We start from the raw sequence: 113,704 nt of genomic DNA on the forward strand, positions 1-113,704 counted from the left end.
CACCAGCAATGGCTTCAACTACACCGCACAGTACGACACGGCGGCGCTGGACAGCGTCGCATGGGCGGCGACCTTTCGAAAGGATGGAATCTACCGGGGGATGCGGCACGGGCGTGTTTTCGACGTTTCTAATCTGTCGAATCCCGATATCAAACTCGCCGTCATGGACGACATCGAAGAAATATGGGTCAAGGAGCATTGAGACCCATTGTTTCGCGTCGCTGACGGACGTCTATCCAGGCCCTGTGCGTATCCGGCGCGATCGAGTTTGCCGTGACTGAGCCAATGAGGCATCGTCCGCAGCCTTACCCGAAGCACATGCGGTTCAACGGGTTGCAGCCCAGCTCCCACGACTGGCACAAGACGGAAGAGGTCTACCTGACACCGGCTCCAGGCATGGGCCGTTCGGAGGATTCGAAAGCCGCCTCGTGCCCTACCCTTCCGGCTGCTGCCTGCGACTCTTGATGACATCGGTCACCAGGCATCCTTTCGCCGACAGGTCGATCCGGGAATCGAGCCGGAGGTTGCCGAGAAATACCTCGTCATGCGAAACGAGAACCAAGGCCGCTCGATACCGGAGAAGCATCTGTTCCAGCGCCTGCACGGAACAGAGGTCGAGATGGTTGGTGGGCTCGTCGAGCAACAACAGACCTGCCGGATTCTCCGCATACAGGACGCAAGCCAATGCGGCCTTCAAGCGTTCCCCGCCGCTCAAGCGTGCGCAGGGTTCCAGTGCGGCAGCGCCGGAAAGCCCAAGCAGGGCGAGCCGGGTCCGCATGTCGGCCTGTCCGATCGAAGGATTGGCTGCGAGCAATTGATCCAAGGCGGATGCATCGGGGTCGAGGATGCCCAACTGCTGATCCAGCCAGGCGACCGGAACGTGTACGCCGCATCGCCCTGCTGCTGGCGTAATCGCACCGGCAAGCATCTTCAGCAGGGTGGATTTGCCGCTGCCGTTCGCTCCCGTCACTGCTATGCGCTGGCGTCCCCAGATGGTCAGATCAATGACGCCGCCCGCCGCACTGCCGAACGGTAGCCGAACACCTTCCAGCGTAGCCGCCTTGCGCCGCGGCGCCGCTGCCGCAAGGGGTGTCAGCAGGCTTACCTCCGCCTCCTCCCGCACCCGCGACGCCGCTTCACGGACGCGCTCCGCCAACTCATCCCTGGCGAATTCCAGGTCGCGCTGCCTCTTGCCGGCACTCACCTGGCTGTTTTGCTTGCGCCCTCCCAGCAGGATGGCAGCCTGATTGGCGCTGCGCGCGTCACGCGAAGCGCGTACCTGACGGCGATCCAGCCTTTCTTGGCTGGCACGCCGCTCTTCTTCGCCACGGCGCTGTTCCGCCTTGCGATGTTCCAGCTCCTGCAGGACGCGTTCCTGCTCCTTCGCGTGGGCTTGTTCGTAGAAGGCAAATCCGCCGCCGTAGTCGCGCAGGCCCGAGGGCGACAATTCGATGATGCGTTGCATGCCCTTCAGCAGTTCGCGGTCGTGGCTCGCGACCAGCAGACCTTTCGGCCACGCACCCAGCTTCTGCATCAGCAGATCACGTTGCGTGCAATCCAGGTGGTTGGTCGGCTCGTCGAGTATCAGCACATCGGCGCCGCCCATCCATGCGCCCAGCAACGCAACGCGGGTCAGCTCGCCGCCGCTCAAGCTGGCGGCATGTCGCTCCGGCGCAAGATGGGGCAAGCCATACTCTTCCAGCAGGTTGCTCAGATGCTGCCGGATATCCCAGCGGTCTCCGACGATCTCGAAATCGACCGGATCCACTCCCCCAGCTTCAATGCGAACCAGTGCATCCAGCACCGCTTGCACGCCCGCAATGCCGGCAACCGTGGCACCTGGCGGACAAGCCACCTGTTGCGGCACGTAGTAGATCGTGCCCATGCGCAAGACGCGCCCCTGGGCGGGCTCCAACTGCCCGGCCATCAGGCGTGCCAATGCGCTTTTGCCGACGCCATTGCGCCCCACCAGGCCGGTATGGCGCTGGTCGAGTTGCATGTCGATGTCCGAAAAGAGGCGATGGCCGTCCGGCCATGCAAACGCCGCACTCTGCAGCGTCAAAAAAGATTCCGTCATGGAGGCTCCCGCGATGTCAGGTATCGCTCCATCGCAATCGATGGAGGCGAAAGGCCGTCAGGAAGACGGCGACATCACTGGCGCATCGGACGATTCCCCGGTTGTGCGGAAAGAGGGCGGCGATGATAGCAAATGATCGCCGCGCGGCTTCCCTGCTCACTACAATGCCAGGACACGCCACGCTGCCAGAGGGAATCCACTTGATCGTCTGTGTACCCGATGTGCTGACCGCACAGGAATTGGCCGCATTGCGCGCCGAACTGCAAACCGCCCCTTTCGTCGACGGCTCCGCCACGGCCGGCTGGTCGGCGCGCACCGTGAAGAAGAACCAGCAGATCGACATCGGCAGCGCCAGCTACGCACGCATGGCCGATGTCGTGCGCACGGCCTTCCATCGCCATAGCCTGCTGCAGGCCGCGCTGTTGCCCGCGGCAACGACCCAGGCGCTGTTCAACCGCTATGCCGGCGGCATGGAGTACGGCGCGCACGTCGATGCCCCCGTGATGGGCGGCGTGGGCAACGCGGTGCGCACCGACATCGCGATCACCGTGTTCCTTTCCGATCCGAGCGGTTACGACGGTGGCGAACTGGTGACGCACGCCAGCGGCGGTATGGAATACAAGTTCAAGCTGGAGGCCGGTGCCGCCATCGCCTATCCGGCCAACACCCTGCACCACGTCAGCCCGGTGACCCGTGGCGTGCGCGACGCGGCCATCATCTGGGTGCAGAGCATGGTGCGCGACCCGGCCCGGCGCGAACTGCTGTGGGATCTGGAAAACGCCAAGCGCGACATCTTCGGCCGCGAAGGCAAGAGCCAGGCCTTCGACGCCGTCAGCCGTTCGCACGCGAATTTGCTGCGGATGTGGGCCGAGGTAACGGGCTGACCGATCAGCCGGACAGGACGGCGCGCGACGGCAGCGACCAGTCGACAGGCGCCTGCCCTTGCGTCTCGAGGTAACGGTTGGCGGCGGAGAAATGCCCGCAGCCGAGGAAGCCGCGATGCGCCGACAGCGGTGAGGGATGCACGCTTTTCAGCACGCAGTGCTTGCGCGTGTCGACGAGCTGGCCCTTGCGCTGGGCGTAGCTGCCCCAGAGCATGAACACGATGCCTTCGCGCTCGCGGTTGAGCGCGTCGATGGCTGCATCGGTAAAACCTTCCCAGCCCTTGCCCTGGTGCGAAGCGGCCAGACCGCGCTCCACCGTGAGCACTGCGTTGAGCAGCAGCACGCCACGGTCCGCCCAGGGTATGAGGCAGCCGTGATCAGGAGAACCGATGCCGAGGTCGCGGTCGATTTCCTTGAAGATGTTCACCAGCGACGGCGGCGTCTGCACGCCCGGGCGCACCGAGAAGCACAGGCCGTGCGCCTGCCCGGGGCCGTGGTACGGATCCTGCCCGAGGATCACCACACGCACCGCGTCAAACGGCGTGTGGTCGAACGCGGCGAAGATCTCCGCGCCCGGCGGATAGATCGCCTTGCCTGCATGCTTCTCGGCACGCAGGAATTCAGCCAGCGCCTGCATGTCGGGCCGCTGCAGGTACGCACCGATGCGCGCCTTCCACGAAGGTTCCAGCCGCACCTCGCTCATGCAGAGGCACCACGCTGGCGCAGGTGTCGCGCCACGCGCAGCTGGAACAGCAGCTTGGTGACCAGCAGCTTTTCGTCCACCGGCTTCTCTACCAGGTCGTTGGCGCCGGCCTTGATGAGCGCTGCCTGGTTGGCCGGGTTCTCGTCACCCGTCATCACCAGCACCGGCAGCTTGCCCTTGCCGTAGCCGAAATGGTTGCGGATGCGCTCCAGCAGGTCGCCGCCGGTGAGTTCCCCCTTCAGGCTCACGTCGGTCAGCACCACGTCGGCACCTACCTCGCCGCGCACCCTGGCGGTTTCCAGCATGGCCAGCGCGTCTTCCACGCTGACCACGTGGCGCACGGTAAGGCCGTACTTCTCCAGCATGCGGCGGGTGGCCAGCGCCACCACGCGGCTGTCTTCCACGTACAGCACCTCGCCTTCCGCGCTGCCCTCGGGGCATACGTAGCCACGGATGAATTCCGCCAGCGCCTGGAAGCCCAGCGACTTGTCGAAATAGTCGGTGACGTCCTCGCCCAGCGTGCGGCGATGCAGACGGTCGTCCACGTCGCCGGAAACCACCATGATGGGAACGTAGGTCTGCGGCGCGGATTCGCGCACGAAGCGCGCCAGTTCCAGGCCATCCATGTCGGGCATGCGCAGCGCGATGGTGATGAAGTCGAACACGCCTTCGCTGAGCAGTTGCTGCGCCTCGCCGCCGCTGGCGCAACCCACCACTTCCACGCCGGGTAGCTCGGCCGTCAGCACGCGGGCGATCATCTGCCGCACCATGCGGGAACCGTCGACTACCAGCACGCGTGGCGCCGTGCCTACCGAACGGTTGCTGATGTTCGTTCTCATGCCTGCCCCTTTCCCCTCAGGCCGCCCTGCGCAACTGCCACGCGCTGACCAGTCGCGCACCCAACCAGCCCAGCGCCGCGGCCGCCGGCGGCACCGCCAGCAGCAGCCACAACGGCAGGCCGCTGATATGCAGCTTGCCATCATAGGCCTGACTCAGCCGTGCGACAGGACCGTCCAGCGCGAATTCGATCGCCAACGCAAGCAATCCGGCCAGGATGCCGCTGAACAGGCCGTACCAGATTCCGGCATAAAGATACGGCCGGCGCACGAAAGCGCCGCTGGCGCCCACCAGCAGCAGTACACCGATCTCCTCGCTGCGGCTGGCGATGTCCACCCGTACCGTGTTGCCCACCACCAGCAGGGCGGCCAGCGCCAGCATCAAGGCAAGCGCGAGCACCACACGATCGCCGACGCCGAGCAGCGCGTCCAGCCGCTGCCGCCAGGCACCACTGTCCTGCACCTGGGCCACGCTGCGCAGATCGCGCAGGTCGCCGGCCAACCGTTCCACAGCAAGCGCATCGAGGCCAGGCTTGGGCTGCACCATCAACACAAAGGGCAGCGGATTCTGGTCCAGCGCATCGAGCGCACCGGAAAAGCCCTGCAGCTTCGCCAGTTCATCCAGGCCCTGCTGCGGCGTCTTGACCGTCACCGCCGCCACGTCGGAACGGTCGCCAACCTGCTTCGCCAACAGTCGCGCCTGCGACTCGCCCTGGTCCGGCTGCAGGAACACGTTGATCGCCTGGTCCTGGCCCAGTGCCTGGCCCATCTGTTGCACATTGCCCAGCAGCAGGTAGAACGCCAACGGCAAAGCCAATGCCAGGCCCATCACCGCGATGGTGAGCAGGCTGCCGAGCGGGCGCGCGGCGAGCCGGCGCAAGCTGTCGGCGGCGCTCCAGCCGTGGTGTTCACGCCAGCTGGACACGCTGCGGGTGCGGCTCGGTTCGTTGCGCGGGTGTGCGGCGGCATCCGTGTTCACAGCACCTCCTCGGCGGCCAGGTCGACCACCAGCCGGCCGTGGTCGAGCACCACCACGCGCTTGCGCATGCGCTTGATCAGCGGCAGGTCGTGACTGGCGATCAGCACCGTAGTGCCCACCTGCTGGAATTCGGCAAACAGGCCCATGATTTCCAGCGCCAGCTGCGGATCGAGGTTGCCGGTGGGCTCATCGGCGATCAGCAGGGAGGGACGGCCCACGATGGCGCGCGCGATGCCCACTCGCTGCTGCTCGCCGGTGGACAACGTGGCGGGCAACTGGCGCTCGTAGGAAAGCAGGCCCACTTTCTCCAGCGCAGCGCGCACGCGGCGGCCGCGCTCCTGCCGCGCGAGGCCGGCGATGGTCAGCGGCAGCTCGACGTTGGCGAATACCGTGCGATCCATCAGCAGGCGATGGTTCTGGAACACCATGCCGATGCGTTGGCGCAGCCTGGGAATGCCGCGGCCGCGCACCTTGGCAAGGTTCTGTCCGTCCACCGAGATCGTGCCGTGGCTGGGACGCTCGATCACGCCCAGCAGCTTGAGCAGGGTGCTCTTGCCCGCACCGGAGTGGCCGGTGACGAAGGCCATTTCGCCCGTAGGCACGGTGAAGGAAAGCTGCGAGAGCGCCTCGTGGCCGCCCGCGTAATGCTTGCTCACCTGGTCGAACTGGATCACCGCGCATCCCCGCCGCCTGTCGTAACAGCAACAAGGATAAGGGATGCGGCACGCCAGGTCGCCTCACGCGCACAAATGCAGCAGTCGCCGGTTCAGCCCCGGCGACGTGCGCGATCAGCGGCCGGTGAACAACCGGGTCAACCGGCGGAACAAGCTGGGTTTGTTCGGGTGCGCAGGCTCGGCGGTGGTCGCGGCCACCTGGCGCGAGGGGCGGCCACCATCTGCTGCATTCTGTTCGCGTGGCGGGCGGCGTTCCCCGCGTGCCGGCCGGCCGCCTTCGCCCGGCGCCGACTGCTGATTGCCGGACATGGCGCTGGCCGCCACCTCCCCGCCCTCACGACGCCGGTTGCGGCCACCCCGACGACGGCGACGCTTGTGCTCACCCTCCCCGGCCACGACAGCCTCGTTCGCCACCGGCGCGGCAGGCACGGCAGCTTCGGGGGTCGTGGTTTCGGCGCGTGGCGCACGCGGCGGTCGCGAGTCGTGCGGGCGGCCTTCGCGCGGCCCGCGCTCGCCGCCGCGTCCGCCGCTGCGGCGCGAGCGGCCATCCTTCTTGTCGTCATGCCGTGGCTCGACGCGATCGCCGAACGCGGCGCTGTCGGCGGCGGCATTCGCGGCGAAATCGGCATCGATCTCGCGCGGCTTCGGCATCACCAGCAGTTCGGGTTCGATGGCCGCCACCGGAATGGCCTGGCCGATGTAGGTTTCGATGTCCGGCAAGCTCATCGCGTAGAGGTCGCAGGCGAAGCTGATCGCGTCACCCTCCGCACCCAGCCGCGCGGTACGGCCGATGCGGTGCACGTAATCTTCGGCATCCTGCGGCAGGTCGTAGTTGAAGACATGGCTGACCGCCGGGATGTGCAGGCCGCGTGCGGCCACGTCGGTGGCGACCAGGATGTCGAGCTGACCGTCCTGGAAACGCTGCAGCAGCTTCTGGCGCTTGAGCTGCGGCACGTCGCCGGAGATCGCGCCGACGCGGCAGCCGTGCCGCTTCACGCGGTCGGTGACGCGCTCGGCGGCGGCCTTGGTGTTGACGAAGATGATGCTGCGCTTGGGCTGGTGCCTGTCGATCAGGTTGAGCAGCAACGGCAGCTTCTCTTCCTTGGCCGGGAAGTACACGACCTGGCGCACCTTGTCGGCGGTGACGTTGTCGCTCTCCACCACCAGCTTCTCGGCGTTGTGCATGTGCTCGTAGGCCAACTCCAGCACGCGGTGGCTGAGCGTGGCGGAGAACAGCAGGACCTGGCGCTGCTCGCGCGCCGGCAGGCGGCGGAAGATGAAGCGCACGTCCTTGATGAAGCCGAGGTCGAACATGCGGTCGGCCTCGTCGATCACCATCACTTCGACGCCGTTGAAGCCGAATACCTGCTGCTTGTAGTAATCGAGCAGGCGACCCGGCGTGGCGATAATGATGTCGCAGCCGTCATGCAGCTGCTGGCGCTGCTTGTCGTAGTCGACGCCACCGTATATCAGTGCGGTGCGCAGGCCGGTGTGACGGCCGATCGCTTTGGCATCCTTCTCGATCTGGATGGCCAGCTCGCGGGTGGGCGCGATCACCAGCGCACGCGGATCGCTGTCCTTGCGCTCTGCCACGGCAGGCGTGGTGAGCAGGCGGTTCATCAGCGCGACCAGGAAAGCGCAGGTCTTGCCGGTGCCGGTCTGCGCCTGGCCGGCGACGTCGCGACCGGTCAGCGCCACCGGCAGGGTCAGCTCCTGGATCGGCGTGCAGCGGGTGAAGCCGGCGTCGGCCAGGCCTTGCTGCAACAGGGGATGGAGTTCGAAATTGGCGAAAAAGGTATCAGTGAGTACGGTTTGCGACATGGAATGGAAAGCCGATAGGGTGCGGGCACAGGCATGGGCCGGCCCGGCTCCGGTCGCAGGAGGCGCGTGCGGAGCGGTGGGATGTGCGGCGCGTGGCAATGCGCGGCGCCGGGTCATTGGGCGCAACCGGCAGTCCCGCTGGCATAGGCGAAAGGACTCGGCAAACCCTGAGCCCGCATTTGTTCCGGAAGCGGTTGAGTCGCCTCGCCTATGTCAACGGAACCGTCCGTTGCCGCCCTTGAATCGCTTGAATCGCGCCCCGAGTTACGTTGCAATGAGGCACCGGGCCGCTATGGCCAAGCCCCTTTTCCCGGTTCGACCCGCGCTTCTTGGGCGCCCCAGTGTAGCCGATGCAGGCCGCGCGGTCGCCGAACCTTCCTCCCTCCCTCTTTCGGAGATCCCGGTGAGCGACCTGATTACCCATGTGAGCGACGACGCCTTCGAACAGGAAGTGCTGCAGTCCGATACCCCTGTGCTGCTGGACTTCTGGGCCGAGTGGTGCGGTCCGTGCAAGGCCATTGCACCCATCCTCGACGAGCTGGCCGGCCAGTACCAGGGCAAGCTGCGCGTCGTGAAACTCAATATCGACCACAACCAGAAGACGCCCCGCACCTATGGCGTTCGCGGCATTCCCACCCTGATGGTATTCAAGAACGGCAAGGTCGAGGCCACCCAGATCGGCGCCGTGAGCAAGGGCCAGCTGGCCCAGATGATCGACAAGGCGATCTGATCGCCACTTTAGCCATTCGCCGCGCGCAGCGCTTTACGGCCACGCGCGGCGGGTGCTAGATTGCTTCTGCGTCCGTCGGGATCTCCCTGATCCCCCTGCGCCCTACTTGGCGCGACGCACATCCTTCCCTCCTGTTTCTCAACGGCGCCCCGTGAGGTTTGCCCGTGTCCGATACCGATAGCACCATCCCGAACGACGCCGGCGGCGCCGAGAATCCGCCCGAGTCGCGTCCGCGCGCACCACGCCGCCAGCCCCGCGGCGCCAAGCCTGCCGGCGAAGCGCCAGCTGCGAGCACCGGCGCGCCGCCGTCCGAGCCTCCCGCTCCGGCGCCTGCTCCAGCGCCTGCCCCGGCCCCTGTCGCCACACCCAGCGAGTCCACCGGGACCGAGGCGCGTGAGCAGGGCCAGCCGCAGAACCCGCAGCAGCAGGGCCAGAACAACGGCAACAACCGCAATGACCGCGAGGGTCGCGGCCGCCGGCGCCGCCACGAACGCAACCAGCAGCGCCCGCAGCAGGGCGGCAGTGGTGGCGGCGGCAACAACAATCCGCGCTACAACAACCCGCATGGCCTGCCGGTGGACGACGACAACGCCGATCCCGGCGCGGACGACCGTCTGATCAACCTCACCGAGCTGAAGCGCATGAAGGCGCCGCAGCTCATTGCCTACGCCGAGTCGCTGGGCATCCGTGAGGGCGTGGCGCGCGCGCGCCGTCAGGATGTGATCTTCTCCATCCTCAAGGCGCACGCCCGCTCCGGCGGCGGCATCTGGGCGGAAGGCGTGCTGGAGATCCTGCAGGACGGCTTCGGCTTCCTGCGCTCGGCCGACGAGAGCTACCTGGCCGGCCCCGACGACATCTACGTCAGCCCCAGCCAGATCCGCCGCTTCAACCTGCGCAACGGCGACTACATCACCGGACGCGTGCGCCATCCCAAGGAAGGCGAGCGCTACTTCGCGATGCTGCGCGTGGACGACATCAACGGCGACCCGCCGGAAGCGTCCAAGAACAAGATGCTGTTCGAGAACCTCACCCCGCTGTTCCCGCGCAAGGCGTTCAAGCTGGAGCGCGGCAACGGTTCGAGCGAGGACATCACCGGCCGCATCCTCGATCTGGTCGCACCGATCGGGCGCGGCCAGCGCGGCCTGATCGTCTCGCAGCCGAAGTCCGGCAAGACGATGATGCTGCAGAACATCGCGCAGGCGATCCAGTACAACCATCCCGACGCCCACCTCATCATCCTGCTGGTGGACGAGCGTCCGGAGGAAGTGACCGAAATCGCTCGCACCGTGCGCGCCGAAGTCATCAGCTCCACCTTCGACGAGCCGGCCGTGCGCCACGTGCAGGTCGCCGAGATGGTGATCGAGCGCGCCAAGCGCCTGGTCGAGCACAAGCGCGACGTGGTGATCCTGCTCGACTCGATCACCCGCCTCGCCCGCGCCTACAACACCGTGGTGCCCAGCTCCGGCAAGGTGCTCACCGGCGGCGTGGACGCCAACGCGCTGCAGCGCCCCAAGCGCTTCTTCGGCGCCGCGCGCAACGTGGAGGAAGGCGGCAGCCTCACCATCATCGCCACCGCGCTGATCGACACCGGCAGCAAGATGGACGAGGTGATCTACGAGGAGTTCAAGGGCACCGGCAACATGGAAGTGCACCTGTCCCGCCGCATCTCCGAGAAGCGCGTGTATCCGGCCATCGACATCAACCGCTCCGGCACCCGCCGCGAGGACCTGCTGATCGAGCCGGACATGCTGGCCAAGATCTGGATCCTGCGCAAACTGCTGCATCCGATGGACGAGCTGGCCGCGATGGAGTTCATGCTCGACAAGATGAAGAACACCAAGTCCAACGACGAGTTCTTCAATTCGATGAAGCGCTGATCGGCTTCGGTTGATCCGCTTCGATGGAACGGGCCGGCACATGCCGGCCTGTTCGTTTCTGCGGCCGCCCACGCGTCGCAGCGCGGCATTTGTCGTGTGCTAACGTGGCCCGACCCAACCCTCCCAAGGCGACGGCATGCGACAGTTTCAGCGATTCCTGCTGTGTGTTGTGTTGCTTACGTGTGCCGGTACGGTTGTTCCAGCTGCATCTGCCACCGACACCCTGCCGTACACCCATACCGGCACGCTCCAAGGCGCCCCTTATCGCATTGACGTCCCTGCGGATTGGAACGGCGACCTGGTCATGCTGATGCACGGCTACGTGCCGGCAGGGGCGCCACGGGCGACACCGATGAAGCCGGCCGACGAAACGGCCGTCTTCCTCAAGCAAGGCTATGCGGTCGCGCAAAGCGCCTACACGTCGCAGGGATGGGCGGTAGGCGACGCCATCGCCGACAACGAGCGGCTTCGCCAATTCGTCGAGCAAAGCATCGGACGCCCGCACCACACGTACCTGATAGGTTTTTCGCTGGGTGCCCTCGAAGGGGCCGCCAGCCTCGAACGCCATCCGCACACCTATGCCGGCGCACTGTTCATGTGCGGCGCGACGGTCTCTACCCCCGAACTGATTTCGCGCGGCTCTCTGACGCCGCTGGTTGCCTTCGATGCGCTGATTCCCGGCGTGCTGCCGGACCTGGCCGCCCCGGACTCACCCGCGTTCGTACCGCCCACGGTATTCGCGCAGGCGCTGAAAGCGCATCCGGAACAGGCCGCCATCCTGGAGCAGCGCCTGCAAGAGACTCCCGAGTCGCTGCCCACGCTATCGCTCTACTACATGGTGCTGCGCGAACTGGAACGGCGTGCCGGCGGCATGCCCGTGGACAACCGCAAGACCGTCTACCAGGGTTTTGGCGACGACATTGCTTTCAACCGGCGCGTACACCGCTACGCCGCGTCGCCCGCGGCGCTGGCCTATGCCCGCCGCAATGTCACCCTCACCGGCCGGATCGATACACCGGTGGTGATGGAGTGGAACGCCTTTGATCAAACGATTCCCGGGCGGCTCCATGCCGTCTACCCGGATCAGGTGCGCGCAGCGGGCAACGGCAGATTGTTGACCGTACTCACACCTGTCGGGCAAGGGCACTGTGCCTTCAGCGATGCGCAGATCGGCACCGCGTTTGACGCCTTGCTGTCCAAGGTGGCGACCTCGGCGCACTGACTGCCGCGGTCGTCGAAGGCCGTGCCGAGGCCGTGCGGTATCTGCTCGACCACGGCGCCGACGCCTGTGCAGACAATCGACTCATTCGCAAACCCGGCGCCACGCTTGCCAGTATCGGCCGCCGCCGGCACCTGCCCAACGCGCTGGTGCAACGCCTGACTTTCCCTGCTTCTGACGCCCACTGACGCCGTGTATTTGGAGCCATAAATCGGCCGCACGCTGAAAGCATAATTTGACCGCGACCGTTCTTTTAGTTGCGACTCAACATCAGCACGGTTCGATCTTGCCGCGCCGATTCAGCGGAGACGATCCCGACCTCCATGCCGAGCAGGGGAGTGTTTATGGCAGCGCGAACGCAGGTCGCCCGCGCGGACGCAGCGGAATCGATCGCGGCCGCGTTGCAGCGATAGACGGGCAATGCCGGACCGAACCTGCGAAGGATGCGCAACCCATGACCGGGCTCGGGGCAAGGACGCCTCTCCCGTTGCCGAAATTCCCTCGGGTTGTAGGTGCCTGCGATCTTCGCCCTACGCATCGACGACTTTACGGCCGTTACACTGCGTGCCCGCTCCTTGGCCATTCCCATGTCCGCTCCGGTCCGACTCAACCATCGTGTCTCCGAGCTGTTCGGCTTCTCACGCGCCGAAGCCGAGCAATTCATCCAGAACGGCTGGGTATCGGTGGACGGGCAGGTGATCGAGGCGCCGCAGCACAAGGTAACCGTCGAACGTGTCGAACTTGATCCCAGTGCCCGCCTGGAAGCGATAGAGCCGGCCACGATCCTGCTGCACAAGCCACCGGGCATCGATGCCATCTACGGCGACAAGTCCGCCAGCACACTGGTGACACCGGCGACACGCTGGGCCGACGACCCCAGCGGTGAACGTCTGCTGCGGCGCCACTTTCACCGTTTGACATCGCCGGTGCCGATCGACGCCGAAGCCAGTGGCCTGATGGTGCTGACCCAGGACGGCCGGGTATGGCGCCGCTTGACCGAGGACGCCGCCTTGATCGAGCACGAGTACGTCGTCGAAATCAGCGGCGAGATCGCGCCCGACGGTTTGCGCCGACTCAGCCACGGCCTCAGTTTCAACGGTCGCGCGCTGCCGCCGTGCAAGGTCAGTTGGCAGAACGAGACCCGGCTGCGCTTCGCGATCAAGGGCGTGCAAGGCGGTCAACTGCGCGACATGTGCAGGCAGGTCGGGCTGGGCGTCGTGTCGATCCGCCGATTGCGCATCGGCAGGATTGCGTTGGGCAAAGGTCCGAACGGCGCGATGCCGCTGGGGATCTGGCGCTATCTGCCGGCGGGCGAGAAATTCTGAAGCCGGGACGCATCGGCGCTTCTCATCGGGTTCCAGTCTTGCCCTGTCGCCTCGCAGCCCTGCTTCCGACCAGGGTTGGCTGCCCCGAAGATGACTGCACCTCCAACGGGCAGCACGGCCGCCGACGGTGACCAGCCTTACTGGCAATGCCGGTCAGTCGTGGTACCGAACGCGGCGGTTGGCTGGTTTTCGCAACTCCGGTCATTGCCAGCATCCGAACCATTTCTCGCCTGAGCGCACATAGCGAGGCAACGGATGGTCGAGCTGCACCTGAAGCAGCGGGGGCCAAGCCAGCTGACTCAAGCCCATGAATGAAAGAAGACCAGGTCAGCAAGGTTCTGCGGCCACTTCATGATCAATGCTTCGTCACAAATTCGCCGTCTTGGCCAATTTTATGGTCAAGCCCACAACCCTGTGCTTGGAACCATAAATTGGCCGGTCATTGAAAGCATAATTTGACCGCTGCCTTTCCTTTAGTTGCGTCTCAACATCGACACGTGTTCCACGTTGCCGTGGCGATCGAGCAGGCCTCCATTCGAGCTAGCCCGCAGTGGAGCGCGCACTCATGGGTTTGCTCCAGGGAGCGCACTTCACTTCGGCGGTGCGATGTTGTCAGAGCGCTCTCGGACACCTGCAGGAGCCCCATGGCTCAATCGATCGAGGAATTCGAGCGGCTGATTGGTATGGGCGCAGCGCAAGCGGACATCTTACGCATGAGTGGCGAAGCTGGCCGGCTGTTCTGCGGGAGCACCCCTCACGATACGAGGCAGGTGGTTTGCCGCCTCCTGATAGCAATCACGCCAATGAGATAGTGTATCAACACCATTACATGTAATGATTACTTGTAATGAAGCTGGAGCCGTACGATGCCACGAAAGAAAAGCAGCCCATCGCCCGGGGCGATCGCCCAGCGACGCTTCCGGGAACGCATGCGGGACATGGGGCTGTCTCCCTATCAAGTCTTCATCCGGGAGGAGCACAAGGAAGCCCTCTCGCGCATTGAGCAGACCCTGCGTTTACCCACCCTTCCTTCCTACGTCTACCTCATGGACAACCAAGCAATGGCACATCAGTGGACAACCCGTTCCTTGTTCGAGGCCTTGCAGGCCTCCGATTACGTCAAAGAAGGCCGCGCACGGATCAGCTTGGAGCATGCTCCTGAAGCGGTGATCCATATCGAAGCCCACGATCATGGCGATCTGCCTATGCAGATGCTGGCTTCCGGTACCGAGGTGCACGTATCGACCGTGCTCTGCCTGGCGTCGAGCGTGAAGGATCGCGGCACCTTCAACGACGCGTGCCTGCGCCTGAATCCGATCTACCCGCTATCGAACATCGGCCTGAGCACCGTGCACGGCAACGATGCCTACATCGTGTTCGGCCAGCTTTCGGCGCTGTCGCCGTTGGCCAACGTGATCGAGGAGATCCATACCCTCGGCCACTGCGCCACGCAGGCAGCCCACGAACTCCACTCCCATCTGCACTGAGGCAACCATGGCCATCATCGAGAAACTCATTACGCTGGTGCGCGGCACCGCCACCGAAGCCGGCCAGGCCATCGTCGACCGCAACGCGATCACGATATTGGAACAGGAGATCCGTGATTCGAATACCGCCCTCGACCAGTCGAAGGTCGACCTGACCAAGCTCATGGCCGAGCGGAAGATCGCCAGCGACAAACTGGACGCCAAGAAAGCGAAGGTCGCGGACTTCAATGCCACCATCCAGAAGCTCGTGGACAAGGGTGACCAGCAGGCGCTGGCGCTTGAGGTCGCCGGCAAGGTCGCTGCGCTCGAAAACGAAATCACCTCGGACAGCGCGACGATCAAGGGCATGGACGACAACATCGAGCGGCTGCGCGGTTCGATCCGCCAGGCCGAATCGACCGTCGAGCACCTCACGCGCCAGATCGACACCGTGAAGGCCACCGCTTCCGTGCAACGCGCCCAGGAAGCAATCGCGTCGCGCACGTCGGGATCGAACGCCAAGCTGCGCACCGCCATGGATTCGCTGGACCGCATCCAGGAGCAGCAGCGCCTGAAGGACGCCCAATTGGATGCCGCGAAGCAGCTGGAAGAGAGCAGTGGCGACGGCGACCTCCAGAAACGTCTGCAGGCCGCGGGGGTCGCGCCTGCCGATACGGCCGCGGCAGACGTACTCGCACGCTTCACCAAGCCGGCCGGCTGAGACGGCATCACGCCGGCGGCGCGAATCGCACGCTGCCGGCCCTACTCACAGGGGCGAAAGGACACACCATGTTCGGAAATTTGTTCGGCAAGAAGGCCGAAGCCTCGACTGCGGCCGGCGCATCGCGCGGCTTGGGCGGCTTCCGGCTCGGGGGCGCCGTCGTCGTCGATGCCCTGCTCTTCAAGGCCAACGCCGGCGCGTTCGGCTTCGAGCCACCCGCGGGCGATCAACCCATCGAAGCATTGGGCACGGTCGATCTGGGCGGGGGCACTTTTCTGTACCGCTGGTACGTCGAGGACGACGCCTGGTATCAGGTCAAGGCGACGGCGGGCCAGGTCGACGAGATCAAGCTGTTCGTGTTCGCCGACACCATCAATCCACCGACCGTCGACGCCTTCCGCCAGTGGGTTGAGCCTGCGTCCGATCTCGGCAAGCCTGCGTTGACATTCAACGGCCGCACCTACAGCCGCGTCTGGGGAGACGGTGCAGCCAATGCATGGGCGCCCCCGATCGTCTACGACGAATCGGTCACCCATCCCGCTGGTGGGCCGGACGATTTCACCATGACGCATTACTCGATGCTGTACGAGCGCGAGGTCGAGGGCCTGCCCGGTCGTTTCGAATACCTGTTCGTCACCGCAGAGGACTACGGCCCGAACAACTTCGACGTCGTCTATTCGCTGGGCACCGACGTCAGCGACGCCGACCTGTCGATGACCTGAGCCAAGGAAGGAGAAAACCGTGAAACGATCCACTACCGCTTCGCTGGTGCTGATGGGGCTGGCCCCGTTGCTGCTCACCGCTTGCGACGATCCGCCGGCACCGACACAGCAAAGCTTTACCACGGTCGACGGCTGCGTCACCGCCGGCGTGCCGCGCGACACATGCCAGACAGCGCACGACCAGGCAGTCGCCAACGCCGAAAAGGACAGCCCGCACTTCGGCACATTGGAGCAATGCATTGCCCAGTTCGGCGCAGACATGTGCCAGCAGTCCGGCGGCGATCATGGCTCCTTCTGGATGCCGATGCTCGGCGGCTTCATGATCGCCCGCCTGTTCGACAACTCCAACAACACGTCGTATGTACCGGTGGGGCCGATCTACCGTTCTGCCAGCGGCGGCTATTACTCACCGCCCAGCAACGGTGTCTACGGTGGCAGTTACCGTTCGAGCTCAAGCGGATGGAGCTCGGCAGCCAGCAGCGACGGCAGCAGCGGATCCGGTTCCCGCGCGATCACGGACAGCCGTGGCGGCTTTGGTTCGGCGCACGCCGCGGCGGGTGGCTGGGGCAGCTGACCATGCGTCGCATCGCAATCACCCCACGTACGGATTGGCAACGGACGGCGGAGGCCTACGGCTTTCGCTTCCACACGATCAGTGGAGAGATGTACTGGAACGAGTCGGCGTATTACGCCTTCTCCCTGCAGGAAATCGAACGGGACATCGAAGACCCGACCGGCGAAATCCACCAGATGGCGATGTCCCTGGTCGGCGATGTACTGCGCAGCGAAGCGCTTCTCACGAAGCTCGCGATTCCATCGTCCCATTGGGACTGGATCGCGGACAGCTGGCACCGGGGCCAGCCGCATCTCTATGGACGCATGGATCTCGCTTACGACGGCAGCGGTCCAGCCAAGCTCTACGAACTGAACTACGACACGCCGACGTCCCTGTATGAAGCGGCCTTCTTCCAGTGGATCTGGCTGGAACAGCAGATCGAGCGTAACGCGCTGCCGAAGGGTGCCGATCAATACAACAGCATCCAGGACAAACTGGTGTTGGCGTTCGCCGAGCTGGCGAAGGGGCTGCCACGACCGTTCTACTTCAGTGCGGTGCGCGGGAGCGTTGAGGATCAGGGAACAGTCGACTACCTGCGTGACTGCGCCCAGCAAGCGGGACTTGCCGCCGGCACCATCGCCATCGAGGACATTGGCCTGTCCACCACGGGTACGTTCACCGATCTCGACGACATCGTCATCGGCACCTTGTTCAAGCTGTACCCGCTCGAAGACCTGTTCGCCGATCGGTACGGCTCCGCATTGCCGACGTCCGGCCTGCAACTCATCGAGCCGCCGTGGAAATCGGTGCTCAGCAACAAAGGCATCCTGCCCTTGCTGTGGGAGCGCTACGAGGGTCACCCCAGCCTGCTTCCAGCCTATTTCGAGGCGGAGAATCCAACGCCGCTTCCGGACGGATGGGTGCGCAAGCCGCTCTTTTCACGCGAGGGCGCGAACATCCGCATCCGAACATCCGAGGGCGACACCCTGGAGTCGGACGGCCCGTATGTCGGCGCACCCTTCATCCGACAGGCCTTTCACCCGTTGACGAAGTTCCCGGGCGGATATCCGCTCATCGGAAGCTGGGTCGTCGGCGACGCGCCGGCCGGCATGGGGGTGCGCGAAGACGCAGGACTCATCACGCGCGATACCTCGCGGTTCGTACCTCACGTGATTCTGAACTGACCGCTCGAGCTTCACCGCTCGAAGTCCGCTTCGGGCATTGCATCGAGTGTCTGAATCCGCAACACCAAACAAAGGGTGGAATCGTATGTTGAAGGACTTGACTGTCAAATCAGAAAGCCATTCCGGGCTCATCAAGCTTGCGGCGATCGCGATCGTGGCAATCGTCGTGCTATCGGGCTCGTTCTTCGTCGTGCAGCCCAGCGAGATGGCGGGAATCCGCTGGATGGGCGGCAAGGTCGTCACCGCCGAACCCTTGGGGCCTGGCGTGCATTTCAAGGTGCCGCTGATAGAAACCGTGGACCGCCTTCAGACCAGCCGCTCGATCTACACGCTGGCTGGGCTCGACGTCTACACGAACGACAACCAGAAGGTCACGATCGACATCAGCGTCATCTATCAGATCCCCGGGCGGTCTGTGTTCAATCTGCTCTACAAGATCGGCCGGGCCGGTGCCGTGGATATCGATTCCACACTGCTGCCTGTCGTTCGCGATCGCGCTTTGGAGGCCTTCGCCAAATACAACACCCTGTCGATCAGCGATCAGCGCGCCCAGATCACGGCCCAGATGCGGAACGCGATCAGCCAAGGGCTCGGCAGCCTCTTCGGCGTCGACGTGATCGACGTCCAGCTCACGGGGATTCACTACTCACCCGTCTTCGAAGCGTCGATCGAGCAGGCCGTGAAGGCCAAGGCCGATGCGGTGCAAGCCGAGAACACGGTCGCGCGCGCAAAGTACGAAGGTGAGCAAGCCACGGTGCTTGCCGCGGCTCATGCGAAGGCGGCCGTCGAAGCCGCTCAGGGCCGCGCCGACTCTCAAGTGATCGAGGCGAACGCCCAGGCGAAGGCCGCCGAAACGATCGGTGCTGCGTTACGTGCAAATCCGGAATACACGAAGTTCTACGGCCTCCAACACTGGAATGGCGTTCTGCCGTCCGTCACCAGCGGAGGCATCCCGCTGATCGACCTCGGCAAATCGGCGCCCAAGGAAAACTGATCCTCAAGTGCCCGAGAACGTAGCGCGCCGGGTGCTGTCGGCCCGGCATGCGGGTAATGATTCGAATCCCACCGACGTCCCCCGCTACTGAAAGCGGGGGGACGTCGGACTAGTAATCAGCTCCACCGGCGAGATGATCCTGATCAATCTGCCCGCATGTGCAACGTTGCTCGGTTTGGTGATCGCGATTCATCGTCGCACACATTCTGATACTCGGATGAGCCGGCCTCAGCCTGCGGCAGAAACATCTTTGAAGACTTGGATCCGCGTCGGTCGTCAGCCGGCTGTCCTGCCGGACGCCCGCAGGTGCCTTAAGGCCAATCTATGCTTTCCAAAAATCATAGTTTGGCCAAAACGGCCAAACTATGGTTTCCCGCACACAACCCTGACGTGCCTCGCGGCCCCCTCCTGTACCGCCTCGTACAAAAATTTTCCGTCAACCCCTTTTCGTGGCCGCACGGCGCCTCCATAGTCGGTGCTCCCCCCGCGAGGTCGCGCCAGTGTCCATCCCCAGCGCCGTCAAGAGCACGCCCATCGAAGGGCGCCAGCAACTGATCGATTACCTCGCCGCCGGCGAAAAGCCGCGCGAGGCGTGGCGTATCGGCACCGAGCACGAGAAGTTCGGCTTCCGCACCGACGACCTGCGGCCACCCACCTACGAAGGCGAGCGCGGCATCCGTGCGCTGCTGGAAGGCATCGCCGCACGCTACGGCTGGGAAATTGCCCGCGAGGGCGAGTTCCCCGTGGCGCTGGTCCGCGACAAGGCCAACATCACGCTGGAACCCGCCGGCCAGCTGGAACTCTCCGGCGCACCGCTGGAAACCATCCACCAGACCTGTTGCGAAGTGAACCAGCATCTGGAGGAGGTCCGTTCCATCGCCGATCCGATGGGCGTCGGTTTCCTCGGCATGGGCTTCCAGCCGAAGTGGCGGCGCGACGAAATGCCGTGGATGCCCAAGGGCCGCTACAAGATCATGCGCGAGTACATGCCCAAGGTGGGCAAGCTCGGCCTGGACATGATGACGCGCACCTGCACCGTGCAGGTTAACCTGGATTTTTCCAGCGAAGCGGACATGGTGAAGAAGTTCCGTGCCAGCCTCGCCCTGCAGCCGATCGCCACTGCATTGTTCGCCGACTCTCCGTTTACCGACGGTCGTCCAAACGGCTACCAGTCCTTCCGCTCGCACGTGTGGGAAGACACCGATGCCGACCGCACCGGCATGCTGGACTTCGTGTTCGAGGACGGCTTCGGCTACGAGCGTTACGTCGACTACGCCCTCGGCGTGCCGATGTACTTCAGCTACCAGGACGGCCGCTACATCGACCTCGCCGGGCAGGACTTCAAGTGCTTCATGGCCGGCGAGCTCTCTGCAGCGCCGGGCGTAAAAGCCACCATGAAGGACTGGGCCGACCACCTCACCACCGCCTTCCCCGAAGTGCGACTCAAGCAGTACCTGGAAATGCGCGGCGCCGACGGTGGTCCGTGGAACCGCCTGTGCGCACTGCCCGCGCTGTGGGTGGGCCTGCTCTACGACGACGAGGCGCTGGAGGCGGCCTGGGACCTGGTCAAGGATTTCTCCATGGCCGAGCGCCACGCGCTGCGCAACGGCGTGCCGAAGGAAGCGCTGAAACTCTCCTTCCGCCACGGCACCGTGCGCGACCTTGCGCGCGAGACGCTGAAGATCGCCGCCCACGGCCTGGCGCGCCGCGCCAGGCTCAACCGCAACAATGCCGACGAACGCATCTATCTCGAACCGCTGCTCGAAATCGTCGAAGCCGGCCAGACGCCCGCCGAGCGCAAGCTGGAGCTGTTCCGTGGTGCATGGGGCGGCAGCGTGGACCCGGTGTTCCGCGAGTTCGCCTACTGAGCCACGGGCCGCGGTCAGGCATCCGCAAGCTGGTGCAGCCACTTCCGGAACGCCGCGGCCAATTCCGAATCGGGCCGGTCCGCTGGCGACACCAGGTAGTAGCTCTCGCGTGAGACGATGCTGAGCCCACCAATGCGCAGCAGCGAACCGGCGGCCATGGCGTCAACGACCAGCCGACTGCGCGCCAGTGCCACGCCCTGCCCGGCCTCGGCGGCCTGCAGCAGCAGGGCGGAATCGTTGAAGACCGGGCCGTATCGGCACTCCGCCATGGCAACCTCGGTCTGCGCGAACCAGTCCGCCCAGGACTGGAAATCATCCTGCAACAACAGGCCGCGCGACAGGTCGCTTGCATCTCGCAGCTTCTTCTGCCGGGCGTAGGCGCTCGTGGCAACGGGGAATATTTCCTCGCCGAACAGCTGCTCGCTACTCATGCCGGGCCAGCGCCCACCCCCGTAGCGGATGCCGAGATCGACCTCCTCGGTGCCGAGTTCGACCAGTTCCAGCGTGCTACGCAACTGGAAGTCGGCCATCGGGTATCCACGCAGAAAATCGCCCAGCCGCGGCACCAGCCAGCGGCTGGCGAGCGACGGCGGCGCGGTGACTCTCAACCGTTGTCCAGGCCGCGTGCGGATCGCTTCGCCCGCCGTCGACAACTGCCGCAGCACGTCCTTCACCACAGCCAGCAATGCCTCCCCTGCAGCCGTGAGGCTCACGCCGCGGCGACCGCGATGAAAGAGCTTCGTGCCATAGAAGGATTCCAGCGCCCGGATCTGGTGGCTGACCGCGCTGGTGGTCAGATGCAGCTCGTCGGCGGCATGTGCGAAATGCAACAGCCGCCCCAGCGCCTCGAACGTGCGCAGGGTGTGCATCGGCGGGAGCAGGTATTTCATCGTTGAACGACATTCATCGCAGGGTGAGGAATTATCACTTCACCGCCCTCGACCGCTCCACCAAGCTTTCGCGGCCGCTGCTGCGGATCCTCGACGTCGTCACCGGGTAGATCGATGAAAACAATGATGCGAATCCTGCTGACCATCATGCTCGCCGCCGCTGCAGCCGCTGCGCCGGCGCACGCCGCGACGCTGAGGCACGGCTGGCAGAGCGTGGACGGCGTTCACATCTTTTACCGGGAGGGCGGGCCGCCAGAGGCGCCGACCGTGGTGTTCCTGCCGGGCAATCCGCTGTCCTCGATCCAGTACGAAAAGGTGATGGAGGATCTGGCCGCCGTGCAGTCTCTGCACGTGATCTCGCTGGACTATCCGTCGTTCGGCTATTCCGACGCGCCGAGTCCCGGCACCTACGCCTACACTTTCGACCATCTGGCCGAAACCGTGCGCGACTTCCTGAAGGCACGCGGCATCGCTCGCTATGCGCTGTACATGCAGGACTATGGCGTGCCGGTGGGCTTCCGCCTGATCTGCGCCAATCCCACGGCCATCACCGCGATCGTGGTGCAGAACGGGGTCATCCATCTGGACGGCTTCCCTGCGGCACAGGATCCGCACGGCGAGCTGCGCAGCCATTGGGTGCAGCGCAATGCCGGACTGGACAGCCGCCGCGCCGCCTACGCGCGTTCGCTCGGCTATCCGCAAGCCGGCTGGAACGACGAGGAACAAGTCGGCCCGGACGTGATGTGGCTGGCGGCGTCGGCGGAACAACGCCCGGGCGTCATCGAGGCACGCAACGACCTGTGGTTCGACTACGGCAGCAACGTGGCCCGCTATCCGGCCTGGCAGGCGCAGCTGCGACGGATCAAGGCGCCGCTGCTGGTGCTGTGGGGCAAACGCGACAGTTACTTCACCACGCCCGGCGCCTATGCCTATCGTCGCGACGTACCGAGCGCGGAGGTACACATCCTCGATGCCGACCACTTCGCAACGCTGCAGATCCCGGATCGGATCGCCGCCCTGCTGGGCGATTTCCTCCAGCGCCACCACATTGTCCCTACGAAAGCACCGGCCACCGGCGGCTGAGAAGCGGACGCCATCGTCCGAGCGTGCCTTCCATGACGGGAAACGAAAGGGCCGGCTTGCGCCGGCCCTTGCCACTTATTTCGTGCCGCCTTTCGGCGCGTCCTTCAGGCCGCGGTTTTCCAGCATCGGCTCGATGCTGGGATCCTGGCCGCGCCAGTCCTTGTAGAGCTTGGACAATTCCACGGTGTTGCCGCGCGAGAGGATCATGTCGCGGAAGCGCTGGCCGTTTTCGGCGGTAAGGCCGCCGTGTTCGCTGAAGCCCTGGAAGGCATCGTCGGCCAGCATCTGCGTCCACAGGTAGGCGTAGTAGCCGGCGGAGTAGCCGTTGCTCCAGATGTGCAGGAAGTAGCTGGAGCGGTAGCGCGGCGGCACGTAGCTGAGGTCCACGCCGTCCTTCTTCAGCGATTCGGCCTCGAACTTGTCCGCGTCCTGCTTGGGCGCATCGGCGCCGAGCATGTGCCAGTTCATGTCGAGCATGGCGGCGGCCACCAGTTCGGTCATGGCATAGCCGCTGTTGAACTTGCCGGCCTTCTGCATCTTGTCCACCAGCGGCTGCGGCATCGGCGCACCGGTCTGGTAGTTCTTGGCGAAGTTCGCGAACACCTTGGGATTGCTGGCCCAGTGCTCGTTGAACTGCGACGGGAACTCCACGAAGTCGCGCGCGGTGGCGGTGCCGGACAGGCTGGGGTACTGCTCGTCGGCGAACATGCCGTGCAGGCCGTGGCCGAACTCATGGAACATGGTGATCACGTCGTCCCATGACAGCAGCGCGGGCTGGCCAGCCGCAGGCTTGGTGAAGTTGGCGACGTTGTAGATCACCGGCTTGGTGCCGAGCAGCTTGGACTGGCCGACGAAGTTGTCCATCCAGGCGCCGCCGTTCTTGTTGTCGCGCTTGAAGTAGTCGCAGTACCACAGCGCCAGCGACTTGCCGTCCTTGTCGAACACTTCGAACACGCGCACGTCCGGGTTGTATACCGGGATGTCGTGGCGCTCCTTGAAGGTGAGGCCGTAGAGCTGGTTGGCGGCGTAGAACACGCCGTTCTGCAGCACGTTGTCCAGCTCGAAATACGGCTTGATCTGCGACTCGTCGAGGTCGTACTTGGCCTTGCGCACCTGCTCGGCGTAGTACTGCCAGTCCCACGGCTCCAGCTTGAAGGTGGGCTGGTGCAGGGCAGCCTGGTCCTTGTCGATCTGCGCCTGGATATCGGCGGCCTCCTGCCTGGCGCGGGCCACGGCGGCCGGCGCCAGTTTCTCCATGAAGCCCATCGCGGCTTCCGGCGTCTTCGCCATCTGGTCCTGCAGCGTCCACGCGGCGTAGTTCGGAGAGCCCAGCAGCTTGGCCTCCTGCGCACGCAGCTGCGCGAGCTGCTCGATGATGTCGCGGGTATCGTCGGCGTTGCCCTTCTCGGCGCGGTTCCACGAAGCCTCGAACAGCGCCTTGCGGGTGTCGCGGTCCGTCAGGTACTGCAGCGCCGGCTGCTGCGTGGTGTTCTGCAGCACGATCACCCACTTGCCGGCCAGCCCGCGATCCTTGGCAGCCTGCGCGGCGGCGGCGATGTCCTCGTCCGGCAGCCCGGCCAGCTTGGCCTTGTCGTCCACCACCAGCGCGCCGTCCTTCGCGGCGGCGAGCAGCTTGTTGTTGAACTGCGCCTCCAGCGTGGATTCCTGCTGGTTGAGCGCCTTCAGCTTGGCCTTGTCGGCATCGGACAGCTTGGCGCCGTTGTGCACGAACTGGCGGTAGGTCACTTCGACCAGGCGCAAGGATTCGGGATCGAGCTTGAGCGTGTCGCGCTGGTCGTACACCTTCTGCACGCGGTCGAACAGCTTGCTGTCGAGGTACAGCTCATCCTGGTGCGCGGCGAGCTTGGGCGCCTCCTCCTCCTGCACCTTCTGCAGCGCGTCGTCGGTATTGGCCGAGGTGACGCCATTGAACGTCATCTCCACGCGGGTCAGCAGCGCGCCGCTCTTTTCCAGCGCCACATAGGTGTTGTCGAAGGTGGGGGCATCGGGGTTGTCCGCGATCTTCCGCCATTCGGCGAGCTGATCGGCCATGCCTTTCTCGATCGCCGGCTGGTAGTCGCCGTCCTTGATCTTGTCGAACTCCGGCGCCTGGAACGGCAGCGTGCTGGCGGCGAAGAACGGATTGGTGGCGTTCGTATCGGTCACGGCTGCGGTGCTCGCGGACTTGGCCGGTGCGGTAGAGGCCGGCGTCGGCTGGCTGGCTTCGTTCGGACCCTGCGAACAGGCGGCAAGGGCGATGCTGGTGGCGATGGCGAGGGTGCGTAGGCGGAGCATACGGTTTCCAGGTCGGTGCGCGCGAGGCGCAGGCAAAAGAGTCGTTAGCCGCCGAATGTAACGACAACACCGCTGTTTTTGCCAGCCGCAGCGCAGCGAAACGCCGTGTCAGCCAGGGCGCACATCACGCAGCTGCCATGCCGCGCCGATCAGCCAGTTCAGGCGCTGGCGCAGCAGGCTCATCGGCAAAACGGTAAGCACGTCCACCTCGACGTGCAGATCCGCCACGCGCGCCTGCACTTGCGCCTGACCATCCGTGGCGCCCAGCGAGGGATCGACCGCATCCGGATCCGGCTGTTTTGCGCACCAGTGCTCGAACAGCGTGCGGCTGCGCAGCGCCTCCTGCAGGGCCGCGGCGAAATCGCCGGGGCCGGCACCGCTCCAACTCAGCGCGGGATCGCTGCCCCGTGCCCGGGCGAGATCGGCGATGGAAAGGTAGTAATGGTTGCGGTTGGTCATGGTTTCTCCCTGCAGGTGTTCACCAGCATGCGCACGGCCCGGCATGCCGGATGTGAATCAATCAGCCAGTCCGGCCAGGTCGAGCCCGGTTGCTGCCCGCGCCGGCGCCACGCCATGCGGCAACACGCCGAGGCAGGGCGCGGGCAGCAGTTCACGCAGGGTGGCAAGGTTTTCCTCCACCGCCTCCATCGCAGGATCAACGCGATTGGCGATCCAGCCGACGAGGCGGCAGCCATCGGCACGAATCGCCTCCGCGCTGAGCAGCGCGTGATTGAGGCAACCCAGGCGCATGCCCACCACCAGAATCACCGGCAAATCCCACTGCTTCGGAATGTCGGAAGCGAACAGGCCAGGCGCCAGCGGAACGCGCCAACCGCCCACCCCTTCCACTACGACGGCGTCGTGTCCAGCGCACAACGCATCGAATGCGGCGCGCAAGGGCGGCAACGCGATCGTCGTGCCTGCGTGCGCCGCAGCCAGATGCGGTGACAAGGCATCGCGCAGCGCCACCGGGTTGCTCTGCGCATACGCCGGCAGCGGCGTGCTGCTGGCCGCGCGCAACGCCAGTGCGTCCTCGTTCTGCAAACCCTGTGGCGTCTCGACGCAACCGCTGGCCACCGGCTTCATGCCGGTGGCGCGCAGGCCCGAAGCGCGCAGCGCATGCAGCACGGCGCACGAGGCATGTGTCTTGCCGATGCCGGTATCGGTGCCGGCGACGAACAGTGCCGCGCTCATCCGGCAGGATGCCGGCGCTTGTACCACGTGGTCACCGGACCGATCAGGCCAAGCAGGACATATTCGAAGCCCGCCAGCGACAGCAACCCTTCGGGAACCAACAGTGCAGTGAGCGCCGAGAGCACCCCGATCGCAGTCGGAACGGCCCACGACACCATTCTGATGCCGGCCCGTCGGCGCTCCTCGCTGCCTGCAGGCCACAGGCGTGCGGCGTGCCGGAAGAGCAGAGTCAAGGTGCCGGCCATGGAGGTATAGGCAAGGCCGTAGCAGACGAACATCGTCCGTGCCTCGCTGGACAGCTGCACCGCGACATCGCTGGAGAGCACGCCGCCGCTGAAGCCATAGCACGCCGAGCCGTACACCATGTGCAACGGATAGACGAAGATCAGCGCGAAGAAAACCAGCAGCAGCGACAACAACAGGCCGGTTCGCGTGGCTCGCGTGCACAGGTGGCGCCACTGCACATGGCCGTGCCACATCCAGGCGATCTGCGCGAAGCACAACGCCGCCGCCGGTACACCGGCCAGGATATGCAGCAACTTCTCCGCCGTGTTCGGGATGGTTTCGCCACCGATTGCCAGCAAGGTCAACGTGAACGCGAACGCGCCGTCCACGAACATGTCCAGCCGCCCTGCCTCGATGCCTTCGCGATGTTCAACCAAGCTCATGCGCAGTCCTGTCCGTAACGACACGCGCATAATACGGACTTTGCCAGCGGATCCATGCCATGTTCGAAGTGAAAGCACAGGCCCATGCGGACAAGCGGGAGCATTACGCCGACCTCGTGCAGCAGGCGCGCGGCCTGATGGCCGGTGAGCGCGACCTGATCGCGAACGCAGCGAATTTCTCTGCGCTGCTGTTCCACAGCCTGCCCGACCTCAACTGGGCCGGCTTCTACCTGTACGACGGCAACGAACTGGTGGTCGGCCCGTTCCAGGGCAAGCCTGCCTGCATCCGCATCGCATTGGGCCGTGGCGTGTGCGGTACGGCCGCACAGACGCGGCAGACGCAGGTGGTGCGCGACGTCAACGCGTTCGACGGCCACATCGCCTGCGACGCCGCCTCGCAGTCGGAGATCGTGGTACCGCTGGTGAAGTCCGACGGCAGCCTGCTCGGCGTATGGGATGTGGACAGTCCGCACGTGGCGCGCTTCGACGAGGACGACCGCGCCGGCATGGAGGCTCTGTGCGCGGTGTTCATGGAGCTCGCCGCGGCATAACGCCGCGCCTCATGCCGTCGGTATCAGCCGCGCGGCGTGCGCAACAACTCCACCACCCGTGCACGCGCCTCGTCCACGCCGGTGTTCGCGGGCGAGGAAAACACCTGCGCGGTGGCGTGCAGGCCGTCGGGAAAGCTCTTGCGCATCGCCGCCAGCGCCTGCGCAGCCTGATTGCGCGAAAGCTTGTCGGCCTTGGTCAGCAAGAGATGGCAGGGCAGGCCGGTGGCGAAGCAGAAGTCCAGCATCATCCGGTCGAATTCCTTGAGCGGATGACGGATATCGGCGATCAGCACCACGCCGCGCAGGCTCTCCCGACGATGCAGATAGGCATCGATCTCCTGCTTCCAGTGCGCGCGCAGTTCCTCCGGCACCTTGGCGTAGCCGTAGCCGGGCAGGTCGATCAGGCGCGCGACCAGCGGCGCCTCCCCGTCGCCCTGCGCCAGCGGTGGCAACGCGAACGCCACCATCTGCTGGGTGCGGCCGGGCGTCTTGGAGGTGCGCGCCAGCCCCTTGTGGCCGGTGAGCGTGTTGAGCGCGCTGGACTTGCCGGCGTTGGAGCGCCCGGCAAACGCCACCTCAGCGCCCTGGTCGGCAGGCAGCTGGTTGACGCGGTGGGCGGCGAGCACGAATTGCGCGCCTTGCAGGAGGTTGGGCATGGTTTGACCGGAGCGCGAAGGCATGGGGATAATCCGACGGTTTCTGCCCGTGGCGCCGATACCGACCGGCGATGGCAGCCTTCGACAGTTTCTGAGAGGGGAAGTGTATGGGTTTTCGGTTCGCAGGTTTTCGACCCGCTGCGCTGGGCTACGCCGCAGTCCTGATCTTCGCCTTGAGCGCGAGCGGGGTGGCGGCGCAGTCCGCGCCGGCCAAAGCCACCACGGCCGCCAACCCTGCCGCCGCCACACCGGCCGCCCCGACCACCACGGCTGCTGCTGCGCCCGCCGCCGCTGAAGCCGCGGCCAAGCCTGGCGATGCCACTGCGGGCCAGGCCAAGGCCGCCGCCTGCGGCGCCTGCCACGGCATGGACGGAAACTCCACCGATCCGCAGTACCCCAAGCTGGCCGGCCAGAGCGAGCAGTACATCGTCCGCCAGCTCGAGAACTTCAAGAGCGGCAAGCGCCAGAACCCGATCATGCTCGGCATGGCCACGCCGCTGTCCGAGCAGGACATGCACGACGTCGGCGCCTACTTCGCCAGCAAGACCGCCCTGCCCGGTGTGGCCGACCAGGCGCTGGTCGAGCATGGCCAGCAGTTGTTCCGCGAAGGCGACGTCACGCGCGGCATTCCCGCCTGCATGGCCTGCCACAGCGCCGACGGCCGCGGCAATCCTGGCGCGGAGTATCCGCAACTGGAAAGCCAGCACGCGCAATACATCGAAGCCCAGCTCAAGGCCTGGCACGACGGCAATGCCTGGGGCACGGACGCGCACTCGCAGATCATGCCCAGCATTGCCCAGAAACTGGATGCGAACGACATCGCCGCCGTGGCCAGCTATATCGAGGGCCTGCACCCGGCCGCCGTCGATCCGCAACAGGCCGCCTCGCCCTGACCGACTCCCGGGCGCACCGGCCCATGCCGGCGTGCCCTTCCTGCTTCGCCCATCCCCGAGGTAATCCCATGTTGAAGCGTCTGCCGTTCCTGTGCGCCGCCCTGCTGGCGCTGGCCGCCTGCGGCCAATCCACCGACAACGGCACCGCCGCGCCAGCCACCACCAGCACCGCTGCGAACACGCCTGCGGCACCCGCCACCGCTCCGGCTCCGGCCAGCACGGCTCCGACCAGTGCCGCCCCGGCAGCGAACGCCAGCACCGCCGCTCCGGCAGCCGCTGCCACCGCTGCCGCCACGCCCGCCGCGCCGCCGGCCCAACCGTTCGTGGACAACGGCCAGTGGGTCGAGGGCAAGGACTACCACCGCATCGATCCGGTACAGCCCAAGTACGTCGCCACCGACAAGATCGAGGTGGTGGAGGTGTTCTCCTACGCCTGCCCGGCCTGCAACGCCTTCCACGGCACGATGGACCAGATCGAGAAAAGTCTGCCAGCGAATGCCGTGGTGCACTACCTGCCTTCCTCGATGCGCCCTGACGAAAACTGGGTGGTATACCAGCGCGCCTACTTCGCCGCCGAGGCGCTGGGCGTGCGCGCCAAAGCTCACGACGCGTTCTACGACGCCACCTGGAAGACCGGCGAAACGGCCACCTACGACCTGTCCACGGGCCAGCCCAAGCCCAAGGCTGCATGGCCGACGATCGAGGACATCGCGAAGTTCTATGCCAAGTTCGGCGTCGATCCCAAGGAATTCGTCGCGGTGGCCAACTCCTTCTCGATCAACACCAAGATGAAGCAGGCCGACGACATGCAGAGGGCTTATGGCGTGAACGAGACGCCCAATATCGTTGTCGACGGCAAGTACCGCGTCTCGCCGCACGAGGTGGGCAGCTTGCAGCGGACGATCGACCTGGTCCAGTGGCTGGTGGCCAAGGAAGCTGCCGGCAAGTAATCCGGAATCGCGGCCCCGTCTCCACCATCCAACCGAGCACCCCTTGATGAAACATCTCGCCCGACTGCGCACCCTGAGCCTGTTCGCCGGCCTGTTGCTGGCCACCGCCTGCACCGCGCAATCCAGCACCGACGCGTCTGCGCCCTACACCGAAGGCGACCAGTACGTCACCTTGCCTGGCCCGCACCAGCGTTACAGCAACGTGGGCAAGGTGGAGGTGGCCGAGGTTTTTTCGTACGGCTGCATTCATTGCGCCGAGTTTTCGCCCATCGCCGACAAGCTGAAGAAATCGCTGCCCGCAGGCGTGAAGTTCGAACTCGTGCCGGCCCCCTTCAGCGACGAGTGGTTGCCGTACGCACGCGCCTACTACGCGGCAGACAAGCTGGGTGTGGTGGACAGCACCCACCTGCAGCTGTTCCAGGAAAAATTCGTCCAGCACTACCCGATGAACTCGCTGGACGAGCTTGCCGATTTCTACGCGCGCCATGGGGTGAACCGCGATACCTTCATGAGCCTCGCCACCTCCGATGCGGCCACCACCAAGCTGAAAGCCGACCTGGCACTGATTCGCACCTGGGGCGTCGACGGCACACCGAGCATCGTGATCGACGGCAAGTACCGCGTCACCAACGTGAAGACCCTGGACGAACTTTCCGCCATCACCCAATGGCTGGCCAAGCGCGAACTGGACGAAGTGAACAAGGGCGGCAAGTGACGCCCTGATCGAGGCCGCCGCGGAGATTCACGTCCGCGGCGACCTTGTGCGTGTACCGTACACAGCCCCATGGAACGTGCCACGCCAGCCCCCAAAGAACGCCGCCTGCGCCTGCTGAGCTGCAACATCCTCGCCGGCGCCAGCGTGCAGCGTTATAGCGAATACGTCACCCGCAGCCTCAACGCCGTGCTGCCGGGACGCGCCAAGATCGCCAACCTCGACAGCCTCGCCGCCCTGCTGCCGCAGTTCGACGTGGTCGGCTTGCAGGAAGCGGACGCCGGCAGCCTGCGTTCCGGCTTCCTCAATCAGACGCGCTACCTCGCCGAAGCCGCCGGCATGCCTTACTGGAGCCACCAGCCGAACCGCCCCGTGGCCGGGTTGTCGCACACCGCGAACGGCCTGATCAGCCGCATCGAACCCAGCATGGTGCTGGACTATCCGTTGCCCGGCCGCGGCCGTGGCGCCTTGCTGGCGCGCTTCGGCACCGGCAAGCACACGCTGGCCGTGGTCATCGCCCACCTCTCGCTGGGTGCCGCTTCGCGCGCGCGGCAACTGGGCTTCATCACCGAGATACTGGAAGACCAGCCGCACGCCGTGCTGATGGGCGACCTCAACACCGATGTCGAAAGCCCCGAGATGCGCCGGTTGTTCGCACGCTCGCGGCTGCAGCCGCCCGCACAGGCCACGCCCACCTTCCCGAGCTGGAGGCCGAAGCGGGCGCTGGATCACATCCTTGCCTCGCCCACGGTGGTGCTGGAGAAGGTGTGGACGCTGCCGCAGGCGTTTTCGGATCATCTCGCACTGGCAGCGGAAATCCACCTGCCCGCGCATACCGGAGAACACGGATGAAGATACGCAAACTGCTTCCCTGGCTGCTGATCGCACTGGCCGGCTTGGGTGCGGCATGGCTGCGCTATGGCCTGATCGAACAGCCGGCATTCGCGGAGCTCTGCACGGCGGCGCAGGCGCCCGCGTGGTGCGCGCTGCGACAGGGACTGGTGGTTGGTTTCCTGCACGACGTGTACGGCATCGCGGCCGTCGTCCTCGCCGCCCTGGCACTGCTGCGCCGCTCGTCCGGATGGGCATGCCTGGCCGCGATGCTGGGCGCATTCGCGCTGCAGCTCTACAACTACGAGCCAGGCGCAATGGCGCTGCTGGTCGGCTGCCTGCGCCTCGTGCATCTGCAGGGCGCAAGCAACAGGCAAGCGACGGCTATACCCGCCCGGTGACCGGAATCAGCGCGCCGGTAATCGCGCTGGCCGCGCCGGACAGCAGGAACACGATCACGCCCGCGAGCTGCTCGGGCTTCACCCAGCGCTCGAAATCCGCGTCGGGCATGTCGGCACGGTTCGGCGGGGTGTCGATGATGCTGGGCAACAGCGCGTTGACAGTGATGCCGCGCGGCTTGAGTTCCTCGGCCAGCGATTCGGTGAGGCGCATCACGCCGGCCTTGGACGCGGTATAGGCACCCACGCCGGCACCGGCCTTCAGCGCGGAATTCGCGCCGATGTTGACGATGCGTCCATGCCCGTCGGGCAGGTGCGCCAGTGCGGCCTTGCTCGCCGCCACCGCAGTGCGCAGGTTGACCCGGTAGAGCAGGTCCCAGGTGTCGGGGTCGCCGTCGGCCAGCGTCTCCCAGCGGAAGGTGCCGGCGATGTTCACCAGCGCATCGATACCACCCAGCGCCTCGGCGGCGGCATCGACGGCACGTTTCGCCTCGGTGGTGCCGGAAAGATCCACTCCGCCGAAACCATGCGCCGCACCCAGGTTCGCCGGCACCGGCGCGCGGTCGATCGCCGCTACCTGCGCGCCCGCGTCCAGCGCGGCGCGCACCATCGCCGCCCCCAGCGTGCCGAAGGCACCGGTCACCACGATGCGTTGCTTGTCGAGGCGCATGTCCATCCTTCCATTCAAGGGGAGTCGCCGAGCATAACCGGCACGGCCCGCGCGCGTCGCCATGCGGCGAACACCGACGCGGCGATCGAGACATTGAACAGCAACCAGAGCCAGGTCACCGGGTTTTCGCCCAGCTCCAGCGCCACCACCGCGCCGCCCAGCACGGGCAGCCACGCGGCGAGAAACAGCGCTTCGCGCGAGGGCATGCGCCTGCGCTCGTCCAGCCATGCGGTCAGCGCATAACCCACGCAGGGCAGGGCGAACACGCCCAACGGAAAATCGCGGTAGCGGCCATCGAACACCAGCAGCAGACCGTACAGCGCCAGCACGAACAACCAGGCGTTGCGCAACCGGCCTGCCGGCGCCGGCTTGAACGGCGCGCTAGCCAGCCGTCCCGCCAGCCAGCTCGCCAGCCGCAACGCGGTGAACAACGCGACCAGGCATGCGGCGACGGAGACCGACCATTCCCACGCACCGCGGCATGCGTAAATCATCTGGCGGATCTGCCACGCCATCGCGGTGCCGCTGGCAAAACCGGCCACTCCGAGCGCGAGCCAGCCACGCCGCCGCTGCCAGCGCCGGCGGCGCAAACCCGCCAGCACGAACAACAGCGCACACACCGCGCCGCCCAGCCACCCAAGCCACCACTGTTGGACTTCGACCACCGGCCCCTGCATCGCGAACTTGGGCCGCGCATGCGTATCGAAGATGCCCCAGTAGCCACCCACCGTGCCTTCCTGCGCGCGCTTCCACGGCAGATCGAATGCTTCGATCACGTTGTACGGCAGATCGACCTTGCCGGCGTAAGCAAGGAATTCGCGCAGGTAGCGCGCCTCGTTCACCACGCTGGCGGCTGCGCCACGGCGCTGCCGGCCTTCGCTCGGCCAGCCGGTTTCGCCGATCATCACGCGCTTGCCGGGAAACGCTTGCCGTACTTTCGCGTACACGTCCGCCACATGCTGGATCGCACGCTCGGGCGGCACCGGCTGGTCCTCCCAATAAGGCAGGATGTGGATGGTGATGTAGTCCACCGTGCTGGCGAGCTGCGGGTGGCGCAACCAGAACTCCCATACATCGGCGTAGCTCACCGGGATCGACGCAGGCAGAGCCGCGCGCACTTCACGGATGTAGCCGGCCAATACCGCTTCGGACAGGTCGCCGCGCAACAGCACCTCGTTGCCCACGATCACCGCGCGCAACACCTGCGGATACTTGCGTGCGGTGGCGACGCCCAACTCGATCTGCCTGGCGTTCGCCCTGGCATCGCTTCCCAGCCAGATGCCCATCAGCACCTGCATGTGATGGCGCGCGGCGATCTCCGGCACGGCGGAAAGGCCCTGCCCCTGCGAATACGTGCGCACGCAGTCGAAGCGCTGCGACAACGCACTCAGGTCGGCATCGATGCGCTCGGGAGGGATGAAGGCATTCACGTCGTAGGGCGTCTCGCCTTCGAGCCGGAACGGCTGATAGGACACGCAGGCGATGCGCGCGGACGGCGCATCCGGCAAAGCGACCGGGCGGCCGAGCAGCCACCACCGGGCCGCGCCTGCGAGCGCGAGCAGTGCCAGCACCGACCAGGCAACAAGGCGACGGCCGCGGGACGAGGGTGGGAACGACATGCGAGCCTGCAAAGGGCGGAAGCGGATGCGTCAGCTTATCAGGCATGCGCGGAACCTCGGCCCATGCGCGAGGCGGTGTTTCCGGCTGCATCCACTACAATCCGCACAGGGATCACCGAGGAGTTTTCATGTTCGCGAAGGCCGCGCCCCGGCGCCATTCCCTCACCGTACTGATTGCGTGCTGCAGCCTGCTCGTCAGCTTGGGTGCACGCGCCGCCACTTCCATCGACACCCAGCGCGCCGCCTTCAGGCAAGCCTGGGCAGCGGCCCAGCAAGGCGGCGACGGCTGGCACGCGTGGGACGCGCAACTGCGCAGCTACCCGCTCTACCCCTACCTGCCCGCTGCCGCGCTGGAGCACGACATCCAGCAGATCGACCTGCCCACGGTGCAGGCCTATCTGGCGCAGTACCCCGACCTGATTCCCGCGCAAGACCTGCGCCGCGACTTCCTGCTGGAACTCGCGCGCCGCCAGGACTGGAACGGCTTCCTCGCGTTGTATCAGCCCGGCACGAACGACACGCTCGCCTGCGATGCCCTGCAGGCGCGCCTGGCCAACGGCGCCGCGCTGGATTTCGACCGCGATCTCGCCGTGCTGTGGGCCAAGCCCGAGCTGCCCGGTGCCTGCACTCCCGTGCTGCAGGCCGCGCAGGAACAAGGCCTGCTGACCACGCCGCGCCTGTGGTCGCGCATCGAGCGCGCCGCCGATGCCGGCAAGGGCGGCACCATTTCCGTACTGGCCGCCTGGCTGCCTGCGCCGCAGAACCAGGAAGCGCAATGGCTGGCGCAGGCGCTGCGCGATCCGCAGTCTGCCGTGGCCGCCGCGGCGAACTGGCCCGACACCGCGCATGCGCGCCTGGCGGCATCGCTGGCGCTGCAAAGCATGGCGCGGCGCGATACCGACAACGCCGACGCTGCGTGGCAGCAACTGCAGACGCACCTCAGCTTCAGCGCCAGCCAGCGCGATGCGATCCGGCGCACGCTGGCGATCTTCCACGCCAGCGACTACGACCCCGACGCGCTGCAACAGCTGCTCGCCCTGCCCGCCTCCGCGCAAACCGCCACCACCCGCGAATGGCGCGTGCGCGTGGCGCTGGCCGCCCAGGACTGGCCCGGCGTGCTGGCAGGCATCGCGGCCATGCCGACGGATCAACAGCAGGGCGACGAATGGCGCTGGTTCCGCGCACGCGCCCTGGCCGCCACCGGCCATGCCGAGCAGGCGCAGGCCATCTACGCCGACCTTGCGAAACAGACCACGTTCTTCGGATACCTCGCCGCCGACCAGGCCAACCAGCCCTATGCGATCTGCCCGCAGGCGCCGATCGACGATCCGCAACAGGAACAGGCGCTGCTGGAGCAGCCTGGCCTGCAGCGTGCCTTCGAATTGTTCGCGGTGGGCTTGCAGAAGCTGGCGCGGCGCGAGTGGGCGCGCGCACTCGACGGCAGCGACGAACGCACGCAGGTGCTGGCCGTGGAACTCGCCGATGCCCGCGGCTGGTACGACCGCGCCGCGTTCACGCTCAATCATGGCGAGGCGATGCATTACTACACGCTGCGCCTGCCGCTGGACAGCCAGATCGGCGTGGTGGAACAGGCCAAGCAATCCGGCATCGATCCCGCCTGGGCTTACGGCATCCTGCGCTCCGAAAGCGCGTGGATGAGCGACGCACGCTCGGGGGCCGATGCGCGTGGCCTGATGCAGCTGGTCCCCAGCTCGGCAGCGGCAGTCGCCCGCAGCAACGGCATGGCGTGGACCGGCGGCGACAGCCTGTACGACCCGGCGACCAATGTCGCCCTAGGCACGCGCTACCTTTCGCAACTTGCGGAGCGCTACAACGGCGCGCCCTGGCTCGCCAGCGCCGCCTACAATGCCGGCCCCAGCCGACTGAACCAATGGCTTTCGGCGCGAGGTTCGCTGGCACCCGATCTGTTCATCGCCACCATGCCGTTCAAGGAAACCCGCGAATACGTGGCCCGCGTGATGGACTACAGCCTGATGTACGACTGGCGCCTGCATGGCAACGCCCTATCGATCGCCACCCGACTCACCCCGATCGGCCAGCTCTATGCGCTGCCGAACAGCATGACGCCGCGCAAAGCGGTGGATTGCGCGGTGACAGCGACGCCAATAGCGCCCGCAAGTTCGGCAACAGCGCCTGCCACAGCCGCGTCCGTAGTCACCCGGACGAGTCAATGAGCATGCACTAGGCAGGCTGTACGGCCGCCACGAGCGCGGGCGCGGTGTCCAGGGAGAAGCCTACCCGCTCCACCATGCCACAATCCCTTCCATGCGCATCTATCTCGTCGGCGGCGCGGTCCGCGACAAGTTGCTGGGAAGGCCGGAGGGCGACCGCGATTACGTGGTGACGGATGCGCGCCCGGACGATCTGCTGGCTCTGGGTTATCGACCGGTGGGCAAAGACTTTCCCGTATTCCTGCACCCGCAGACCGGCGAGGAATACGCGCTGGCGCGCACCGAGCGCAAGAGCGGGCACGGCTACCACGGCTTCCTGTTCCAGGCCGATCCGTCGGTGACGCTGGAACAGGATCTGGCGCGGCGCGACCTCACCATCAATGCCATCGCGCAGGACGAAGACGGCACGCTGACCGACCCTTACGGCGGCGCGCGCGACATCGAGGCGCGCCTGCTGCGCCATGTCTCGCCGGCCTTCGCGGAAGACCCCGTGCGCCTGCTGCGCGTGGCGCGCTTTGCCGCACGCTTCGCGCCGCTGGGTTTCCGCGTGGCGGACGAGACGATGGCGCTGCTGCGGCACATGGTGGCCGAGGGCGAGGTGGATCACCTGGTTCCCGAACGGGTGTGGGCGGAGACGCGCAAGGCGCTGACCGAGCCGCAGCCTTCCGCCTTCCTGCGCGTGCTGCGCGAAGCGGGAGCGCTGCGCATACTGTTTCCCGAAGTCGATGCTTTGTACGGCGTACCGCAACGCGCCGAGTTCCATCCCGAGATCGACACCGGCGTTCATGTGGAAATGGTGCTGGATGCGGCGGCGGCGATTGCTCCGGGCGACGACCTGGTGGGTTTCTGCGCACTCACCCACGATCTCGGCAAGGCGCTGACGCCGGCCGACGAACTGCCGCGCCACGTGATGCACGAGCAGCGCGGCGTGGCACCGCTACGCACGCTGACGGCGCGACTGAAGGTGCCCGCCGAACATGCCACCCTGGCCGAACTGGTGTGCCGCGAACACCTCAATGCGCATCGCGCGCTGGAATTGAAGCCGGCCACAGTGCTGAAGCTACTCGCCGTGCTGGATGCGCTGCGCCGGCCCGAGCGACTGGAAACCTTCCTCGCCGCCTGCCTCGCCGACAAGCGTGGCCGCCTGGGTCACGAGCATGACGATTACCCGCAGGCCACGTATCTGCGGCAAGCCCGCGAGGCCGCAGCAGCGGTGACCGCGGCGCCGTTCGTGGCGCAAGGACTGGCTGGCCCGGCGATAGGTGTGGCGATGGAACAGGCGCGCGTCGCGGCGATCGCCAAAATGAAACTATGTAACATCTAAGCCGATGCGGGTATAACGCCTTCGGGACGCCAGCCCGTGCCGTTCCTCCGTTTCCCTGCCGTCTGGAGCTGACCGTGCCGCGCGCCCTGTTTTCCCCGTCTCCGCTGCGCCAGCGTTTCCGCCCCCTGTGGTGGCTGGGCGTCGCCTTCCTCGTGATCTGCTTTGTCACTCGTGTCGCGTTGCTGGTGATGTCGGGCGGCAACGTGTCACCGAACCCGGTGAACTGGCTGTATGCGTTCGGCGTGGGCCTGGGCTACGACCTGATCACCTTCGTGTACCTGGCATGGCCGATGGTCCTGTTCCTGTGGCTGGTGCCGACGCGGCGCGCGCCCGTCGCTGGTGCAAGCCGCTGGCTGGCTTATCTCGTCGGCATGGCAGTGCTGTACGCGGCCACGCTGGGCGTGTGCTTCCTGCTGTGGCATGTGCACGTGCACGAGTCGTGGCCGATCCTCGCGGTGTTCCTGTTCTTCCTGCCGATGCCGGCGTTGGCGTACAACCGCGCCAGCGGCCAGTGGGGGCTGTATGTCCTCGGACTGGTGCTGTTGTACGGCCTGCTGTTCGTGGCAGCGTCGGAGCTGGTGTTCTGGAACGAATTCAGCTCGCGCTTCAACTTCATCGCGGTGGACTATCTCGTCTACACCACCGAGGTGATCGGCAACATCCGCGAGTCCTACCCGATCGGCACCTGGCTGGCGCTGCTGGTGGTGGTGGCACTGGTGGCCTTCGTGCTGAGCCGGCGCGGTCTGCGCGCGCGCGACGACGGCAGCACGCTGTGGCAGCGTGCCCGCGTGCCGCTGGTGTGGCTGCTGCTCACCGTGATCTCGGTGGCCGGGGTGAACGGTGAGATGAAGGACCGCACCACCAACAACTACGTCAACGAACTGGCCGGCAACGGCATCTACCAGTTCTTCGCCGCCTTCCGCAGCAGCCATCTCGAATACAAGAAGTTCTACCAGTCGCTGCCCGACGACGAGGCGTTCAAGCTGCTGCGCGAACAGCTCAAGGCGCCGAATGCCACTTTCACCAGCAACGACCCGCGCGACCTCACCCGCGCGATCCGCGCGGCAGGACCGGAGAAGCATCTCAACGTGGTGCTGATCAGCGTGGAAAGCCTGTCCGGCGACTACCTCGGTACCTTCGGCAACAAGCAGGGCCTGACGCCCTTCCTCGACTCGCTGGTGGACAAAAGCATCTTCTTCGACAACCTCTACGCCAACGGCACACGCACGGTGCGCGGGCTGGAGGCGTTGTCGCTGTCGGTGCCGCCCACGCCGGGCGACTCGCTGATACGCGAGCACGGCAACGAAGATCTGTTCTCGCTGGCCGACATCTTCAACGATCGCGGCTACGAGTCGGAGTTCGTGTACGGCGGCTACGGCTACTTCGACAACATGAACTACTTCTTCAGCCACAACGGCTACAAGACGGTGGACCGCGGCGCCATCGCGCCGGGCACGCCGATCCACAGCCAGAACGTGTGGGGCGTGGCCGACGAGGATCTCTACACACTGGCCCTCAAGCAGATGGACGAGGCGCATGCCGCCGGGAAGCCGTTTTTCCTGCACATCATGACCACTTCCAACCACCGCCCGTACACCTACCCGGCGGGCCGCGTGAAGTGGCAGGCGCCGTCGCGACCCGGGTCGGTGGCTTACACCGATTGGTCGATCGAGGACTTCATCAAGCGTGCGCAGGCAAAGCCTTATTTCGCCGACACGGTGTTCGTGATCACCGCCGACCACTGCGCTTCCAGCGCAGGCAAGACCAGCATCCCGATCAACCACTACCACATCCCGTTGTGGATCTACGCGCCGCAGCAGTTCAAGCCGCAGCGCGTGGAAACCCTGCTGGGCCAGCTCGACATCCCGCCCACCCTGCTCGGCCTGCTCGACTTCAGCTATCGCTCGCGCTTCTTCGGCCAGGACGTCTTCAAAATCACGCCGGACCAGGGCCACGCGCTGCCCGGCACCTATGAGAAGCTGGGCTACGTGCACGGCGACACGCTCACCATCCTCGAACCGCGCAAGCGCCTCGAGCAGCTGAAGCCGAATTTCGCCACCGGCGATGCCACGCCCGTGGTGCCGGTGAAGCAGGATCTGGTGAATTCTGCGATCGCCTACTACCAGGTGGCCAGTGATCTCTTCAAGGATGGCGGATTGAAGCTGCGCGCGGACGACAATGCGAAGGTCGAGCCGCTGCCGGCAGCGGCGGCCACGATTGCTGCGCCGGCACCGGTCACGAGCGTTCAATAGCGATCACCGCGCACTCGCGCTCAACTCACACCCGCAACCGGGTGTGAGTGCGTCGCTAATTCTTGTGCACTTCGAGTCCGGCTTGAGGCGCTGCCATACGCACCCGGACTTTCCGGACAACGTCCGTTACCGCACGCACGACCACGTCGGGAGCATACGTCTGCAGGTACTCCGACTTGCTGTCGACAAGGATCTGCCGGCCTTGCGTGGAGTACGCGGCCATGGCGGCCTCGTTGGCCAGCATCGCCTTCGTGACTTTGGCCCGTTGCGAGGGGGGTAGCCCGCCAAGCTCATTCGTGCCGCTCAGCACGATGATCGGCTTGTCGCCGAAATCGAAGTGAAGGCGCTGGAAGGCCAGTTCGGCATCCGACAAATCCCTGTCGGGTGGCGGATCGGTGTCCTGTGTCTCGGTCGATATCGCTTCCTGCTCGGAAGGACGAGCCAACTGCGCGTCGAGCAGTCGATGAAGCGCCGGATCGGCGTTCGGCGGATTGTCCATGCAGTCCGGGTAACGCGCTGGCGTCTTGTTCAAGGCACCCCTCTGCGCCAGGGCCACGCAAGTACGTGCCTGCCCGATCTCGTTCCGGGTACCGGCGCGCCACTGATCCAGCCACGGCTGGTCGAGGACTTTTCTGGCCGCTTCATCCAGGCCGAAACTGTCCGGGTCGATCAACACCAGGCCCGCGACTTCCCGCGGGAAGTCTGCGGCGTAAAGAGCGGCATACAGGCCACCGTTGGAATGCCCCACCAGGACGACTGGCAAAGGTATCGAAGCCTGCCTGATCAGCGCATGCAGGTCATTCGCCACATGGAAAGCGGTACTGGGACCCACAGAAGGGTCGCTGAAGCCCATGCCCGCACGGTCGTAGCTGCAGACGCGCGTGACGTCAGCCAGACGTCCTTGCACGCGCCGAAAACTCAGGTCGTCATCCCCCAGGCCGGCTTCGAGGATGACCACAGGTGTTCCCGCGCCCATGCAAAACAAATTCAGGCGACGACCGTCGGGCAGCGGGATCAGGGTCTGTGCATGCTCATAGGCTGACGCCGGCACGTCCGTGACTGCGGTCCGAGGCACGGTAGTTGCGGCATCGGACGACCCGGCCCACAGCGCAATCGAAACGGTCCACGTGGCCAGAAGAATTCGCGCACGAGACGTATCGTGCATCAATCCGCCGCCTTCTTCGGCAGCAGCCAGCGCACCGCCAGGATGCCTAGCTCGTAGAGCAGGCACATCGGTATCGCCAGCATGATCATCGAGGTGATGTCCGGCGGCGTGATCAGCGCGGCCACCGCGAACGCGCCCACGATGGCGTAGCGCCGAGCGTTGCGCAGCTTGGCGATGTCCACGAGGCCCACCGCGGCGAGAATCACCACCGCCACCGGCACCTCGAAGCACAGGCCGAAGGCGAAGAACATCAGCATCACGAAGTCGAGGTAATGCGTGATGTCGGTCATCATCTCCACGCCAGCGGGAGTTACCGCGGTAAGGAAACGGAATGCCGCCGGCAGCACCAGAAAATACGCAAATGCGCAGCCGCAGTAGAACAACACCAGGGTGGCGACCAGCAGCGGCCGTGCCAGGCGCTTCTCGTGCTTGTACAAGCCGGGACTGACGAAGGCCCACAACTGGTAGAGGATCACCGGCATGCTGATGAACAGCGCAGCGTAGAAAGCCAGCTTCAGCGGCGTGATGAAGGGGCTGGCCACTTCGGTGGCGATCAGGTGCGCACCCTGCGGCAGGCGTGCCACCAGCGGCGCGGCCAGCTCCGAATACAGGCGGTTGGCGAACGGCACCAGCGCCACCAGCACCAGCAGCACGGCGGCGATGGCCTTGAGCAGGCGCGAACGCAGCTCGATCAGGTGCGAGAACAGACCCTGCTGCAGGTCGTCGCCGAGGTTGTCGGGCTCAGTGGCCGCCATGCGCCGGCTCCTTCGCTTCCACGGCAGCCGGTGGGTCGCCCAACGGCAACGACGCCTGCGCCTGGGGAGGCATTTCCTCGGTGGTCGGCAACGACACGGGCGCGGCCGCGGACTTCAGCGTCTCCGCCGCTTCCTCCATCGGCTGGCGCACCTGTTGCACGCTTTCCTTGAGCTCGCTCTGCGCGGCTTCGGCGCGCGCAGCAGCCTCGCGGGCAACCCGCTTGATCTCTTCCACTTCCAGTTCGCGCTCCACTTCGGCGCGCACGCTGTCCCAGCCGTTGCGCACGCGGCGCAGCAATGCGCCTGCCGTGCGCGCCGCGCCGGGCAGCTTTTCGGGGCCAAGCACGATCAACGCGACCAGCGCGAGCAGTACCAGCTTGCCGAAGCTGATCTCGATCATTGCCGCAAAACCCGGCCGCGCTTACTTCGACTCGTGCGAGTCGCGCTGATCCTGCGTGCTGGTGCTCGCCGACGACGGCGGCGGATCGGCACGCAACTGTTCCTTTGTCTTTTCCTTCTCGTTCTCGCCTTCGTCACCGTGCATGGCCTTCTTGAAGCCGCGCACGGCGTTGCCGAGATCCGAGCCGACGTTGCCGATCTTCTTGGTACCGAAGATCAGCAGCACGATGACCAGGAGCAGGAGCCAATGCCAGATGCTGTCAAAACCCATGATGTTCCTCGAGGCGCTTCGGGGCGGAAACGGCTCCGCCCGCGAACCGCCGATCTTCGCACAAGGCGGTCAGCGTGAAGTGTACTCTTCCAACGTGTCGCGGAACTTCACCACGTCCGGCGAAACATTGCTCACGCCGCCCTCGAAGATACGCCGCGGCGTGATGCCGGCTCCGTACACCGCCGCATTGGCGTCCTGGTCGATCTTCAGCACCGAGCCGTCCAGCGCCACGCCGGCGAACAGGCCGCGCGCGCGCGAATAGGAGTAGATCTCCGCCTTCAGTTGCTGGTCGGTGGCGGCCGAGGCGGTGCGGCCCACCGGACCGGCCGCGGCACTGGCGTCGGCGCCGATGGTGAATTTGCCGTTGACGATGGAATCCACGCCGCGCTGGGTGCGGAACACCAGGATCACGTCGGTGGAAGAGACGCCGATCTGGAAGCCGACACTGCCTCCTCCGAAGGAGATGAAGCTGGGGTTGGACCAGGTGCCGTCCGGGCTCTTCACCGAAACCAGCCCTTCGCCGCGGCGGCCGCCGAACACGAAGCCGACCTTCAGCACGTCGGGAATGACCGCGATCGCCTTCGCGTCCCTGAGCAGGTCGCTCGGAATGGACTTGTCCGGTGCCTGCTCGATCTCGTTCAACACGCGTACCGCGGCCTGCGCGCGCATCTGCGGCGTGTCGTCGTCGGCGTGCACGGCCATGGCCGGCAGCAGGAGGGCCGCGACTGGCAGCATGAAGCGATACAGAGATGTCTTCTTGAACATGACCAGCTCCGTCGTGGGGTGGGAAGGGGGCGCTTGTGGCAGACTCGCGGCAGTTTTGTCGCCAGCATCAGAATGACTAGCCACGACCACTATACCGGCCCCGCCAGCCGTTCCGCCCACGCTGCTGCGGCATCCGTTCAGACTGCCGTGCTGCTGGTGAACCTCGGCACGCCCGCCGCGCCCACGGCCAAGGCGCTGCGACCCTGGCTCGCCGAATTCCTGTCCGACCCGCGCGTGATCGACTATCCGCGCTGGAAGTGGTGGCCGATCCTGCACGGCGTGATCCTGCGCCTGCGGCCGCGGCGTTCCGCGCACGCCTATGCGCGCATCTGGGATGCGCAAGGCTCCCCGTTGCGCTGGCACAGCGAAGCCTTGGCGAAGGCGCTGCAGGCCGAACTGGGGCCGGGGGTGCGCGTGGCATTGGCGATGCGCTATGGCGAACCGTCGGTGGCTTCCACCATCGAACAATTGCAACGCGAAGGCGCGCGTCACCTGCTGGTGTTGCCGCTGTATCCGCAATATTCCGCCACCTCCACCGGCTCGGTGATCGACGCGGTGGGCGATGCGATGAAGGCACTGCGCTGGCCGCCGGAATTGCGCCTGGTCAACGACTACCACGCGGATCCGGGGCACATCGAAGCGCTGGCCACGAGCATCGAAAGCTGGTGGGTCCAACACGGCCGTGGCGACAGGCTGCTGCTCTCCTTCCACGGCATCCCCGAACGCTATGCGCAGCTGGGCGACCCCTATGCCGAGCAATGCCGCACGACTACGCGCCTGCTGCGCGAACGGCTGCGGCTGGACGAATCGCAGCTGCTGTTGAGCTTCCAGTCGCGCGTGGGCCGCGAACGCTGGCTGGAACCCTACACCGACGCCACCGTGCGCCGACTCGCTGGCGAAGGCGTGCGCAAACTCGACGTGGCGTGCCCGGGCTTTGCGGTGGATTGCCTCGAGACGCTGGAAGAAATTGCCATGCAGAACCGTGATTTCTTCGCTGCCGCCGGAGGCGAGAGCCTGCGCTACATCCCTGCGCTCAACGACAATGCAGAACAGGTGCGCAGCCTTGCCGCATTGGCACGACGGCATCTGCAGGGCTGGCCGGCGTGATTGCGCCGCGCGAACGCCGCATCGCACTGCCCCATCTCACCCTCGCCGCGCTGGAGTGGGGCGATGCGTCGGCTCCGGCGCTGGTCGCGTTGCATGGCTGGCTGGACAATGGCGGCAGTTTCGCCGCCCTGGCGCCGTTGCTGGCATCGAGCTATCGCGTGATCGCGCTGGACTTGCCCGGACACGGTCACTCGGATCATCTGCCTGCCGGCGTCAGTTACCACTACCACGATCATGTGCGGGCCGTGCTGGCCGCACTCGACGCACTGGAACTGCCACGCTGCACTCTGCTCGGCCACTCGCTGGGCGCCGGCATCGCCTCGCTGGCGGCAGCGGCCGCACCCGCGCGCATCGAGCGTCTGCACCTGATCGAAGGGCTGGGCCCGCTGGGCGACGACGGTTCGCACACATTGCAACGCTACCGCGATGCGCTGGCGGCGCCGCCGGCGGACGGCAAGGCGCTGCGCGTGTTCCGCAGCATCGAACAGGCCGCCAGCGCGCGCGCCATCGCCAGCGGCCTGGCGGCGGAGCTTGCCCGCCCCATCATCCAGCGCGGACTGCGCGAAGCCGGGAGTGGCTGGCAATGGCGCAGCGACCCGCGACTCGTACGCCCCACCGCGGTCCGCTTGGCCGAAACGCAGATCCATGCGCTGCTCGCCGGCATCGAGGCACCTACCGCTCTGCTGCTGGCGCAACCCGCCGCACCCTACCTGCCCGCGGCAACGATGCAGGCACGCGCCGCTTGCGTGCCACGCATCGAAGTCGCGCAGATGGCTGGCGGCCACCACCTGCAGCTCGAATATCCGCAGGCGGTGGCGCAATGGGCACTGCGCCACCTCGCATCCGCCCCGCACGCCGCACCTGCTCTGTAGGAGCGCACCCTGTGCGCGATGGCTTTTCGCTTCGACCAGGCGCCGGGGCAATCGCGCACAGAGTGCGCTCCTACGGCCGGATCAGCCCGAGATCGCCAATCGCTCCGACCGGTATATCTGCGCGGTGACGCCCATCGCCACCAGCGCCGCGGCCAGCGTGCCGGCGAGGCACAGCATGAGCTGGTCCGCCGCGATGCCGTCGCCACGCAACTGCTGCATGATGCCGAGGTTCTGGCCGAGTAGCGGCACTGCGTACATCCACGATTGCGCCTTGATCGGCAGGAAGGCGAGCAGCGCACTGGGGATCGCCGGAACCATCATCAGCAGCGAGACGTAGGTCTGCGCTTCGCGGTAGCTCTTGGCGAACGCGGCCACCAGGCTCTGCAGCGAGGCCAGCAACAGCACCAGCGGCAGCATCAACAGCAACACGGTGCCGGCGAAGTGCCAGCCGAGATCCAGTTCCATGCCCAGTTTTTCGGCGGGGATGAACTGGCCCACCACCGCGAACGCGAACAGGGTGATGGCGAGGCTGGCACAGGAGAACGCGCAGATCGCCGCGAGCTTGCCGGCCAGGATCTTCCAGCGCGCCACCGGGTTGGCGAACAGCGGCTCCAGCGATTGCCGCTCGCGCTCGCCGGCGGTGAGGTCGATGGCGAGGGGCATGCCGCCTATGAACAGCGCGATCACGAAGAAGTACGGCAGCATCGCGAACAGCAGCACCGCGCGCGATTGCGGCGTCGCCTGGTCGCGCTTGGCCACCAGCACCGGCCATGCGGTACCCGGCGACATGCCGCGCGCCACCAGCCGCATCGCACCCTGCTGGCGCGCGTAGGCTTCCACCAGCTTCTGCACGCGCTCCACCGCGCTGCTGGTGTCCTGCCGCGAGGAGTCGTAGAACATCTCCACCTGCACCGGCTCGCCCTTGCGCCAGGCCGCGCCGTAGTCGGCGGCGATGCGCAGCACCACGTCGGCGTCCTGCTTGCGCACGGCCTGGCCCGGATCGGCCACCGCCGCATCGGAGACGATGCCGCCCTCCCTCAGTGCGTCGAGCAGATGCGGCGCGTACTGTGCACCGATCACCGGGACATGCAGTGGCTTGTCGATCTTGTCCAGCTGCATGCTGACCTGCATGTTGATGAGCATCACGAACAGCACCGGCCCCAGCAGCGGCCCGGTGATGAAGGCACTCAGCACGGTGCGGCGGTCGCGCAGGTTCTCGCGCACTTCCTTGAGGAATACGGTAAGCATGGCGCCGGCGCGGCGCGCTTTCGAGGCGACGGCATTCATGCGGCAAGGCCCTCGTCGGTTCCGATGATCTTCACGAAGGCATCCTCCAGATTGGTTTCGCCGGTTTGCGCGCGCAGCGCATCGGGCGTTTCGTCGGCCACCACGCGACCGTGCGCGATCACCACGATGCGATCGCACAAGGCCGCCACCTCCTGCATGATGTGGCTGGAGAACAGCACGCAGCGGCCTTCCGCCTTCAACTGCTGCATGAAACGGCGCAGCCCGCGCGTGGCCATCACGTCGAGGCCGTTGGTGGGCTCGTCCAGGATCACGTTGCGCGGATCGTGGATCAGCGCGCGGGCGATGGCGGTCTTCACGCGCTGGCCTTGCGAGAAGCCTTCCGTGCGACGGTCGAGGATGTCGCGCATCTCCAGCGCATCGACCAGCGCGTCGTGGCGCTTGCGCAACGTGGCTTCGTCGATGCCGTGCAGGCGCGCGAAATATTCGATGTTCTCGCGTGCGGTGAGCCGCTTGTACAGGCCGCGTGCGTCCGGCAGCACACCCAGCGCGCGGCGTACCGCCAGCGGATCGGCCGCGGCATCGATTCCGTCCACCAGCACCTGTCCGTCATCGGGCTGCATCAGCGTGTAAAGCATGCGCAGCGTGGTGGTCTTGCCGGCGCCGTTGGGGCCGAGCAGGCCGGTGATTTCGCCGTCGCGTGCGGTGAAGCCGACGCCGTCCACGGCCTTCACCGTGCCGAAAGCCTTGTGCAGATTCCTGACTTCGATCACGAGAGGTCACTCCGGTTGAGGCAGAACTCCGGACGACGAGCCACCAGCGTCGACAACGTGGCCAGCATCGGAAGCAAGAGGACGGTGAGGAAATTCGGTGCCTTGAGCACGGCAGCCGCGAGCATGGCCGCAGCCCACAGCATGGCGTTCGCCAGTACGTAACGTTTTCTCATGGCGTGGCTCCGTTGAAATCGATGAAGAACGGCGTGGGTTGCAGGCGGTCGAGGCAGCTCGCATCCATCGTTTTCGGATCGAGCTGTTCGACGAAGTGCTGCACCAGCTGCGGCCCGCAGCCGGCCGCCATCACGCTGTGGCCCTGGCCCTTGAACAGCAGCACGCGCGCATTCGCCAGCGACTTCGCCACCTCGTCGGCATAGCGCGGCGGCGTCACCGGGTCGTACTGGCCGGTAAGCAGCAGCACGGGCTTGTCGGTCACGAGCGGTCGATGGAAATCCGCCGGCCGCGTACCCTTCGGCCACGCCGAGCAGATCGCCTTGTAACCGTCGACCATATGCGTGCCGAGCAGGGTGTTGGCGTCCTCCGGACGCGCCGTGAGCAGATCGGCATCCTCGCTGCAGATGATCGAGTACGACATACCGTTGCCGGCGAGATCGGCCATGTCCACGGTAAGCAGCTTGGCCTGCCCCAGCAGCGGACCCACGTCGCCGTGCGCAGCCGCATCGATGGACAGCGGCAGCAACGCAGCGGTGACCGGCGAGTACGCGAACATGCGCACGACGCTGACCAGCGAGTCATCGCTCAGCACGCGCTGCACGGTCTGGTAGCTCTGCGGATCGCGGAAGCTGACCGGATGAGGGTTCGCACGCAACGCATCGCGCAACTGGATCAGCGTCTGGTACGGATTGCCAAAGCGCTGCTTGCATGCGGCATCGCTTTCGCAGCGCGCAAACTGGTCCTTCAGCGCATCCTCGAGGTTGCGTGCGAAGTCCTCGCCCAGCACCACGCTGTTGGGCACCGTGCTGTCCAGAACCACGCTGCGTACCGCGTCGGGATGGCGCATGGTGTATTGCTGCGCCACACGCGTGCCGTAGGACACGCCGACCAGGTCGAACTGCGGCACAGCCAGCGCGCGACGCACGTCTTCCAGATCCTCCACCGCGTCGGTGGTGGTGTAGTAGCGCGGATCGGCATGCGACTGCACCTGCTTCAGGCAGGCTGCCGCCGCAGCACGCAGCTTGTCCGGGTCGAAGCCCCCGTCGTCGTTCGCATCGGCCTTGTCGTCGGCCTTGCAATCAAGCGCGTTGGAGCCGCCAACGCCGCGCTGGTCGACAAGCAGGATGTCCCGATGCGCGCGCAGTGGATCCAGCATCGCGCCGATCTGGCCCGCGTAATCGGTGGCGGCCTGCCCCGGGCCGCCGGCAAGGAAGGCCAGCATGTCGGGCTTGGCCACCTGCGCGCTGGAGCGCAGCACCGCCAGCTTCAACGCGATCTTGCGGCCTTGCGGCTCGGAACGATTCTCCGGTACCTCCAGCGAGCCGCACCAAGCCGCCGCGCTCAGGCCGCTGTTCGGCTGGCCGAGGTTGCATGCGGTCAACGTGAGCTTGCCGAGCTGCCAGGTGCGCGGCGGCGCCGGCTTCACTGCCACTTGCGCTTGTGCGGAAACCTGGCCCTGCGCCGCAGCCTCAGGCTCCGGCGACTGCCGCCGCGCGTGGTTGGCGGCGATGATCGCCGCGGCCACGGCCACGACGACGGCCATGCGCCTCTTGGGATTCATGCTCATGTATCGCTTCCTGGTTCGAAAATGGATTCGATCGGACGTCCAAACAACTTTGCTATCTTGAAAGCCAACGGCAGGCTGGGGTCGTACTTGCCGGTTTCGATGGCGTTGACCGTCTGCCGCGACACTTCCAGCCGCTCGGCGAGATCCGCCTGCGACCAGCCCTGCTCGCCACGCAGTTCGCGCACTTGGTTGTTCATGGGTGACGGTGTGAGAGCAGGCGGCGGATCACGCCGTAGGCACCGATCAACAGCAGCGGCACCCACAACGTTGCCCAAGGTGGTGCAGGCAATACGCGTGCGTTCTGCAGGAAGCCGCGGCTGAAGATAGCCATCCCGATCACCGCGCTGGTGGTGGCCACCGCCTGCCGTTCGATGCGCTGCCGAAGCGTGCGCGCCCGCGTTCCTGTCGAGATGGAGTAGCCACGACTATTCATCGCGCCTGCTCCTCGTCCGCCCCGCCGGGAGACGCACGGCGCTTGCGCCAGTACCGATAGCCTTGCCACGCCAGCACCAGCGCCAGGGACGAGCCCATGCCGACCAGCATCCCGATGTCGAAATCGTCGTGGCGCCAATACACCGCCAGTGCCACCGCCATCATCAGCAGGAGGATCAATGCCAGGCGCTGACGGAAAGTGAAGCCGCCCTCGGCGCAGCTCATTTCGTTGCCATAGCGCCTGTTCACCAGCCAGCGCGTGAGGCCATAAGCCGCCAACTGCAGCGGAAACACCCAGATCAGCACGATGCCATTCACTTGCACCAGTTTCGCCGCGGCGAGGAAGCCGCCAATCAGGCTGGCCGCCCCCACCAGCGCCGTGGCCACGCCGAGTGCGACCAGATGCGTCCGCTGCTCCAGTTCGTCGCTATGCAGGATGCGCCGCGCCATCAGCGCTATCACATAGAGCATCATCGCCACCGGTGCCAATGCCAGCAGCAGCTTCAGCGGTAGGCTGCCGGTGGTTCTCACCTCTGGCCACGCCAGCAGCATGAAACCGACGTACAGGGTCATCGCCACCATCACCCGACGCTGGTATTGCTTCTCCGTGAAGCGCCGCATCGGCGACTTGCTCCCGGTACTGGACTTGCGCATGGATCCCCCGCCCCTCATGTAAAGCGACCTTTACACGGCAGCGTAGAACCGGCACACACGATCTGTCAAGCGTGCTTTACACGCATTCCGACGCACAGCGTCGCGTCAAACAAGTGACGCGAGGTCATTTTCCGACGCACAATGGCACAAGGACGGCCGGTCTCTCTTCGAAGGACGACCGGCCTCTCTTCGGTGGCGGCCATTGGATCGGATTCCGAGCGTGGCTTTTTGCTGGGAAAGTTTGCCGCGGCCAGCCAAGGGAGCCTCTATGCCAGCACCGGCACCCCAGGCAACTATATTCATACATTTCAATAAGTTAAACGACATACATACAAAAATTTGTCACTTTTGTCGCCAAACTGCATAGGGACTTGCCTATCGGAAAGAGCGGGGGACTCGGCAGCAAGCCGGAAAACTTTAGGCTGTGAAGGTAAAGTGAGTAATCCATCACACTTTGGCCCGCTCTTTGCTGACCATCCCGTCGACAGCTTGCACCAACGACTGCTGAAAGGGTTTCGCCACAAATCCACTGTGGAGACACCATCGAGCTGTTGCGTTTTTCACCCACACTCCAGAAGTCCAAGGAAACCTATGAACAAGATGCTTCTTTCCGCTGCCCTCGCCGCCACCCTTGGCGCCATGGCCTTCGTGCCAGCAGCTCAGGCAGCCACCACCAACACCGGCACCATCCAGATCACCGGCAAGGTCCTGCAGGACACCTGCACGGTCGCCGTCAACGGCGGCGCCGGCACCACCGTGACCCTGACCCCCGTCATGACGTCGAACCTGGCTGCTGCCAATGCCGTCGCGGGCGCCACCGCCTTCACCCTCAACCTCAGCAACTGCGACGCCAACGCCACCTCGGCGAAGCTGAGCTTCCAGGGCGGCGCAAACAACGCTGCCGACGGCAATCTCAAGAACAACGGCACTGCTGGCAGCGTCGAAGTCCAGTTGCTGGCCGGCGGCACCAGCGGCAGCGTCATCAACGTCGGCACCAACGCCAATGCTCCGACTGTCGCGCTGACCAGCGGCTCCGGCAGCACCAGCATGGCCGCCCAGTACTTTGCGACGGCGGCAGCGTCGGCCGGCCTGGTCAGCACCAGCGCCAGCATGACCTTCACCTACCAGTAAGGGCACAGCGTGCCGCAGTCGCTCGATGCAGGCTGCGGCACGCCTTTGCATCACCCCCGGCGTCCAGCCCGGCAGGGACACTCTCGATGAAAAACCTCTACTGCACCTTGGGCGCAGCCTTGGTCGCGCTCGTCGTCGGCGTCGGCTCGGCCCATGCCAGCGTCGTCGTCGGAGGCACCCGCGTGGTGCTCCCCGCCCAATCGGGCGAGGTCACCGTGCGCCTGACCAACGACAGCGACCACCCTGCCCTGGTCGAGGCGTGGATCGATACGGGCGACCTGAATTCGACGCCGGACAACGCCAGCTCCCCCTTCCTGATCACGCCACCGCTGTTCCGCATGGATTCGCACAAGGATCAGAGCCTGCGGATCATCTACACCCAGGGCGCCCAGCCACTGCCTGGCGACCGCGAGTCGCTGTTCTGGCTGAACGTGCTGGAAGTGCCGCCCAAGCCCACCGGCCAGCAAAACGCCGGCCAGAATTACCTGCAGTTCGCGATACGTTCGCGGCTGAAACTGTTTTATCGCCCCAGCAACCTGCAGGGCGATGTAATGAAGGCACCCGACAGGCTGGCCTTCAAGATTGCTGGCGGTTCGGAAGCCGCGCTGGAGGTGCATAACCCCACGCCTTACTACGTCACGATCAGCAAGCTTTCGCTCGGCACCGACGGCAAGACCATCGACGGTGCGGACGGCATGGTGGCGCCGTTCGGCGAACTGCGCCTTTCGCTCAAAGGGTTGGCCCAGGCTCCGGCTGCCGGCACATCCATCGCCTTCACCACCATCGACGACTACGGCGCAGCCAACGCGCACAAGGCCACCGTGACGCCATGACGCCACGGCGCGCCAGGCTTCACCATCCAGTTGGGCGCCGCGCGGCGCTCGCGATGGCGTGCGGCCTGGCGCTGGCGGCAACCATGGGTTGCCCCCGCACGACGTGGGCGGCCGCCGCCTCGAGCGCCCCGGCCGACGCCAGTGCCGAAGGCGGCTTCGCCAACTTCGATCGCAGCATGCTGGCCGGAGCCGGCCACGGCACGGCGGATCTCTCCCGCTTCGAGCACGGCAACCCCGTTCTGCCCGGCATCTACAACCTCGACGTCTACCTCAACAAGAACTGGGTCGGCCGCATGGATGTGCGCTTTGCCGCACCGTCCGCCGATGCCAACGCCGTGCCCTGCGTCAGCACCGAACTGCTCGACCGGATGGGCCTTGTTCCCGCCAAGGCCGATGCCGCGACCACCGCGAAACTGTCGTCGACAGCGTGCGTGAATCTGTCCGACTTGATCCCCGGCGCCACGCTGTCCTTCGATATGGCCGACCTGCGCATGGACGCCAGCGTGCCGCAGGCTTACATGAACCAGCGGCCGCGCGGCTGGGTCAATCCGGCTTCGTGGGACGCGGGGATACCGGCGTTTCTGCTCAACTACAACCTCAACGGCTACCACACCACCAACGACGGGCAGAGCCAGACCAGCACCTATCTGGGCCTGCGCTCCGGCTTCAATTTCGGCCTGTGGCAGTTCCGGCAAGACAGCACTGCCACCTGGCAGTCGAACACCGGCCAGCCGAGCCAGCACCACTGGCACACCATCGACACCTACGTGCAGCGCGCGCTGCCCGGGATGGGCGCCGTACTGAGCCTGGGCGACAGCTACACCGACGGTGCCGTGTTCGACAGCTATGGCCTGCGCGGCGTGCAGTTGGGCACCGACGACCGCATGCTGCCGCAATCGCTGCGCGGCTATGCCCCGGTGGTGCACGGCGTGGCCTACACCAACGCCAAGGTCACGGTGACCCAGAACGGCGTGCAGATCTACCAGACCACGGTCGCGCCTGGCCCGTTCGTGATCAACGACCTCTACCCCAACGGCTACGGCGGCGACCTGATCGTGAACGTGACGGAAGCCGACGGTCGCCAGCACAGCTTCACCGTGCCCTACGCCTCGGTGGCGCAACTGATGCGCGCCGGCGTCACCCGTTTCGACTTCGCAGCCGGCCAGTTGCGCGATGCGACGCTGCAGAGCCGGCCCAATGTGATCCAGGCCGCGGTGCAGCACGGTTTCAGCGACCTCATCACGGGTTACGCCGGCGTGCAGGGTTCGGAAGGTTACGCCGCAGCCCTGGTCGGTGGCGCGCTCAACACGCGTTTCGGCGCGCTGGCGCTGGACATCACCCAGGCCCACGCAAGCATCCCCGGCTACGGCACCTACAACGGGCAAAGCTTCCGCATCAGCTACAGCAAGATAATTCCGGAGACCAATACCTCGCTCAGCGTGGCCGCCGACCGCTATTCCACCAGCGGCTTCCTGAGCCTGAGCGACGCGGAAGCCGCCCGGGACTACGCCAGCCACGGGATGGATGCACTGCAATACCAGCCATCCGACACGCAGACGATCGACGGCCTGCCGGTGCAGAGCCTGCTCACGCCGGCCCAGCTCGCGGCGCTGAGCGGCAGCGTCTACAACAGCAGCAGCATCTACACCGCGAGCGGCCTGCTGCAGCAGCGCAACCGCTTCACCCTGACCCTCAACCAGCAACTGGGGAGCAACGGCGGCTCGCTGTACGCCGACGCCTCGGTCAACGACTACTGGAACCAGGGCGGCAACGACACGCAGTTCCAGGTGGGCTACAACAACCATCTTGGGCGCATGGCCTACAGCGTCTCGGCCAGCCGCGGTCGCGTGGCACTGGGTGGCTATGACAACCAGGTGTTCTTCAACGCGACGCTGCCGCTGGGCAATACCCCGCATGCGCCCAGCATCTCGTTCAACCTCAACCACGACAACGAGAGCGGCACGCAGGAACAGGCCACGCTCAACGGCACGCTGGGCCAGTGGAACCAGTTCAACTACGGCGCCACTGCCTCGCATGGCGGCAACGACACCGGCAATGCCTACAGCGCGAACGCCGGCTACAACAGCCCCTATGCGACGTTCAACGCCAGCGTCGGCAACGGCAGCGGTTATTCGCAGGCGTCCGTCGGTGCCAGCGGTGCGGTAGTCGCCCATGCGGGCGGCATCACTTTCGGCCAACCGATCGGCGATACCGTCGCCATCGTGCACATGCCCGGCGCCGCCGGCGCGCACATCCTCAACGCACCGGGCCTCAGCGTGGATCGCAACGGCTATGCGCTCGTGCCGTACCTCACGCCCTACCAGCTCGACACCATCCAGATCGACCCGCAGGGCCTGCCTCTGGGCGTGCAGTTGGACGCCACCAGCGCCGACGTGGCGCCTTATGCCGGCGCGGTGGTGATGGTGAACTTCAAGAGCAAGTCCGGCCGCGCGATGATCGCCCGCATCCACCTGGCCAATGGCCAGCCCGCTCCGTTCGGCGCACAGGTGTTCGACGCCAAGAACCAGCCGCTGGGCGTGGTTGGCCAGGGCGGCCTGGCCCTGCTGCGCGGCGTTGCCGCCGACGGCCGGCTCAGCGTGCAGTGGGATGATGAGCAGGGCGCGGCGCACATGTGCGGGTTCCCGTATGCGCTGCCCAGAACTGACAGAAATGCGCAGGCCTATCCGCAGGTCCAGGTGATGTGCACCGCCGGAAATGACGCACCGCAGAAGCAGAAGGAGAATCGGGCATGACCAGCAGAGCCTCGTGGTCCATGCGCCTGCGCACCATCCGTTGGAATGCGCTGCTGCTCCCGGCTGCCGTCGCGTTGCTTGCCGCGACGGAACCTGCAATGGCCGTCCAGCACACCGCAGCACAATCCATGGCTGTCCGGGCGGCCGCGCAGGCTGCGGCGACGGCGTCTCCCGCATGCAGCCCGTCGCCGTCCGCGGCAAGCATCACGTTGCCCGCGGTCAGCATTTCGCCCAGTCAAAGCAACGGATTGATCGGCTCGCCTGTCAGCGTATCGGTCACTTTCGATTGCTCCGTTCCCTTCTTGAACGACAGCGACTACTCGGACAACTTCACGTTGATGACCGGCAGCCTGGCGCCGTTCGATACGACTACGACACCGCCAAGCGGCAACGGCGGCATCATGTTCACCACGAACCTGCAGGGGATCGAGGCGCAGCTCACGGCGACGCAGGTCCAGGCGAGCAACGGCGGCAACGGCCCCGATGGACAGGCCGGCTGGGCAATGGGGTCCATCGCCTGTGCCGGCTATACCAACAGCTGGTCTTGCACACCCGCCAACACCATCACGGTGACGTTCACCGCGCAGCTCGTCAAAACGGGCACGGTCGTCGCTGGCACGGTGAACAGCATCAAGCTCCTGCAGTTCTTCGACCAGGATACGTATCAGGCCAGTAGCGGCGGCGCGAACAAGACGTACGCCCCTTCGGCATCGTTTGGCACGCTGACTTTGAATTCGGTCAAGGTGTCTGCAAATGCATGTACGGTCACTGTCGACCCCACCGTGGTGACATTGCCCGCGGTTCTCGTTTCCGCCTTCACCGGCGCGGGAACGACGACCGGCCAGACGCCGTTCAATGTGCAATTGAACTGCCCGGCAGGTACCAACCTCAGCATCACCCTGGCTACCGCGAGTCCACAGACGGGCACCACCAGCGTGATCGCGCCGACCTCGGGTAGTGGCTACGCAGGCAATGTCGGCGTGCAGTTGCTCAACAGCAGCGGCAATCCCATCACTTTCGGCACAGCTATTTCCGAAGGCAAGACGACCGCCGGCGCCATGAATCTCCCGTTCAGTGCGCGCTATTACCAGACTGCATCGGGCGTCACCGCAGGCCAGGTGACCGCCACGGCCACCTATACGCTGACCTACCAGTAGCCGTTCCACGGGCATCGAACCAGCAGCACAGCGAACCCGGTGGTGCCCACGGCGTTCCCGCCGTCAATCGTAGGTGCGCACCACCACGTCCACTGCCGGTTTGCCATCACCCGCCGTGGGGGCATAGCTGGCCAGGTAACCGAGCAGGCGATCGTTCGCCATACTTGCTGCATCGATGCGTTGCACGGTACGCGAATAGGTTCGACCGGCGTCGACCGCGGACTGGCCGCAAGCCAAATGCCGGGAGGCTGTCTCACCGGACTGGGTCGACAGCGAATCGGCTCGAATGGCGTCGCCGGCGCAGGTCGGCTCAAGCACCATGCCGACGAAATTGATGTGTCCGCCTTGCGCCCACGCGGCAGGCATCGCGAGGGCGATGAGCGAACCAAGCATCCAGCAATTCCAATTGCGCATGAGCCACCCCCGACGGCGCGCAAAAGCGTGCGCCTCGAGGAGCTGTCGGCTGCCGACTGGGCAACTTGATGGGGCATGGCTGATCTGTTCGCAAAAATGCGAACCAGATCACACTATTGAAAACGGGAGCTCCACAACCGAGCACAGGGTTTCTCGACACATCGCGGACAAACTTGAGGCAGTACATGAAGTCCGCTGTCGCCGCAGGCCTCGGCCTGCCGCCTCAACGCGAGCTGATGTACTTCTCGCGGCGAATTTGCGGCACCGGCAGGCCGAACTCCTTGAGCGCATTGAAGGCGGCATCGACCATGTTGGGATTGCCGCAGAGATAGGCGATGTCGCGCTCGGCGCCCGGCGCCAGTTCGGCCAGCACGCCCTGCACGTGGCCGCTGCGATCAGACGTGCGCGGCACGGCGCGCGGTTGGCGGCTGAGGCAGCCGTGGAAGGTGAAGCCGGGGTGGCTCTGCGCGAAGGCTTCGAACTCCTCGCCGTAGAGCAACTCGGTTTCGTTGCGCGCACCGTAGAGCAGCACCACTTCGCGCCCCCCCTGCGCCAGCAGCTTTTCGATCTGCGGCAACATGGCGCGATACGGCGTGACGCCGGTACCGGTGGCGATCAGCAGGTAGCGCGGATGCACGTCGCCCGGCTGCAGGCAGAAGCGGCCGTAGGGCCCGCTGGCGTCGATGACGCCGCCGATCGGCAGTTCGCCCAGGAGCCTGGTCGCTGCACCGCCGTCCACATAGCTCACCGCGATCTCGATGCGTTGCGTCGGCGAGCTGCCGTCGCCCACGGTGGCCACAGAGTAGCTGCGCTTGGTGGGCGTGCCGTCGTCGTAGTGGAAATGGATTTGCAGGAACTGCCCCGGCACGAAGGCCAGCGGCTGGCCATCGACGCGCTCGAACACGAGGTGGCGCACGGTGGGAGCCAGCATGCGGCTGTCGACGAGGCGTAGCGGGAAATGGTCTGCCATGGATAGTGTTCCGGAAACGGTGCGTGCGCCGGACGGCGCAAAACGGCCCGCTATAATAGAAGGCTCGCCCATTCCGGTGCAGCCAACCCATGAGTTCCGTCCCCGCGCTCGTCGTCGACAATCTGCGCAAGACCTACGGCAACGGCGTCGAGGCCCTCAAGGGCATCAGCCTGACCGTGCAACCCGGCGACTTCTTCGCCCTGCTCGGCCCCAACGGCGCCGGCAAATCCACCCTGATCGGCATCCTCTCTTCGCTGGTGAATTCCAGCGGCGGCGATGCGCAGGTATTCGGCGTCTCGGTGAACCGGCAGCGCAACGAGGCGATGAAGCTGATCGGGCTGGTACCGCAGGAAATCAACTTCAACCAGTTCGAGAAGCCTTTCGACATCTGTGTCAACGAGGCGGGCTTTTACGGCATCCCACGCAAGATCGCCGCCGAGCGTGCAGAGAAGTACCTGAAGGAGTTGCGTCTGTGGGACAAGGCGCAGATGCAGGCGCGCACCCTGTCCGGCGGCATGAAGCGGCGCCTGATGATCGCCCGCGCGATGATGAACGAGCCAAGGCTGCTGATCCTCGATGAACCCACCGCGGGCGTGGACATCGAGATCCGCCGCTCGATGTGGCAATTCGTCAGCGGCATCAACGCGGCCGGCACCACGGTGATCCTCACCACGCACTACCTGGAGGAAGCCGAGCAGCTGTGCCGCAACATCGCGATCATCGACCACGGCACCATCGTGGAGAACACCACGATGAAGCAGTTGCTCTCCACGCTCGACGTGGAGACCTTCGTGTTCGACGTGGCCGGCATCCCGGACGAACTGCCCGCATTGCCCGGCGTCGCGCTGCGCCGCGTGGACGAACATACGCTGGAGGCGGAAATGGCGCGCACCCACGACCTCAATTCGCTGTTCTCCGCGTTCACCGCGCACGGCATCACGGTGACCTCGATGCGCAACAAGACCAACCGGCTGGAGGAACTGTTCGTGCGACTGGTGGAGCATGGCCGCAACGGACAGGAGCAAGCCGCATGAGCAACGCAGCAGCCAACCTGGTCGCCCTGAACACCGTGGTGCGCCGCGAGATCGTGCGCATCCTGCGCATCTGGACGCAGACGCTGATCCCGCCGGTGATCACCGTAACGCTGTATTACGTGATCTTCGGCAAGCTGGTCGGCAGCCGCATCGGCAACATCGACGGCGGCTTCACCTACATGCAGTACATCGTGCCGGGCCTGGTGATGATGAACATCATCACCAGCAGCTACGCCAACATCTCCAGCTCGTTCTTCGGTGCCAAGTTCCAGCGTTCGGTGGAAGAGATGCTGGTGTCGCCGATGCCGCCATGGATCATGCTGCTCGGCTACGTGCTTGGCGCAATGGCGCGCGGCCTGATCGTCGGCGTGCTGGTGCTGCTGGTCGCCCTGCTCTTCACCCACCTGCACATGATCCATCCGCTGGTGGTGGCGGCGTCCGTAGTGCTGGGCTCGGCGATCTTTTCGCTGGCCGGCTTCGTCAACGCCATCTACGCGCGCAAATTCGACGACGTGGCGCTGGTGCCGACCTTCGTGCTGACGCCGCTCACCTACCTCGGCGGCGTGTTCTACTCGGTGAAGATGCTGTCCGAACCGTGGCAGTCGATCTCGCGCGCGAATCCGATCCTGTACATGGTCAACGCCTTCCGCTACGGCGTACTCGGCATCAGCGACGTGCAGGTGGGCGTGGCGTTCGCGGTGATGCTGGGCTTCGTAGCGGCACTCTCCGCATTTGCGCTGTACCTGCTGAAGCGGGGCGTGGGCTTGCGCTCGTAATGCTCTTGATCGTCATTGCCGCGAATGCGGGGATCCGGCGCCTTTCCACGCATCAAGGCACTGGATTCCGGCTTTCGCCGGAATGACGGCATTGAAGGTCTCGGAAATACTCCACCCCATGCGCGTCAACAAATACATCAGCGAAGCAGGCCTGTGCTCCCGCCGCGAGGCGGACGAATGGCTGGTGGCGGGTCGCGTCACCATCAACGGCGAGGTGGTCGGCACCGGCGCCAAGGCGCTGGAAGGCGACGAGGTACGGGTGGACGGCGAGCTCGTCAAGGCGCGCATCCTCGCCGCCACGCCAGCCGCCAAGAAAGCCGCCTACATCGCGCTGAACAAACCGGCGGGCATCACCTGCACCACCGACGCCACGGTGAAGGACAACATTGTCGACTTCGTCGACCACCGGCAGCGCATCTTCCCGATCGGACGCCTGGACAAGGATTCGGAAGGACTGATCCTGCTCACCAGCAACGGCGACATCGTCAACGAGATCCTGCGCGCGGAAAACAACCACGAGAAGGAATACCTGGTGGCGGTGAACAAGCCGGTCACCGAGGAATTCCTCGCCGGCATGGCGCGCGGCGTGCGCGTGCACGGCCAGATGACCAAGCCCTGCCGCACGCGCAAGATCGCCAAGTTCGGCTTCGCGATCGTACTCACGCAAGGCCTGAACCGGCAGATCCGCCTGATGGCGGCGGCGTTCGGCTACCGCGTGACCCAGCTGCGCCGTGTGCGCATCGTCAACGTGAAGCTCGGCCACCTGAAGCCCGGCCAGTGGCGCAACCTCACCGATGCGGAACTGCAGGGCCTGCTGCCCGGCCGCACGCAATGGTGAACCGCGAGCCCAGGCACGTATTAAGAGCCCACTCTAGGTGCGGCTGCCTTTTGCCCTGATCGAAGCAAGCGCAAGGCAATCGCACACAGGGTGCGCTCCTACAACGCGGGTATCAGGCCGCCGGCAGGTCTTCCAGGTTCCAGCGTGGACGTACCTCGACCGCCTCGCCCTGATGCTGGCCGCTGGCGAGGCGGATCGCGCCGGCCAGCGCGATCATCGCGCCGTTGTCGGTGCAGAACGCCAGACGCGGGAAATAGGTGCGGAACCCGTCCTTTTCGCCCGCCGCCGCCAGCTCGGCGCGCAGGCGGCGGTTCGCGCCCACGCCGCCGGCGATCACCAGCCGCTGCGCACCGGCAGCCTCCAGCGCACGGCGGCACTTGATGACCAGAGTATCGACGATGGCCTCCTCGAACGCGCGGGCGATGTCGGCGCGGGTCTGCTCGCCTTGGTCGGACTGCTGCCAGGCCAGCAGCACCTGCGTCTTGAGCCCGGAAAAGCTGAAATCCAGCCCCGGCCGGTCAGTCATCGGCCGCGAAAAGCGGAAGGCGCCGGGCCTGCCCTGCTCGGCCAGCCTGGCCAACGCCGGGCCTCCGGGATACGGTAGGCCCATCATCTTGGCGGTCTTGTCGAAGGCCTCGCCGGCGGCGTCGTCCAGCGTGTCGCCGAGTATGGTGTATTCGCCGATGGCCTTCACCTGGACCAGCAGAGAGTGGCCGCCGGAAACCAGCAGGGCGACGAAGGGCGGCTGCGGCGGTTCTTCTTCCAGCAGCGGCGCCAGCAGGTGACCTTCCATGTGGTGCACGCCGATCGCCGGCACGCCCAGCGCCCAGGCCAGCGCACGCCCGGCCGCCGCCCCTACCAGCAGGGCGCCGACCAGGCCGGGGCCGGCGGTATAGGCCACGCCGCCCAGGTCGGCCGGCGTCATCCCGGCCTCGGCCAGCGCTTCGCGCACCAGCGGCAGCAATTTGCGCACATGGTCGCGGCTGGCCAGCTCCGGCACCACGCCACCATAGTCGGCGTGCAGCTTGATCTGACTGTACAGGGCGTGGGCCAGCAGGCCGCCGCCCGGGGCGGCCGGTTCCCAGCGCAGGATCGCCACGCCGGTTTCGTCGCAGGAAGTCTCGATGCCCAGCACCGGCTTGCCCGCCACGGGCAGGCGGGTTGCGGCTTCGGGCTGGGGCTTTGAAAATCTCTCGTCGGTCACGGTATACTTCGCGGCTCGCTGTATTCACAGTCCCGGAATCGGGACAGATTAACACCCGGAGTATCCATGCCCAACGTCAAAGTCCGCGAGAACGAGCCGTTCGAGGTCGCGCTGCGTCGTTTCAAGCGTACCTGCGAAAAGGCCGGCGTCCTGGCCGAAACCCGCAAGCGCGAGTTCTACGAAAAGCCGACCCAGGAGCGCAAGCGCAAGCGTGCTGCCGCGGTGAAGCGCCACCTGCGCCGTCTGTCGCGCGACGTTTCGCGCAAGACCCGGCTGTACTGAGTTCGCCGCGGCGCCTCCGCGCCGCATAGGCAGGACACGTGGCTGGCGCGATCCCTCGCTGCCGCCGCACGCATCCGGATTCGACTGACCGGCGTTGCCGCAAGGCAACGCCGGTCTTGTCGTTTCCGTAGAATCGCCAATCCACCCATCGGGACGCCCGCCATGACGCTCAAGCAGCAACTCACCGACGACATGAAGGCCGCCATGCGCGGCGGCGACAAGCATCGCCTCGGCGTGATCCGGCTGATCCTCGCGGCGGTCAAGCAGCGCGAGGTGGACGAGCGCATCGAGCTGGACGACGCCCAGATCCTGGCCGTGCTGGAGAAGATGCTCAAGCAGCGCAAGGACTCGGTGAGCCAATACGTTGCCGGCAACCGCGAGGACCTCGCCGAGGTCGAACGCGCCGAGATGACGGTGATCGAAGCCTACCTGCCTGCCCAGCTCGACGACGCCGAACTGGACGCGCTGATCGCCGAAGCCATTGCCGCCACCGGCGCCAGCTCGCCGCGTGACATGGGCAAGGTGGTCGCCGCCGTGAAGGAAAAGGCCGCCGGCCGGGCCGACATGGGCAAGGTTTCTGCACGGATCAAGGCGAAACTGGCTGCCTGAAACCGCTAGCCAGGGCAACCGCAGCCATGGCTGCTGCAGCCTGCCGATGGCGGCGACGGGCCGTTATCCACATGCATCGCATTCACGAATGCATTGCTACAAGCGAAAGGGTCGGGCCACGCCCGGCACCCATTCGCGCGGCCCATGGCCGCAGGAGGAACGCATGCTCAAGTGGGCCATCATCTTCGCCATCATTTCACTGGTCACCGGCCTGCTCGGCTTCCGCGGCATTTCCGGCGCGGCCGCCGCCATCGCCAAATTCCTGTTCGCGATCTTCCTGATCCTGTTCCTGATCGCCGTCTTGGCCGTGATCGGGGTGTTCCATATCCTGTAGCGTCTGGAAACGCCGTCGCTCTCACGCGCGCCATCAAGCAGCTCGCGCGAACCCGCCCGGCCCGTTCGCCCCTTCTCCCCTTTGGGGAGAAGGTTGGAATGAGGGGTGAGTGCCCGCGACATCCCCCGATCGAAGCACGCCCTGATGAAAGGGCATCGCAGGATTGGCCCCTCGCCCCAATCCTCTCCCCGCAGGGGAGAGGGAGAAGAACCTAGCCCACCACGCACTCCATCCGCCGATGCGCAGGCACCACTCCCTGCGCATTGGCCAGCGCGGATGCCCGCTCGTCGGTCACCTCGAACCCCAACCGCTCATACAGCGCCTGCGCACGCGGGTTGCTCGCTGCCACATCCAGCACCATGCGGCTGCGGCCACTTTGCACGCCTCGCCGGATCAGCTCTCCGATCAGCGCCCGGCCTATGCCTTGCCCACGCAACACGGGGGATACGCCGAGGTGCGCGAGGTAATGCATGCCGCGCGAAGGCGGCGGGATCACCCTCTCCACCTTGAGGCCTCGTGCGATCACGCCCGGCGCGTGACGCAGGCCGTAGTGCGCGAGGATCTGCCGTGCCGCCGCCAACGTGAACGTCAGCGCCGTCTCGCCACCGAAGCCCGCGCCGACCGCCACCACCACGCCTTCCAGCTCGCCCACGATATGGTTGCGCCAGCCGAATTCGCCCGCGCCGTCGACAAATGCCCGATGCAGGAAGGCCAGCGCCGTGCTCCGCCCGGGCACCGCGAACACGTAGTCGAACGCGGCGGGACCTGAACTGTGGATCAGCGGTACAGCGGCGGCCGCATCCTGGAACTTGGCTGCACGGAAGCGCACCGCTGGAATGTCCACCATCGCTCGCCTCTCCCAACCGAAGCCCTCTGCATGCTAACCAGCGATGCCGGCATTTCCGCGCTTCCTCGTGCAGATTGGCCGGCTCGCCACCCATGCGTGGCCGCTTCGCCCCCATGGCCTAAACTACCCAGCCTATGCGCGGCCTGATCCCCGATAGCTTCATCGACGAACTGCTTGCCCGCGTCGACATCGTCGACGTGATCGAGCGGCGCGTGCCGTTGAAGAAGGCCGGACGCGAGTGGACGGCGTGCTGCCCGTTCCACGACGAGCGCACGCCTTCGTTCTACGTCAGCCCTGCCAAGCAGTTCTTCCACTGCTTCGGCTGTGGCGCACACGGCAGTGCAATCAAGTTCTTGATGGACTACGAGCGGCTAGAGTTCCCCGACGCGGTGGAGGAACTGGCGCAGTCGGTGGGCCTCACCGTGCCGCGCGAAGGCGGCCGCGACGATCGCCCGCGCGAGGACAAGACCGACCTCTACACCCTGCTCGATTCCTGCGCGGGCTGGTACCAGGGGCAGTTGCCGAAGAGCGCCGAAGCACAGGCGTATTGCAGGAAGCGCGGACTGGACCCGAAAACCATCGCGGACTTTCGCCTCGGCTGGGCGCCATCCGGTTACGACGGCGTGATCAAGGCCTTGGGCAACAGCCCGCGACGCATGGAGCTGCTCACCGAAGCCGGCATGGTTTCCAGCGGCGAACGCGGCAGCAAGTACGACCGCTTCCGCGAGCGGCTGATGTTCCCCATCCTCGACCGCCGCGGCCGTGTCATAGCGTTCGGAGGAAGGATCATTCAAAAGTCCGGCGATGGATCGCCGACTCCTGATGCTGGCGCGCAGGACGCGCGCAAAAGTGATGGCCCCAAATACCTCAATTCGCCCGAGACACCGCTGTTCCACAAGGGCCGCGAACTGTTCGCACTGTGGCAGGTGAAGCAGGCCAACGCGAACCTGCAGCGCATCGTGGTGGTGGAGGGCTACATGGACGTGATCGCGCTGCACCAGGCCGGCCTGCCGATCGCGGTGGCTACGCTGGGCACCGCCACCACGCCCGAGCACACCGAGCTGCTGTTCCGCGCCGCGCCCGACGTGGTGTTCTGCTTCGACGGCGATCGCGCCGGCCGTGCCGCCGCCTGGAAGGCGCTGGATGCGGCGCTGCCGCGACTGCGCGACGGGCGCCAGGCGTACTTCCTGTTCCTGCCCGAAGGCGAAGACCCGGACACGCTGGTGCGTAAGGAGGGCAAGGACGGCTTCGAGCAACGCCTGAAAAATGCGACACCGCTCTCCGACTATTTCTTCGACGAGCTGGCACGCGACGTGGACATGGCCAGCCTCGATGGCCGTGCGCGCCTCGCCGAGCGTGCGCGGCCGTTGATCGCGCGCCTGCCCGACGGCGCGTTCCGCGACCTGATGGCGCAGGAACTGGAACGGCGCAGCGGTGCGAGCGCACGTCTCGCAGCCAGTCCTCCCGCGCAGGCGCAACGCCCTGCGGCCACCGCGCAACGTTCGCTGGTGCGCAGTGCCATCGCCTTGCTGCTGGCCCAGCCCGGCATGGCGGACCAGGTGGAGAAGCCTTACCGCTTCCTGCGGCTGGACAAGCCTGGCGTACCCCTGCTCGCCGAACTGCTCGATCTCGCGCGCAGCCGCCCCGGCATCAACCCGGCGATGCTGGTGGAGCACTTCGCCGAGCGCGCGGAATACCCTGCGCTGCAGAAACTGATGGCCGCCGCCGTGGTGGGCGAGCCGGAAGCGCAGCGCACCGAATTCATGGAAGCATTGCTGCGCATGGACGAACAGGCCGTCGCGCTGCGTCGCGAAACGCTGCACGCGAAAATGCGCAACGGCCCGCTGGACGATGCCGAGAAGGCCGAGTTGCGCGAGCTGCTGGCAGCGCGCGTGCGGCCCGCTGCGGTGCCGGAATGAGTGCGCGTGCCGGTCGGACGCCGCATTGCGGAAAGCTTGTCGCACATGTGTGTGGGATCATGCCGCGACGCATGCTGCACGCCCCGCAGGGACGCTGATGGATCTGCTTGAACGACTGATCACGATCTTCGCCGAGAACGGCTACGTCGCGGTGTGGATCGCGCTGACGATCTGCGGCCTGGGCCTGCCGTTGCCGGAAGACGTCACCCTGGTCGCCGGCGGCGTGATCGCCGGGCTCGGCTACGCCAACGTGCACGTGATGTTCGCGCTGTGCATGGTCGGCGTGCTGCTGGGCGACGCCACCGTGTTCCTGCTCGGCCACCATTACGGCGCGCGCATGCTGAAATGGCGATGGGTGGCGCGCGTGCTGCCCCCGGAGCGCTACGAGGTGGTGCAGCACAAGTTCGCGCGCTACGGCAATCGCGTGCTGTTCGTCGCCCGCTTCCTGCCGGGCATGCGCACCACCATCTACGCCACGGCCGGCGCCACGCGGCAGGTGTCGTTGCTGCGCTTCCTGCTGATCGACGCCGTCGCCGCACTGATCAGCGTGCCGGTATGGGTATACCTGGGCTATTTCGGCGCGGACAACCACGTGTGGCTGATGACGTGGATGCAGCGCGGCCAGAACAGCATGTGGCTGCTGGCCGGCCTGGCGCTGCTGTTCGCGCTATGGCTGTGGTGGCGGCACCGCCGCCAGCGCATCACCCAGGACGATTGAGTCCCGTCCGGGGCACCCCGCACCCGATCATGCGGACCACGGCCGTCGGCGCCGCCGCGCGACCGCCGATGACTTCCCGCACTGGCGCCGCTGGCGCCGCCGCACTGAACTGTCAGCTCCCCCACGCAGGAGTACTGACCGTGTCCAGAAGGATTCTGTTTGCCCTCGCCGCACTCGCCGCGATGCCGCTAACGACGTCACTCTGCGCCGCCGACGCCACCACGCAATTCGCCGCCGTCGTACCCTTCCATGACTGCAACGGCATGATCTGCTTCCAGGCCGGCATCGACGGCGGGCCGCCGCGCACGCTGGCGCTGGATACCGGCGACACCGCCTCGATCATGCTGACCAGCGCCGCCAAGTCGATGGGATGGCAATCCACGCCGGTGCTGCGTGACGGCAAGCCGCTGCCGGGCTTCCAGGACGGCGGGCAGCATGTGCTCACGCTGGGCAAGACGCCGCTCGAAGTGGAGTTTGCCGTGACCGGCCCCGCGAGTTTCGGCCCCGCTCACCTGCCGGCCGAAGGCACGCTGGCCTACACCGCGTTCAAGGATCGCGTCCTGCAGATCGACTATCCGCATCATCTGCTGCGGATTTCCGCGCCCGTCGCCTCCGGCACTGTAGCCGCGCACAGCGCCGGGACCCTGCAACTGATCCACTTTGGCCACTACGGGCCGCCCATCGTGGTCGGCGCACCCTTCACCGTCGACGGCCACCCGGTGCATGCCCAGATCGACACCATGTATACCGGCACCATGGTGGTCTACGACGCCGCGCTCGCCGGGCTCGATCTGCACAAACAGGGCACGCCCAAGCTGTTCGAGTTCACCGACGGCGGGGTGGAGATGCTGAGTTCGACGGCCCACAACCTGGGTTTCGCCGACCGTCGCCTGCTTGGGGCGAATCCCACGGTCTACTTCGTCGGCTCGGGCAAGAACCCGGTGCACCAGCCGGATGGCCTGTTCGAGGCCACCGTGGGCAACCCGCTCTTTGCGCACAGCGTGGTGACGATGGACTTCCACGCGATGACGCTGGACGTACGCCCCGCCGGCTGAACCCTCAGCCCGATGCGGTACCCGCCTGCGCGGCATCGCGCAGGCGGCCTTGCAGCAGGCCGGCACGCTCCAGCACCGGATAGGCCAGTGCCGCCAGGTGCGAGTGGATGCGCTTGAGGTCGCGCAGGATGCGCAGATAGACATCGCCTGCACCGCCGTCGTCGCGGCGCTCGCGCAGGGCACGGATGTGCCGCTCGGAGATCTCGTTCTCCAGTCGCCACAGCACCTCCTTGCGCGCCACCAGCTGCTGCGCCGCGCGCACGTCGCTGCGCAGGAACACCGCCCAGGCCAGCTGCAGGCTTTCCATCACCTGCCCGTGCATACGCGCCAGGTCCTGGATGTCGTCGGCACTGAAATCCTGCCCGCGCTCGGCTTTCTTGGCGGCGAACTCCATCAGGTTGTTGGCGGTGATGTCGCCGACGTGCTCGATGTTGATGACGAAGCCGAGGATCTCCTGGCTGCGCTCGCCGTCCTCGTCGTTCAACGCCTCGTTGGCCAGTTCGGCGAGGTATTCGCGGATCGCCACGCCAAGGCGGTCGAGGACGGCGTCCTTGCCGCCGACCGCCGCGGCACGGGCACGGTCGTCCTTGCCGAACACCTCGACCAGGCCCTTGAGCATGTTCTCCACCATGTCGGCCATGCGCATGGCTTCGCGTGCGGCGTTGGCCAGTGCCACGTTGGCGGCGTCCAGCGCACCTTCGTCGAGGTACAGCGGCACGCCGGCGTCCGCCGGCTTTGGCGGTTCGGGCAGCAGGCGTACCAGCAATTGCGCCAGCCGCTCTACCGGCAGGATGAACAGCAGCGCCAGCACAAGGTTGAACGCGGTATGGAAGTTCACCACCATGCGCGCGGGCGAATCGCCCAGGTGCGCCAGCAACGCGGTGATCGGATGCAGCAGCGGCAGGCAGATCACGCAGCCGAATGCACGCACCAGCAGGTTGCCCAGCGGCAGGCGACGCGCGACCGGCGTGCTGGCATCGAGCAAGGCCGGCAACGTACCGCCGAGGTTCGCGCCCAGCACCAGTGCCAGTGCACCCTGCGCATCGACCACGTTGGTAGTGGCCAGGGAAACGATCAGCAACACCACCGCGACGCTGGAATGGCAGGCCCAGGTGAGCAGGGCCGCCACCAGCATCGCCATCACCGGTTCGCTGGCAAGGCTGTGCAGCGCCGTGCGCAGCAGCGCGGTGTCTTCCACCGGCGCCATCGACACCACCAGCATGTGCAGCGCCAGCAGCATCAGGCCCAGGCCGATCGCGCAGCGGCCCAGGTTCTCAAAGCGCGCATCGTCGCTACGCCGGTACACCATGAAACCGAGCAGCACCAGGACTGGCGCGACCAGGGCGACATCGAACGACAATAGCTGCACCACCAGGGTGGTACCCACGTTCGCACCCAGCATCACCACCAGCCCCGGCACCAGGCCGAGGAAACCGTTCGCCGCGAACGAGGTGGCCATCATGCCGGTGGCGGTACTGCTCTGCAGCAGCGCGGTCATGCCCAGGCCAAAGCAGAACGCGGCGGTTCGGTGGCTGAGGTAGCGCCCCAGCCAGCGACGCAGCGCGCTGCCATAGCCGCGCAGCACGCCGCTGGTGACCATGTGCGTGCCCCACAGCAACAGCGCCACGTAGCCTGCGATATCCAGCAGGATCAGGGTTCCTTTCATGATGGACTCCGAATGGGATCGGGCGCGGCTTGCGCCACGCCAAAGCGGAATGAGCCGGCGCCCCTTGTGATGTTCGCGCCGAATGTAGCTTGCAACGGCGGGAGCGCGCGGGAAAGCGCCCGTGGATGCCTTGCCCCGGGGCGCCCCGGGGCAAACGGCGAGGATGTTTCCTGCTCCTCGGCGGAACGGGAGTCAGCTCAAAGCCAACGCTCGAAGCGACGTATGTAGATGACCTTTACCAGCTGTGTCAGCGCGCAGTAAGCGACAACAGTGACAGCCAACCAGCCGAAGTAGTCGTCCGGCAGGTGCACCATGCCGAGCTTGGCACCGATGGCGGTGAACGGAATGACCATGCCGATCGCGATGATCGCGGTGGTCAGGCCCAGCACCGGCGCCGCCGCCACGCTTTGCAGGAACGGAATCTTGCGCGTGCGGATCATGTGCACCACCAGCGTCTGGGTCAGCAGGCTCTCGATGAACCAGCCGGACTGGAACAGGTCCTGATGCGCCGGACCGTTCGCACCGAACACGTACCACAGCAGCGCGAACGTGGTCATGTCGAAGATCGAGCTGGTCGGGCCGATCCAGAACATGAAGCGTCCGATGTCGCTGGCATCCCACTTGCGCGGCTTGCGCAGGTATTCCTCGTCCATGCGGTCGAAGGGGATCGACAGCTGAGAGATGTCGTACAGCAGGTTCAGTACCAGGATCTGCAGCGGCAGCAGCGGCACGAACGGCAGGAACACGCTCGCCACCATCATGCTCAGCACGTTGCCGAAGTTCGAGCTGGCCGTCATCTTGATGTACTTGATGATGTTGCCGAAGGTGACGCGCCCTTCGAGCACACCCTCTTCCAGCACCATCAGGTTTTTTTCCAGCAGGATGATGTCCGCCGATTCCTTGGCGATGTCGGTGGCGGTATCCACCGAGATGCCCACGTCCGCCTCGCGCAGCGCCGGTGCATCGTTGATGCCGTCGCCGAGGAAGCCCACCGTATGGCCCTGGCGCCGCAGCGACGTCACCACGCGCGCCTTCTGCAGCGGCGACATCTTGGCGAACACGGTGGTGCGCCTGACCAGTTCGTCGAGCGCATCGTCGTCCAGCGGCTCGACGTCGCGGCCTTGCGCTGAGTGCGCCACGTCGAGGCCCACCTCGCGGCAGATCTTGCGCGTCACCGCCTCGTTGTCGCCGGTGATCACCTTCACTTCGACGCCGTGGTGATGCAGCGCCGCGATCGCGGTGGCCGCCGTGTCCTTGGGCGGATCGAGGAAGGCCAGGCAGCCCACCGCTGTGAGGCCGGCCTCGTCGGCCACGCCATAGGCACGGTTGTGCGGCTCTTCCTGCTTGATCGCCACCACCAGCACGCGCAGACCGTCCTCGTTGAGGTGGTGCGTCATCGCCTTGATTTCCTGGCGGCGCGCGTCGGTCATCGGGATGATCTGGTCATCGCGACGCTCCGTGGAGCAGATGGAGAGCATTTCCTCCACCGCGCCCTTGCACACCAGCAGGTGTTGGCCGTCGCCGCCGTGGGCCAGTACCACCGACATGCGGCGACGCTGGAAGTCGAACGGGATCTCGTCCACCACGCGGTAGCGCGCGACGATCGGCTCCAGGTCGCGATGCGACAGCACCGCCTTGTCCATCAGGTTCTTCAGGCCGGTCTGGAAGTGGCTGTTGAGGTAGCCGTATTCCAGCGCGTCCTCCGAGTCTTCGCCATCGAGATCGAGGTGGCGCTCCAGGACGATCTTGTCCAGCGTGAGCGTGCCGGTCTTGTCGGTGCACAGCACATCCATCGCACCAAAGTTCTGGATCGCGTTGAGGCGCTTCACCACCACCTTGCGCTTGGACATCGCGATCGCGCCCTTGGCGAGGTTCGCGGTCACGATCAGCGGCAACATCTCCGGCGTCAGGCCCACCGCCACCGACAGGGCGAAGGTCAGCGCATTGAGGAAGCCCTGCTTGTACCACTGGATGCCCAGCACTACCGGCACCATCACCAGCATGAAGCGGATCAGCAGCCAGCTCACGCTGCGCACGCCGAGGTCGAAGCTGGTCTGCACCTGCTGGCCGGTCATGCTGTGCGCGAGCGAGCCGAGGTAGCTGCGCGGACCGGTGGCGACCACCACGGCAGTGGCGGTACCGGACACCACGTTGGTGCCCATGTAGCCGATGGTGGGCAAATCCAGCGGACTGTCTTGTTGCACGCCGCCTACCGCTGTGTGCACTTGCGCCGGCGCGGCCTTTTCCACCGGCAGCGATTCACCGGTGAGGATGGCCTGGCTGATGAACAGGTCCTTCGCGGTCAGCAGGCGCAGGTCCGCAGGCACCATGTCGCCGGCCGCCAGGTGCACGATGTCGCCCACCACCAGTTCGCCCACCGGCACCTCGATCCGCTCGCTGTGTCCGTCCGAGGCGCGGCGCGTGACCGTGGCGGTATTGCGCACCATCGCCTTGAGCTTCTCGGCGGCGCGCGAGGAGCGGTACTCCTGCGTGAAGCTGAGCACCACGCTGATCGCCACCATCATGCCGATGATGATCGGGCCGGAGGGATCGTCCGGCGAGGTGAACAGCTCCACCCCCGCGAGGATCAACAACACCAGAATGAACGGGTTCTTCAAGGTGCGCAGCAGCTGCGCCGACCAGTGCGGCGGCTTCTCGTGCGACACCTCGTTGGCGCCGTCGCGATCCAGCCGCTCGGTGATGTTCTCCTCGTCGAGACCGTGCAGCGAAGTCTCGAGCATGACCAGCAGGCTGTCGTTGTCGCGGAACGCTTCCTGCGCCGCGGGCACATGCGCGGTGGCCGCAGCCTTGACGGTCGAGCGGGAGAAAGACTTGCTCATGGATCGCTACCGTTCTTTTTGGTGTCGCGCGCCGCGGCAGCGTATCGGCACAAGCCGGGCTAGCTGGACGGAACGCCGGATGGATGGCTCGCGGCGACCAGGCAGGTCGCCGGACGCAAACCGCGCACCCGCCGCACTGGCGGAGGCCAGCACCTGCGGGGCACGCGCGCGTGCATCAGTGAGCCAGCTGCAGATGACGCGGTGACGACAACGGCGCGCTGGCACGCGCCTCGGCCTTGCGTTGCGGCTCGGCGGCAGGCGTGGTCAGCGGCGCCGGCACGGTCACCACATAGACACGGCGGCGCGCATCGCGGCGTGCGACGGACAGGCTGCGGCGGGGAGTCCGCAGGCGGAAAAAATCGCGAAGGAGCTTCATGGGCCCATCTCCTCGGTTGCGGCGTGCGACGCCGTCGAGGATGGGCCGGCGTTTCCTAGTCGAGGAAAGGACCGGCCGACCGCTGGCGGCTGCCGCAGGCGTTCAGCTTGTTATGCATTGCCGGCACCCGATGCGAGCGGATGTCGACGTTGCGACTAGGGTAAACGTCCATATGCCTTGGTTAGTCAGGACAGGATGCCGGTGACGATGACACAGTCGCGCGACCCGGCTATTTTGCGGTGCAACGGCGACCGAGTCAACGCATGGAAGATGAATCCGCGGCTGTGGCTCAATCAGAATCCCTTGATGCCATCGGCTTCTGCGCTCAGCGGCAATGATCGGAGCCGGCACATCTGATCTGCCACTCGTGGAGCGCCTCTTCAATGCGCTACACATGCCACGCTTGCGTCCGGCGCGCGCCGGGACGGCGCACATAAAACCTCAGTTCCCAGATACGGCACTGTGGCCGCGACCTCCATCGCATAGGCGGACTTGCCTCCGAACCCAGACGCAAGCTGCTTGCCGTTCCGGTGGATTGAACCAGGCCGCTTCCATGGCGCACTTCTCTCTGCTCCGTGCATCCGGCTTTCCGACCTTCGGGCCGACTTCGCCGTTTGCCACCGCATCTGCAGTGGCGTGGACCAGCTAAGGAGAAGGAACTCGGGTGCCGCGCGCGTCCGAAACCGCTTTGTCCCTTGCGATAACGAAACATCCCTCGCCCGCAGGAGCCGCAGGGCGCGGATGTTCCGCACAGCCTCTCAACCAAGCCGCTGGAACACAAGGCCATGCCGCAACGGCTCAGCCACCCAGTGGTCTATCAGCAGAAAAGCAAACAGCGCCATCAGGTAAATGATGGAGTACTTGAACACCCGCATCGCGAAGAACTCGTCCGGCGGGCTCAGCAGGCGGATCGCGTAGTACAGAAAGCCCACACCCAGCACCACCGCGCCACCAAGATAGAGCCAGCCGCTGTACCCGGTGATCGCCGGCAGCAGGGTCACCAGCACCAGCAGCACGGTGTAGAACAGCACCTGCCAGCGCGTATAGGCCACGCCGTGGGTCACCGGCAACATCGGCACGCCGGCGCGCGCGTAATCCTCGCGGCGGAAGATCGCCAGCGCCCAGAAGTGCGGCGGTGTCCATACGAAGATGATCAGGCACAACTGCAGCGCGAACGGATGCAGCGCACCGGTGACTGCCGTCCAGCCCAGCACCGGCGGGATCGCACCCGCGAGGCCGCCGATCACGATGTTCTGCGGCGTGGCGCGCTTGAGATAGGCCGTATACACCAGCGCGTAGCCGATCAGGCCGCCAAAGGTGAGCCACGCCGTGAGGCCGTTCACCAGCAGCGCCAGCACCAGCATCGAGACGACACCCATCGCGATGGCGAACACCAGCACCTGCCACGGCTTGAGATGGCCGGTGGCCAGCGGCCGTCGTGCGGTGCGCGTCATCAGCTTGTCGATGCGCTGATCGATCAGGTGGTTGAATGCCGCGGCCGAACCGGAAGCCAGCCAGATCCCCAGCGTGCCCCATACCAGCGCGCGCCAGGGCGGAATCCCCGGCACCGCGAGGAACATGCCGATCACCGCACAGAACACCAGCAGCGCGACCACGCGCGGCTTGGTCAGCTGCAGGTATTCGCCCAGCATGCTCATGCCAGCACTCCGCGCAAGTCAGGCTGGCGTTGCGTGCGCGCCAATGCCGCCACCAGGGTGAACAGCAGCAGCGCCGCCATGCCATTGTGCGCGGTCGCCACCGGCAGCGGCAGGCCGAAGTGCACGTTGCTGATGCCCAGCAGAACCTGGCAGACCAGCGCGACGCCCACCGCGATGCCATACCAGCGCAAGCCCCGCCGCGCGAGCCTGTGCGACAGCCAGCCGAGGTAGCAGAACACCACCAACGCACCGATGCGATGAACCATCTGGATCGCGGTGCGCGCGTCCTGGTCGAGAATACCGCCTTCGAAATTCACGCCGATGCCGCGCCAGAGGATGAAGCCCTGATGGTAGTCGCCATGCGGCCACCATTGACCCAGGCACTGCGGGAAAGCCGCGTCGCCGAAACCGCAGGCCAGCGCCGCGTAGTTCGACGACGTCCAGCCACCCAGTGCGATCTGGCAGGCCAGCAGCACGATACCCAAGATCACCAGTCTGCGCAGGCCGGCCAACGCATCATCAGCCGCACCCACCCCGACAAAACGCACCGCTGCATAGCCCAGCAACGCGAACGTGGTCATGCCGCCCAGAAGATGGCCGGTCACCACGACAGGCTTCAGCAACAGGGTCACGGTCCACATCCCCAGCATGGCCTGGAAGATGATGACGGCCAGGGCAAGCACGATGATCTGCTGCGCACCACTGCCGCGCAGACGCCATGCGCCCAGCGTCGGCGACATGATCGCCAGGGCGGACAACGACGCCGATACCGCGTAATCGCCACGCATGTACAGCGTCACGCCTATCGCCGCACATACGGCACCCGCGATCACCTTCACGCGCGTGCTGAGGTCGCGCCAGGAAATGACCAGCGCCAGTCCCAGCACCAGTACGCCCAGCGTGCCGGCCAGCATGCGGTGCACCTGTTCACGCCAGGCCTTGTGCGCCTCGTAGGGGCGGTTCGGGAACGCGGCGTCGGCCTGTGCCACCGCCTGCGCATGCTGCGGCCAGGTCGCCTCGCCGTAGCAGGTGGGCCAATCCGGACAGGACAGGCCGGCATTGGACAGACGCACGAAAGCGCCAAACATCACCAGACCGAACGCGAACACGGCCGCCAGCACCGATAGCCAGCGCAGCATTTTTCCCACTTGCAACGACATCACTTGATGACCTTCTGCATATCCTGGAGCAGCCCGGAGGCGTCGAAGCCGGCAGGATAACTCGCCAGCGCCGTGCCATCGGATTCCACCAGCAGAGCGCCCACGCTGTCCGGCTCGCCCGGACGCCATGGCGCCAGCTTGCCGCCCACGTCCTCGCCGATCTTCCAGTAGTTCGCCATGCCCTCGCGCTGCCGCGCATCGGCAGGCGGCGTCCCCACGTACAACAGGCGCAACCGCGACTGGTTGCGGTTGAGCATCACGCGCGCCTTGGCCATGGCGGTCAGCGCGCCATAGCAGCGCGCGGCGCAATCGGGCCCGGGCAGCGCGACGAGGGTGAGCCTAGGCTCGCTGTCGCGCCATGCCCACGTGTTCCCATCGGCGAGGTGTATGGGCACCTGCTCCTGCGCGAAGTTGCGCTGCGGCCTGACCGGCAGGCCATTGCCCTTTGCGGTTGGTTGCCAACCGGCCAGTGTGAGCACCATCGCCAGCACAAAGGGGGCGGCGAAAATCGAAGCGACCAGCAACAGCTTCAGGCGGCTCTTGCGCAGCGCGACGGGATCGACAGCATTCATCGGAACACGCTCTAAGTCAGGAACGGCGCGAACCGCGCTTGCGGTTCAGCGCCAACAGGATCACCACCACGGCGATGGCGAAGGAAAACCACTGGAACGCATAGGCGCGATGCCGCGCCGGCGGCATGTCGCCGAAATCCAGCGCATGCACGCGCACGTAGATCGAGGACGGATTGGCATCCAGTGCCAGCACGCGCGGGTACAGCTTGTCGCCCAGATCGCCCGCGACCTGGTCAAGATCGAGATAGATCGTCGTCTTCGGCCACTGCGTCTGCCGCGGCAACGCATTGCCGCCCATCTCGATGCCGTGCCCCGGCGGAGGCAGGTACAGGCCGCGCAGGCTTTGCTCGTCTTGCGGCAACGGCGGCAGCTGCGGTGTTGCGGCGGTGCCGTTGCCGGGCAGGAAGCCGAGATCCACCAGTAGCAGGCGATCACCGCCTTGCGGCTGGAACGGCACATAGACCTCGACGCCGCCGAGATCGTCGTGCTTCGGGTTGTCGAGGAGATAGGTGCGATTCGCGAGATAGCGCCCCCGCACCTGCACGCGGGGATAGGCGTCCGGCGGCGGTTGCAGCGCCACCAGATCGAATTCCTGCGGAGCGGCCACGGCAGCCGCGGCATAGCGTCGCAGCAGGTCGTCCTTGAACTCGGCGCGATGCAATTGCCAGAAGCCCAGCCGCACGAAAAGCACCGTCACGGCAACAGTGAGCGCAATGGCCCACCACGGTGGACGGCGAAACCCGACTAGCACGATGCGAGCGCCCCGGTCGCTATACTCGATGCAACAGAATCGACCGGATCAATCACGTGGGCCCCATCTACAAATACGCGGTGGTGGTGGTGTTGCTGGTGGTGATTTTCAGCCTCGGCCAAGCCTTGTACTACATGATGACCGACAAGCACGACGACAAGCGCATGGCCTGGGCGCTGACGCGCCGCATCGCACTCTCGCTGCTGCTGATCGGCATGGTCGTGTTCGGCATCTGGATGGGCTGGCTGCAACCGCACGACGTGGGCCAGTGATTGTAGCTGCCCAGGCACCGCCTGTTTCCCCGCAACACGAAGAAGCCCGCCAATTGGCGGGCTTCCTGTATTCAAACTCGATCCGTGGCGAGGCTTCTCATGAAGAGTCCGGCCATGGACGGTCGGTTTTTGATCTTCGCCCTCCGCGACACGATGTCGCATGAAGTCAAAACAGTCAGGCCATGGATGTCCGGCTTTTGACTCTCGCTCTCCGCGACAGGATGTCGCGTCAAATCACAGGATGTAGACGAACAGGAACAGGCCCAGCCACACCACGTCCACGAAGTGCCAGTACCACGCCACGGCCTCGAAGCCGAAGTGGTGTTCCTTGTTGAAGTGGCCCTTCAGCACGCGGCACCAGATCACCGCCAGCATGATCGTGCCCAGCGTTACATGCAGGCCGTGGAAACCGGTGAGCATGAAGAAGGTGGAACCGTACACGCCGGAATGCAGGGTGAGATTGAGTTCCTTGTACGCCTCCATGTACTCGTGCGCCTGGCAATACAGGAAGGTGGCGCCCAGCAGCACGGTGAGGCCGAGGAACAGCAGGATCCTGCCGCGGTGGCCGGCACGCAGCGCGTGGTGCGCGATGGTCACAGTGACGCTGGAAGTGAGCAGGATCAGCGTGTTCAACAGCGGCAGGCCCCACGGCTGCACCACGCTGAAGGCGCCGCCGACGTGCAGCGGACCATTGCCACCTGCCACGCCCCACGAGCCGCTGTAGGCCTCGTAAAGGTACTGGTGGGTGAGCACACCGTGCCCCTCGCCGCCCAGCCACGGCACCGAGAAATTGCGGATGTAGAACAGCGCGCCGAAGAAAGCGCCGAAGAACATCACCTCGGAGAAGATGAACCACATCATGCCCATGCGGAACGAGGTGTCCACCTGGTGGTTGTAGCTGCCGGCCAGCGATTCCTTGATGACCGAGCGGAACCACCCGAAGAACATGCCGAGGACGCCGACCGCGCCGATGGCGATCACCGTCTTGCCGAAACCGGTATCGCCCGGTTCCGCATTCAGCCAGTGCGCCGCGCCGAACACGGTGAGGAACATCACCACCGCGGCCACGATGGGCCACTGGCTCTTGCTCGGTACGTAGTAGACGTCGTGCTGCTGGGACATGCTGAGACTCCGTGGAGTTTCCCGTGAAGCGGCAAAACCGCGACCGCTTCACCCAATGTGGCGGTGAACCGCCGCGACTACTTCATCAACAGAATTTGTACGAACGGCAACAGGAAGAACGCACCGACCACGATGGCCAGCACCAGCACGGTGCGGCGCACGCCGTGGCGATGCTTCGGCCCGAGTTGTCCGTTTGCTGCTTGGCTGGTCATGTGCCTGTGCCTTCCGCGTCAATCGTCCACGTGGCCGTGCGCGAGCTCTTCGTCGCGCACCACCGGCGGCACTTCGAACGTGTGGTGCGGCGCCGGTGACGGCACCGTCCACTCCAAGCCCTTGGCGCCTTCCCACACGCGGTCGGCGGCCTTCTTCCTGGCGAAGAAGGCGCAGTGCACCACCACGCCCAGGAAGATCAGCTGCGATGCGCCGAACAGGAAGCCGCCGATCGAGCTGATCATGTTGAAATTGGCGAACGCAACGTTGTAGTCGGGGATGCGGCGCGGCATGCCGGCCAGGCCCAGGAAGTGCTGCGGGAAGAACAGCACGTTCACGAACACCACGCTACACCAGAAATGCACCTTGCCCCAGAACTCGTTGTACATGTGGCCGGTCCATTTCGGCAGCCAGTAGTACGTGCCGCCCATGATCGCGAAGGCCGCGCCAGTCACCAGCACGTAGTGGAAGTGCGCCACCACGAAGTAGGTGTCGTGGTACTGGAAGTCGGCGGGCACCAGCGCCAGCATCAGGCCGGAGAAGCCGCCGATGGTGAACAGGATGATGAAGGCGACGGCGAACAGCATCGGCGTCTCGAAGGTCATCGAGCCGCCCCACATCGTCGCCACCCAGTTGAACACCTTCACGCCGGTCGGTACCGCGATCAGCATCGTGGCGTACATGAAGAAGATATCCGCGCCCAGCGGCAGGCCCACCGCGAACATGTGGTGCGCCCACACGATGAACGACAGGAAGGCGATGCAGGCGATCGCGTACACCATCGCGCGGTAGCCGAAGATCGGCTTGCGCGCGAAGGTCGGCACGATTTCCGAGATGATCCCGAACGCAGGCAGGATCATGATGTACACCTCGGGGTGGCCGAAGAACCAGAACACGTGCTGGTACAGCACGGGGTCGCCGCCACCGCCCGGGTTGAAGAAGCTGGTACCGAAATACTTGTCGGTGAGCAGCATGGTCACCGCGCCGGCCAGCACCGGCATCACCGCGATCAGCAGGAACGCGGTGATCAGCCAGCTCCATACGAACACCGGCATCTTCAGGAGATCCATGCCTGGCGCGCGCATGTTGAGGATGGTGGCGATGATGTTGATCGCACCCATGATCGAACTGATGCCCATCAGATGGATCGCGAACACCACGTAGGCCAGCGAGCTGCTCTGCAGCGACAGCGGGGGATACATCGTCCAGCCGCCGGCCGGGCCACCGCCGGGCAGGAACAGCGTGGACAGCATCAGCGCGAAGGCGAACGGCAGGATCCAGAACGAGAGATTGTTCATGCGCGGCAGCGCCATGTCCGGCGCGCCGATCATCAACGGGATCATCCAGTTACCCAGGCCCACGAAGGCCGGCATGATCGCGCCGAAGATCATCACCAGCGCATGCATGGTGGTCATCTCGTTGAAGAAATACGGCTGCACCAGGTCCAGCCCCGGCTTGAACAGCTCGGCGCGTATCACCATCGCGAAGCTGCCGCCGATGAAGAACATCGTCAACGAAAAGACGAGGTACAGCGTGCCGATGTCCTTGTGGTTGGTGGACATCACCCAGCGCTGGAAGAAGCCCTCCGGCGCGTGGTGGTGGTCGTGGTGATCGTGGGTGGCTTCGTGGGCCATTGCGCACCTCTGCCTTAAGTCTGTCGATGGCGCGACCGCGGGCGGCCGCTCTCCGGAATAGGGATGCTTTCGCGGTGGATCAGCCGTGGCCGGCCGGCGCGGCGGCGGTGGGGGCGGCTGCCGGCGTCGCGGCCGGAGCCGGCGCATTCGCCTGTTCCTGCGCCGCCAGCCACTTGTTGAAATCCTCCTGCGAAACAGCCTTCACCACGATAGGCATGAAGCCGTGGTCCTGGCCGCACAGCTCGGCACACTGGCCACGGTAGGTGCCAGCCTCGTTGATATTGGTCCAGGCCGAATTGACGATGCCCGGGATGGCATCCATCTTCCAGCCGAACGCGGGCACCCACCACGAGTGGATCACGTCCTCGCTGGTGATGACGAAGCGGATCTTGGTGTGGATCGGCAGCACCAGCGGCTTGTCCACGTTGAGCAGGTAGGTGTTCTCGTTACCGGTCTTCACCGCGTACGGATCCATGCCCGAGCCCAGCTGGCGGGTCTTGTCGGAAAGCTCGTCGAGTCGGGACATGAAGCCGACCTTGCTGACCGGCTTGCCCTGGTAATCGACGTAGTCGTAGCGCCATTTCCACTGGTAGCCGGTGACCTTGATCGTCATCTGCGCGCCGGTGGTGTCCGCGAACGAGACCAGTCCGCCGGTGGCCATCCACGCCAGCGCCATCAGAATCAGCACCGGGATCGCCGTCCAGATGATCTCGACCGTGGTGTTGTGCGACCACTTTTCCGGTACCGCGCCGCGTGATTTGCGGAAGCGGAACATGGCGATGAACATCGCGCCGAACACCACGATGCCGATGACGACGCAGACGCCGAGGGCGACGTTGTTGAGGAAATACGGCTCGCCCGACCAGGTGGTCACGCCGCGCGTCATGTTGAGCTGCCCCGGTTCGGGGTTGGCCTGCGCGATGCCGGCGCACAGCGCCAGCATGGGCGCCAAGGCCGCCGAGACGGCGCGCTTGATGCCCAGCCCGCGGCCCGGTTCGGCCCCGTCAGTCCTGATGCTGCCAGATGTCATGCTCTCGCCCTTTGTTGAACCTATCCGCGCCGCTGGCCGTTGACCTCGTCCAGCAGCAGCTTGAGTTTCCGCAACAGCTCGACACGTTCCTGTTCGGCAAGGAACCCGCCGATTTCCAGCTCGCGCCCGTGCGACGACAGCAGCAGGCGATGACATCCGTTATCCCCTTCGTCCAACCGCACGCGCACCCAGCAGGACTGGAAACGCACGCAGCGGCGCCCCGGCAGCGACTGCACCACCAGCGACCTTTCGTCGAGGATGATGCGCTCGCCGCGGCGGCCGACCCGCCAGGCCACGCGCAAGGCGACAGCCACGGCAGCCGACTCGACCAGGGCGAACAGCGGGGCGAACACATTCCCCACCCACGCACCCAGAACGGCGACAGCCAGCGCCAGCACCACCAGAAGCATGATGAGCCGACGCAGCCCGCGCCGGCTGAGCGTGCGATTGGGCCTAAGCCATATCGACACGCGGGGCAAGCCGGCGGCGGCTGGTCGTAGCACGATCATGGAGATCCGGCGTGCCAAGAGCGCTTCGATGATAGGTCGCAATGGCCGCAAGGGGCAAGAATGCCGCAGGCGCCTGAGCCGGACCGGTTTTGCCGGCACCGTTTGCCGACATGCGCCTTAGGTCTCCCGTTCGAAGGTCTGCAGGCCGGGTTGCGGCGGCGCGGCGGCGCACGGCGTACAATCCCGCGTTCCGTTTCGCCCCTTCCCACCGCATCGACCCTGCCGTGACCCAACCCATTCTCAGCCCCGAACTCCCCGCCGGCGCCGAGCCGGCCCGCGCGCGCATCACCGCCGCGTGGCTGCGCGACGAAACCGAAGCGGTCAACGACCTGCTCGCCCAGGCCACCCTGCCACCCGCCGAGCGCGAGCAGGTGATCGACGTCGCCGCCGGCCTGGTGACCCGCGTGCGCGTGCGCGCCAAGGACCAGAGCGCGGTCGAATCCTTCATGCGCCAGTACGATCTTTCCTCCGAGGAAGGTGTGCTGCTGATGTGCGTGGCGGAAGCGCTGCTGCGCATCCCCGACAAGGCCACCGCCGACAAGCTGATCCGCGACAAGCTGGGCGACGCGGACTGGAAGAAGCATCTCGGCCAGAGCGAGTCGCTGTTCGTCAACGCCAGCACCTGGGGCCTGATGCTCACCGGCCACCTGGTGAACCTGGCCGAGGAAACTCGCCGCGACTTCACCGGCGCATTGAAGCGCCTCGCCGGCCGCGCCGGCGAGCCGGCAATCCGCCTCGCCGTGCGCCAGGCCATGCGCATCATGGGCCACCAGTTCGTGATGGGGCAGACCATCGACGAGGCGCTGGACCGCTGCGCGAAGAAGGAATACGCGGTGTACCGCTATTCCTACGACATGCTGGGCGAATCCGCGCTCACCAGCGAGACCGCCGAGCGCTACCAGGAAGACTACCGCCGCGCCATCGCGCGCATCGGCGCGCGCGGCCCGTTCGCCAATCACACCGACGCGCCGTCGATCTCGGTGAAGTTGTCCGCGCTGCATCCGCGCTACGAAGTGGCCAAGCGCGCCATCGCCCGCCGCGACCTCACCGCCAAGCTGCTGGAGCTGTCGCAGCTGGCGATGAAGCAAGGCATCGCGCTGTCGGTGGACGCCGAGGAGGCCGACCGTCTCGAACTCTCGCTGGACATCATCGGCGACGTGTTCGCGCATCCCTCGCTGCAGGGCTGGAACGGCCTGGGCATCGTGGTGCAGGCGTACTCCAAGCGCACGCCGTTCGTGATCGACTGGCTGATCGAGACCGCCCGCGCCGCCAATCGCCGCTGGTACGTGCGCCTGGTCAAGGGCGCCTACTGGGACGCCGAGATCAAGCGCGCACAGGAACAGGGCCTGGCCGGCTACCCGCTGTACACGCGCAAGCCGAACACCGACGTGTCTTACCTCGCCTGCGCGCGCAAGCTGTTCGACGCCGGCAGCGAGCTGATCTATCCGCAGTTCGCCACCCACAACGCGCACAGCATCGCCGCCGTGCATCACGTCGCGCGCGGCCGTCCGTTCGAGTTCCAGCGTCTGCACGGCATGGGCACCGACCTGTACGCGGAAGTGATCGGCCCGCAGAACCTCAACGTGCCCTGCCGCGTGTACGCGCCGGTGGGCACGCACGAAGACCTGCTGCCCTACCTGGTGCGCCGCCTGCTGGAAAACGGCGCCAACACCAGCTTCGTCAACCGCGTGGTGGACGAGACCCTGCCGGTGCGCGAGCTGGTGGCCGATCCCTGCGAAACGGTGCGCCGCTTCGCTTCCATTCCCCATCCGCGCATCCCGCTGCCGGTCAATCTCTTTGGTGAGCTTCGGAAGAATTCCATGGGCATCAACTTCTCCAACGACAACGAACTGAAGGCCACCGCCGAAGCCGTCAACGGCAAGTCCGGCCCCTGGAACGCCGAACCGCTGGTGCCGGGCGGCAAGGGCAACGGCCCCACCGTGCAGGTGACCAACCCGGCCGACCGCCGCCAGAACGTGGGCAGCTACATCAGCGCCGACGCCGCACTGGTGGACAAGGCACTGGCCAACGCCGTCGCCGCCCAGCCCGCTTGGGACCGCCTGCCCGCCGCCAGTCGCGCCGCCATCCTCGAACACGCGGCGGAACAGCTCGAAGCGCGCCGCGCCGAATTCATCGCGCTGTGCGTGCGCGAAGCCGGCAAGAGCCTGCCCGACGCCATCGCCGAGATCCGCGAGGCCGCCGATTTCCTGCGCTACTACGCCACCATGGCGCGCCGCCTGTTCGGTCATCCGGAACAACTCCCGGGACCAACCGGCGAGAGCAACCAGTTGTTCCTCAACGGTCGCGGCGTATTCGTCTGCATCAGCCCGTGGAACTTCCCGCTGGCGATCTTCCTCGGCCAGGTGAGCGCCGCGCTTGCCGCCGGCAACAGCGTGATTGCCAAGCCCGCCGAGCAGACCAGCCTGATCGGCTACGCCGCGGTGAAGCTGCTGCACGAAGCGGGCGTGCCCGAGGCCGTGCTGCAGTACCTGCCCGGCGACGGCGCCGTGGTCGGCGCCGCGCTGACCAAGGACCCGCGCGTGGCCGGTGTCGCCTTCACCGGCTCCACCGAAACCGCCTGGGCGATCAACCGCGCGCTCGCCGCGCGCAACGCGCCGATCGCCGCGCTGATCGCCGAGACCGGCGGCCAGAACGCGATGATCGCCGACTCCTCCGCCCTGCCCGAACAGATCGTCAAGGACGTGATCGCCTCTGCCTTCCAGTCCGCCGGCCAACGCTGCTCCGCGGCGCGCGTGCTGTTCGTGCAGGAAGACATCGCCGACAAGGTGATCGGCATGCTTGCCGGCGCGATGGCCGAGCTGAAGGTGGGCGATCCGGGCCAGCTCTCGACTGACGTCGGCCCGGTGATCGACGAGGACGCGCGCAAGATCCTCGTCGACCACGCCGCACGCATGGACAAGGAAGCGAAGAAGATCGGCGAAGTGCCGCTCGACCCGGCTGCCGCCGCCAACGGCACCTTCTTCGCACCGCGCGCCTACGAAATACCGGCGCTTGCCACCCTCACGCGCGAAGTGTTCGGCCCCGTGCTGCACGTGCTGCGCTGGAAGGGCAGCGAACTGCCGCAGGTGGTCGAGCAGATCAACGCCACCGGCTACGGTCTCACGCTGGGCGTGCACAGCCGCATCGACGACACCGTGGAATACATCCGCAGCCACGCCCGCGTCGGCAACTGCTACGTCAACCGCAACCAGATCGGCGCGGTGGTCGGCGTGCAGCCCTTCGGCGGCGAGTCGCTGTCCGGCACCGGCCCCAAGGCCGGCGGCCCGCACTACCTGCTGCGCTTCGCCGGCGAGCGCACGCTCACCGTCAACACCACGGCGGCCGGCGGCAACGCCTCGTTGCTGACCATCGGCGAATAACGCCATTCCCCTCGCTCTCGACCGTGTTGAGAGCGAGGGGAATTTTGCGTCGCCCGATTTCCGTATTAGCCTCGCGGCTCCACATCCATAGGGAACCGCGATGTCCCGTCCGCCTGCAACCATCTGTCTGCTGGCCAGCCTGTTCGTCGGCACTACGGCCTACGCGCAAACTGCGGCTCAGAAGCAGCAACTGATTTCCGCCCTGGTGTTGCCCAGCGACGCGAAAATCAATCTCCTCGACAGCAGCGGCAAACCTATCAGCTACGACGACTTCATGCGTCAGGCGCGCGCTCCCGGCGCATCGTTCTCCAAGTCCGTCAATGCGCAATCCGAGGTCGTGCTGCGCATCAACTCCGCCCATCAGGCACCGGCGCCCAATACGCTATCGCTCAAGCTCAAACCGAGCGAGGCACTCCCCGCCTTCGACCTGCGTACCGCGCAAGGCCAGCGCGTGACCAATGCGGACTTCAAGGGCCATTACACCTTGCTCAGCTTCTACTTCGCCGACTGCATCCCGTGCATCGCCGAGGTACCCACGCTAAACGCGCTGGCGAAGCAACACAAAGACTTCAAGCTGCTCACAGTGACCTACGAGTCACGCGACACCGCGCTGACGTTCGCCAAACAGCGCAAGCTGCAAGTTTCCAGCCTGGTGGATGCCCAAGCGTGGATCGACGCGCTCGGTATCTCGACCTATCCGGCCCTGCTGCTGATCGACCCGCAAGGCCATCTGGTCGCCGCCACGGTCAGTACTGCGCTGGCCACCCAGGCCAATCACGATATCCCCACGGCCAACGAAATCACGCGATGGGTGAATCAGTACCGCAAGCCGTAACGCGACGCTGATCGAAACGGTGCGCCGCAACGTGCGGTGCGCCGTCCATCCGGCGCACGCCGATCATTTCATCATGAATGATCTCATCAGGATTTGCGGCAACAGCACACTCAGCGACCCTTTGCTTTCTTCCTGACGGCTGGCGTCGCCGTCCTGCGACGCGGTGAGCGGGGCGACGGTGTGCCCGCGGCCTGCATGCGATGCGCGTTGAGGATGGCGGGGATCAGGCCGGGAAAGCGCTGCTCGATTTCTGCGCAGCGCGTGGTGTTGTGCATTTCCACGCCGGATCGTTCGCTGCGGACCAGGCCCGCTTCGCGCAGCACGCGGAAGTGCTGCGACAGCGAGGATTTGGGGATGACGCGGTCGCCGGCCTGCTGGAACGCGGTACAGGCCGCGGCGCAGTCCAGGCCTGCCAGCCTGGCGTAGATCGACGCGCGCACGGAGTCGGACAGCGCGTGGAGTATGCCCTCCACGGTGACGTCGTCGATCGATGGATGGAACAGCGGACGCATGGCGGCATTTTACCCGCCCCTTGACGATTGGTTCCATAGTTCATATATCTTGAACTACTGGATTTAAGAACCCGGACCATCCCCCACTCGCCACACTCGCAGGAACCCACCATGAGCAAGCTCCAAGGCAAGACCGCCCTCGTCACGGGCGCATCCAAGGGCATCGGCGCCGCCATCGCGAAGGCACTTGCCGCCGCAGGCGCCGCCGTCGCCGTGAACTACGCCTCCAGCAAGGCCGGCGCCGACGCCGTGGTAGCCGAGATCACCGCGGCCGGCGGCAAGGCGTTCGCCGTGCAGGGCGACGTTTCGAAGGGCGCCGATGCGCGGGCCATCGTCGCGCAGACGGTCGAGCGTTTCGGTCGCCTCGACATCCTGGTCAACAACTCGGGCGTCTACGAGTTCGCGCCGATCGAGGCCATCACCGAAGAGCACTACCGCAGGCAGTTCGATGTCAACGTGCTGGGCCTGCTGCTGACCACGCAGGCGGCGGAAAAGCACCTCGGCCAGGGCGCCAGCATCATCAACATAGGCTCGCTGGTCAGCCGTATCACGCCACCGGGTTCGGCGGTGTACACCGCCACCAAGTCGGCGGTGGAAGGCATCACCGGTGCGCTGGCACGGGAACTGGGCCCGCGCGGCATCCGTGTCAATGCCCTGAATCCGGGCATCGTGGAGACCGAAGGCACCCATAGCGCCGGCTTCATCGGTTCGGAGTTCGAGACCCATGCCGTGGCACAGACGCCGCTGGGTCGCATCGGCCAGCCGCAGGACATTGCCTCGATCGCCGTTTTCCTGGCCTCCGGCGACGCAGGCTGGCTGACCGGCGAGAAGCTCTACGCTGGCGGCGGCCTGCGCTGAACCACCCACGCGACAGGGAGACATCCCGACGCTGACCACGCCGTGGATGTTCCCCTGCCAACGCAGGATCGAAACGGCTTCACGGTCGGTCGCTTGCGCAATGCACAAGCGACCGGCCGCGCAGACGTGCTAGAAAGTCCGGATCGCGGGCCGCCTTGGCCTGGCTGCGTCGGAGCATCGGCACCATGGCACGTCCCGCCGGCATGATCGGCTTCCATTCCAGCGCGCACGCCACGCAAGTGACGGACGATCCGCGCTACACCGCGGCGGAATTTCCCACCAACAAGCTGCTCTATCTGACGCAACTCGCCGATGGCTGCGGCGTGGACAGTCGCTCGTGGTTCGGCGGCCTGGGCCTGAACCGCGCGCAGATCGCGGATCCGGCGCTGCGCGTTTCCTACCGGCAGGCCAGCCTGTTCGTGCATCGCGCACTCACGGCGCTGGGCGCGGCGGGCGTGCGCGACGCGGGGCTGCGCATCGGCCGCGAGGGCACCGTCGGCGGCTTCGGCCTGCTGGGGCTGGCGATGATGACCTCCCGCACCTTCGGCGAGGCGATGCAGTCGGGCATCCGCTACCACAAGATCTGCGGCTGCCTGCTCGACCTCGCGTTCGAGCCAGTGGACGAACATGCCGTGGCGATGGTCGCGCTGCCTCTGTTCGACGACGCCAGCCTGCTTCCGTTCTTCTGTGAGGAGCTGTTCGCCAGCTCGACGCTGATCGCGCGCGAGCTGGTCGGCACCGAGCTGCGTCCGCTGCGGCTGGAGCTGGCCTACCCGCGCCCGGACCACGCCGACGAGTACGCGCAGCTGTTCGGCTGCGAGCTGCGCTTCGACGCGCCGCGCTGCCGGCTGCTGATCGGCACGGAGTGGCTGGCCCATCCGCTGCCCGGCTACAACCCGCTCACCGCGCAGCAGGCGTTGGCGCTGTGCGCGCAGCAACGCACGCCGGATGGCGGCGAACCGCACCAGGAAATCGTCGCCGCGGTGGAACGCCTGCTGCGCAGCCAGTTGCGCCAGCAGCCCACGCTCAACGAGGTGGCGCGCACGCTCAACCTCAGCGAACGCTCGTTGCGCCGCCGGCTCACCGAAAGCGGCCGCGTGTTCCGCGAGATCCACGACCGCGTGCGCGCCGAACGCGCGCTGCAACTGCTGCAGGGCGGCGACCTGAGCGTGGCCGAGATCGGCGGCGAGGTGGGTTTCAGCGATCCGCGCGAATTCCGCCGCGCGTTCAAGCGCTGGACCGGCATGGCGCCGCAAGAGGCGCGGCGCGCTGCAGCTTGAAGCTCTCGCTCGTCGTTCCGACGCAGACCGAATCCAGTAACCGCATAGTTAGAGGCTCCGTTTCACCTATGTGGCAAATCATCCTTTTTGACTGCGACAACTACGAAGACCTCGACAGCCTTCTTCGCGGCCTCTCTTCCATCGCGACTTTTCGAGATGGCACAGCGTTCTATTTCTACTCACAACTACCCGGCGAGCCTGAATTCGAGCTCGACTGCGAGCTGATTCAAGGCGGTCTCATTACCAGCCGGAAGGGAGAGTATTTTTCATTCTTTGGGCATTTCATTGATGCCTTGACTTCACGGTTCGGTACTTTGGAGATTGGCAGGAATGGCACTCTTCCTATATCCAACCTCTAATCTTTCGATCAAGTAGCGTTCGCGCGGAGCGTGCTCTTACCAAAGCCCCGCACACTGGCCGCTTTGCCCCCCATGCCCTGGCCGTTTTACCCTCCCCAACCGCAACGTGTTGCGGGACAGTGACGGCATCCGCAATGCCGTTCGAATGGGGAGTTCAACGATCATGCGCAAGACGCTCATCGCCGCCACACTCGTCGCCGTACTCGCCGGGTGCAGCAGCCAGCAGGCACCCGCACCGCAGAATGCGACCGACGCCAGCTTCGAATCGAAGCTGCAGGAACAGCTTCTGGACGCCAAGCCTGGCACGGTGATCGACATCCCCGCTGGCCATTACCACCTCACGCGCGGACTCAGCCTGCGCACCGACGGCGTCACCATCAAGGGTGCCGGTAAGGACCAGACCGTGCTCTCGTTCAAGGGCCAGGTGGTCGGCCCCGAAGGCCTGCTGGTGAACGCCAACGACTTCACCATCGAGAACCTCACGATCGAGGACACCAAGGGCGATGCGCTGAAGATCAACCATGGCAGGAACATCACCATCCATGGCGTGCGCACGCAGTGGACGGACGGCTCGCAGACCAGCAACGGCCCGTATGGCATCTACCCGGTGAAGACGCAGAACGTGCTGATCGAGGATTCGGAAGCCATCGGCGCGTCCGACTCGGGCATCTACGTGGGCCAGTCCAACAACGTGATCGTGCGCAACAACCGCGCCGAACAGAACGTGGCCGGCATCGAGATCGAGAACACGGTGAACGCCGACGTGTACGGCAACACCGCCACCAACAACTCCGGCGGCATCCTGGTGTTCAACATGCCCGACCTGCTGATGGAAGGCAGCGGCACGCGCGTGTTCAAGAACCACGTGGTCGCCAACAATCACGACAACTTCGCGGCGAACGGTTCGGCGGTGGCCAGCGTTCCGGCAGGCTCGGGCGTGGTGGTGAACTCCAACCCGAAGGTGGAGATCTTCGACAACGACATCGCCGACAACAAGACGGCGAACATCATCGTGTCCAGCTTCTACTCCACCAACTACGCGAGCAAGACCGGCGTGGCCGCCGACTACGACCCGTACCCCAAGGGCATCTTCATCTACGGCAACCGCCTCAAGGGCGGCGGCGACTCGCCCAGCGGGCTGGATTTCAAGACGCTGAAGATCGCGATGTTCGGCATCGGCGGCCACTTCCCCGACGTGCTGTGGGACGGCTACAGCGACCCGAAATTCACCGACAAGACGCTGCCGCCGCAGGACCGCATCTGCATCCAGGACGTCAGCGGCGTGGTCGATGCCGACGGTCCCGATGGCTACAAGCATCCGAACACCGACATGAAGCCGTTCCAGTGCACGATCGACAAACTCCCGGCCGTGACGCTCAACCCCGAGCCGAAGCTCTGAGGCCGCGATGGTGAAGTCCGCGAAACATGCCGCGCAGCTGGCACTGCTTCTGTTGTCCGGCTGCCATCGCGGCTTGCCGCCGGCGGAATTCCATGCCGACGGCAAGCCGACCAAGCTCAGCGACTGGCACATGGTCGAGGCCCGCGACGGCAGGCTGGAACTCAACGCCGGCGTGGTGCCGTACAACCTCAACACGCCGCTGTTCACCGACTACGTGCACAAGCTGCGCACGGTGTGGATGCCCAAGGGGGTGTCTGCGAAATACGACGCGAAGAACACCTTCGACTTCCCGGTCGGCACCGTCGTCACCAAGACCTTCTATTACCCGCGCGCTGCCGACGGCAAGTTCAGCGACGTGGCGCGCACGCTGGACTACTCCGGCGACTTCGTCGGCCAGGACTTGAACCTGGCCAGCGTGCACCTGGTGGAAACCCGCCTGCTGGTGCGCCGCAAGGACGGCTGGACGCCGTTCGTCTACGTGTGGAACAAGGAGCAGACCGAGGCCACGCTGGTGCGTACCGGCGACGTGCAGGCACTCACCCTCGTCGGCGCGCAGGACCAGCGCGAGGACTTCAACTACGTGGTGCCCGACGAAGGCCAGTGCGTGAACTGCCACGAGGCCGACATGATCGGCCGCAGCATCCTGCCGATCGGCCCCAAGGCGCGGAACATGAACCGCGAGTACGACTACGGCAGCGGCCGCGAGAACCAGCTGGAGCACCTGGTCGCGATGGGCTACCTGATGGACATGCCCAAGCTGGCCGACGTGCCGAAGGCCGCCGACTGGCGCGATCCCAGCGCTACGCTCGATGCCCGCGCGCGCGCTTGGCTCGACGTCAACTGCGCGATGTGCCACAACCCGAACGGCGAGGCCAGCGTCACCGGCTTCTCGCTCGGCGCGGACGTGCCAGAAGACCACCACCTCGGCATTTGCAAGTCGCCCGAGGCAGCCGGTCCGGCCACCGGAGGGCGCCTGTTCGACATCGTGCCCGGCAAGCCGGACGACTCGATCATCATGAACCGCATCGGCTCCACCCGGCCCGGCACGATGATGCCGGAGATCGGCCGCAGCACCGTGGATCGTGAGGGCGAGGCGCTGATCCGCGCCTGGATTCTTTCGCTCAAGGGGAACTGCGACATCGTGCATTGAGCACGGCCGCAGCGGACGAAAACTTCCGGCGCGGTCACCGCGCCATGCATGACCAAGCCTGGGGAGAACGGGTATGACGATGCGTCTGCGACCACTGTCCGTCCAACTGCGTCTCGCGTTGCTCGGCAGCACCATGATGCTGGCCGCGCCGCTGGCCGCATGGGCTGCGGACGCACCGCAGAACACCGATGCCGGGCAAACCGCGAATGCGCCGGCCGCCACGCCCTCGCCCGGCACCACGAAGAACAACCAGAGCACCACCGAGCTGGGCAAGATCACGGTGACGGCGCAGAGCCGCACGCAGGAAATGCAGCAAGTACCGATCGCCTTGCAGATCGTCACTGCCAAGGACATCGCCAGCGTCACCGCCACCGACATCAGCCAGATGCAGTACTTCGTGCCTGGACTGGTCGTCACCACCTCCCAGCCGACCCAGCCCGGCTACACCCTGCGCGGCATCACCACCGAGGATTTCGGCATCGGCACCGAGCCCGCCGTGGGCGTATACGTGGACGGCGTCTACGCCGACCGCACCGGCGGCTCGATGCTGGCGTTCAACGACATCCAGCGCATCGAGGTGCTGAAAGGTCCGCAGGGAACGCTGTTCGGCCGCAACGCCGCCGGCGGCGCCATCTCGATCGTCACCAACGAACCCAGCGACAAGTTCGAGGGCGATGCCACGCTGCGTTACGGCAACTACGGCGAGCGCTACGCCTACGGCCTGGTCAACATTCCCCTGAACAAGGACATGGCGCTGCGCGTCAGTGCCTACGACAACCAGAGCGACGGGTGGATCAAGGACCAGGCGACCGGCCAGCGCTACGGCGACAACGGCGACTGGGGAACGCGTGCGGTATTCCGCTGGAACATCACGCCGGACACCCGCATGCTGTTGTCGTGGGACCACGAGAAGCTCAACCAGGCACCGCAGGCAGCCATCGGCCTGGTGCCGCTGTCGGACTTCACCCTGCGGCAACCCTCCGGCCTGGTGCTGCCGCCTTTCCCGGCGGAGCCGTCCACTTATCTGAATCCGTTGAACGCACCGCTGTACAACGACGCAGTCGGCGCCGACGAGCGCCGCCGCTTCGATGGCGTCACCCTGACGCTCGACCACAACTTCGCCTGGGGCAGCCTCACCTCGACCACCGCCTGGCGCAACTTCGATACCTTCAATCTCGAAGACAGCGACGGCACCGCCAACATCGACACCTACCTCGCCACCGCCAACATCGAGCACAACAACGCCTTCTCGCAGGAGTTCAAGCTCGCCGGTAGCAACGACCTGCTCGACTGGGTCACCGGCGTGAGCTGGTACAGCGAGCAGGCACGGCAGGGCAATCAGGTGGACGTCACGACCGACAGCATCGACACGCTGGCGGTGAACACGGGTGCCCAGACGGGAACGCCCACCGGCACCCTCTTCCACTACTTCCAGTCGATGCTCGACGCCTACAACCTGCCCTACACCCTGTTGGGCGATCCGTGGACCGAGCAGATCAACAACAACGGCAACTACAAGTCCTACGCAGCCTTCGGCGACGTGATCTGGCATCTCAGCGACAAGCTGGACCTGACCACCGGCGCGCGCTTCACCCACGACGAGCGGGATTTCTCCTGGTTCAACATCCCGCGCCAGGCGCCGCAACTGGACAATACGCTGAGCCAGCTCCAGCAGGCCGGCATACTCGACATGGCAGCCGCTATGGCCGGCATTCCCACGTCCGCCCTGCTCAGCGCCTTCCAGAGCAACGAGATCTTCACCGCCAGCGGCGGCGCGCCCGTCAACACCCTGGTCAGCGCGCACAACACATGGAACGACTTCAGCCCGCGCGCGGTGCTCAGCTACAAGTTCACCCAAGACGTGATGGCCTATTTCTCGGTGGCCAAGGGCTACAAGGCCGGCGGCTACGAAAGCCTGGACATCGGCTCGCACTTCGCGCCGGAGAAGGTGTGGAACTACGAGGCCGGCATCAAGACGGTGCTGCCGGAGTACAACCTTCTGTTCAACGGCTCGGTGTACTACTACCGCTACTACAACCTGCAGGAGCAGGTGCTCAACCCGAACGTCACCGGCCAGCCCGGCTCCAACGGCACGGGCATTCCGTACTACACCACCAGCGTCAGCAACGAAGAAGCCAAGGGCGTCGATCTGGAAGCGCAGTGGCAACCGGTCGAACCATTGAAATTCAATGCCAACGTGGCCTACATCAGCCAGCGCTACCTGCAATCCACGGCGCCGGACGGCACCGTGCTCAACGGTCAGCCCACCGGCAACCCGCTGTGGTCGGCTACCGCCGGCATGGCCTACACCGTGCACAACGTGGCCAACGGCAACGTGGTGTTCAACTTCCAGTATGGCTTCCGCAGCAAGACCCGCTGCAACGGGGAGTCGGAGATCCAGGGCACCTGCCAGACCAGTCCGAATTTCCAGGTTGGCACGGCCCAGCGCCATGCCAATGCGCGACTCGACTGGCAGACGCCGGACCAGCGCTGGGACGTCGGCCTGTTCGTGAACAATGTCTTCAATGAACGCTACATCGGCATCACCAATCTCACCACGACGGTGTTCGGCACGCCCTGGGCCGTCATCGATCCGCCCCGCACCTACGGCGCGGAATTGCGCGTGAAGTTCTGATCCCTGCCCGCCACCCCAAGGCCCACATGTCCGACCTCGACACCACACTGCGTCGGCTGCGCGAAGCGCAGGCGCACGACCCGCTGCCGGACTGGCCCACGCGCGCCGCGCGCCTGCGTGCGCTGCAACGCCTGTTGCTCGCGCATCGCGACGGCATCGCCGATGCGATCCACGCCGACTTCGGCAATCGACCGACACAAGAAACCGAATTGCTGGAGATCTTCCCCAGCCTCTCCGCCGTGCGCCACGCGTTGCGCCACGGCAAACGCTGGATGCGGGCGAAGCGGCGCCTCGCCGATTTGCTGTTCCTGCCGGCGCGCACCGAGCTGCGTCCGCAGCCGCTGGGCGTGGTGGGCATCATCGTGCCGTGGAACTATCCGCTCTACCTCGCGGTGGGACCACTGGTGGACGCGCTCGCCGCCGGCAATCGCGTGATGCTGAAGATGAGCGAATACACACCGCGTTTTTCGGCCTTGTTCGCCGAACTCGTCGCCAAGTACTTCCGCAACGACGAGGTGCAGGTGGTCAACGGCGACGCCGCCGTGGGCCAGGCGTTCGCCACGTTGCCGTTCGACCATCTGCTGTTCACCGGTTCCACTGCCGTAGGCCACCATGTGATGCGCGCGGCCGCAGCCAACCTCACGCCGGTGACGCTGGAACTGGGCGGCAAGTCGCCGGTGATCCTGGGCCCCGGTGCTCGCATGGAGCACGCGGCCGAACGCATCGTGTTCGGCAAGCTGATCAATGCAGGGCAGACCTGCATCGCGCCCGACTATGTGCTGCTGCCGCGTGCACGCATGGACGAGTTCGTCGCGGCGGCGCGTGCGGCGACGGCGCGCCTGTATCCCGACCTCGCACGCAATGCGCAATACGCCAGCATCGCCACCGACCGCCATTACGCGCGACTTTCCACGCTGCGCGACGATGCAAATGCCGCCGGCGCCTCAATCGAATCGCTGAGCGAGGCCACGCCCGATGCTGTGCGCCGCCTGCTGCCACCCGTGCTGATCACGGACGTGCGTGACGACATGCAAGTGATGCAGGAAGAAATCTTCGGTCCGCTGCTGCCGCTGGTGCCTTACGACACCATGGACGAAGCCATCGCCTATGTCGGCGCGCGTGCGCATCCGCTGGCGCTGTATCTGTTCGAGACGGACCGGTCGCTGATCGACCGCGTGCTGGCGCGCACCCATGCCGGCGGCGTCACCCTCAACGACACGCTCTACCACATCGCCCAGCACGAACTGCCCTTCGGCGGCGTGGGCGCCTCGGGCATGGGCGGCTACCACGGCGAGGCCGGCTTCCGCACCTTCTCGCACACCAAGCCCGTGTTCCGCCAGGCGCGCTGGAATGGCGCCGGGCTACTCAATCCGCCCTACGGCAAGCGCTTCCGGCAGATGCTGGATCTCCTGCTCAAACGCGGCTGAAGCACCTCTGCGATCATCCCTGATCGCGGAGATCAAATCGGCGGCCATCCATGCCCGCACTCTTCAGACAAGAAAAAACCTCCCCGCTTGCGCGGGGAGGTTTCTGGGGCGAAGCCGGTCAGAACTTGTACTGCGCCGACACGCTCAGCAGGTTGCCGTAGTCGTCGTAGGTGCCGGTCAGCACGTCGCCGGTGGCGCTGGTGGCATCGTTCACGCCTGCGTGGCTGACGAAGATGTGCGCATACGATGCGTTGATCTGGAAGTGCTCGCTGGCCTTGTAGCCGATACCGAAGGCAGCCATGCGGCGGGCGGCATCGGGCACGCGCGGATCGCGGTTGCTTGCGGTCATCGGCGCCTGGTCGACGGACACGCCGGCACGCAGGGTCAGCTTGTCGGTGGCGTAGTACTCGCCGCCGACCGCGACGTAGTAGGTGTTGCGCCAGTTGAACGGCAGGACGGTGGGGGGCTGCGCGTTGGCGTAGTCCACGGTGAGGCTGCGCATCACGCTCCATTGCGTCCACGACACATCCGCACCGATGCCGAACTTCGATTCCTGATGCCAGTAGCTCAGGGTGGCGACGGCCGGGTTGGTGAGGCGCGCCGTGCCACTGGTGTGGGTGAACGGCGGAATGCTGGAAGCCAGCTGCGGGTTGGCCTGCAACAGGCTGTAGCCCGGGGCGCCGGCGGTATCGAAATTGGCCGTGCCGTCGATGTCGTGGGTGATGCGCGAGCGGTAGTTCAAGCCCAGTCGATCATTCCCGGTCGGCTTCCAGTAGGCGCCCAGCTGCCAGCCCCAGGCCCAGTCGTTGCCCTTGACCTCGGCATAGCCGTCCGAATCCGGCGGAAGCGCCGCAGCCACCTGGGCTGCGCCGGCGGTCGCGGCGGCGGTAGCCGCGGCGGTGGCCTGCTGCTCGGCCGCGGCGAGCATCGCGGCAGCCTGCTGCGCCGTGATCTGGTTCGCAGCCTGCGCCGCCTGGATCTGGGCCGCAGCGGCAGCCACTGCCGCCGCCGCCTGCGCCTGCGCCTGCTTGGCGATGCCCTGCTGGATGCCCAGGCCCACGGCGTTGAAGTTGATCGCGTTGGTCAGGTCGGCATTGGTGCGTTCGGCGATGGCGCTGGCACCGATGCTCCACTCGTCGTTGATCTTGAACGAAGCCGACAGCGTGCTGTCGTACGACTTCAGCACGGTCTTGACGGCGTCGTAGCGGCCCATCCAGTTGTTGTCGTATTCGGTCTGGAAACCATACGGCACGTCGAACGCGACGCCGAGGTTGACGCGATCGCTCACCTTGGTGGAGATCGCCAGGGCAGGCACCGGCAGGGTGGTGCCGGCGTCGCCGCCGTTGCCGCCGCTGATGGGGTTGCCCAGCACGTCGTGCGAGCTGCCGCTGAACTTGGCGCTGAAGTTGATCGCGGTGATGTCGGCCTGCACATAGGTGCCGTCGAGGTCGCTCATCGCCGCCGGGTTGTTCTCCACCACCGACACGTCGCCACCGGCCGTGCTGGAACCCGCGTAGGCGCGGCCCAAGCCCTGCGTGCTGTTCTCATGCAACTGGAAGGCGCTGGCATGGGCCATGCCGGGTGCGACCAGGGCGACCGCAACGGCCGCGCTGAGCGCGGCGAACGCCAACGGACGGGAGGCGCTGGGGAGAAGGCGGTTGGACTTGTGCATCACATGCTCCTGCATCATGGAGTTGGGCGGTTCGCGTGCCGGACAGATCTCACACGAAATTCATACAAGCGTTTAACATCGCTGCGCGGCACTGTGCCCGCTCGTTCCGAGCGTTGCAAGTGCTGGCGCAGCAATCGCACGGGATAATCCCCGGCATCTGTCGCCGAACATCAGGGAACGCCCATGCAGTGCTACATCTACGCCAGCCGCCGCAAACCGGATACCTACCTGTGGCTGGCCGAGCGCGACGGTTTTGGCGTGCTGCCCGAATCGCTGCGCAGCATGCTGGGCGAACTGCGCTTCGCGCTGGAGCTGCAACTGGATGCGCAACGCCGCCTGCCGCGCGAGGACACCGCGCAAGTGCTCGCGCACCTGCACGAACAAGGCTGGCACCTGCAATTGCCGCCGGAGGGTGCGCTGACCGGCGCAAGCCATCCTGCGTACGGCGCAACGCTGGTCGATGCGCCGCCGCGCGATTGAACATGCTGCCCTCGCGTTAACGCGAGGTTACCGCCTAGCGTCATCACGGTTCCTATACTGTGAGGATGACTCAGACCAAATCGCGCCGACGCCCTCCGTTCCTGCAGGCACTTGCCTGGTTCATTCCTGGCCTGCTCGCCGTGGCGCTGGCCGGCACGGTGGCCCACCCGCTCACGTTGATCCCGTTGCTGCTGGCGAACGCATTGACGATGGCCGCGGTGTGCCATGCGATCGGCTTCGAACCCGAACCCAGCTTTGCGCGTGCAGTGCTGCGCCGCGGCGCCGCGCACCTGGTGATGCTCACCGGGTACGCGGTGATCGTATTCGTGCTGGTGGCATGGCCGATGCTGGCGCTGAGCCACGCGCACAGCCTGTCCGCCACGCTCGCGCTGGTCGCCACGCTGGTGCTGGCGTTGGCCGTGCTGTGGCGACCGTGGCCTGCGTTCGGGCTGGTGTTCGTGTGGGACGACGCCTACCCGTCGAAGCACGACGGCTCGTGGATCTTCACCGCGACGCTGCGCAGCCTGATGTTCGGCCGCCACCTCGCGCGCGAGGAACGCTTCTTCAGCCATTTCCTGCCCGCTGCCCTGGCCCTTCTGGCGATGACCTGGGGCGCCATTGCGCTGAGCGGCCTGTACGGCATGCTGCCGTCGGAAATCCGCATCGCCGCGCTTGCCTTGTATGGCGTGCTGGTACTGCCGTTGGGCTGCCTGATCGCGGCCAACCGCACGCTGCACGCGCTGCTTTGCGCGCAGCACGATCGCCACCGCCGGCGCGCGGAACATGCCGACGCGGCGATCGCGGCGAAATCCGCCGCACCAGCGGTCGCCGCGCCCTTGAGCGAAGAGGAACGCACGGCCGGCACGCCGGAACAGGCCGCCGCCCTGCTCGCCGCCACCCGCGACGGCGACATCGAGCGCGCGCTTGCCCTGGTCGAGGCCGGTGCAAACCCGGACACCGCGCCGCTCGCCGGCGACCGCGACCAGCGTCCCGTGCTGATGCTCGCCGCGCTGCTGCCGGACACGCGCCTGCTGCGCGCGCTGATCGCCAAGGGTGCGGACGTCAACCGTGCCAGCGGCGGCCTCACCCCACTGCTCGCCGCCACGCGCGACAGCCTGCACGGCCGGGCCGAGGCGGTGATGACCCTGCTCGCCAACGGCGCCAATCCGCTTGCTGCCGACGGCGAGGGCCGCACCGCGCTGCACGGCGCCGTACTCGGCGAGGAACCGATGGTGGCGGCGATGCTGCTGGACGCCGACGCACCGATCAATGCACTGGATCGATCCGGCACCAGCCCGCTCGCGGCCGCCTGCCGCGCCGCCAACTGGCCGCTGGCGAAATTCCTGCTTGAACGCGGCGCCAAGCCGGCGCTGGCCAACGGCGAGCCCGCGCTGGTCGCCGCAGCCGGCATCGCCGACGACGATCCCGCCGGCGTGAAGTTGTTGCTCAAGCATCGTGCCGCGGTGAATGCGGTGGATACGCGCCGCCGCAGCGCACTGATCGCGGCCGCCGCCGAGGGTCACGAACAGATCGCCCGGGCGCTGTGTGCCGCCGGCGCCGACGCCACGCTGGCCGACCAGCACGGCAGCACGGCGCTCATGGAGGCCGCACGCGCAGGCGCAGTGGGTATCGTGCAGCGGCTCGCCGAAGCGCAGCCCGACGCGCGCGCGCGCGACAGCCATGGCCGCGACGCACTCACCCTTGCCTGCCAGTCGCCACGCGCGCATGCGGACACCGTGCGTGCGCTGCTCGCGCTGGGTGCCGAACCGAAGGCACCCGGCAGCGACGGCCGCAGCGCGCTCGACCATGCTGCGGCCACCGGGCGTTGGGATCTGGTTGCTCTGCTCGATCCGGAAACCCCGTTGCCCGCCAGCATCGGCCAGGTCGCGTTGTCCAGCGGCGCCGACACACCGGCGCACCTGCTCGACGCGCTGCGCTTCGGTCACTGGGCCATCGTTTCCGGCTTCGCCGCGCGCGTGCAAACGTGGCCGCAGGCGCAGCTCGCCCAGCTCTACCTCGACCTCGCCCAGCCGGGCCAAGGTCAGGCGCGACGCTGGTTGCTGGATCACGGCCTCGATCCCGAAGCGCGCCTCGCCGCGCAGCAGCTTGACGACGAACACGGCGACGAGACCGTCCTCGCCGATGACGAACGCTCCGCGCTGCCGCCGCTGGGCCGCCGCTTGTTCGATGCCCTGCTGCTGCAACTGCCTGCCGCCATCGAAGCTGTGATCGACCTGTTGCACGCCGGCGCCACGCCGGCGGGCGCCGGCCTGCTGGCGCAGGCGCTGCAACGTCTCGGCGGGTCCGCGCAGGGCACGGCGCTGGCGCAGGCATTGCTGGAGCGCGGTGCCGATCCCTTCGGGCCCGATGCACGCGAGCGCACGCCGCTGCAGCTCGCCGCGGTGAACGGCCAGCTCCAACTGCTGCATGTCCTGCTTGCGCGCGGCTGCAACCCGAACTGCCGCGACCGCGACGGCCGCACGCCGTTGTTCGCAGCGCTGGAACACGGCGAAGCCGCGCTGCCGATGGTGCGCCTGTTGATCGCCCACGGCGCCGACGCCGAATCCACCGACGCCAATGGCGAGACGCCCTTGGGCCTGGCGCTGGAGCATCCTGCCATCGAGCGCTGGCTGGACTGGGGCCATTGGCCGCGCCCGCGCCGCCCCCTGCGCGCCAGCGATCTGCCTGCGGCCGCGCAAGCCGGCGCATTGACCGCCGTACAACGCCTGCTGGAACTGGGCTTCGCCGTCGACACCGTCGATGCGCACGGCGCCAGCGCGCTGCTGCATGCATGCGGCGGCGGCCATGCCGAGATCGCCGCCTGCCTGCTCGACGCCAGTGCCGATCCAGCGCTGGCCGCCGCCAACGCCATCACTCCGCTGGCAGCCGCGGTGGCCGGTGGCCGCGAAAGCACCACTGCCCTGCTGCTGGAACGCAAGGCCGAAGTCGATCAGCGCCTGCCGAACCAGGGTACCGCCCTGATGGTGGCCGCCGCGATGGGACGCCCCGAGCTGGCGGAGGTGCTGATCGCCGCCGGCGCCGACGTCAATGCCGTCGACTCGCATGGACACAGCGCATTGCACGCCGCTGCGCAGTATGGCTTCGAGCACAACGACAGCCTGCGCGCGCGCCGCCTGCTCGACGTGCTGCTCAAGCACGGCGCCACCGTCGACCGCGCCGATGGCGAAGGCAAGACAGCGCTGCTGCTGCTGCTCGGCGCCTCGCAACGACCCGGCAGCGAATGCGACGCCACCCATCTGGGGGCGCTGGTGCCCGCGCTGCTGGAAGCCGGTGCCAACGTGGCGCATGCCGACCAGCGCGGCGTCACGGCCTTGCACGCCTGCGCCATGCACACCCTGCTGGCACCAGCCCGCGTGCTGCTGTCGCGCGGCGCGGATCGCGCCGCCACCGACGCCTTCGGCCGCACCGCCGCCGACGTGGCCCGTCAACTGGGCTTCGTGGATATCGCGCACGAACTCGCCGTGCGCACCGGCGCGATCCCCAGCGTGCGGCAAACCCTGCGCCAGCCGGCCCAGTCGGCGGAGTGATCAGGCCACTGCCTGCCAGCGCGCATGGCGCGTCGGCGGCAGACCGCACCAGGCATCGGCGACCTGTTCCACGGTGAGCGCATCCACCCGGCTACCGTGCGGGGGGCCGCCCAGCACGGTCACCACGCTGCCCGGCGCGGCGCGCGGCGCCCAGTGCGCGGGCGAAACTCCGCCGAACATCACCACCAATGGGCAACCCATCGCAGCGGCAAGATGTGCCGGCCCGGTGTCCACCGACACCATACTGTGCGCACAAGCCAGCAAGGCCTTCAGCCGCATCAACGGCAGCTCGTCGGCGACCGACAGCACGGCCTCGCTGGCCGCGATGGCACGAATGCTTTCCAGATAGTCGGCTTCCCGCGGGCAGCCGCACAGCAGTACCCGCGCCGACGGCAGCGTTTCCAGGATGGTCCAGGCCAGTGCCGCCCATTGCTGCAGCGGCCACGCCTTGTCGTCCTGCTCGATCGCACGCACGCCGTTCCAGCGCAAGGTGCGCTTGTTGGCCGGCTGCAGCAGCACCAGCGGATGGCCATACAGGCCGCGCGCACGCAGCCAGCGCTCGCAATCGGCACGTGCCGCCGCGTCCACCCGCAACTGCGGTGCGGCACCGGGGTCGACCACCAGCGTGTCACAGCGGCCGCGGAATGCGGATGGCGTGCAATCGCCGAAACGCAGCAGATGGTCGACCCAGTGCTCGTGTTCCCGCAACGGCGTGTCGACCAGATAAGCGCAGTGCGTCGACGGCACGCCCGCCAGCCTGAGCATGCGCTGGACCCGCAACAACGCCCGCGGCTGCGGCTCGCACACGTATACCGGCGCATCGCGCCGCTGGCGCAGCCAGCCGATCGCACGCCACTGTTCGCGGCTGAGCAGCAACGGCCGGTGCGGTGTCTGCAGCGCGGACACGTCGGCTACCTCGGGTTGATCCGCATACAGCCCTTGCGGCCACGTGCCGATCGCAAGCAGGTCGCAAGGCTCGCCGTAGCGCTGCTGCAACTTGTGCAGCAACGGCTGCAGCAGCACGGTATCGCCAAGGCGGCCGAAGCGGATGACCAGCGGATGCGGCGAGGTAGGCATGCACATCGCAACGCCGCGTGCGGGGCTTCGTTGACAGCAGGAATTTGCGCGCGCGGGAACCCTTCAGGCATCGCAAGATCAAGCGACGGTCCGCGTGTCAGTCCTGGCTCGTCAACGGCGTGGCGGGATCGCGTTCGCGCGCTTCGCGCGCCTGCGGTTCGTTGTCCGCTTCGAACAGCTTGTCCAGTTCGGCCAGTGCTTCCTTCGTGGTCTGCACCAGCTTGGCTTCGTCGTCGTAGACGAGGTATTGGGCCTTGATGAGCTCGGCGTCCTGCCGGCGGAAGCGTTCGACGCGATCCATCGCGCGTTCGGGCGTCAGGCCCAGTGCGATCAACGCCTGCTTGGTCATCTTGAGGCTGGAATAAAGCGTCTCGCGGATCGGCTCATCCACGCCGAGGTCCATCAGCCGCCACACGTGCTGACGGTTGCGCGCGCGGGCCACGATCTTCAGATGCGGATACATGCGCCGCACCACGCGTGCCACGTGCAGGCTGGATTCCGGCTCGTCGCTGGCCAGCACGAACACCTCGGCCTTGTCCGCCTGTGCGGCGCGCAGCAGTTCCGGGCGCGCGGGATCGCCATAGAAGATGTCGTTCCAGCGGCCGAAGCGGCGTATCAGGTCCATCTGCTCGACCGAATGATCCAGTGCCACGAACGGAATGCCTTCCGCGCGCAGCACGCGTGCCACGATCTGCCCCATGCGGCCGTAGCCGGCGATGATGACCCGCGGCGAGTGCGCCACGATGGTGTCGAAATCGCGTGCCGGCTGGCGCACCTTGCGCGCCCCCAGCAGCTTCGCCAGTGCGGCCACCAGCAGCGGGGTCAGCGCCATCGACAGGGTGATCGCCAACACCAGCAGATTGTGCTGGCGCGCGGCGATCAGCCCTTGCCCGTCGGCGAGCTTGAGCACCACGAAAGCGAACTCGCCGCCGCAAGCCAGCAGCACCACGAGGCGCAGCGCATCGCCGCGCTCCAATCCGCCCACGATCCGCCCCAGCGGCCACAGCGGGGCGCCTTTCAGCAGCAGCAGGGCGGCTACCAGCGCCAGTACCTGCAAGGGCGAGCGCAGCAGCAGGGAGATGTCCATCGACATGCCCACGCTGATGAAGAACAAGCCAAGCAGTAAGCCCTTGAACGGCTCGATGTTGGATTCCAGCTCATGACGGTATTCCGAGTCGGCCAGCAGCACGCCGGCGAGGAACGCGCCCAGCGTCACCGACACCCCGGCCATTTCCATCAGCAAGGCCACGCCCATCACCACCAGCAGCGCGGTGGCAGTGGACACCTCCACCGCCTCCGCCTTTGCCACGAAGCGGAACACAGGGCGCAGCAGATAGCGGCCACCCACCACCACGGCAACGATCACGCCCACCGTGCGCAACGCACCGACGAGATCGAAACCGTGGCTGGTCGTGCTGGCGAGGAACGGCACGGCGGCGATCAGCGGGATCGCCGCCAGGTCCTGGAACAGCAATATCGCGAAGGCCTGCCGTCCATAGGCGGTGCCGGCCTCCTTTCGCTCGCCGAGTATCTGCAGGCCGAACGCGGTGGACGACAGCGCCAGGCTGCCGCCCACGATCAGCGCCGCGCCCGGCGTGAATCCGAGCAACCACCATGCGACCACGCCGATCATTGCGCTGGTTGCCAATACCTGGAGCAAGCCGGTGCCGAACACCGAGTGCCGCATCACCCACAAGCGCTGCGGCGACAGTTCCAGGCCGATCACGAACAGCATCAGCACCACGCCGAACTCGGAGATCGCGGCGATGCCGCCGTTGTCGGCCACCAGCCGCAGCGCCTGCGGTCCGATGGCGATGCCGGCCAGCAGATAGCCCAATACCGCGCCCAGCTTGAAACGCTTGGTCAGCGGTACCGCGATCACGGTAGCCAGCAGGAACACTACGGCCACCTGCAGGAAATGATGGCTGTCCACGTGCGCTCCGGTCCGTTTGTAGGGGTTGATTATTTCACGCTGGTCGGAGGTGTGCGGTTGGGGCACCCGCGTAACGGACTGGCAGTCCGGTTTCGCCGTCGCGGGTGAGGGAGGGAGCGGGGGTTCATGTGCCTCTTCGCCAAGGCCTGGCGGGGCACTGAATGCCCTGCCGCAAGGAGCGGGCGGTTCCGGACGCCTGCCGCCGGGTAGAACCACCCGATTCGCTGCGAAAGCGCGAAAGCCATGGTCGCGGACTCGAACCTCCCTTCAAGAAAGGAGAACCTCGACCGCGTGATCGCCAGCACGCTCTCATCCGCCATTCATGCCGGGTGCTCCCCCGCACCACCAGACCATGGGATGATCCCCGACCATGAAAACCCTAGCCGCCATCGCCGCGCTCGCTGTCGCCCTTGTCGCCCCGTTGCAGGCGCAGGATTCCATCCCTGTGTACGGCTATCGCGTGGTGCACAGCTATCCGCACGACCCCAAGGCCTATACCGAAGGCCTGCTCTACCTGGATGGCCATCTCTACGAGAGCACCGGCCAAGTGGGCAACTCCACCGTGCGCAAGGTGGATCTGCAGACCGGCAAGGTGCTGCAATCCGCGCCGACACCGTGGCCGGACTACGGCGAAGGCATCGCGGTGTGGAAAGACAAGCTGATCCAGCTCAGCTGGCAAAACCACGAAGGCTTCATCTACGACCTCGCGACCCTGAAGCCGAATGCGCGCTTCCCCTATCCCGGCGAAGGCTGGGCGCTCACCGGTGACGGCAAGCGTCTCTATATGAGCGACGGCACGCCGACGATCCGCATCCTCGACCCGGACACGCTGCAGCAGACTGGCCAGATCGCGGTGACCGCCGACGGCCAACCGCTGGCCAACATCAACGAACTGGAATGGGTGAAAGGCCAGATTTACGCCAACGTGTGGCTGACCACGCGCATCGCGCGCATTGATCCGGCCAGCGGCAAGGTGGTCGGCTGGATCGATCTCGCCGGCCTGGTTCCGCCGGCAGACACGCTGGCCGACCCCGTCAACGACGTGCTGAACGGCATCGCCTACGATGCCCAGCACGACCGCCTGTTCGTCACCGGAAAGTGCTGGCCGAAGCTGTACGAGATCAAGCTGGTGCCGCCTAAGCACGTGCGCTGAAAACACCACACGCCTGAAGACACCCTGGTCGCATGGCCGGTGCGCGGCGGCCTTGCCTTGACCGGAGCGCCAGGCATCCGCACACCGGGTGCGCTCCTGCGGTGCAATCACTCCGCCGCCAGCGCGCGCCGGATGATGCCGGCCAGTTGCGCCACCGCCGGCGAGGGTTCCGCCTCGGCACGGTGCAGCGCCAAACCGAGCATGGGCAACGCAGGCAATCCCGCCTGCTTCGCGGTCAATGCGCGCACGTTCTCCGGCAGGCCCAGCGATGTGCGTACGCTCACGCCCAAGCCTGCATTCACGGCGGCCCAGGTTCCGGCAAGACTGGTGCTGCTGAAGGCGATGCGCCAGGCGATGCCCGCGCGATCCAGCGCCGCGATGGCCGCACTGCGCAGCAGGCAGGGCGATTCCAGCATCACCAGCGGCAACGGTTCGCCGCGCTGTTGGAGTTTCATCGGCGCGTCGGCCGCCACCACCCAGCGCATCGGCCATCGCCCTTCGCGTTCGGCATGCGGACTTCCCGCGCCGGCTTCCCACGCCAGCGCCAGGTCGAGCTTTCCCTTGTTCACGCCATCGAGCAGCTCCGCATTGCGCGCGATGCGCGCCTCGATACGCAACTTTGGGTGCGTCCGCGCGAAGCGGCCGAGTACCGCGGGCAGCAGGCTTTCACCAAAGTCCTCCTGCATGCCCAGCCGCACGCGCCCTGCCAGTTCCACGCCGCGGATCGCGGCGACGGCTTCATCGTTCAACTCCAGCAGGCGCCGCGCATAGCCAAGCATCGCTTCGCCCACCTCGGTGAGCGCCATGCCGCGCCCGGCCTTGCGCAACAGCGGCGCGCCGGCTTGCCGTTCCAGCTTCTTGAGTTGCGCGCTCACCGCGGAAGTGGAGCGGTTCAGGCGTTCGGCCGCCTGCGCGAAGCTGCCCAGTTCGATGCCGGTGGCAAAGCTCCGCAGCGTATCAATGTCGAGGTTGACGCGAGGCATGGCAATGATCCTGTTTTTCGGGATTATCGATATCGAATTTCCCGATTTTCAGGATCATCATCGACCGCTATCGTGGCCCCGTCAAATCCCGCATGAGACTGCCCACATGGCCCACGATCCGCAATACGCACACAAGAGCATTGGCGACATTGCCCCTAAACTCGCCGCACTCACCGATGACGTGCTGTTCGCCGACGTCTGGTCGCGCACCCAGCTTCGCCCGCGCGAACGCAGCATCGCCACGGTGGCGGCACTCGTCGCCCTGAACCGCACCGAGCAACTGCCGTTCCACCTCGACCGCGCCCGCGACAACGGCCTCGAGGACGAGGAACTGGTCGAACTCATCACCCACCTCGCGTTCTATGCCGGTTGGCCCTGCGCGTTCTCGGCCATCGGCGTGCTGCGCAAGATGCAGACGGAGCGCGCGCCATGATCGCGATGCAATACACCATCACGCTGCCTGCCGGTTACGACATGGCCATCATCCGCCGGCGCATCGCGGACAAGGGCCATCTGCTGGACGACTTTCCCGGCCTCGGGTTCAAGGCATGGCTGTACGCCCTGCGCGACGACGGCGAATTGCCCAGCCGCGACAACCTCTACGCGCCGTTCTACCTGTGGCACGACAGTGCAGGCATGAACGCCTTCCTCAATGGCTCCGGATTCGCCGCGCTGTCGCAGGATTTCGGACGCCCCGCGGTGCGCAACTGGATACCGTGGCAGGCGGAACTCGTCCACGATCTGCGCGGCGTAGTCTGCGCCACGCGCGAAATCGCAGTGCTGCCCGACCATGCGGACCTCGCGGAGTGGCAGCGCAGGGAAGAGGAGTCCACGCATGCCGCCATGGCCGAAGGCGCGCTTGCCGCGATCACTGCCTGCAACCCGGCGGATTGGACGCTGGCGCGTTTCCGGCTCTGGCCCGAAGTGCGTGCCGACCTCGCTGGCGCAGAATGCCAGGCCTACCGCGTCGGCCATATATCGCAACCTCGATAGACCCCGCACGACACCTACCGGAGAAAACCCATGCCCCTCGTCCGCATCTCCCTGCGCCGCGGCAAGTCCGCCGCCCATCTCGCCGCCTTGCGCAACGGCATCTATGCCGCCATGCGCGAAACCTTCAACGTGCCGGAAGACGACCGTTTCATCCTGGTCCACCAGCACGAGGCCGAGGAATTCGACTGCGACCCGAACTACCTCGGCATCGCGCGCGGCGACGACCTGGTGATCGTGCAGATCGCCTGCAACAACACGCGCACGGTGGCGCAGAAGCAGGCGTTCTATCGCCGCGTGGCCGAGAACCTCGCCGCCGATCCCGGCCTGCGGCCCGAGGATGTCTTCATCAACCTGCTGGAGACGGCCAAGGAGAACTGGTCGTTCGGCAACGGCATCGCGCAATACGCGTGAGCTGCCTCAGCGGGGAAGCACACCTATCGTGCGCATCCATGCGTCCGCCAGATCGGTCCAGTGGGTGATCGGCATGTCCGTGCGCCGCACGCCGAAAGCATGGCCGCCGTGCGCGTACAGATGCATCTCTGTCGGAACGTCGGCGGCCTTCAGCGCAGCGAAATACGTCAGCGCCTGCTGCACGCCGTCCACATTGTCGTCTTCGGCTTGCACGACGAAGGTGGGCGGCGTGTCGTGGGTGACGGGCACGTTGGGATTCAACTTGCCGCTCTCCAGCGCGAGGTGCCCCGGGTAGATCGCCATGGCGAAATCCGGGCGCGCGCTTTCCCAGTCGGCTTCGTCCACCGGCTTGTACAAGCGCTTGCCGAAGTGCGTGCTGATTTCCGCCACCAGGAAACCGCCGGCGGAGAAGCCGACCACGCCGACCTTGTGCGGATCGATGTTCCATGCCTTCGCGTGCAGGCGCACCAGACCCATCGTGCGCTGCACGTCCTCCAGCGCCATCGTCGGCACCTGATAATTGTGTGGTCGGCTATCGCTGTGCCAGTCGTAGGGTGCGCTCGGCACGCGATATTTCAACAGTACGCAGGTGATACCTCGCGCGGTCAGCCAATCGCAGATCTCAGTGCCCTCCAGATCGATGGCCAGGATCTCGAAGCCGCCGCCGGGAATCACCACCACCGCAGCGCCCGTATTCTTTCCTTGCGGCGCATAGACCGTCAGGGTGGGGTGCGACACGTTGCTCACAGCCGTCACGGTCTTGCCGGCGAGCAATTGGGCGCCCGTTTCCGTCTTCTCCGGCCCTGGCATCGTCTTCATGTCGGGCGGCGTGCCCGGCCACAGTGACATCTGCAGGTGGCCGGCGGAAGGCTGCCAGACTGTTTCCGCCGCGTGCGTGCCCACGCATGCGAACAGCAGGCCGAAGAACACTAGCCACGTTTTCATGCTGCCCCTTTGCCTCGGTGCCCAACCAAGGCCTTTCTGTGGATGGAGGCTTGTCATTCTGCGACGCGGATCGGCTCGACCATGGTCGCAATGATGGATTTTTCATGGCACGTTGGCCCGCAAGAACTTGTAGCATCCAGCGCTTCCCCATCAGCGGTCCCAGCGCATTGCACATTGCAAAAGACTCCGCAGCCCCGCCGGCTGGCAAAGACCATTACCTCATCCTCGACGGACTTCGCGGCGTCGCCTCCCTGATGGTGGTGCTGTTCCACATCTGCGAGGCATACAAGCCGGACCATCCGCTGACGCAGCCGATCAACCACGGCTACCTGGCTGTGGATTTCTTCTTCCTGCTCTCGGGCTTCGTGATCGCCTATGCCTACGACGACCGGTGGCAGACGCTGGGCACATGGGATTTCTTCAAGCGCCGCCTGATCCGCCTGCAGCCCATGGTCGTCATGGGCACGACGATAGGCGCGCTGCTCTTCTACTTCCAGGCGGGCGCGGCCTTTCCGCTGATCGAAGCTACGCCGGTGTGGAAGCTTTTGCTGGTGATGCTGGTGGGCTGGACACTGCTGCCGCTGCCGCCGTCCATGGATATCCGCGGCTGGAGCGAGATGCATCCGCTCGACGGTCCGGCGTGGTCGCTGTTCTTCGAATACATCGCCAACATCCTGTACGCGGTTGGCCTGCGCAGGTTGTCGAACCGCTGGCTGGGCGTGCTGGTCGTGCTGGCCGCCGCGTTCTTCGTGCAGCTCGCCGTGTTCGGCAAGCGCGGCGACGTGATCGGCGGCTGGGCCATCGATCCGGAGCAATTGCACATCGGCTTCGCCCGCCTGCTCTTTCCCTTCCTCGCCGGCATGCTGCTGATGCGCCTCGGCAAACGCATCCGGGTCAAGCACGCCTTCGCGGCCTGCAGCCTGTTGCTGATCGTGGCGCTGACGCTGCCCCGCTTCGGCGGCGCCGACCGCCTATGGTTGAACGGCCTATACGAATCGCTCTGCGTGGTCGCGGTGTTCCCGCTCATCGTGGCCATCGGCGCCGGCGCAACGCAGGCCGACGGCCTGTCCACCCGTATCGCCGGATTCTTCGGCGAGCTCTCCTACCCGCTCTATATCACCCACTACGGCCTGATCTACGTCTATACCGAGTGGGTGGGCGCGCACGCAGCGCTGCCCTTCGGCACCAAGTGTGCAGCGGGTGCAGCGGTCTTCGTCGCAAGCATCGCCATCGCGTATGCGTGCCTCAGGCTGTACGACCTGCCGGCGCGGAAGTGGCTGGCCGCGAAGCTCCTGAAGCGCTCGGTCGGGTGATGCCGATCCATTTCCCACGCAACCATCCCACCGCGTCCACCACGACGTAAGGATGGCATCGGCGTCGGCGCGCCTGGAGTCAGCAAGGGTTTCCAGTCCCATGGCCCTTTCGTCCAGCCAATCGTTCCGCGCGGCGATCCGCCGCGCCATGCCTTGGCATCAACGCGCCTCCGCTCCTTCCAGCGCGAGCGCCGCTTTGCGCACCGCCGCGGCGATCGCTTCGCTGGTGGCGGGATCCTGCACCGCGCGCGCCATCGTCACCCCACCCACGAGCAGCGCCAATAGCGCAATCGCCTCCTCGCGCCGTGCCTTGGGCTTGCCGGCCAAGCCGGCGGCCATCGCCTCGATGACCGAGTGCAACTCTGTTTCGTACGCCTGCCTGACTTCGTCGCTGGCGCGCGCCACTTCGCTGGAGAGGCTTTGCAGGGCACAGCTGTCGGCCAGGTCGCAGGTACGGCGATCGCCCAGGTAGAAATCGATGAAGCCGCTGCGCCAGCGGCTGCCGAACTGCTCGCGCATCTGCTCGACGCCGCGCCGCAAATCCGCCATCCCCACGATGACCGCTTCGCGGAAAGCATCAGCCTTCGACTTGAAGTGCGCATAGAACGCCCCCGAGGTCACCTCTGCGCCCTTGGCCAGGCCATCGACGCCGCAGCCGCCAAACCCATGACTGCGAAACATCCGCCCAGCGCTCAGCAGGATCCTCCCCCTGCCGGCCTCTCTCTTTCCCGCCTTGTGTGCCATCGAGGCCTCCGAATAACGATCGCAATGTGGTACTTGACTACATAACGATCGTTATGAAACGATCGCCACGTCACGATCGTTATATGGCGCGCGTGACGCAGTCGCAAGGTTCACGACCCGATCAATCCACCGGATTCCTAGGAGTTATTGCCATGCCCATTTCCATCCAGCTCAGCGAAGGCCTGCTTACCCAGCAGGGCGAGCGTGAAGTATTCCCCCTCATCGCCGATGCGCTGCTGCGCGCACACGGCCTCGACGGCAACGCCTTCATGACGCCCAACGTCATCGGCCATGTGGTCGTGAGCCCCGAATCGACCAGCTACGCCGGCGGCCGGCCGCAATCGCTTGCCGTCGTCGAGGTGAAAGTACCGGCGGCGACCTTTCCCGACGCCAACGTCAAACGGGTCTTCGTGGGCGAAGTCACCGAGATCATCGACCGGCTCAAGGCCGGTTCGCACCCGCGCGAACGGACCTTCGTCAACGTAACGTACGCGCTCGACGGCGCCTGGGGCATCGGCGGCAAGGCATACACCAACGATGAGCTGGGCGCTGCGATCCAGCAGGCCGCCGCGGGCTGATGCCCTGACCCGCGCGGCATTGCCGCGCCTGGACCGCCGCATCATGCCCACGGAGCAATCGCATGAAGATCGGAGCTCGATTTCGATCCATCCTGGCACTGGCCGCATCACCGGCAATCGCCGCGGGTGCTGGTGGCGCGCCACCAGCACCACATCCCGCACCGATGTCGGCAGCAGTCAGCCGAATCGAACTCGAACACAGCGATGTACCGGGCACGGATATGGAAACCCGGATCTACCTGATCACCTTCGCACCGGGCACCGCAGCGCCCCTGCATCACCACCCGGTCGAGGGCATCGGATACATCGTCGAAGGCAGGGCACGCTCCGCATTTGGGACAGCCGCCCCCGTCACCTTGGTCGCCGGACAAGGGTTTCGCGACCAGGCCATGACAGCCCATACCGTGTTTGCCAACGCCGATGCCCGAAAGCCGCTGAAATTCCTGGTGGCCTACACCGTCCGGAAAGGTACTCCGGTGATGGAAGTACCTTGAAAGTGGCCGTTCCACGGGCCTGTCGATCGATGACAGGCCCGTTCTGCCGGTGGCGCCGGAATCACTCCCCGCGCAGCCACCTCGCCGCATCCACCGCGAAGTAGGTCAGGATGGCATCGGCGCCGGCGCGCTTGAAGGCGGTGAGGGTTTCCAGCACCACGGCCTTCTCGTCCAGCCAACCATTCTGCGTAGCGGCCTTGAGCATGGCGTACTCGCCGCTCACCTGGTACACGAAGGTGGGCATGCCGAAGGCGTCCTTCACCCGACGCAGCACGTCGAGGTAGGGCAGGCCCGGTTTCACCATCACCATGTCCGCTCCTTCCTGGATGTCCAGTTCGACTTCGCGTAGCGCTTCGTCGCTGTTGGCGACATCCATCTGGTAGGTGTGCTTGTTGCCCTTGCCGAGGTTGGCGGACGAACCCACCGCGTCGCGGAACGGGCCGTAGAAGCTCGATGCGTATTTCGCCGAGTAGGCGAGGATGCGGGTGTGGATGTGGCCGGCCGCTTCCAGCGCATCGCGGATCGCACCGATGCGGCCGTCCATCATGTCGGAAGGCGCCACCACGTCCATGCCGGCGTCGGCCTGCGCCAGCGACATCTTCACCAGCGCCTCGACGGTGGGCTCGTTCATTACGTAGCCATGCGCATCGATCAAACCGTCCTGGCCATGCGTGGTGTAGGGATCAAGCGCCACGTCGCCGACCAGACCGAGGTCGGGGTACTTCGCCTTCAGCGCACGGCTGGCGCGGTGCATGAGGTTGTCGGGATTCCACGCCTCGCGCGCGTCCTCGCTCTTCACCTCCTGCCCCGGCGAGGGGAACAGCGCCAGCGCGGGGATGCCCAGCCGCACGCATTCGCCAGCGAGCTTCAGCAGTTCGTCGATGGAGAGGCGATCCACGCCCGGCATCGAAGGCACCGGCTCGCGCCGGCCTTCACCCTCGATCACGAACGCGACCATGATGAGGTCACTGGGCAGCAGGGTGTGCTCGCGCATCAGCGCACGGGAAAAGGCGTCGCGTCGCATGCGGCGTGGGCGGATGGCGGGGAAGCTCATGGGTATGCCTTTTGCGGGAATCCGCCCATTTTAGCTCCGCATGGCGAATCCCCTCGAAACCGCAAGCCCTACGAAGCATCAACATCAAACATACGCGATGCATACACGGATCCGTGCAGGCTGCCCGCGCCCCCACGCGAGGAAAAATCATGAACACGTCCCCACGCCAGGCCGCCCATGCCGACCGTCCGCTGCCCGCAGGAGCGGGTTACCTCGGCCCGCACACCAGCCGCACCCCGTTGACGGTCACCGTGGTATTGCGCCGCATGGGGCAGCCGCCGACACCCGCGGCATGGCCACAGCGCCCGCGCTGGGCGCGCGGTGAATTCGGCACGCACTGCGGGGCGGACCCGGCCGACATCGCCCGCGTGCGCAGCCATGCCGACGCATACGGCCTGGAGGAAGCCGGCTGCGAACCGCACCGGCGCGTGCTCCAGTTGCGCGGCTCGGTGGACGCGCTGCAACGCGCGTTCGGCGTGCAGCTGGGACGTTACCGCTGGCCGGGTCTGCCCCAATACGTGGTGGGCTGCGAACAGGCGCCCGTTCTTCCGGCCGACGTCGCACCGTCGGTGATCGCCGTGCTCGGCCTGGACGGTCGTCCGGTAGCCAGACCGCAGTTCCGCAAGCCGTTGGCAACGCCCAATCAGACCTACACGCCGCCGCAGATCGGGCAGCTCTACAACTTTCCTGCCAATACCGATGGCAGCGGCCAGTGCGTGGCACTGATCGAGCTGGGTGGCGGTTTCAGCCAGACGGACCTCACCACCTATTTCACCGCGCTCGGCATCAGCCCGGTGCCCACGGTGACCGCGGTATCGGTGGCCGGCGGCAAGAACAGCCCCGGCGGCGAGGCCGATGGCGAGGTCATGCTGGACATCGAGATGGTGGGTTCGCTGGCGCCGGGCGCGGCGATCGCGGTGTATTTCGCACCCAACACCGACCAGGGTTTCTATGAGGCGATTTCCCAGGCTGCGCACGACACGCAAAACAAACCCTCGGTGATCTCGATCAGTTGGGGCGGCCCCGAAGCCAGCTGGAGTGCGTCCTCGCTCGCCGCAATGCAGAGCGCGCTGGAAGACGCCGCGGCACTGGGTGTCTCGGTGACCGTCGCCGCGGGCGACAACGGCTCCAGCGACGGCGAAAGCGACGGCCAGCCACATGTGGATTTCCCTGCCTCCAGTCCGTATTCGCTGGCCTGCGGCGGCACCACGCTGACCGCCGCCGCTAGCACGATCAGCAGCGAGGTGGTGTGGAACGAAACGGCCTCGAACGAAGGCGCCACCGGTGGCGGCGTGAGCACGGACTACGCGTTGCCGACCTGGCAGCAAGGCAGCAACGTGCCGAAGGCGCCGAACGGCTTCGTGGGCCGCGGCGTGCCGGATGTCGCGGGCGATGCCGACCCGCTCACCGGCTATCAGGTGCGGGTGGACGGGCAGGATCAGGTGATCGGCGGCACCAGTGCGGTGGCGCCGCTGTGGGCCGCGCTCCTGGCACGCTGCAATCAGTCGCTGGGCCGGTCCGTGGGCGACGTGCATGCGGCGCTGTACCAGATCGGCGAATCGGCCTTCCACGACATCACGCAGGGCAACAACGGCGCCTACGATGCGGGCCAGGGTTGGGATGCCTGTACCGGGCTGGGCAGTCCGGACGGCCAAATGCTGTTGGCCGCGCTGGCTGCGCAGAACACGTCCGCTACAGGCACGGGCACCTCGGGAGGTCAGCGAAAAACCTGAAAATCCGCTGCACGTGGCGCCAAATCCGCGACGAGAACTGGCCTGCGCCGTGCGCGGCGTGGTCGCGCCCAGCTTCCATACGTATGCACAC

General features: G+C 66.0%; 108 protein-coding genes (1 of these 108 cut by a window edge). 58 read left to right on the forward strand and 50 right to left on the reverse strand.

Going from position 1 to position 113,704, the window contains the following annotated elements:
• Positions 1-202, forward strand: partial view of a TonB-dependent receptor gene (locus tag ISP25_RS11600; RefSeq protein WP_192155513.1) — the 3' portion only. Its footprint begins 20 nt before the window's first position; the window shows 202 of its 222 coding nt (coding positions 21-222); its start codon lies beyond the left edge, outside the window; it ends in the stop codon at positions 200-202.
• A 231-nt stretch (positions 203-433) separates the two neighbouring features.
• Here the strand turns inward: ISP25_RS11600 and ISP25_RS11605 are convergent, their stop codons facing one another.
• Positions 434-2,077, reverse strand: coding sequence for an ATP-binding cassette domain-containing protein (locus tag ISP25_RS11605; RefSeq protein ID WP_404614035.1), 1,644 nt, complete (start codon positions 2,075-2,077; stop codon positions 434-436).
• A gap of 200 nt (positions 2,078-2,277) precedes the next feature.
• Here ISP25_RS11605 and ISP25_RS11610 point away from each other — a divergent pair, with 200 nt between their 5' ends.
• On the forward strand, positions 2,278-2,961 hold the full coding sequence (locus ISP25_RS11610; RefSeq protein WP_192155517.1) for a Fe2+-dependent dioxygenase: 684 nt from the start codon (positions 2,278-2,280) through the stop codon (positions 2,959-2,961).
• Positions 2,962-2,965: 4 nt separating this feature from the next.
• On the opposite strand, the gene ung is transcribed toward ISP25_RS11610, so the two are convergent.
• The 5 genes from ung to ISP25_RS11635 all read right to left on the reverse strand — a co-directional run bounded on the left by ung (position 2,966) and on the right by ISP25_RS11635 (position 7,974).
• Positions 2,966-3,664, reverse strand: coding sequence for a uracil-DNA glycosylase (gene ung, locus ISP25_RS11615; protein WP_192155519.1), 699 nt, complete (start codon positions 3,662-3,664; stop codon positions 2,966-2,968).
• Positions 3,661-4,503: a response regulator gene (locus tag ISP25_RS11620; RefSeq protein WP_404614037.1), complete on the reverse strand. Its 843-nt coding sequence runs from the start codon at positions 4,501-4,503 to the stop codon at positions 3,661-3,663. Before ISP25_RS11620 ends, ung begins: the two co-directional genes overlap by 4 nt.
• A 16-nt stretch (positions 4,504-4,519) precedes the next feature.
• Positions 4,520-5,479 carry a permease-like cell division protein FtsX gene (gene ftsX, locus ISP25_RS11625; protein ID WP_404614039.1) on the reverse strand — a complete coding sequence of 320 codons (960 nt, stop codon included), beginning with the start codon at positions 5,477-5,479 and terminating at the stop codon, positions 4,520-4,522.
• Positions 5,476-6,153, reverse strand: coding sequence for a cell division ATP-binding protein FtsE (gene ftsE, locus ISP25_RS11630; protein ID WP_404614041.1), 678 nt, complete (start codon positions 6,151-6,153; stop codon positions 5,476-5,478). Before ftsE ends, ftsX begins: the two co-directional genes overlap by 4 nt.
• Positions 6,154-6,267: 114 nt before the next feature.
• Entirely contained in the window at positions 6,268-7,974 is a 1,707-nt protein-coding gene (locus tag ISP25_RS11635) for a DEAD/DEAH box helicase (protein WP_404614043.1), read from the reverse strand.
• Between the two features lie 403 nt (positions 7,975-8,377).
• On the opposite strand from ISP25_RS11635, the gene trxA reads away from it, so the two are divergent.
• The 11 genes from trxA (at position 8,378) to ISP25_RS11690 (ending at position 20,636) form a co-directional block, all read left to right on the forward strand.
• On the forward strand, positions 8,378-8,704 hold the full coding sequence (gene trxA / locus ISP25_RS11640) for a thioredoxin TrxA (protein ID WP_192107499.1): 327 nt from the start codon (positions 8,378-8,380) through the stop codon (positions 8,702-8,704).
• Between the two features lie 164 nt (positions 8,705-8,868).
• On the forward strand, positions 8,869-10,581 hold the full coding sequence (rho, locus tag ISP25_RS11645; RefSeq protein ID WP_192155528.1) for a transcription termination factor Rho: 1,713 nt from the start codon (positions 8,869-8,871) through the stop codon (positions 10,579-10,581).
• Between the two features lie 352 nt (positions 10,582-10,933).
• Positions 10,934-11,803 (forward strand): hypothetical protein, encoded by an 870-nt coding sequence (locus tag ISP25_RS11650; RefSeq protein ID WP_404614045.1) that lies wholly within the window; start codon positions 10,934-10,936, stop codon positions 11,801-11,803.
• A 584-nt stretch (positions 11,804-12,387) separates the two neighbouring features.
• Entirely contained in the window at positions 12,388-13,125 is a 738-nt protein-coding gene (locus ISP25_RS11655; protein ID WP_404614047.1) for an rRNA pseudouridine synthase, read from the forward strand.
• Positions 13,126-13,991: 866 nt separating this feature from the next.
• A complete protein-coding gene (locus ISP25_RS11660; protein WP_192155536.1) occupies positions 13,992-14,612 on the forward strand; it encodes a YjfI family protein in 621 nt (206 codons plus the stop codon).
• A 7-nt stretch (positions 14,613-14,619) separates the two neighbouring features.
• Complete coding sequence (locus ISP25_RS11665) at positions 14,620-15,312, forward strand: PspA/IM30 family protein (protein WP_192155538.1); 693 nt, start codon at positions 14,620-14,622, stop codon at positions 15,310-15,312.
• Between the two features lie 68 nt (positions 15,313-15,380).
• The gene (locus tag ISP25_RS11670; RefSeq protein ID WP_404614050.1) at positions 15,381-16,034 is read left to right on the forward strand and encodes a DUF2491 family protein; all 654 of its coding nucleotides are present in this window, start codon (positions 15,381-15,383) and stop codon (positions 16,032-16,034) included.
• A 19-nt stretch (positions 16,035-16,053) separates the two neighbouring features.
• Positions 16,054-16,608, forward strand: a complete 555-nt coding sequence (locus ISP25_RS11675) for a DUF1190 domain-containing protein (RefSeq protein ID WP_192155542.1) — start codon at positions 16,054-16,056, stop codon at positions 16,606-16,608.
• A 2-nt stretch (positions 16,609-16,610) separates the two neighbouring features.
• Complete coding sequence (locus ISP25_RS11680; protein WP_404616307.1) at positions 16,611-17,774, forward strand: glutathionylspermidine synthase family protein; 1,164 nt, start codon at positions 16,611-16,613, stop codon at positions 17,772-17,774.
• A gap of 85 nt (positions 17,775-17,859) precedes the next feature.
• A complete protein-coding gene (locus ISP25_RS11685) occupies positions 17,860-18,768 on the forward strand; it encodes an SPFH domain-containing protein (protein WP_404614052.1) in 909 nt (302 codons plus the stop codon).
• A gap of 500 nt (positions 18,769-19,268) precedes the next feature.
• Positions 19,269-20,636 carry a glutamate--cysteine ligase gene (locus ISP25_RS11690; protein ID WP_404614054.1) on the forward strand — a complete coding sequence of 456 codons (1,368 nt, stop codon included), beginning with the start codon at positions 19,269-19,271 and terminating at the stop codon, positions 20,634-20,636.
• 14 nt (positions 20,637-20,650) lie between these two features.
• Here ISP25_RS11690 and ISP25_RS11695 read toward each other — a convergent pair whose 3' ends face one another.
• On the reverse strand, positions 20,651-21,526 hold the full coding sequence (locus tag ISP25_RS11695; RefSeq protein WP_404614056.1) for a LysR substrate-binding domain-containing protein: 876 nt from the start codon (positions 21,524-21,526) through the stop codon (positions 20,651-20,653).
• A gap of 126 nt (positions 21,527-21,652) precedes the next feature.
• Here ISP25_RS11695 and ISP25_RS11700 point away from each other — a divergent pair, with 126 nt between their 5' ends.
• Positions 21,653-22,609 (forward strand): alpha/beta fold hydrolase, encoded by a 957-nt coding sequence (locus tag ISP25_RS11700; protein ID WP_225578196.1) that lies wholly within the window; start codon positions 21,653-21,655, stop codon positions 22,607-22,609.
• Between the two features lie 75 nt (positions 22,610-22,684).
• On the opposite strand, the gene dcp is transcribed toward ISP25_RS11700, so the two are convergent.
• From dcp to ISP25_RS11720, 4 genes are all read right to left on the reverse strand, one after another.
• Positions 22,685-24,904, reverse strand: coding sequence for a peptidyl-dipeptidase Dcp (gene dcp, locus ISP25_RS11705; protein ID WP_404614058.1), 2,220 nt, complete (start codon positions 24,902-24,904; stop codon positions 22,685-22,687).
• Positions 24,905-25,012: 108 nt separating this feature from the next.
• Positions 25,013-25,363: a hypothetical protein gene (locus ISP25_RS11710; RefSeq protein ID WP_404614060.1), complete on the reverse strand. Its 351-nt coding sequence runs from the start codon at positions 25,361-25,363 to the stop codon at positions 25,013-25,015.
• A gap of 57 nt (positions 25,364-25,420) precedes the next feature.
• Complete coding sequence (bioD, locus tag ISP25_RS11715; protein WP_192155558.1) at positions 25,421-26,098, reverse strand: dethiobiotin synthase; 678 nt, start codon at positions 26,096-26,098, stop codon at positions 25,421-25,423.
• Positions 26,095-26,766, reverse strand: coding sequence for a TMEM175 family protein (locus tag ISP25_RS11720; protein WP_192155560.1), 672 nt, complete (start codon positions 26,764-26,766; stop codon positions 26,095-26,097). The genes bioD and ISP25_RS11720 overlap by 4 nt, the downstream gene beginning before the upstream one ends.
• 59 nt (positions 26,767-26,825) lie before the next feature.
• Between ISP25_RS11720 and ISP25_RS11725 the strand changes: the two genes are divergently transcribed.
• Entirely contained in the window at positions 26,826-27,317 is a 492-nt protein-coding gene (locus ISP25_RS11725; RefSeq protein WP_404614063.1) for a GAF domain-containing protein, read from the forward strand.
• 23 nt (positions 27,318-27,340) lie between these two features.
• Here the strand turns inward: ISP25_RS11725 and yihA are convergent, their stop codons facing one another.
• Positions 27,341-27,973 carry a ribosome biogenesis GTP-binding protein YihA/YsxC gene (yihA, locus tag ISP25_RS11730; protein ID WP_192156070.1) on the reverse strand — a complete coding sequence of 211 codons (633 nt, stop codon included), beginning with the start codon at positions 27,971-27,973 and terminating at the stop codon, positions 27,341-27,343.
• Between the two features lie 107 nt (positions 27,974-28,080).
• On the opposite strand from yihA, the gene ISP25_RS11735 reads away from it, so the two are divergent.
• The 5 genes from ISP25_RS11735 to ISP25_RS11755 all read left to right on the forward strand — a co-directional run bounded on the left by ISP25_RS11735 (position 28,081) and on the right by ISP25_RS11755 (position 31,760).
• On the forward strand, positions 28,081-28,866 hold the full coding sequence (locus tag ISP25_RS11735) for a c-type cytochrome (protein WP_404614065.1): 786 nt from the start codon (positions 28,081-28,083) through the stop codon (positions 28,864-28,866).
• A gap of 68 nt (positions 28,867-28,934) precedes the next feature.
• A complete protein-coding gene (locus tag ISP25_RS11740; RefSeq protein ID WP_404614067.1) occupies positions 28,935-29,816 on the forward strand; it encodes a thiol:disulfide interchange protein DsbA/DsbL in 882 nt (293 codons plus the stop codon).
• A gap of 46 nt (positions 29,817-29,862) precedes the next feature.
• Positions 29,863-30,531: a thiol:disulfide interchange protein DsbA/DsbL gene (locus ISP25_RS11745; RefSeq protein ID WP_404614069.1), complete on the forward strand. Its 669-nt coding sequence runs from the start codon at positions 29,863-29,865 to the stop codon at positions 30,529-30,531.
• Between the two features lie 69 nt (positions 30,532-30,600).
• Positions 30,601-31,380 carry an endonuclease/exonuclease/phosphatase family protein gene (locus ISP25_RS11750; RefSeq protein ID WP_192155570.1) on the forward strand — a complete coding sequence of 260 codons (780 nt, stop codon included), beginning with the start codon at positions 30,601-30,603 and terminating at the stop codon, positions 31,378-31,380.
• Positions 31,377-31,760 (forward strand): hypothetical protein, encoded by a 384-nt coding sequence (locus ISP25_RS11755; RefSeq protein WP_404614071.1) that lies wholly within the window; start codon positions 31,377-31,379, stop codon positions 31,758-31,760. Before ISP25_RS11750 ends, ISP25_RS11755 begins: the two co-directional genes overlap by 4 nt.
• On the opposite strand, the gene ISP25_RS11760 is transcribed toward ISP25_RS11755, so the two are convergent.
• Both ISP25_RS11760 and ISP25_RS11765 read right to left on the reverse strand, forming a co-directional pair.
• Entirely contained in the window at positions 31,744-32,427 is a 684-nt protein-coding gene (locus ISP25_RS11760; RefSeq protein WP_404614073.1) for an SDR family NAD(P)-dependent oxidoreductase, read from the reverse strand. The two genes, ISP25_RS11755 and ISP25_RS11760, sit on opposite strands and share 17 nt — an antisense overlap.
• 14 nt (positions 32,428-32,441) lie before the next feature.
• On the reverse strand, positions 32,442-34,046 hold the full coding sequence (locus tag ISP25_RS11765) for a glycoside hydrolase family 17 protein (protein ID WP_404614075.1): 1,605 nt from the start codon (positions 34,044-34,046) through the stop codon (positions 32,442-32,444).
• 128 nt (positions 34,047-34,174) lie between these two features.
• On the opposite strand from ISP25_RS11765, the gene ISP25_RS11770 reads away from it, so the two are divergent.
• From ISP25_RS11770 to ISP25_RS11780, 3 genes are all read left to right on the forward strand, one after another.
• The gene (locus tag ISP25_RS11770; protein WP_404614077.1) at positions 34,175-36,241 is read left to right on the forward strand and encodes a transglycosylase SLT domain-containing protein; all 2,067 of its coding nucleotides are present in this window, start codon (positions 34,175-34,177) and stop codon (positions 36,239-36,241) included.
• Positions 36,242-36,332: 91 nt separating this feature from the next.
• Positions 36,333-37,562, forward strand: coding sequence for a multifunctional CCA addition/repair protein (locus ISP25_RS11775; protein WP_404614079.1), 1,230 nt, complete (start codon positions 36,333-36,335; stop codon positions 37,560-37,562).
• Between the two features lie 74 nt (positions 37,563-37,636).
• A complete protein-coding gene (locus tag ISP25_RS11780) occupies positions 37,637-39,814 on the forward strand; it encodes an LTA synthase family protein (protein WP_404614080.1) in 2,178 nt (725 codons plus the stop codon).
• A gap of 55 nt (positions 39,815-39,869) precedes the next feature.
• Here the strand turns inward: ISP25_RS11780 and ISP25_RS11785 are convergent, their stop codons facing one another.
• The 5 genes from ISP25_RS11785 to ISP25_RS11805 all read right to left on the reverse strand — a co-directional run bounded on the left by ISP25_RS11785 (position 39,870) and on the right by ISP25_RS11805 (position 43,169).
• Complete coding sequence (locus ISP25_RS11785; RefSeq protein WP_192155587.1) at positions 39,870-40,979, reverse strand: alpha/beta hydrolase; 1,110 nt, start codon at positions 40,977-40,979, stop codon at positions 39,870-39,872.
• The gene (tatC, locus tag ISP25_RS11790) at positions 40,979-41,734 is read right to left on the reverse strand and encodes a twin-arginine translocase subunit TatC (RefSeq protein ID WP_404614082.1); all 756 of its coding nucleotides are present in this window, start codon (positions 41,732-41,734) and stop codon (positions 40,979-40,981) included. The genes ISP25_RS11785 and tatC overlap by 1 nt, the downstream gene beginning before the upstream one ends.
• The gene (gene tatB, locus ISP25_RS11795) at positions 41,721-42,134 is read right to left on the reverse strand and encodes a Sec-independent protein translocase protein TatB (RefSeq protein WP_404614084.1); all 414 of its coding nucleotides are present in this window, start codon (positions 42,132-42,134) and stop codon (positions 41,721-41,723) included. Before tatB ends, tatC begins: the two co-directional genes overlap by 14 nt.
• A 21-nt stretch (positions 42,135-42,155) precedes the next feature.
• Positions 42,156-42,404, reverse strand: a complete 249-nt coding sequence (tatA, locus tag ISP25_RS11800) for a Sec-independent protein translocase subunit TatA (RefSeq protein ID WP_192155593.1) — start codon at positions 42,402-42,404, stop codon at positions 42,156-42,158.
• A gap of 69 nt (positions 42,405-42,473) precedes the next feature.
• Positions 42,474-43,169 (reverse strand): lipid-binding SYLF domain-containing protein, encoded by a 696-nt coding sequence (locus ISP25_RS11805; protein WP_192155595.1) that lies wholly within the window; start codon positions 43,167-43,169, stop codon positions 42,474-42,476.
• A gap of 72 nt (positions 43,170-43,241) precedes the next feature.
• Between ISP25_RS11805 and hemH the strand changes: the two genes are divergently transcribed.
• Complete coding sequence (gene hemH / locus ISP25_RS11810; protein WP_404614086.1) at positions 43,242-44,276, forward strand: ferrochelatase; 1,035 nt, start codon at positions 43,242-43,244, stop codon at positions 44,274-44,276.
• Positions 44,273-45,148, forward strand: coding sequence for an alpha/beta fold hydrolase (locus tag ISP25_RS11815; protein ID WP_404614088.1), 876 nt, complete (start codon positions 44,273-44,275; stop codon positions 45,146-45,148). Before hemH ends, ISP25_RS11815 begins: the two co-directional genes overlap by 4 nt.
• Before the next feature lie 81 nt (positions 45,149-45,229).
• Here ISP25_RS11815 and ISP25_RS11820 read toward each other — a convergent pair whose 3' ends face one another.
• Genes ISP25_RS11820 through ISP25_RS11850 form a run of 7 tightly spaced genes read right to left on the reverse strand, consistent with a single transcriptional unit; the run spans position 45,230 to position 49,993 of the window.
• Complete coding sequence (locus ISP25_RS11820) at positions 45,230-46,435, reverse strand: ABC transporter permease (RefSeq protein WP_192155602.1); 1,206 nt, start codon at positions 46,433-46,435, stop codon at positions 45,230-45,232.
• The gene (locus ISP25_RS11825) at positions 46,432-47,166 is read right to left on the reverse strand and encodes an ATP-binding cassette domain-containing protein (protein ID WP_192155607.1); all 735 of its coding nucleotides are present in this window, start codon (positions 47,164-47,166) and stop codon (positions 46,432-46,434) included. Before ISP25_RS11825 ends, ISP25_RS11820 begins: the two co-directional genes overlap by 4 nt.
• Positions 47,163-47,339 carry a hypothetical protein gene (locus ISP25_RS11830; RefSeq protein WP_192155609.1) on the reverse strand — a complete coding sequence of 59 codons (177 nt, stop codon included), beginning with the start codon at positions 47,337-47,339 and terminating at the stop codon, positions 47,163-47,165. The genes ISP25_RS11825 and ISP25_RS11830 overlap by 4 nt, the downstream gene beginning before the upstream one ends.
• The gene (locus ISP25_RS11835) at positions 47,336-48,907 is read right to left on the reverse strand and encodes an alpha/beta hydrolase (protein WP_404614090.1); all 1,572 of its coding nucleotides are present in this window, start codon (positions 48,905-48,907) and stop codon (positions 47,336-47,338) included. Before ISP25_RS11835 ends, ISP25_RS11830 begins: the two co-directional genes overlap by 4 nt.
• Positions 48,904-49,104 (reverse strand): helix-turn-helix transcriptional regulator, encoded by a 201-nt coding sequence (locus ISP25_RS11840; protein WP_192155613.1) that lies wholly within the window; start codon positions 49,102-49,104, stop codon positions 48,904-48,906. The genes ISP25_RS11835 and ISP25_RS11840 overlap by 4 nt, the downstream gene beginning before the upstream one ends.
• Entirely contained in the window at positions 49,101-49,340 is a 240-nt protein-coding gene (locus ISP25_RS11845; protein ID WP_404614092.1) for a hypothetical protein, read from the reverse strand. Before ISP25_RS11845 ends, ISP25_RS11840 begins: the two co-directional genes overlap by 4 nt.
• Positions 49,337-49,993 (reverse strand): hypothetical protein, encoded by a 657-nt coding sequence (locus tag ISP25_RS11850; RefSeq protein WP_404614094.1) that lies wholly within the window; start codon positions 49,991-49,993, stop codon positions 49,337-49,339. The genes ISP25_RS11845 and ISP25_RS11850 overlap by 4 nt, the downstream gene beginning before the upstream one ends.
• A gap of 591 nt (positions 49,994-50,584) precedes the next feature.
• Here ISP25_RS11850 and ISP25_RS11855 point away from each other — a divergent pair.
• From ISP25_RS11855 to ISP25_RS11870, 4 genes are all read left to right on the forward strand, one after another.
• Entirely contained in the window at positions 50,585-51,124 is a 540-nt protein-coding gene (locus ISP25_RS11855; protein WP_192155617.1) for a fimbrial protein, read from the forward strand.
• A gap of 86 nt (positions 51,125-51,210) precedes the next feature.
• Complete coding sequence (locus tag ISP25_RS11860; RefSeq protein ID WP_192155619.1) at positions 51,211-51,957, forward strand: fimbrial biogenesis chaperone; 747 nt, start codon at positions 51,211-51,213, stop codon at positions 51,955-51,957.
• 83 nt (positions 51,958-52,040) lie between these two features.
• Positions 52,041-54,710 carry a fimbria/pilus outer membrane usher protein gene (locus ISP25_RS11865; protein WP_404614097.1) on the forward strand — a complete coding sequence of 890 codons (2,670 nt, stop codon included), beginning with the start codon at positions 52,041-52,043 and terminating at the stop codon, positions 54,708-54,710.
• Between the two features lie 20 nt (positions 54,711-54,730).
• Positions 54,731-55,867 (forward strand): fimbrial protein, encoded by a 1,137-nt coding sequence (locus tag ISP25_RS11870; protein ID WP_404614099.1) that lies wholly within the window; start codon positions 54,731-54,733, stop codon positions 55,865-55,867.
• A gap of 63 nt (positions 55,868-55,930) precedes the next feature.
• On the opposite strand, the gene ISP25_RS11875 is transcribed toward ISP25_RS11870, so the two are convergent.
• Both ISP25_RS11875 and ISP25_RS11880 read right to left on the reverse strand, forming a co-directional pair.
• Entirely contained in the window at positions 55,931-56,260 is a 330-nt protein-coding gene (locus tag ISP25_RS11875) for a hypothetical protein (RefSeq protein WP_404614101.1), read from the reverse strand.
• A 244-nt stretch (positions 56,261-56,504) separates the two neighbouring features.
• On the reverse strand, positions 56,505-57,251 hold the full coding sequence (locus ISP25_RS11880; protein WP_404614103.1) for a ferredoxin--NADP reductase: 747 nt from the start codon (positions 57,249-57,251) through the stop codon (positions 56,505-56,507).
• 89 nt (positions 57,252-57,340) lie between these two features.
• On the opposite strand from ISP25_RS11880, the gene ISP25_RS11885 reads away from it, so the two are divergent.
• The 3 genes from ISP25_RS11885 (at position 57,341) to ISP25_RS11895 (ending at position 59,899) form a co-directional block, all read left to right on the forward strand.
• Positions 57,341-58,285, forward strand: a complete 945-nt coding sequence (locus ISP25_RS11885; protein WP_404614105.1) for an ABC transporter ATP-binding protein — start codon at positions 57,341-57,343, stop codon at positions 58,283-58,285.
• On the forward strand, positions 58,282-59,061 hold the full coding sequence (locus ISP25_RS11890) for an ABC transporter permease (RefSeq protein WP_192155631.1): 780 nt from the start codon (positions 58,282-58,284) through the stop codon (positions 59,059-59,061). Before ISP25_RS11885 ends, ISP25_RS11890 begins: the two co-directional genes overlap by 4 nt.
• Before the next feature lie 118 nt (positions 59,062-59,179).
• Positions 59,180-59,899, forward strand: a complete 720-nt coding sequence (locus ISP25_RS11895; RefSeq protein WP_404614107.1) for a pseudouridine synthase — start codon at positions 59,180-59,182, stop codon at positions 59,897-59,899.
• Positions 59,900-60,011: 112 nt separating this feature from the next.
• Here the strand turns inward: ISP25_RS11895 and tsaD are convergent, their stop codons facing one another.
• Complete coding sequence (tsaD, locus tag ISP25_RS11900) at positions 60,012-61,034, reverse strand: tRNA (adenosine(37)-N6)-threonylcarbamoyltransferase complex transferase subunit TsaD (protein WP_404616308.1); 1,023 nt, start codon at positions 61,032-61,034, stop codon at positions 60,012-60,014.
• Between the two features lie 135 nt (positions 61,035-61,169).
• On the opposite strand from tsaD, the gene rpsU reads away from it, so the two are divergent.
• From rpsU to ISP25_RS11915, 3 genes are all read left to right on the forward strand, one after another.
• Complete coding sequence (rpsU, locus tag ISP25_RS11905; RefSeq protein WP_192107573.1) at positions 61,170-61,385, forward strand: 30S ribosomal protein S21; 216 nt, start codon at positions 61,170-61,172, stop codon at positions 61,383-61,385.
• A 162-nt stretch (positions 61,386-61,547) separates the two neighbouring features.
• Complete coding sequence (locus ISP25_RS11910; RefSeq protein ID WP_192155635.1) at positions 61,548-61,994, forward strand: GatB/YqeY domain-containing protein; 447 nt, start codon at positions 61,548-61,550, stop codon at positions 61,992-61,994.
• 163 nt (positions 61,995-62,157) lie between these two features.
• Positions 62,158-62,328, forward strand: coding sequence for a DUF1328 domain-containing protein (locus tag ISP25_RS11915; protein ID WP_404614110.1), 171 nt, complete (start codon positions 62,158-62,160; stop codon positions 62,326-62,328).
• Between the two features lie 211 nt (positions 62,329-62,539).
• Here the strand turns inward: ISP25_RS11915 and ISP25_RS11920 are convergent, their stop codons facing one another.
• A complete protein-coding gene (locus tag ISP25_RS11920) occupies positions 62,540-63,175 on the reverse strand; it encodes a GNAT family N-acetyltransferase (protein WP_404614112.1) in 636 nt (211 codons plus the stop codon).
• 134 nt (positions 63,176-63,309) lie between these two features.
• On the opposite strand from ISP25_RS11920, the gene dnaG reads away from it, so the two are divergent.
• From dnaG to ISP25_RS11935, 3 genes are all read left to right on the forward strand, one after another.
• On the forward strand, positions 63,310-65,094 hold the full coding sequence (gene dnaG, locus ISP25_RS11925) for a DNA primase (protein WP_404614114.1): 1,785 nt from the start codon (positions 63,310-63,312) through the stop codon (positions 65,092-65,094).
• A 97-nt stretch (positions 65,095-65,191) separates the two neighbouring features.
• Positions 65,192-65,812 carry a DedA family protein gene (locus ISP25_RS11930; RefSeq protein ID WP_192155640.1) on the forward strand — a complete coding sequence of 207 codons (621 nt, stop codon included), beginning with the start codon at positions 65,192-65,194 and terminating at the stop codon, positions 65,810-65,812.
• 140 nt (positions 65,813-65,952) lie between these two features.
• Entirely contained in the window at positions 65,953-66,867 is a 915-nt protein-coding gene (locus ISP25_RS11935; RefSeq protein ID WP_404614116.1) for a hypothetical protein, read from the forward strand.
• A gap of 4 nt (positions 66,868-66,871) precedes the next feature.
• Here ISP25_RS11935 and ISP25_RS11940 read toward each other — a convergent pair whose 3' ends face one another.
• The 7 genes from ISP25_RS11940 to ISP25_RS11970 all read right to left on the reverse strand — a co-directional run bounded on the left by ISP25_RS11940 (position 66,872) and on the right by ISP25_RS11970 (position 75,836).
• On the reverse strand, positions 66,872-68,533 hold the full coding sequence (locus tag ISP25_RS11940) for a Na/Pi cotransporter family protein (RefSeq protein ID WP_404614118.1): 1,662 nt from the start codon (positions 68,531-68,533) through the stop codon (positions 66,872-66,874).
• Positions 68,534-68,730: 197 nt separating this feature from the next.
• The gene (mgtA, locus tag ISP25_RS11945) at positions 68,731-71,373 is read right to left on the reverse strand and encodes a magnesium-translocating P-type ATPase (protein WP_404614120.1); all 2,643 of its coding nucleotides are present in this window, start codon (positions 71,371-71,373) and stop codon (positions 68,731-68,733) included.
• A 175-nt stretch (positions 71,374-71,548) separates the two neighbouring features.
• On the reverse strand, positions 71,549-71,749 hold the full coding sequence (locus ISP25_RS11950; RefSeq protein ID WP_192155646.1) for a hypothetical protein: 201 nt from the start codon (positions 71,747-71,749) through the stop codon (positions 71,549-71,551).
• Between the two features lie 758 nt (positions 71,750-72,507).
• The gene (gene cyoE, locus ISP25_RS11955) at positions 72,508-73,407 is read right to left on the reverse strand and encodes a heme o synthase (protein ID WP_404614122.1); all 900 of its coding nucleotides are present in this window, start codon (positions 73,405-73,407) and stop codon (positions 72,508-72,510) included.
• Entirely contained in the window at positions 73,404-74,567 is a 1,164-nt protein-coding gene (locus ISP25_RS11960; RefSeq protein ID WP_404614124.1) for a COX15/CtaA family protein, read from the reverse strand. The genes cyoE and ISP25_RS11960 overlap by 4 nt, the downstream gene beginning before the upstream one ends.
• The gene (locus tag ISP25_RS11965) at positions 74,567-75,139 is read right to left on the reverse strand and encodes a hypothetical protein (RefSeq protein ID WP_404614126.1); all 573 of its coding nucleotides are present in this window, start codon (positions 75,137-75,139) and stop codon (positions 74,567-74,569) included. The genes ISP25_RS11960 and ISP25_RS11965 overlap by 1 nt, the downstream gene beginning before the upstream one ends.
• 16 nt (positions 75,140-75,155) lie before the next feature.
• Entirely contained in the window at positions 75,156-75,836 is a 681-nt protein-coding gene (locus ISP25_RS11970) for an SURF1 family protein (protein ID WP_404614128.1), read from the reverse strand.
• Positions 75,837-75,946: 110 nt separating this feature from the next.
• Here ISP25_RS11970 and ISP25_RS11975 point away from each other — a divergent pair, with 110 nt between their 5' ends.
• On the forward strand, positions 75,947-76,162 hold the full coding sequence (locus tag ISP25_RS11975; protein WP_192107600.1) for a twin transmembrane helix small protein: 216 nt from the start codon (positions 75,947-75,949) through the stop codon (positions 76,160-76,162).
• A gap of 234 nt (positions 76,163-76,396) precedes the next feature.
• Here ISP25_RS11975 and ISP25_RS11980 read toward each other — a convergent pair whose 3' ends face one another.
• The 5 genes from ISP25_RS11980 to ISP25_RS12000 form a co-directional block, all read right to left on the reverse strand.
• On the reverse strand, positions 76,397-77,284 hold the full coding sequence (locus ISP25_RS11980) for a cytochrome c oxidase subunit 3 (protein WP_404614130.1): 888 nt from the start codon (positions 77,282-77,284) through the stop codon (positions 76,397-76,399).
• 77 nt (positions 77,285-77,361) lie between these two features.
• Positions 77,362-77,496 carry a hypothetical protein gene (locus tag ISP25_RS11985; protein ID WP_255523410.1) on the reverse strand — a complete coding sequence of 45 codons (135 nt, stop codon included), beginning with the start codon at positions 77,494-77,496 and terminating at the stop codon, positions 77,362-77,364.
• A gap of 18 nt (positions 77,497-77,514) precedes the next feature.
• Positions 77,515-79,128 carry a cytochrome c oxidase subunit I gene (gene ctaD / locus ISP25_RS11990; protein ID WP_404614132.1) on the reverse strand — a complete coding sequence of 538 codons (1,614 nt, stop codon included), beginning with the start codon at positions 79,126-79,128 and terminating at the stop codon, positions 77,515-77,517.
• Between the two features lie 79 nt (positions 79,129-79,207).
• Positions 79,208-80,071 (reverse strand): cytochrome c oxidase subunit II, encoded by an 864-nt coding sequence (coxB, locus tag ISP25_RS11995; RefSeq protein ID WP_450088484.1) that lies wholly within the window; start codon positions 80,069-80,071, stop codon positions 79,208-79,210.
• A gap of 107 nt (positions 80,072-80,178) precedes the next feature.
• Entirely contained in the window at positions 80,179-80,667 is a 489-nt protein-coding gene (locus ISP25_RS12000; RefSeq protein ID WP_404614136.1) for a DUF2244 domain-containing protein, read from the reverse strand.
• Between the two features lie 224 nt (positions 80,668-80,891).
• Here ISP25_RS12000 and putA point away from each other — a divergent pair, with 224 nt between their 5' ends.
• Together putA and ISP25_RS12010 are read left to right on the forward strand one after the other, a co-directional pair.
• Positions 80,892-84,047, forward strand: coding sequence for a bifunctional proline dehydrogenase/L-glutamate gamma-semialdehyde dehydrogenase PutA (gene putA / locus ISP25_RS12005; protein ID WP_404614138.1), 3,156 nt, complete (start codon positions 80,892-80,894; stop codon positions 84,045-84,047).
• A gap of 100 nt (positions 84,048-84,147) precedes the next feature.
• Complete coding sequence (locus ISP25_RS12010) at positions 84,148-84,882, forward strand: TlpA family protein disulfide reductase (RefSeq protein ID WP_404614140.1); 735 nt, start codon at positions 84,148-84,150, stop codon at positions 84,880-84,882.
• Positions 84,883-84,992: 110 nt separating this feature from the next.
• Here the strand turns inward: ISP25_RS12010 and ISP25_RS12015 are convergent, their stop codons facing one another.
• Positions 84,993-85,394 (reverse strand): ArsR/SmtB family transcription factor, encoded by a 402-nt coding sequence (locus ISP25_RS12015; protein WP_404614142.1) that lies wholly within the window; start codon positions 85,392-85,394, stop codon positions 84,993-84,995.
• A gap of 111 nt (positions 85,395-85,505) precedes the next feature.
• On the opposite strand from ISP25_RS12015, the gene ISP25_RS12020 reads away from it, so the two are divergent.
• The 7 genes from ISP25_RS12020 (at position 85,506) to ISP25_RS12050 (ending at position 94,502) form a co-directional block, all read left to right on the forward strand.
• Positions 85,506-86,252, forward strand: coding sequence for a glucose 1-dehydrogenase (locus ISP25_RS12020; RefSeq protein WP_192155666.1), 747 nt, complete (start codon positions 85,506-85,508; stop codon positions 86,250-86,252).
• A 185-nt stretch (positions 86,253-86,437) separates the two neighbouring features.
• Positions 86,438-87,532 carry an AraC family transcriptional regulator gene (locus ISP25_RS12025; RefSeq protein WP_192155668.1) on the forward strand — a complete coding sequence of 365 codons (1,095 nt, stop codon included), beginning with the start codon at positions 86,438-86,440 and terminating at the stop codon, positions 87,530-87,532.
• On the forward strand, positions 87,529-87,891 hold the full coding sequence (locus ISP25_RS12030) for a hypothetical protein (protein WP_404614145.1): 363 nt from the start codon (positions 87,529-87,531) through the stop codon (positions 87,889-87,891). The genes ISP25_RS12025 and ISP25_RS12030 overlap by 4 nt, the downstream gene beginning before the upstream one ends.
• Positions 87,892-88,054: 163 nt before the next feature.
• On the forward strand, positions 88,055-89,290 hold the full coding sequence (locus ISP25_RS12035; RefSeq protein WP_404614147.1) for a parallel beta-helix domain-containing protein: 1,236 nt from the start codon (positions 88,055-88,057) through the stop codon (positions 89,288-89,290).
• 7 nt (positions 89,291-89,297) lie between these two features.
• Positions 89,298-90,440, forward strand: coding sequence for an SO2930 family diheme c-type cytochrome (locus tag ISP25_RS12040; RefSeq protein WP_404614149.1), 1,143 nt, complete (start codon positions 89,298-89,300; stop codon positions 90,438-90,440).
• A 73-nt stretch (positions 90,441-90,513) separates the two neighbouring features.
• A complete protein-coding gene (locus tag ISP25_RS12045; RefSeq protein WP_404614151.1) occupies positions 90,514-93,075 on the forward strand; it encodes a TonB-dependent receptor in 2,562 nt (853 codons plus the stop codon).
• Positions 93,075-94,502 (forward strand): coniferyl aldehyde dehydrogenase, encoded by a 1,428-nt coding sequence (locus tag ISP25_RS12050; protein ID WP_404616309.1) that lies wholly within the window; start codon positions 93,075-93,077, stop codon positions 94,500-94,502. The genes ISP25_RS12045 and ISP25_RS12050 overlap by 1 nt, the downstream gene beginning before the upstream one ends.
• A gap of 118 nt (positions 94,503-94,620) precedes the next feature.
• Here the strand turns inward: ISP25_RS12050 and ISP25_RS12055 are convergent, their stop codons facing one another.
• Complete coding sequence (locus ISP25_RS12055) at positions 94,621-96,174, reverse strand: OmpP1/FadL family transporter (RefSeq protein ID WP_192155679.1); 1,554 nt, start codon at positions 96,172-96,174, stop codon at positions 94,621-94,623.
• Between the two features lie 183 nt (positions 96,175-96,357).
• Between ISP25_RS12055 and ISP25_RS12060 the strand changes: the two genes are divergently transcribed.
• Both ISP25_RS12060 and ISP25_RS12065 read left to right on the forward strand, forming a co-directional pair.
• Positions 96,358-96,654, forward strand: coding sequence for a YcgL domain-containing protein (locus ISP25_RS12060; protein ID WP_404614153.1), 297 nt, complete (start codon positions 96,358-96,360; stop codon positions 96,652-96,654).
• Between the two features lie 65 nt (positions 96,655-96,719).
• A complete protein-coding gene (locus ISP25_RS12065) occupies positions 96,720-100,202 on the forward strand; it encodes an ankyrin repeat domain-containing protein (protein ID WP_404614155.1) in 3,483 nt (1,160 codons plus the stop codon).
• Here ISP25_RS12065 and ISP25_RS12070 read toward each other — a convergent pair whose 3' ends face one another.
• Both ISP25_RS12070 and ISP25_RS12075 read right to left on the reverse strand, forming a co-directional pair.
• Positions 100,203-101,279, reverse strand: coding sequence for a glycosyltransferase family 9 protein (locus ISP25_RS12070; RefSeq protein WP_404614157.1), 1,077 nt, complete (start codon positions 101,277-101,279; stop codon positions 100,203-100,205).
• 97 nt (positions 101,280-101,376) lie between these two features.
• Positions 101,377-103,212, reverse strand: a complete 1,836-nt coding sequence (locus ISP25_RS12075; RefSeq protein WP_404614159.1) for a monovalent cation:proton antiporter-2 (CPA2) family protein — start codon at positions 103,210-103,212, stop codon at positions 101,377-101,379.
• Positions 103,213-103,582: 370 nt separating this feature from the next.
• On the opposite strand from ISP25_RS12075, the gene ISP25_RS12080 reads away from it, so the two are divergent.
• On the forward strand, positions 103,583-104,365 hold the full coding sequence (locus tag ISP25_RS12080) for a glutaminyl-peptide cyclotransferase (RefSeq protein ID WP_192155688.1): 783 nt from the start codon (positions 103,583-103,585) through the stop codon (positions 104,363-104,365).
• A 107-nt stretch (positions 104,366-104,472) separates the two neighbouring features.
• Here the strand turns inward: ISP25_RS12080 and ISP25_RS12085 are convergent, their stop codons facing one another.
• Positions 104,473-105,348: a LysR substrate-binding domain-containing protein gene (locus tag ISP25_RS12085; protein WP_404614161.1), complete on the reverse strand. Its 876-nt coding sequence runs from the start codon at positions 105,346-105,348 to the stop codon at positions 104,473-104,475.
• 106 nt (positions 105,349-105,454) lie between these two features.
• Here ISP25_RS12085 and ISP25_RS12090 point away from each other — a divergent pair, with 106 nt between their 5' ends.
• From ISP25_RS12090 to ISP25_RS12100, 3 genes are read left to right on the forward strand one after another with little or no spacing between them, the layout of a single operon-like run.
• Entirely contained in the window at positions 105,455-105,781 is a 327-nt protein-coding gene (locus ISP25_RS12090; RefSeq protein WP_404616310.1) for a carboxymuconolactone decarboxylase family protein, read from the forward strand.
• Positions 105,778-106,341 carry a DUF4865 family protein gene (locus tag ISP25_RS12095; RefSeq protein WP_404614163.1) on the forward strand — a complete coding sequence of 188 codons (564 nt, stop codon included), beginning with the start codon at positions 105,778-105,780 and terminating at the stop codon, positions 106,339-106,341. The genes ISP25_RS12090 and ISP25_RS12095 overlap by 4 nt, the downstream gene beginning before the upstream one ends.
• Positions 106,342-106,371: 30 nt before the next feature.
• On the forward strand, positions 106,372-106,752 hold the full coding sequence (locus ISP25_RS12100; RefSeq protein ID WP_404614165.1) for a tautomerase family protein: 381 nt from the start codon (positions 106,372-106,374) through the stop codon (positions 106,750-106,752).
• 6 nt (positions 106,753-106,758) lie between these two features.
• Here the strand turns inward: ISP25_RS12100 and ISP25_RS12105 are convergent, their stop codons facing one another.
• Positions 106,759-107,697 (reverse strand): alpha/beta hydrolase, encoded by a 939-nt coding sequence (locus tag ISP25_RS12105; protein ID WP_404614167.1) that lies wholly within the window; start codon positions 107,695-107,697, stop codon positions 106,759-106,761.
• 104 nt (positions 107,698-107,801) lie between these two features.
• On the opposite strand from ISP25_RS12105, the gene ISP25_RS12110 reads away from it, so the two are divergent.
• Positions 107,802-109,010 carry an acyltransferase family protein gene (locus ISP25_RS12110; protein ID WP_404614169.1) on the forward strand — a complete coding sequence of 403 codons (1,209 nt, stop codon included), beginning with the start codon at positions 107,802-107,804 and terminating at the stop codon, positions 109,008-109,010.
• Positions 109,011-109,169: 159 nt separating this feature from the next.
• Here ISP25_RS12110 and ISP25_RS12115 read toward each other — a convergent pair whose 3' ends face one another.
• Positions 109,170-109,754 (reverse strand): TetR/AcrR family transcriptional regulator, encoded by a 585-nt coding sequence (locus ISP25_RS12115; protein WP_404614171.1) that lies wholly within the window; start codon positions 109,752-109,754, stop codon positions 109,170-109,172.
• 152 nt (positions 109,755-109,906) lie between these two features.
• Here ISP25_RS12115 and ISP25_RS12120 point away from each other — a divergent pair, with 152 nt between their 5' ends.
• Positions 109,907-110,332, forward strand: coding sequence for a hypothetical protein (locus ISP25_RS12120; RefSeq protein WP_404614173.1), 426 nt, complete (start codon positions 109,907-109,909; stop codon positions 110,330-110,332).
• A 62-nt stretch (positions 110,333-110,394) separates the two neighbouring features.
• On the forward strand, positions 110,395-110,826 hold the full coding sequence (locus ISP25_RS12125; protein ID WP_404614175.1) for a cupin domain-containing protein: 432 nt from the start codon (positions 110,395-110,397) through the stop codon (positions 110,824-110,826).
• 61 nt (positions 110,827-110,887) lie between these two features.
• Here ISP25_RS12125 and hemB read toward each other — a convergent pair whose 3' ends face one another.
• Positions 110,888-111,880, reverse strand: a complete 993-nt coding sequence (gene hemB, locus ISP25_RS12130) for a porphobilinogen synthase (RefSeq protein WP_404614177.1) — start codon at positions 111,878-111,880, stop codon at positions 110,888-110,890.
• A 149-nt stretch (positions 111,881-112,029) separates the two neighbouring features.
• Between hemB and ISP25_RS12135 the strand changes: the two genes are divergently transcribed.
• A complete protein-coding gene (locus ISP25_RS12135) occupies positions 112,030-113,613 on the forward strand; it encodes a S53 family peptidase (RefSeq protein WP_404614179.1) in 1,584 nt (527 codons plus the stop codon).
• Positions 113,614-113,704 lie beyond the last annotated feature (91 nt).

The organism is Rhodanobacter hydrolyticus (assembly GCF_044904645.1).

Coding starts and splice junctions, on each gene's coding strand:
- ISP25_RS11725 (WP_404614063.1), top strand. CDS start 26,826: ATGTTCGAAGTGAAAGCACAGGCCCATGCGGACAAGCGGGAGCATTAC.
- ISP25_RS11985 (WP_255523410.1), bottom strand. CDS start 77,496: ATGACCAGCCAAGCAGCAAACGGACAACTCGGGCCGAAGCATCGCCAC.
- ISP25_RS11930 (WP_192155640.1), top strand. CDS start 65,192: ATGGATCTGCTTGAACGACTGATCACGATCTTCGCCGAGAACGGCTAC.
- ISP25_RS12100 (WP_404614165.1), top strand. CDS start 106,372: ATGCCCCTCGTCCGCATCTCCCTGCGCCGCGGCAAGTCCGCCGCCCAT.
- ctaD (WP_404614132.1), bottom strand. CDS start 79,128: ATGGCCCACGAAGCCACCCACGATCACCACGACCACCACCACGCGCCG.
- tatB (WP_404614084.1), bottom strand. CDS start 42,134: ATGATCGAGATCAGCTTCGGCAAGCTGGTACTGCTCGCGCTGGTCGCG.
- ISP25_RS11775 (WP_404614079.1), top strand. CDS start 36,333: ATGCGCATCTATCTCGTCGGCGGCGCGGTCCGCGACAAGTTGCTGGGA.
- ISP25_RS11770 (WP_404614077.1), top strand. CDS start 34,175: ATGTTCGCGAAGGCCGCGCCCCGGCGCCATTCCCTCACCGTACTGATT.
- ISP25_RS11755 (WP_404614071.1), top strand. CDS start 31,377: ATGAAGATACGCAAACTGCTTCCCTGGCTGCTGATCGCACTGGCCGGC.
- ISP25_RS12045 (WP_404614151.1), top strand. CDS start 90,514: ATGACGATGCGTCTGCGACCACTGTCCGTCCAACTGCGTCTCGCGTTG.
- ISP25_RS11920 (WP_404614112.1), bottom strand. CDS start 63,175: ATGGTGGACATTCCAGCGGTGCGCTTCCGTGCAGCCAAGTTCCAGGAT.
- ISP25_RS11880 (WP_404614103.1), bottom strand. CDS start 57,251: ATGGCAGACCATTTCCCGCTACGCCTCGTCGACAGCCGCATGCTGGCT.
- ISP25_RS11885 (WP_404614105.1), top strand. CDS start 57,341: ATGAGTTCCGTCCCCGCGCTCGTCGTCGACAATCTGCGCAAGACCTAC.
- ISP25_RS11620 (WP_404614037.1), bottom strand. CDS start 4,503: ATGAGAACGAACATCAGCAACCGTTCGGTAGGCACGGCGCCACGCGTG.
- ISP25_RS12120 (WP_404614173.1), top strand. CDS start 109,907: ATGCCCATTTCCATCCAGCTCAGCGAAGGCCTGCTTACCCAGCAGGGC.
- tatC (WP_404614082.1), bottom strand. CDS start 41,734: ATGGCGGCCACTGAGCCCGACAACCTCGGCGACGACCTGCAGCAGGGT.
- ISP25_RS11805 (WP_192155595.1), bottom strand. CDS start 43,169: ATGTTCAAGAAGACATCTCTGTATCGCTTCATGCTGCCAGTCGCGGCC.
- ISP25_RS11895 (WP_404614107.1), top strand. CDS start 59,180: ATGCGCGTCAACAAATACATCAGCGAAGCAGGCCTGTGCTCCCGCCGC.
- ISP25_RS11680 (WP_404616307.1), top strand. CDS start 16,611: ATGCGTCGCATCGCAATCACCCCACGTACGGATTGGCAACGGACGGCG.
- ISP25_RS12065 (WP_404614155.1), top strand. CDS start 96,720: ATGACTCAGACCAAATCGCGCCGACGCCCTCCGTTCCTGCAGGCACTT.
- ISP25_RS12010 (WP_404614140.1), top strand. CDS start 84,148: ATGTCCCGTCCGCCTGCAACCATCTGTCTGCTGGCCAGCCTGTTCGTC.
- ISP25_RS12070 (WP_404614157.1), bottom strand. CDS start 101,279: ATGCCTACCTCGCCGCATCCGCTGGTCATCCGCTTCGGCCGCCTTGGC.
- bioD (WP_192155558.1), bottom strand. CDS start 26,098: ATGAGCGCGGCACTGTTCGTCGCCGGCACCGATACCGGCATCGGCAAG.
- ISP25_RS11745 (WP_404614069.1), top strand. CDS start 29,863: ATGAAACATCTCGCCCGACTGCGCACCCTGAGCCTGTTCGCCGGCCTG.
- ISP25_RS11835 (WP_404614090.1), bottom strand. CDS start 48,907: ATGAGCATGAATCCCAAGAGGCGCATGGCCGTCGTCGTGGCCGTGGCC.
- ISP25_RS11830 (WP_192155609.1), bottom strand. CDS start 47,339: ATGAGAAAACGTTACGTACTGGCGAACGCCATGCTGTGGGCTGCGGCC.
- ISP25_RS11960 (WP_404614124.1), bottom strand. CDS start 74,567: ATGTCGTTGCAAGTGGGAAAAATGCTGCGCTGGCTATCGGTGCTGGCG.
- ISP25_RS12110 (WP_404614169.1), top strand. CDS start 107,802: ATGGCACGTTGGCCCGCAAGAACTTGTAGCATCCAGCGCTTCCCCATC.
- ISP25_RS11700 (WP_225578196.1), top strand. CDS start 21,653: ATGCGAATCCTGCTGACCATCATGCTCGCCGCCGCTGCAGCCGCTGCG.
- ISP25_RS11855 (WP_192155617.1), top strand. CDS start 50,585: ATGAACAAGATGCTTCTTTCCGCTGCCCTCGCCGCCACCCTTGGCGCC.
- ISP25_RS12080 (WP_192155688.1), top strand. CDS start 103,583: ATGAAAACCCTAGCCGCCATCGCCGCGCTCGCTGTCGCCCTTGTCGCC.
- ISP25_RS11840 (WP_192155613.1), bottom strand. CDS start 49,104: ATGAACAACCAAGTGCGCGAACTGCGTGGCGAGCAGGGCTGGTCGCAG.
- ISP25_RS11870 (WP_404614099.1), top strand. CDS start 54,731: ATGCGCCTGCGCACCATCCGTTGGAATGCGCTGCTGCTCCCGGCTGCC.
- ISP25_RS12085 (WP_404614161.1), bottom strand. CDS start 105,348: ATGCCTCGCGTCAACCTCGACATTGATACGCTGCGGAGCTTTGCCACC.
- ISP25_RS11965 (WP_404614126.1), bottom strand. CDS start 75,139: ATGAATGCTGTCGATCCCGTCGCGCTGCGCAAGAGCCGCCTGAAGCTG.
- ISP25_RS11655 (WP_404614047.1), top strand. CDS start 12,388: ATGTCCGCTCCGGTCCGACTCAACCATCGTGTCTCCGAGCTGTTCGGC.
- ISP25_RS11940 (WP_404614118.1), bottom strand. CDS start 68,533: ATGAAAGGAACCCTGATCCTGCTGGATATCGCAGGCTACGTGGCGCTG.
- tatA (WP_192155593.1), bottom strand. CDS start 42,404: ATGGGTTTTGACAGCATCTGGCATTGGCTCCTGCTCCTGGTCATCGTG.
- ISP25_RS12115 (WP_404614171.1), bottom strand. CDS start 109,754: ATGGCACACAAGGCGGGAAAGAGAGAGGCCGGCAGGGGGAGGATCCTG.
- ISP25_RS12125 (WP_404614175.1), top strand. CDS start 110,395: ATGAAGATCGGAGCTCGATTTCGATCCATCCTGGCACTGGCCGCATCA.
- coxB (WP_450088484.1), bottom strand. CDS start 80,071: ATGCTGGCGCTGTGCGCCGGCATCGCGCAGGCCAACCCCGAACCGGGG.
- mgtA (WP_404614120.1), bottom strand. CDS start 71,373: ATGAGCAAGTCTTTCTCCCGCTCGACCGTCAAGGCTGCGGCCACCGCG.
- ISP25_RS11670 (WP_404614050.1), top strand. CDS start 15,381: ATGTTCGGAAATTTGTTCGGCAAGAAGGCCGAAGCCTCGACTGCGGCC.
- cyoE (WP_404614122.1), bottom strand. CDS start 73,407: ATGAGCATGCTGGGCGAATACCTGCAGCTGACCAAGCCGCGCGTGGTC.
- ISP25_RS11850 (WP_404614094.1), bottom strand. CDS start 49,993: ATGCGCAAGTCCAGTACCGGGAGCAAGTCGCCGATGCGGCGCTTCACG.
- ISP25_RS11660 (WP_192155536.1), top strand. CDS start 13,992: ATGCCACGAAAGAAAAGCAGCCCATCGCCCGGGGCGATCGCCCAGCGA.
- rpsU (WP_192107573.1), top strand. CDS start 61,170: ATGCCCAACGTCAAAGTCCGCGAGAACGAGCCGTTCGAGGTCGCGCTG.
- ISP25_RS11860 (WP_192155619.1), top strand. CDS start 51,211: ATGAAAAACCTCTACTGCACCTTGGGCGCAGCCTTGGTCGCGCTCGTC.
- ISP25_RS11950 (WP_192155646.1), bottom strand. CDS start 71,749: ATGAAGCTCCTTCGCGATTTTTTCCGCCTGCGGACTCCCCGCCGCAGC.
- ISP25_RS11875 (WP_404614101.1), bottom strand. CDS start 56,260: ATGCTTGGTTCGCTCATCGCCCTCGCGATGCCTGCCGCGTGGGCGCAA.
- dcp (WP_404614058.1), bottom strand. CDS start 24,904: ATGCTCCGCCTACGCACCCTCGCCATCGCCACCAGCATCGCCCTTGCC.
- ISP25_RS12015 (WP_404614142.1), bottom strand. CDS start 85,394: ATGCGTCCGCTGTTCCATCCATCGATCGACGACGTCACCGTGGAGGGC.
- ISP25_RS11710 (WP_404614060.1), bottom strand. CDS start 25,363: ATGACCAACCGCAACCATTACTACCTTTCCATCGCCGATCTCGCCCGG.
- ISP25_RS11665 (WP_192155538.1), top strand. CDS start 14,620: ATGGCCATCATCGAGAAACTCATTACGCTGGTGCGCGGCACCGCCACC.
- ung (WP_192155519.1), bottom strand. CDS start 3,664: ATGAGCGAGGTGCGGCTGGAACCTTCGTGGAAGGCGCGCATCGGTGCG.
- ISP25_RS11820 (WP_192155602.1), bottom strand. CDS start 46,435: ATGAATGCCGTCGCCTCGAAAGCGCGCCGCGCCGGCGCCATGCTTACC.
- ISP25_RS12020 (WP_192155666.1), top strand. CDS start 85,506: ATGAGCAAGCTCCAAGGCAAGACCGCCCTCGTCACGGGCGCATCCAAG.
- ISP25_RS11695 (WP_404614056.1), bottom strand. CDS start 21,526: ATGAAATACCTGCTCCCGCCGATGCACACCCTGCGCACGTTCGAGGCG.
- ISP25_RS11845 (WP_404614092.1), bottom strand. CDS start 49,340: ATGAATAGTCGTGGCTACTCCATCTCGACAGGAACGCGGGCGCGCACG.
- ISP25_RS12105 (WP_404614167.1), bottom strand. CDS start 107,697: ATGAAAACGTGGCTAGTGTTCTTCGGCCTGCTGTTCGCATGCGTGGGC.
- ISP25_RS11720 (WP_192155560.1), bottom strand. CDS start 26,766: ATGAGCTTGGTTGAACATCGCGAAGGCATCGAGGCAGGGCGGCTGGAC.
- ISP25_RS12035 (WP_404614147.1), top strand. CDS start 88,055: ATGCGCAAGACGCTCATCGCCGCCACACTCGTCGCCGTACTCGCCGGG.
- hemB (WP_404614177.1), bottom strand. CDS start 111,880: ATGAGCTTCCCCGCCATCCGCCCACGCCGCATGCGACGCGACGCCTTT.
- ISP25_RS12000 (WP_404614136.1), bottom strand. CDS start 80,667: ATGATCGTGCTACGACCAGCCGCCGCCGGCTTGCCCCGCGTGTCGATA.
- ISP25_RS11750 (WP_192155570.1), top strand. CDS start 30,601: ATGGAACGTGCCACGCCAGCCCCCAAAGAACGCCGCCTGCGCCTGCTG.
- ISP25_RS11635 (WP_404614043.1), bottom strand. CDS start 7,974: ATGTCGCAAACCGTACTCACTGATACCTTTTTCGCCAATTTCGAACTC.
- ISP25_RS11910 (WP_192155635.1), top strand. CDS start 61,548: ATGACGCTCAAGCAGCAACTCACCGACGACATGAAGGCCGCCATGCGC.
- ISP25_RS11650 (WP_404614045.1), top strand. CDS start 10,934: ATGAAGCCGGCCGACGAAACGGCCGTCTTCCTCAAGCAAGGCTATGCG.
- ISP25_RS11865 (WP_404614097.1), top strand. CDS start 52,041: ATGGGTTGCCCCCGCACGACGTGGGCGGCCGCCGCCTCGAGCGCCCCG.
- ISP25_RS11685 (WP_404614052.1), top strand. CDS start 17,860: ATGTTGAAGGACTTGACTGTCAAATCAGAAAGCCATTCCGGGCTCATC.
- ISP25_RS11760 (WP_404614073.1), bottom strand. CDS start 32,427: ATGCGCCTCGACAAGCAACGCATCGTGGTGACCGGTGCCTTCGGCACG.
- ISP25_RS11785 (WP_192155587.1), bottom strand. CDS start 40,979: ATGCACGATACGTCTCGTGCGCGAATTCTTCTGGCCACGTGGACCGTT.
- ISP25_RS11605 (WP_404614035.1), bottom strand. CDS start 2,077: ATGACGGAATCTTTTTTGACGCTGCAGAGTGCGGCGTTTGCATGGCCG.
- ISP25_RS12090 (WP_404616310.1), top strand. CDS start 105,455: ATGGCCCACGATCCGCAATACGCACACAAGAGCATTGGCGACATTGCC.
- ISP25_RS12095 (WP_404614163.1), top strand. CDS start 105,778: ATGATCGCGATGCAATACACCATCACGCTGCCTGCCGGTTACGACATG.
- ISP25_RS11980 (WP_404614130.1), bottom strand. CDS start 77,284: ATGTCCCAGCAGCACGACGTCTACTACGTACCGAGCAAGAGCCAGTGG.
- ISP25_RS12055 (WP_192155679.1), bottom strand. CDS start 96,174: ATGCACAAGTCCAACCGCCTTCTCCCCAGCGCCTCCCGTCCGTTGGCG.
- ISP25_RS12060 (WP_404614153.1), top strand. CDS start 96,358: ATGCAGTGCTACATCTACGCCAGCCGCCGCAAACCGGATACCTACCTG.
- dnaG (WP_404614114.1), top strand. CDS start 63,310: ATGCGCGGCCTGATCCCCGATAGCTTCATCGACGAACTGCTTGCCCGC.
- ISP25_RS11915 (WP_404614110.1), top strand. CDS start 62,158: ATGCTCAAGTGGGCCATCATCTTCGCCATCATTTCACTGGTCACCGGC.
- hemH (WP_404614086.1), top strand. CDS start 43,242: ATGACTAGCCACGACCACTATACCGGCCCCGCCAGCCGTTCCGCCCAC.
- ISP25_RS11765 (WP_404614075.1), bottom strand. CDS start 34,046: ATGTCGTTCCCACCCTCGTCCCGCGGCCGTCGCCTTGTTGCCTGGTCG.
- yihA (WP_192156070.1), bottom strand. CDS start 27,973: ATGCCCAACCTCCTGCAAGGCGCGCAATTCGTGCTCGCCGCCCACCGC.
- ISP25_RS11740 (WP_404614067.1), top strand. CDS start 28,935: ATGTTGAAGCGTCTGCCGTTCCTGTGCGCCGCCCTGCTGGCGCTGGCC.
- ISP25_RS11890 (WP_192155631.1), top strand. CDS start 58,282: ATGAGCAACGCAGCAGCCAACCTGGTCGCCCTGAACACCGTGGTGCGC.
- ISP25_RS12135 (WP_404614179.1), top strand. CDS start 112,030: ATGAACACGTCCCCACGCCAGGCCGCCCATGCCGACCGTCCGCTGCCC.
- ISP25_RS12025 (WP_192155668.1), top strand. CDS start 86,438: ATGGCACGTCCCGCCGGCATGATCGGCTTCCATTCCAGCGCGCACGCC.
- ISP25_RS11735 (WP_404614065.1), top strand. CDS start 28,081: ATGGGTTTTCGGTTCGCAGGTTTTCGACCCGCTGCGCTGGGCTACGCC.
- ISP25_RS12040 (WP_404614149.1), top strand. CDS start 89,298: ATGGTGAAGTCCGCGAAACATGCCGCGCAGCTGGCACTGCTTCTGTTG.